At 50.9% G+C, this 90,008-nt stretch carries 90 protein-coding genes, 2 pseudogenes and 1 other annotated feature; of the genes and pseudogenes, 74 read left to right on the top strand and 18 right to left on the bottom strand.

Annotated elements, in window-relative coordinates; all coding sequences use genetic code 11:
* Together HPY90_RS02890 and mnmL are read left to right on the top strand one after the other, a co-directional pair.
* A pseudogene (locus HPY90_RS02890) lies at positions 1-589 on the top strand (methylmalonyl Co-A mutase-associated GTPase MeaB); the annotation flags it as partial.
* Positions 590-699: 110 nt separating this feature from the next.
* A complete protein-coding gene (gene mnmL / locus HPY90_RS02885) occupies positions 700-1,656 on the top strand; it encodes a tRNA modification radical SAM protein MnmL/YtqA (protein ID WP_287190942.1) in 957 nt (318 codons plus the stop codon).
* 26 nt (positions 1,657-1,682) lie between these two features.
* Here mnmL and tsaA read toward each other — a convergent pair whose 3' ends face one another.
* Positions 1,683-2,084, bottom strand: a complete 402-nt coding sequence (tsaA, locus tag HPY90_RS02880; RefSeq protein WP_287190940.1) for a tRNA (N6-threonylcarbamoyladenosine(37)-N6)-methyltransferase TrmO — start codon at positions 2,082-2,084, stop codon at positions 1,683-1,685.
* Between the two features lie 253 nt (positions 2,085-2,337).
* On the opposite strand from tsaA, the gene HPY90_RS02875 reads away from it, so the two are divergent.
* Positions 2,338-3,483, top strand: coding sequence for a CapA family protein (locus HPY90_RS02875; protein ID WP_287190938.1), 1,146 nt, complete (start codon positions 2,338-2,340; stop codon positions 3,481-3,483).
* Here HPY90_RS02875 and HPY90_RS02870 read toward each other — a convergent pair.
* A complete protein-coding gene (locus HPY90_RS02870; protein ID WP_287190935.1) occupies positions 3,440-3,871 on the bottom strand; it encodes a hypothetical protein in 432 nt (143 codons plus the stop codon). The two genes, HPY90_RS02875 and HPY90_RS02870, sit on opposite strands and share 44 nt — an antisense overlap.
* Before the next feature lie 366 nt (positions 3,872-4,237).
* Between HPY90_RS02870 and HPY90_RS02865 the strand changes: the two genes are divergently transcribed.
* The 7 genes from HPY90_RS02865 (at position 4,238) to HPY90_RS02835 (ending at position 15,296) form a co-directional block, all read left to right on the top strand.
* Entirely contained in the window at positions 4,238-5,812 is a 1,575-nt protein-coding gene (locus HPY90_RS02865; RefSeq protein WP_287190933.1) for a class I SAM-dependent DNA methyltransferase, read from the top strand.
* Positions 5,805-7,130, top strand: a complete 1,326-nt coding sequence (locus HPY90_RS02860) for a restriction endonuclease subunit S (RefSeq protein WP_287190930.1) — start codon at positions 5,805-5,807, stop codon at positions 7,128-7,130. The genes HPY90_RS02865 and HPY90_RS02860 overlap by 8 nt, the downstream gene beginning before the upstream one ends.
* Positions 7,127-7,933, top strand: a complete 807-nt coding sequence (locus HPY90_RS02855; RefSeq protein WP_287190928.1) for an abortive infection family protein — start codon at positions 7,127-7,129, stop codon at positions 7,931-7,933. Before HPY90_RS02860 ends, HPY90_RS02855 begins: the two co-directional genes overlap by 4 nt.
* Before the next feature lie 75 nt (positions 7,934-8,008).
* Positions 8,009-8,935 carry a trypsin-like peptidase domain-containing protein gene (locus HPY90_RS02850; protein WP_287190926.1) on the top strand — a complete coding sequence of 309 codons (927 nt, stop codon included), beginning with the start codon at positions 8,009-8,011 and terminating at the stop codon, positions 8,933-8,935.
* 244 nt (positions 8,936-9,179) lie between these two features.
* Complete coding sequence (locus HPY90_RS02845; protein WP_287190924.1) at positions 9,180-10,886, top strand: hypothetical protein; 1,707 nt, start codon at positions 9,180-9,182, stop codon at positions 10,884-10,886.
* A 1-nt stretch (position 10,887) separates the two neighbouring features.
* Positions 10,888-14,037 carry a type I restriction endonuclease subunit R gene (locus tag HPY90_RS02840; protein WP_287190921.1) on the top strand — a complete coding sequence of 1,050 codons (3,150 nt, stop codon included), beginning with the start codon at positions 10,888-10,890 and terminating at the stop codon, positions 14,035-14,037.
* 158 nt (positions 14,038-14,195) lie between these two features.
* Positions 14,196-15,296 carry an NAD(P)/FAD-dependent oxidoreductase gene (locus HPY90_RS02835; RefSeq protein ID WP_287190918.1) on the top strand — a complete coding sequence of 367 codons (1,101 nt, stop codon included), beginning with the start codon at positions 14,196-14,198 and terminating at the stop codon, positions 15,294-15,296.
* Here HPY90_RS02835 and hepT read toward each other — a convergent pair.
* The 5 genes from hepT to HPY90_RS02810 all read right to left on the bottom strand — a co-directional run bounded on the left by hepT (position 15,293) and on the right by HPY90_RS02810 (position 19,484).
* Positions 15,293-15,697 (bottom strand): type VII toxin-antitoxin system HepT family RNase toxin, encoded by a 405-nt coding sequence (hepT, locus tag HPY90_RS02830; RefSeq protein WP_287190916.1) that lies wholly within the window; start codon positions 15,695-15,697, stop codon positions 15,293-15,295. The genes HPY90_RS02835 and hepT overlap by 4 nt on opposite strands.
* On the bottom strand, positions 15,687-16,097 hold the full coding sequence (gene mntA / locus HPY90_RS02825; RefSeq protein WP_287190912.1) for a type VII toxin-antitoxin system MntA family adenylyltransferase antitoxin: 411 nt from the start codon (positions 16,095-16,097) through the stop codon (positions 15,687-15,689). The genes hepT and mntA overlap by 11 nt, the downstream gene beginning before the upstream one ends.
* A 190-nt stretch (positions 16,098-16,287) precedes the next feature.
* Positions 16,288-17,172, bottom strand: a complete 885-nt coding sequence (locus HPY90_RS02820; protein ID WP_287190909.1) for a hypothetical protein — start codon at positions 17,170-17,172, stop codon at positions 16,288-16,290.
* Between the two features lie 63 nt (positions 17,173-17,235).
* Positions 17,236-18,828 carry a glycoside hydrolase family 57 protein gene (locus HPY90_RS02815; RefSeq protein WP_287190906.1) on the bottom strand — a complete coding sequence of 531 codons (1,593 nt, stop codon included), beginning with the start codon at positions 18,826-18,828 and terminating at the stop codon, positions 17,236-17,238.
* Between the two features lie 2 nt (positions 18,829-18,830).
* Positions 18,831-19,484: a DUF4912 domain-containing protein gene (locus tag HPY90_RS02810; RefSeq protein WP_287190901.1), complete on the bottom strand. Its 654-nt coding sequence runs from the start codon at positions 19,482-19,484 to the stop codon at positions 18,831-18,833.
* Positions 19,485-19,585: 101 nt separating this feature from the next.
* Here HPY90_RS02810 and HPY90_RS02805 point away from each other — a divergent pair, with 101 nt between their 5' ends.
* The 25 genes from HPY90_RS02805 (at position 19,586) to HPY90_RS02685 (ending at position 42,244) form a co-directional block, all read left to right on the top strand.
* Complete coding sequence (locus HPY90_RS02805) at positions 19,586-21,562, top strand: glycoside hydrolase family 15 protein (RefSeq protein WP_287190898.1); 1,977 nt, start codon at positions 19,586-19,588, stop codon at positions 21,560-21,562.
* Between the two features lie 61 nt (positions 21,563-21,623).
* The gene (locus tag HPY90_RS02800; RefSeq protein WP_287190895.1) at positions 21,624-22,346 is read left to right on the top strand and encodes a CPBP family intramembrane glutamic endopeptidase; all 723 of its coding nucleotides are present in this window, start codon (positions 21,624-21,626) and stop codon (positions 22,344-22,346) included.
* Positions 22,347-22,429: 83 nt separating this feature from the next.
* Positions 22,430-22,732, top strand: a complete 303-nt coding sequence (locus tag HPY90_RS02795) for an FmdB family zinc ribbon protein (protein ID WP_287190892.1) — start codon at positions 22,430-22,432, stop codon at positions 22,730-22,732.
* 43 nt (positions 22,733-22,775) lie between these two features.
* Complete coding sequence (locus HPY90_RS02790) at positions 22,776-23,603, top strand: HAD family hydrolase (protein ID WP_287190889.1); 828 nt, start codon at positions 22,776-22,778, stop codon at positions 23,601-23,603.
* Entirely contained in the window at positions 23,563-23,841 is a 279-nt protein-coding gene (locus tag HPY90_RS02785; RefSeq protein WP_287190885.1) for a late competence development ComFB family protein, read from the top strand. The genes HPY90_RS02790 and HPY90_RS02785 overlap by 41 nt, the downstream gene beginning before the upstream one ends.
* Positions 23,822-24,289, top strand: coding sequence for a ribonuclease HI (rnhA, locus tag HPY90_RS02780; protein ID WP_287190882.1), 468 nt, complete (start codon positions 23,822-23,824; stop codon positions 24,287-24,289). Before HPY90_RS02785 ends, rnhA begins: the two co-directional genes overlap by 20 nt.
* Before the next feature lie 35 nt (positions 24,290-24,324).
* Entirely contained in the window at positions 24,325-24,975 is a 651-nt protein-coding gene (locus HPY90_RS02775) for a YkgJ family cysteine cluster protein (RefSeq protein WP_287190878.1), read from the top strand.
* 64 nt (positions 24,976-25,039) lie between these two features.
* Entirely contained in the window at positions 25,040-27,040 is a 2,001-nt protein-coding gene (locus tag HPY90_RS02770; RefSeq protein WP_287190875.1) for an NADH-quinone oxidoreductase subunit 5 family protein, read from the top strand.
* Positions 27,025-27,873 carry a respiratory chain complex I subunit 1 family protein gene (locus tag HPY90_RS02765; RefSeq protein ID WP_287190872.1) on the top strand — a complete coding sequence of 283 codons (849 nt, stop codon included), beginning with the start codon at positions 27,025-27,027 and terminating at the stop codon, positions 27,871-27,873. The genes HPY90_RS02770 and HPY90_RS02765 overlap by 16 nt, the downstream gene beginning before the upstream one ends.
* Before the next feature lie 40 nt (positions 27,874-27,913).
* Entirely contained in the window at positions 27,914-28,411 is a 498-nt protein-coding gene (locus HPY90_RS02760; RefSeq protein ID WP_287190869.1) for an NADH-quinone oxidoreductase subunit B family protein, read from the top strand.
* The gene (locus HPY90_RS02755; protein WP_287190866.1) at positions 28,347-28,724 is read left to right on the top strand and encodes an NADH-quinone oxidoreductase subunit C; all 378 of its coding nucleotides are present in this window, start codon (positions 28,347-28,349) and stop codon (positions 28,722-28,724) included. The genes HPY90_RS02760 and HPY90_RS02755 overlap by 65 nt, the downstream gene beginning before the upstream one ends.
* A complete protein-coding gene (locus tag HPY90_RS02750) occupies positions 28,714-29,793 on the top strand; it encodes a hydrogenase large subunit (RefSeq protein WP_287190863.1) in 1,080 nt (359 codons plus the stop codon). The genes HPY90_RS02755 and HPY90_RS02750 overlap by 11 nt, the downstream gene beginning before the upstream one ends.
* A gap of 26 nt (positions 29,794-29,819) precedes the next feature.
* On the top strand, positions 29,820-30,173 hold the full coding sequence (locus HPY90_RS02745; RefSeq protein ID WP_287190951.1) for a 4Fe-4S binding protein: 354 nt from the start codon (positions 29,820-29,822) through the stop codon (positions 30,171-30,173).
* A gap of 156 nt (positions 30,174-30,329) precedes the next feature.
* Positions 30,330-31,754, top strand: coding sequence for a sigma-54 interaction domain-containing protein (locus HPY90_RS02740; RefSeq protein WP_287190861.1), 1,425 nt, complete (start codon positions 30,330-30,332; stop codon positions 31,752-31,754).
* A 425-nt stretch (positions 31,755-32,179) separates the two neighbouring features.
* Positions 32,180-33,640: a 4-hydroxyphenylacetate 3-hydroxylase family protein gene (locus tag HPY90_RS02735; RefSeq protein WP_013174847.1), complete on the top strand. Its 1,461-nt coding sequence runs from the start codon at positions 32,180-32,182 to the stop codon at positions 33,638-33,640.
* Between the two features lie 12 nt (positions 33,641-33,652).
* Positions 33,653-33,967 carry a NifU family protein gene (locus HPY90_RS02730; RefSeq protein WP_287190857.1) on the top strand — a complete coding sequence of 105 codons (315 nt, stop codon included), beginning with the start codon at positions 33,653-33,655 and terminating at the stop codon, positions 33,965-33,967.
* On the top strand, positions 33,939-34,268 hold the full coding sequence (locus HPY90_RS02725) for a hypothetical protein (protein WP_287190855.1): 330 nt from the start codon (positions 33,939-33,941) through the stop codon (positions 34,266-34,268). Before HPY90_RS02730 ends, HPY90_RS02725 begins: the two co-directional genes overlap by 29 nt.
* A gap of 3 nt (positions 34,269-34,271) precedes the next feature.
* A complete protein-coding gene (locus HPY90_RS02720) occupies positions 34,272-35,573 on the top strand; it encodes an acetyl-CoA hydrolase/transferase family protein (RefSeq protein WP_287190852.1) in 1,302 nt (433 codons plus the stop codon).
* Between the two features lie 151 nt (positions 35,574-35,724).
* Positions 35,725-36,225 (top strand): DUF1097 domain-containing protein, encoded by a 501-nt coding sequence (locus tag HPY90_RS02715; RefSeq protein WP_013174851.1) that lies wholly within the window; start codon positions 35,725-35,727, stop codon positions 36,223-36,225.
* 39 nt (positions 36,226-36,264) lie between these two features.
* Entirely contained in the window at positions 36,265-37,053 is a 789-nt protein-coding gene (locus HPY90_RS02710) for an N-acyl homoserine lactonase family protein (RefSeq protein WP_287190849.1), read from the top strand.
* Between the two features lie 418 nt (positions 37,054-37,471).
* Positions 37,472-38,659: an ABC transporter substrate-binding protein gene (locus HPY90_RS02705; protein ID WP_287190847.1), complete on the top strand. Its 1,188-nt coding sequence runs from the start codon at positions 37,472-37,474 to the stop codon at positions 38,657-38,659.
* A gap of 153 nt (positions 38,660-38,812) precedes the next feature.
* Positions 38,813-39,688, top strand: coding sequence for a branched-chain amino acid ABC transporter permease (locus HPY90_RS02700; RefSeq protein WP_287190844.1), 876 nt, complete (start codon positions 38,813-38,815; stop codon positions 39,686-39,688).
* Entirely contained in the window at positions 39,689-40,594 is a 906-nt protein-coding gene (locus HPY90_RS02695; protein ID WP_287190841.1) for a branched-chain amino acid ABC transporter permease, read from the top strand.
* Complete coding sequence (locus tag HPY90_RS02690) at positions 40,575-41,327, top strand: ABC transporter ATP-binding protein (RefSeq protein ID WP_287190838.1); 753 nt, start codon at positions 40,575-40,577, stop codon at positions 41,325-41,327. Before HPY90_RS02695 ends, HPY90_RS02690 begins: the two co-directional genes overlap by 20 nt.
* Positions 41,324-42,244, top strand: coding sequence for a DMT family transporter (locus HPY90_RS02685; protein WP_287190835.1), 921 nt, complete (start codon positions 41,324-41,326; stop codon positions 42,242-42,244). The genes HPY90_RS02690 and HPY90_RS02685 overlap by 4 nt, the downstream gene beginning before the upstream one ends.
* Position 42,245: 1 nt before the next feature.
* On the opposite strand, the gene HPY90_RS02680 is transcribed toward HPY90_RS02685, so the two are convergent.
* Complete coding sequence (locus HPY90_RS02680; protein ID WP_287190831.1) at positions 42,246-43,229, bottom strand: SpoIID/LytB domain-containing protein; 984 nt, start codon at positions 43,227-43,229, stop codon at positions 42,246-42,248.
* A 104-nt stretch (positions 43,230-43,333) separates the two neighbouring features.
* On the opposite strand from HPY90_RS02680, the gene trmL reads away from it, so the two are divergent.
* Positions 43,334-43,792, top strand: coding sequence for a tRNA (uridine(34)/cytosine(34)/5-carboxymethylaminomethyluridine(34)-2'-O)-methyltransferase TrmL (trmL, locus tag HPY90_RS02675; RefSeq protein ID WP_013174859.1), 459 nt, complete (start codon positions 43,334-43,336; stop codon positions 43,790-43,792).
* A 90-nt stretch (positions 43,793-43,882) separates the two neighbouring features.
* On the opposite strand, the gene fdxA is transcribed toward trmL, so the two are convergent.
* Complete coding sequence (gene fdxA / locus HPY90_RS02670) at positions 43,883-44,059, bottom strand: 4Fe-4S ferredoxin (RefSeq protein ID WP_013174860.1); 177 nt, start codon at positions 44,057-44,059, stop codon at positions 43,883-43,885.
* 276 nt (positions 44,060-44,335) lie between these two features.
* Between fdxA and glgP the strand changes: the two genes are divergently transcribed.
* The 14 genes from glgP to mreC all read left to right on the top strand — a co-directional run bounded on the left by glgP (position 44,336) and on the right by mreC (position 58,207).
* On the top strand, positions 44,336-45,949 hold the full coding sequence (gene glgP / locus HPY90_RS02665; RefSeq protein WP_287190829.1) for an alpha-glucan family phosphorylase: 1,614 nt from the start codon (positions 44,336-44,338) through the stop codon (positions 45,947-45,949).
* Between the two features lie 200 nt (positions 45,950-46,149).
* Complete coding sequence (locus HPY90_RS02660; RefSeq protein WP_013174862.1) at positions 46,150-46,347, top strand: hypothetical protein; 198 nt, start codon at positions 46,150-46,152, stop codon at positions 46,345-46,347.
* 42 nt (positions 46,348-46,389) lie between these two features.
* Complete coding sequence (locus HPY90_RS02655) at positions 46,390-47,070, top strand: MBL fold metallo-hydrolase (RefSeq protein ID WP_287190825.1); 681 nt, start codon at positions 46,390-46,392, stop codon at positions 47,068-47,070.
* Positions 47,071-47,187: 117 nt separating this feature from the next.
* Entirely contained in the window at positions 47,188-48,069 is an 882-nt protein-coding gene (locus HPY90_RS02650) for an MBL fold metallo-hydrolase (RefSeq protein WP_287190822.1), read from the top strand.
* Positions 48,070-48,168: 99 nt separating this feature from the next.
* Complete coding sequence (locus tag HPY90_RS02645) at positions 48,169-50,823, top strand: valine--tRNA ligase (protein ID WP_287190819.1); 2,655 nt, start codon at positions 48,169-48,171, stop codon at positions 50,821-50,823.
* Positions 50,824-50,840: 17 nt separating this feature from the next.
* Entirely contained in the window at positions 50,841-52,100 is a 1,260-nt protein-coding gene (locus HPY90_RS02640) for a bifunctional folylpolyglutamate synthase/dihydrofolate synthase (RefSeq protein ID WP_287190816.1), read from the top strand.
* 90 nt (positions 52,101-52,190) lie between these two features.
* On the top strand, positions 52,191-52,823 hold the full coding sequence (locus HPY90_RS02635; protein WP_013174867.1) for a DUF47 domain-containing protein: 633 nt from the start codon (positions 52,191-52,193) through the stop codon (positions 52,821-52,823).
* Positions 52,816-53,814: an inorganic phosphate transporter gene (locus HPY90_RS02630; RefSeq protein WP_287190811.1), complete on the top strand. Its 999-nt coding sequence runs from the start codon at positions 52,816-52,818 to the stop codon at positions 53,812-53,814. Before HPY90_RS02635 ends, HPY90_RS02630 begins: the two co-directional genes overlap by 8 nt.
* Before the next feature lie 142 nt (positions 53,815-53,956).
* Entirely contained in the window at positions 53,957-54,595 is a 639-nt protein-coding gene (locus HPY90_RS02625; protein WP_013174869.1) for a redox-sensing transcriptional repressor Rex, read from the top strand.
* Positions 54,596-54,728: 133 nt separating this feature from the next.
* Positions 54,729-55,001 carry a DUF4321 domain-containing protein gene (locus HPY90_RS02620; RefSeq protein ID WP_013174870.1) on the top strand — a complete coding sequence of 91 codons (273 nt, stop codon included), beginning with the start codon at positions 54,729-54,731 and terminating at the stop codon, positions 54,999-55,001.
* An 11-nt stretch (positions 55,002-55,012) separates the two neighbouring features.
* The gene (locus tag HPY90_RS02615; RefSeq protein WP_287190807.1) at positions 55,013-55,630 is read left to right on the top strand and encodes a Maf family protein; all 618 of its coding nucleotides are present in this window, start codon (positions 55,013-55,015) and stop codon (positions 55,628-55,630) included.
* Complete coding sequence (gene radC, locus HPY90_RS02610; protein WP_013174872.1) at positions 55,602-56,291, top strand: RadC family protein; 690 nt, start codon at positions 55,602-55,604, stop codon at positions 56,289-56,291. Before HPY90_RS02615 ends, radC begins: the two co-directional genes overlap by 29 nt.
* Positions 56,292-56,314: 23 nt before the next feature.
* Positions 56,315-57,337 carry a rod shape-determining protein gene (locus HPY90_RS02605; RefSeq protein ID WP_013174873.1) on the top strand — a complete coding sequence of 341 codons (1,023 nt, stop codon included), beginning with the start codon at positions 56,315-56,317 and terminating at the stop codon, positions 57,335-57,337.
* 45 nt (positions 57,338-57,382) lie between these two features.
* The gene (gene mreC / locus HPY90_RS02600; protein WP_287190802.1) at positions 57,383-58,207 is read left to right on the top strand and encodes a rod shape-determining protein MreC; all 825 of its coding nucleotides are present in this window, start codon (positions 57,383-57,385) and stop codon (positions 58,205-58,207) included.
* A 42-nt stretch (positions 58,208-58,249) separates the two neighbouring features.
* Here the strand turns inward: mreC and HPY90_RS02595 are convergent.
* Positions 58,250-58,432 (bottom strand): annotated as a pseudogene (locus HPY90_RS02595) (hypothetical protein); the annotation flags it as partial.
* A gap of 241 nt (positions 58,433-58,673) precedes the next feature.
* Between HPY90_RS02595 and mreD the strand changes: the two are divergent.
* The 19 genes from mreD (at position 58,674) to proB (ending at position 76,985) form a co-directional block, all read left to right on the top strand.
* The gene (mreD, locus tag HPY90_RS02585) at positions 58,674-59,171 is read left to right on the top strand and encodes a rod shape-determining protein MreD (RefSeq protein WP_287190800.1); all 498 of its coding nucleotides are present in this window, start codon (positions 58,674-58,676) and stop codon (positions 59,169-59,171) included.
* Between the two features lie 11 nt (positions 59,172-59,182).
* A complete protein-coding gene (locus HPY90_RS02580) occupies positions 59,183-61,249 on the top strand; it encodes a penicillin-binding protein 2 (RefSeq protein WP_287190798.1) in 2,067 nt (688 codons plus the stop codon).
* A 202-nt stretch (positions 61,250-61,451) separates the two neighbouring features.
* Complete coding sequence (gene minC / locus HPY90_RS02575; RefSeq protein ID WP_287190795.1) at positions 61,452-62,123, top strand: septum site-determining protein MinC; 672 nt, start codon at positions 61,452-61,454, stop codon at positions 62,121-62,123.
* 17 nt (positions 62,124-62,140) lie between these two features.
* Entirely contained in the window at positions 62,141-62,944 is an 804-nt protein-coding gene (minD, locus tag HPY90_RS02570; RefSeq protein WP_013174878.1) for a septum site-determining protein MinD, read from the top strand.
* A gap of 12 nt (positions 62,945-62,956) precedes the next feature.
* Entirely contained in the window at positions 62,957-63,232 is a 276-nt protein-coding gene (gene minE / locus HPY90_RS02565; RefSeq protein ID WP_013174879.1) for a cell division topological specificity factor MinE, read from the top strand.
* A 99-nt stretch (positions 63,233-63,331) separates the two neighbouring features.
* A complete protein-coding gene (gene rodA / locus HPY90_RS02560) occupies positions 63,332-64,468 on the top strand; it encodes a rod shape-determining protein RodA (protein ID WP_287190788.1) in 1,137 nt (378 codons plus the stop codon).
* Positions 64,469-64,679: 211 nt separating this feature from the next.
* Positions 64,680-66,689, top strand: coding sequence for an elongation factor G (fusA, locus tag HPY90_RS02555; protein WP_287190785.1), 2,010 nt, complete (start codon positions 64,680-64,682; stop codon positions 66,687-66,689).
* A gap of 102 nt (positions 66,690-66,791) precedes the next feature.
* Positions 66,792-67,163: a YkvA family protein gene (locus HPY90_RS02550; protein WP_287190783.1), complete on the top strand. Its 372-nt coding sequence runs from the start codon at positions 66,792-66,794 to the stop codon at positions 67,161-67,163.
* Positions 67,164-67,225: 62 nt separating this feature from the next.
* Positions 67,226-67,813: a murein hydrolase activator EnvC family protein gene (locus HPY90_RS02545; protein WP_287190781.1), complete on the top strand. Its 588-nt coding sequence runs from the start codon at positions 67,226-67,228 to the stop codon at positions 67,811-67,813.
* Between the two features lie 9 nt (positions 67,814-67,822).
* Positions 67,823-68,689 carry a M50 family metallopeptidase gene (locus HPY90_RS02540; protein ID WP_287190780.1) on the top strand — a complete coding sequence of 289 codons (867 nt, stop codon included), beginning with the start codon at positions 67,823-67,825 and terminating at the stop codon, positions 68,687-68,689.
* On the top strand, positions 68,673-70,676 hold the full coding sequence (locus HPY90_RS02535) for a TIGR03960 family B12-binding radical SAM protein (RefSeq protein ID WP_287190778.1): 2,004 nt from the start codon (positions 68,673-68,675) through the stop codon (positions 70,674-70,676). Before HPY90_RS02540 ends, HPY90_RS02535 begins: the two co-directional genes overlap by 17 nt.
* Entirely contained in the window at positions 70,660-71,346 is a 687-nt protein-coding gene (locus tag HPY90_RS02530) for a TIGR03936 family radical SAM-associated protein (RefSeq protein ID WP_287190776.1), read from the top strand. Before HPY90_RS02535 ends, HPY90_RS02530 begins: the two co-directional genes overlap by 17 nt.
* Entirely contained in the window at positions 71,343-72,767 is a 1,425-nt protein-coding gene (locus HPY90_RS02525; protein ID WP_287190772.1) for an Rne/Rng family ribonuclease, read from the top strand. The genes HPY90_RS02530 and HPY90_RS02525 overlap by 4 nt, the downstream gene beginning before the upstream one ends.
* A 156-nt stretch (positions 72,768-72,923) precedes the next feature.
* Positions 72,924-73,001: a sequence feature (ribosomal protein L21 leader region), on the top strand.
* A gap of 14 nt (positions 73,002-73,015) precedes the next feature.
* A complete protein-coding gene (gene rplU / locus HPY90_RS02520; RefSeq protein WP_287190948.1) occupies positions 73,016-73,327 on the top strand; it encodes a 50S ribosomal protein L21 in 312 nt (103 codons plus the stop codon).
* 7 nt (positions 73,328-73,334) lie between these two features.
* Positions 73,335-73,685 (top strand): ribosomal-processing cysteine protease Prp, encoded by a 351-nt coding sequence (locus HPY90_RS02515; protein WP_013174888.1) that lies wholly within the window; start codon positions 73,335-73,337, stop codon positions 73,683-73,685.
* A complete protein-coding gene (gene rpmA / locus HPY90_RS02510) occupies positions 73,672-73,965 on the top strand; it encodes a 50S ribosomal protein L27 (protein WP_013174889.1) in 294 nt (97 codons plus the stop codon). Before HPY90_RS02515 ends, rpmA begins: the two co-directional genes overlap by 14 nt.
* A gap of 72 nt (positions 73,966-74,037) precedes the next feature.
* Positions 74,038-74,520 carry a Spo0B domain-containing protein gene (locus tag HPY90_RS02505; protein ID WP_287190766.1) on the top strand — a complete coding sequence of 161 codons (483 nt, stop codon included), beginning with the start codon at positions 74,038-74,040 and terminating at the stop codon, positions 74,518-74,520.
* Positions 74,510-75,772: a GTPase ObgE gene (gene obgE, locus HPY90_RS02500; RefSeq protein WP_287190945.1), complete on the top strand. Its 1,263-nt coding sequence runs from the start codon at positions 74,510-74,512 to the stop codon at positions 75,770-75,772. The genes HPY90_RS02505 and obgE overlap by 11 nt, the downstream gene beginning before the upstream one ends.
* Before the next feature lie 85 nt (positions 75,773-75,857).
* Entirely contained in the window at positions 75,858-76,985 is a 1,128-nt protein-coding gene (gene proB / locus HPY90_RS02495; RefSeq protein ID WP_287190763.1) for a glutamate 5-kinase, read from the top strand.
* Positions 76,986-77,086: 101 nt separating this feature from the next.
* Here proB and HPY90_RS02490 read toward each other — a convergent pair whose 3' ends face one another.
* A complete protein-coding gene (locus HPY90_RS02490; protein WP_287190761.1) occupies positions 77,087-78,865 on the bottom strand; it encodes an aldehyde ferredoxin oxidoreductase N-terminal domain-containing protein in 1,779 nt (592 codons plus the stop codon).
* Complete coding sequence (locus HPY90_RS02485; protein WP_287190758.1) at positions 78,865-79,275, bottom strand: 4Fe-4S dicluster domain-containing protein; 411 nt, start codon at positions 79,273-79,275, stop codon at positions 78,865-78,867. The genes HPY90_RS02490 and HPY90_RS02485 overlap by 1 nt, the downstream gene beginning before the upstream one ends.
* A gap of 111 nt (positions 79,276-79,386) precedes the next feature.
* Here HPY90_RS02485 and HPY90_RS02480 point away from each other — a divergent pair, with 111 nt between their 5' ends.
* The gene (locus HPY90_RS02480) at positions 79,387-80,211 is read left to right on the top strand and encodes a YkgJ family cysteine cluster protein (protein ID WP_287190755.1); all 825 of its coding nucleotides are present in this window, start codon (positions 79,387-79,389) and stop codon (positions 80,209-80,211) included.
* Between the two features lie 134 nt (positions 80,212-80,345).
* On the opposite strand, the gene HPY90_RS02475 is transcribed toward HPY90_RS02480, so the two are convergent.
* From HPY90_RS02475 to HPY90_RS02465, 3 genes are all read right to left on the bottom strand, one after another.
* On the bottom strand, positions 80,346-81,203 hold the full coding sequence (locus tag HPY90_RS02475) for an eIF2B alpha/beta/delta subunit family protein (protein WP_287190752.1): 858 nt from the start codon (positions 81,201-81,203) through the stop codon (positions 80,346-80,348).
* Positions 81,200-81,604, bottom strand: a complete 405-nt coding sequence (locus tag HPY90_RS02470; protein ID WP_287190750.1) for an NUDIX domain-containing protein — start codon at positions 81,602-81,604, stop codon at positions 81,200-81,202. Before HPY90_RS02470 ends, HPY90_RS02475 begins: the two co-directional genes overlap by 4 nt.
* A gap of 173 nt (positions 81,605-81,777) precedes the next feature.
* A complete protein-coding gene (locus HPY90_RS02465) occupies positions 81,778-83,154 on the bottom strand; it encodes an ATP-binding protein (RefSeq protein WP_287190748.1) in 1,377 nt (458 codons plus the stop codon).
* A 178-nt stretch (positions 83,155-83,332) separates the two neighbouring features.
* On the opposite strand from HPY90_RS02465, the gene HPY90_RS02460 reads away from it, so the two are divergent.
* Both HPY90_RS02460 and HPY90_RS02455 read left to right on the top strand, forming a co-directional pair.
* Entirely contained in the window at positions 83,333-83,830 is a 498-nt protein-coding gene (locus HPY90_RS02460) for a TIGR00725 family protein (protein ID WP_287190745.1), read from the top strand.
* Between the two features lie 39 nt (positions 83,831-83,869).
* Positions 83,870-84,202, top strand: a complete 333-nt coding sequence (locus tag HPY90_RS02455) for a thioredoxin family protein (protein WP_287190743.1) — start codon at positions 83,870-83,872, stop codon at positions 84,200-84,202.
* 221 nt (positions 84,203-84,423) lie between these two features.
* Here the strand turns inward: HPY90_RS02455 and HPY90_RS02450 are convergent, their stop codons facing one another.
* The 3 genes from HPY90_RS02450 to HPY90_RS02440 form a co-directional block, all read right to left on the bottom strand.
* Positions 84,424-84,618 carry a hypothetical protein gene (locus HPY90_RS02450; protein ID WP_287190740.1) on the bottom strand — a complete coding sequence of 65 codons (195 nt, stop codon included), beginning with the start codon at positions 84,616-84,618 and terminating at the stop codon, positions 84,424-84,426.
* Positions 84,619-84,714: 96 nt separating this feature from the next.
* On the bottom strand, positions 84,715-85,461 hold the full coding sequence (locus HPY90_RS02445) for a guanylate kinase (RefSeq protein ID WP_287190738.1): 747 nt from the start codon (positions 85,459-85,461) through the stop codon (positions 84,715-84,717).
* Between the two features lie 111 nt (positions 85,462-85,572).
* Entirely contained in the window at positions 85,573-87,927 is a 2,355-nt protein-coding gene (locus tag HPY90_RS02440; protein WP_287190737.1) for a transglycosylase domain-containing protein, read from the bottom strand.
* Positions 87,928-88,275: 348 nt separating this feature from the next.
* Between HPY90_RS02440 and tyrS the strand changes: the two genes are divergently transcribed.
* Together tyrS and yunB are read left to right on the top strand one after the other, a co-directional pair.
* Positions 88,276-89,469, top strand: coding sequence for a tyrosine--tRNA ligase (gene tyrS / locus HPY90_RS02435; RefSeq protein ID WP_287190944.1), 1,194 nt, complete (start codon positions 88,276-88,278; stop codon positions 89,467-89,469).
* A gap of 64 nt (positions 89,470-89,533) precedes the next feature.
* A partial coding sequence (yunB, locus tag HPY90_RS02430; protein ID WP_287190734.1) for a sporulation protein YunB occupies positions 89,534-90,008 on the top strand: 475 nt, incomplete at its 3' end.

The raw sequence follows: 90,008 nt of genomic DNA, 5'->3' as shown, positions 1-90,008 counted from the left end.
CGTACTGGATGCGATGGGAAAAGACATGATAATAGTCGAGACAGTAGGAGCGGGGCAGCAGGAAGTAGACATCATCAACCACGCTCACACCGTGATAGTGGTGCTGGTACCGGGCATGGGGGATGCGATACAGGCGATAAAGGCGGGGATAATGGAGATAGCGGATATATTTGTGATAAACAAGGCGGACCGGGAGGGAGCCGGGAAGCTTTATGCTGAAGTGAACATGATGCTAGACATGTCGCCGTCGTTTCCTGGAGGCTGGAGGCCGCCGGTGATAATGACCAAGAACATTTACGACCCGCACCAATTTGCCCAGGACGTAGAGGTACTGGCGGAGAAGATAGAGGAACACTACAAGATGCTGATAGAGAACAACATTTTAGGTGAACGGCAGAGAAGGAAGGCCTTATACGAGCTTAATGAGGCATTAAGGAGTTATATACTGGAGCCGATTTTAGACGAGCTGGTGAGGACGGGAGAATTCAGCCAGATGGTAGAACAGCTGGTAGCCAAAGAAGCTGACCCCTATACGCTGGCTGAGGAGGTTGCCCGACGGTATATGAACGGGAAGGTCAGTGTTTGTTAAAAACGGGTGAGTTGGTCGGGAAGGGTGATGAGAGTCACCCTATTATTTTTGATCAGTCGTGCTTGGATCCACGGTTTAAGGCAGTATAGGTGAAAGAGAGGTTGACACGGATGCCGGATTTGCCCTATAGAGCGTATTCCGAGCACTTGAAAGCCAGATTTGGCCAAAAGGTGTACAAGCTACCCGTTAACCTGGCGGGAAGCTGTCCCAACCGGGACGGGAACCTGGGATGGGGGGGCTGCATCTACTGCGGCGAGGAAGGGTCGGGCTTCGAGTGTTTGCCCAACTGGATAGGAGTAAAGGAACAGCTGGAACGTAACAAAGCATATATCGGGAGAAACTACGGGTCACGCAAGTTTATCGCCTATTTTCAAGCTTTTACCAACACCTATTTACCTTTAGAAACCTTTGCCCAGAACATCGAAGCGGCGGTTGGGGATCCGGATATAATCGGGCTTTCCATCTCCACGCGTCCCGACTGTATCAGTGACGATTATCTCGATCGGTTGGCAGAAATAACCCAAGGTCGGGAGTTAGCGGTGGACATAGAGCTGGGCCTGCAGACCGTCAACTACCGGACCCTGGCTAAAATTAACCGCGGCCACACCCTGGCCGAGTTTATCGACGCGGTCCTCCGGGTTAAGCAAAGGGGTTTCGCGGTCTGTGCTCACCTCATCCTGAATCTGCCCGGTGACGAGGAAATAGATGTCGTCGAAAACGCTAAAGTGTTGTCTGCACTTGGGGTGCAGTATGTAAAGCTACACGCCCTGTATATTCTCAAGGGCACCGTGTTGGGAGAGATGTACGAGCGGGGAGAGGTACAGATAATCTCCCTAGATGAGTACGTGGAACGAGTGATCGCTTTTCTCGAGTACCTCCATCCAGATGTGGTAATCCAGCGGCTGATCGGTAGGGCGCCTGCCAAGAATACATTATTTTGTAATTGGGGTGTAAGCTGGTGGAAAATAAGAGACATGATCATTGAGCGAATGAAAAGCCGCCAGAGCTTCCAGGGTTGCAGGTGCGATTACCTCAACGGGAAGGCCCTGCGCAAGTTCCGTCGGTAGTGGATAAGTGCTACTTGACGATGGTATTAGCGGTCCAGTCCCGTCTCTTCAGGCAATGCCGGCTTGATATCTAAAAGCGGGGTTCCGTCTAGGGCATCCAGCCCGACTACCCGCAGTTTGTTCCTCTCTTTTTCGATTAGCCTGACGACCGATAGACCGATGGGGTTTGGACGATCGGGCGAACGGGACGCGAATACCCCTTTGAGTTCGGATTGACCGCGCGGGTAGACCCGCAGAGTCTCGCGACGGGCCTGATGCAGCCAGTAAAGGACCACCAGGCGGTCAAACTCCTCCACTCCCTCCAGAGCTGGAAGGAACTCTTCACAGACTTCGATGACACATTCATCGACTGACTCATATCCGCTCTTGGGAGCTTCTTCACGAGTTGGATAAGGGGAACGTATAACCCCAATCGTGATTAAATTCATAACGCCGCCTCCATCAGGTAGGACTTCCACGTTCGAGAACGAGAACAGGAAACATTTCATCGCTCCAGCTGTTGGTTTGATTATAGACCAACTTCGAGGTTAGGGATAATACCTTCTTTGCACATTAGTGGGCAGGTTTGCCATGGATTCGGTCACAACCAAATGTTCGAGTGGACTTGCCCCACGCGAAGAGAGGAATTTGTTGTCGTTCGGCGAAACCAGTGATTACAGACTACCGAACGGAGGCAAGTGAGTGAAGGTTGGGCGTTGGTTGTTATGGTCAATATTTTGTTTGTTTCTCCTGGTAGGATGCAAGGGATCCGAACTGGTTACCGGCCCAAAGCTGGAACCGGTAGAATCGGTGTCTCAACCGCAGTCAATAGAGATGGTAGCTGTCGGTGATGTGATGTTGGCACGGAAGGTTGAACGCCTGATTGCCAGCCAAGGGGAGGGGTATCCTTTTGCTCGATTAGGAGATAGCCTCAAGGCAGCGGACCTCGTTTTTGGTAATTTGGAATCGCCTTTATCAGAAAGGGGAAGGCCTCTACCGGGCAAAGGGATATGTTTTCGAGCCCGACCAAGCATGGCAGCCGAGCTGGCCCGGCAGGGATTTGATGTCTTGAGCATAGCCAACAACCACGCTCTCGACTATGATACCCCGGCTTTTGAAGACACCCTTCGGTTGCTGGGCGAGGCGGGAATCAGGACGGTAGGAGGAGGGGGAAACATTACCGAAGCCAGAAGCCCTGTGATTCTGGAAGAACAGGGACTCAAAATAGCCTTTCTGGCCTACACGGAGATGGCGGACATATACTTTCATCCCAAGTATCAAAGAAGATTTCAGGCTACCCAGGACGTGGGTGGGGTGGCTCCTCTGGTGGAAGCTGACGTAAAAGAAGACATAGCAGCCGTTCGTGATAAGGTCGATATCCTGGTACTGTCCCTGCACTGGGGAACCGAGTACAGCGACAGGCCGACGGATGGGCAGCGCCGGCTGGCCTGGGAGTTTATCGATGCGGGGGCTGACATTATACTAGGGCACCACCCTCATGTGATACAAGGGGTGGAAAGATACGGGCGCGGGATTATCGCTTACAGCCTGGGAAATTTTATTTTCGACCAGAACCAGAAGCTCGCAACCAAGCAAGGTATGATGCTGAGGTTCAAGGTTTCCAGGGGAGGAGTAGAGGAAGTCACGGTACTACCAGTTTTCATCAATGAAAGCCAACCGGTAGTGGCATCCGGGGAAGAGGGAAAGCCGATTCTGGAGAGGATAAGCGCCCTTTCCCAGGACCTGGGCACGAAGCTTACACTAAACGAAGACCGCGCGGTGGTGACCCTGAATCCGGAAAAGGCTACCACCATGCCAATTGAACCAGCACAAGCAGAGAGTGAGTAAAGAAAAGCCAAGCGCTGGTGCGCTCTATCTTCCAGTTAAACAGATACTTCAACGGAATCCGCCCCCGGAAGAACTGGTTCATGGATATTAAAAGCAAGGTCAAATGCATGAACTCAAACCCGACAAACAAACCGGTTAAGACCCGGAAGAGCAGGTTTTGAATGACCAGAAAAACCAGCACGAAATAAAGAGTTTCGACTAGAAAGCTGCCTCCCAGCATCAAACGCAGGTGCCGGCGCGACTTCTCTTTATGCGATATCATCCAGTCGGCTAGACCGGATAACAACATTTTTTCAAATTCTTCTGGCTTCGATCTGATAATGTAGAGAAAATATACGGAGTAAACCAAAAGGAGGCAAACTGCAAGAATAGCCAGACCCGTTTCCATATCGAGACTCCCATCTTTTTTAATACAATATAGCATATAGGACCAAACCGAGCCAGATTGAGCGCGCGGAGTTCGGTGTTGGAACGCAAATAACGTCGTCTCAGAAGCTTGTGCTCTAAAATCGTGCACCTAAGGAGGAAATATAAGGATAAAAATAGAACCAAGAATAATTGCCAGAACGGTTCAGAACTTAAACTGAGAAGTGCTATGCAACAGGAACAAAGAGGAAGCCTCAGATGGCTGAACGCAGACTTTACTATTCCGCGTCGGAAAAGTAGCTTCCGTAACCGGTTTGCGAGATATTTGGACTAGGCAATCTGCCCATGATTGAGGACTGTAACGACCAATGGGGCTGGAGGGATAAGCATGGCAACAAAGAAGAACAATGAAAACTCTGCCAATCTGGGCTTCGAGGCCCAGCTGTGGAAGGCTGCTGATGCCCTGCGCAACAACATGGATGCTGCCGAGTACAAGCATGTGGTACTTGGCCTCATTTTGCTAAAGTACATTTCTGATGCCTTCGAGGAATATCACGCCAAACTTCAAACGGAGCCTTATGCCGACCCGGAAGATCCCGATGAGTACCGTGCCGTCAACATTTTCTGGGTACCTCCGGAGGCCCGCTGGTCGTATCTCAAAGCCAATGCCAAACAGCCCACCATCGGCCAGCTGGTTGACGAGGCGATGATCGCTATTGAGCGGGATAACCCATCGCTTAAAGGTGTGCTACCTAAAGACTATGCCAGGCTGAACCTTGACAAGGCACGCCTGGGCCAGCTCATTGACCTGATAAGCAGCATCGGCCTTGGTGGTACCGAAAACCGCTCTAAAGACATCCTCGGTCGGGTCTACGAGTACTTCTTGCAGCAATTCGCCAGTGCCGAAGGTAAAAAGGGCGGCCAGTTTTATACTCCTCGATGCGTGGTGCAGCTACTTGTGGAGATGCTCGCCCCTTATAAGGGCCGGGTCTATGACCCCTGCTGCGGATCCGGCGGCATGTTTGTGCAGTCGGCAGAATTCATTGAAGCCCATGCCACGGGCAATGGTAACGGCGGCCGTGCTAAAAGGGAGATCAGCATCTATGGCCAGGAATCCAACTACACCACCTGGCGGCTCTGCAAGATGAACCTGGCCATCCGAGGGATCGACGGCCAGATCGCCCACGGCGACAGTTTCCATAACAACCAGTTTCCGGACCTCAAGGCTGACTACATCCTTGCCAATCCGCCATTTAACGATAGCGACTGGCGGGGAGAACTGCTGCGTGAGGACAAACGCTGGAAATTTGGCATCCCGCCTGTATCTAACGCCAACTTCGCGTGGGTGCAGCACTTCATCTATCATCTCGCACCAAACGGCATTGCCGGGTTCGTGCTTGCCAACGGCTCTATGTCCTCGAACCAATTAGGCGAGGGCGAGATTCGCAAGAACATCATCGAGGCGGACCTGGTGGACTGCATGGTGGCGCTGCCAGGCCAGCTCTTTTACTCCACGCAGATCCCTGCCTGCCTATGGTTCATCGCCCGCAACAAGAAGGGCGGCACGGGGCTTTCGGGCAGGCCCCTGCGCGACCGCTCTACGCAGGTGCTCTTCATTGACGCCCGCAAGCTGGGCGTCATGATGGACCGCGTGCACCGCGAACTAACTGCCGAGGACATCCGCAGGATTGCCGACACCTACCACAACTGGCGCGGTGATGGCGACGGGAAATATCAGGACGTGCCGGGTTTCTGTAAGGTAGCAACGCTGGAAGAAATCCGCAAACATGGCTACGTGCTTACTCCGGGTCGCTATGTTGGGGTCGAACAGGCTGAGGATGACGACGAGCCCTTTGAGGAGAAGATGGCGCGGCTGGTAGCCGAGTTGAGGCAGCAGGCTGAGGAAGCTGCTCGGCTGGATCAGGCTATATGGAGGAATCTGGAGGAGTTGCGGCATGAGTGAGTGGCAAGAAACAACGATAGCGGAGGTTGCATTCATTTCAAGTGGCAAACGTCCGCCCGTTGTGCGAGAAACTCCAGCAGACGGATGCCGCATCCCTGTGCTCGGCGGCAGCGGAATCATGGGGTACACTAATGAGCCCTTGTATAATCATCCGGTTCTTGTGACGGGCCGGGTGGGCACACTTGGACAATTGTACCGCTGTACTGGTCCGTCATGGCCATCAGACAACACCCTGGTTATTGTCGCGAAACATGATCGGATCAATCAAGACTTTCTTTACTACGCCCTTCGTACTCGCATTGAGCAAACTGTCCGCCTCAATCGTGGCAGCAGCAATCCCCTCATAACCCAACGCGATCTTGGATCATTGTCTATCGTTGTGCCTTCTATTGACCAGCAGCGGGCTATCGCCCAAATCCTTGGCACGCTGGACGACAAGATCGAGCTTAACCGACGCATGAACGAGACCCTGGAAGCGATCGCACGGGCTGTGTTCAAGTCGTGGTTTGTGGACTTTGACCCAGTAATTGATAACGCATTAAAAGCCGGCAAGCCAATCCCAGATAAGCTGAAGGGAAAAGCCGCCCGCCGCCGTGAAGTCCTAGCCCGTGCCCGGGCTGAGGGTCGCCTTGCTGGGTTGCCGGAACACTTGGCAAGGCTGTTCCCCGATGAGTTCGAGGAAAGCGAGTTGGGGTGGATACCGAAGGGGTGGAGAGCAGTATCACTACCGGAAGCCGTAGAGGTTAACCCTCTCAGAAAACTTCGCAAAGGAGAAATAGCACCTTACCTCGATATGGCTAACATGCCGACTCGGTCTGCTCGTGCTCTTAGGTTCTGTTATCGTAAGTATACTTCAGGAACACGTTTTATCAGTGGAGACGTACTCTTGGCACGCATTACACCTTGTCTCGAAAACGGCAAGGTTTGCTATGTAGACTTTGTGGAGAAGGACAAAGTTGGCTGGGGATCGACCGAGTATATTGTTCTTCGCTCGAAACCTCCACTTCCTTTGGAGTATGTCTATTTTTTGATACGAACCGAAGAGTTTCGTACTTTCGGTATTGCAAACATGACTGGAACGAGCGGAAGACAGCGTCTCTCAGCAGAGTCGCTTAAGTATTATCTTGTTGTGGTGCCGACAGTTGAGATTGCTAAAATTTTTGGCGAATTCGCTTCTCTAATATTTGCAAAGCTGAAGGCGAACGATGAAGAATCCCTCACCCTCGCCACCCTGCGCGATGCGCTGCTGCCCAAGCTTATCAGCGGGAAGATCCGGGTGAAGGATGCGGAAAAGTTTTTGGAGGAGCAACAATTATGAGCGACCTGTCCTCCAGCGAAAAGGTGCTCTTTGAGCGCCTTTTCGGCATGCGCAGTGGTTACGTCCTCGACTTTACAAACGCGACTTTTGCTGAGTTCTTCCGTGAGCATGGAATAGACATCTATTCGGAACGCTACGCATTCAACGGCAATTCCAAGGCTAAGCGGCTCCGTGCATTTTGGGAATTGGAACCGAATGACCTCGTCGCTGATGTCCTGTCGGCGATGTTAGATTACTGGACGAGAGTAGTTCCAACTCCCACAGACGATCAGCTTGCCTTAGGAGAGAAATGCAAGCAGGTTATCCATCGACTTCGTACATCCGGCCTGACGCACCCATCTTTAGACAACGTGAAGGGACTAGCTGCGGTGTTCAACGCCCAATACCTGAAGAACCAGATCCAGCGGATGGATCAGGCTGTAGACTCGGATCCCGAACTGGCAATCGGCACGGCGAAGGAATTAGTGGAAACATGCTGCCGGACTATTTTGGGAGAGCAGGGCAAACTGGTGGATCGATCGTGTGACATACCACAGCTTGTCAAGGCAGTGCTGAAAGAACTTCCGCTGTTACCCGAAAACGTGCCTGAGTTTGGGAAGGGGACTGAAATCATTAAACGACTGACCAGTAATTTGGCATCCGTTCTGCAGGGGTTGGCTGAGCTGAGAAATCTCTATGGAACTGGTCATGGCAAGGAGGCTGAGACGCAGTCGATCACGCCTCGCCATGCCAAGCTCGCGGTTGGCATAGCAGCGACATTGGCAACATTTCTGTTTGAGACGCATAAGGAGATGGGGAGATGAACAGGACCCGCACCCTCACCGCCCTGCACGACATGCTGCTGTCAAAGATTATCAGGGGAAAATTCAGGGGGGAAGATGCGGGGCGGTTCATGGGCAGTTCATGGGCAGCAAGGGGCTATCCAGCAAAGGGAGGTCCACCAAATGATTACGCCGACTATGTTTACCGAACAGTTGGTCTTTACCACGGTCCGTATAGAAACCACCTTGAAGGATGGCAATACAGGAGTAGGGACCGGCTTCTTCTTCAACATGAAAGTCGACGACAACAGAACATTACCATTAATAGTGACAAGTAAGCATGTGGCGAAAGATACCACGAAGGGCAGATTTCAGCTGCACGAGGCCCTACCTGGGGCAAGCCCACCTAAACCGTCCGGACAGTTCTTTACCGTAGAGCTTGACAACTTCGAGTCGCAGTGGATCCCCCATCCCGATCCGGCGGTGGATCTCTGCGCAATGCCATTCCAGCCCCTACGCGCTCGTGCTGAAGTAGCCGGGAAAGCTATCTTTAATGTGTCGTTTCACGAAGGACTGATTCTCTCTGGTAAGCAACTGGAGGAATTAAGCGCCGTCGAGGACATCCTCTTCGTGGGTTACCCCACCGGGCTATGGGATGAGAAGAACAACCTGCCACTAATTAGGCGTGGGGTGACAGCCAGCCATCCGGCATTGGATTTTGGTGGTAGACCCGTATTTGTTATTGACGCGGCGTGTTTCCCCGGCTCTTCTGGATCACCGGTGTTGCTTGCCAATTTGGGATCTTACTACACCAAGGACGGCAGCTTAGTTGTAGGTACCCGTGTCGCACTTTTAGGCGTCCTCTATGCTGGTCCGGAGATGACCGTAGAGGGTTCCATCGTTGCTAGGCCCATTCCGACAACCGTTCTTCCGGCGAGCATAACACGGGTAATGATTCATCTCGGCTACGTGATAAAAGCTAAGGAGATAGTGACGCTGGGTTCGCATGTCATCCTAGAGGCGGAGAACAGAGGGTGGCTATGAGGCGCCTTTGCGCAATTGTAGAGACTACGGGTGGAGCAAGCGGACCTCTTGTGGCTTGAATCGTTAGGCTCGTAAGGCTGGGTGGGTCAAGCATGGCCTGGAAATCGCACCAGCAAAGTTATTTGCCGACCGGACCATCTACAGCGAGGTGGTGCTTACGATGCGCCTGTGCCGAGCTATTGCTGAAGCTCATCCGCGGGGAGACTCGGAGAAAGGAAGCAGAAAGTTTTCTGGAGGTGAGCACATGAGGTTGAAGGACATAATAGATTATCTACGACACCAAGAAGTGCCTGTCGTTTCATCACAGGACGCATTGAGGACTTGGCACACTCACGAAGACTCGCTTAAGTTCCTCCTCTTTACAACGGACAATGACGTTCCGATCTACATCAGCGGGAGAAACTTCTTTCTTTACTCACTCATTGTTCCGTTGAAAAAACTGGGAGCCAACTACGTCGAGGATCTTCTCAAATGGAATTCCACTGCTAGTAGTGGTTATGGTTATGGATACTCCTATTCAAAAAGTGAACCTATGCCTTTCCTGAGTGAACCAATGGAACACACAGGGTCAAAAATCCTAGATGACAGTTTACCTGTGTTCTTTTTACGATATTTCCCCGGTTATAAGAATAGGGAGGCTTATGTAGAGATCAACCAGCGAATTAGCCACGTACTTGACATTCACTGGGTCGAGGAAAAACACGCCTGGTGCAAACTGAATGAACTCGGCGAGATCGTACCGATTGCCTATTGGGTGGAACAAGATGGCTTGATTTTATGTACGTTGCAAAAAGAAGAACTGGAGTTTTACCTTTTCTTAGCCAACGCTTGTTTGGTCAGAGTATTTGACGTGTCTCGGTCTTTAGCCTGGGCAGCTACCGCACCAGAAAATCGGCAAGATGATTTATATAAAGACGAACAGAATGAAATCTATGCACGCCGCACATTGCTTGGTGATCCTTACAACCCCATCGCAAGTATCTTCCGTGGCTTTCAGATCATCCGCTGTAAAAAGCCGCGCGCAGAGTTGCTACTGAAGCTTAAAGGAGAAGAACCTCGTGCATACGCAAGCTTCATCATCTGGGATTGGAAACACGGGACGATACGAGAATGGACTTCTGACCCGAAAAAACTTGGAAACTATTTCGTGGAATCTGACCTGCCTTTTGGAACATCGCCCGCCTTTTTTAAACCTGATGTTCTGCTTCGATATCGGCAGGATCCTTCACGCTATAAAGTACACGACCGTTGGATCGAATGCAAAGGTGCATGGTCTTTGCGATACGATATTAACGCAGAGGGGCAGGTTCATGTTTACATCTGTGACTTAAGCCACCTGCCATATCAGGAACAATTATATTGGAAAGCTTTTAATGAGCCTCCGAAAGCTGGTATATCTCTGCGTGCGTTCAAGACTGACTTTGAAGGAGAATGGGACGAGTTTTACGATCCTTTGCAGTCCCTCAAAGAAACGCTTAGGAAATTCCCGCAACAAGACGAAAAAGGAAACCTGTGTCCGATATGGAAAATGCCACAAGTCCCAGAAACCCGTGACTTAACATTTTTAGGATACGTCGTCACTGAGTCGCGCAAAGAGTGGGAGGATCAAATTCTGGCGCTTGCGCAGATTCTCGTCGAAGGATTGAATGCCTCATATATAAACAAGCTTGCTGAGGCACGGGGTTGTCGTGATGAGAAACTTGGTTCTATTAAGCAACTAGCAAGAATACTGGAATACGCCGCTCTTCCGTCAGATGAAATAAAGTTCATCATCGAGCCTCTTAATGAACTTTGGTACCTTCGTTCTGCTATCGTTGCCCACGCAGGCGGTAACCCGCCACGAGGCGACCTCCGTCAACACTTTCGGAGTTTGGTGGAAAAGTGTGACTTAGCGATGCGCAAGTTATCCGAGTTGGTTAAGACTGGTTGCTTGTCATACGGGAGTGATTGAAATGACCACTGATAGCTTTACCGAATCTATAGTGGAACAAGCCGCTCTGGCCTGGCTTGAGAGTCTGGGCTACACTGTCAAATTCGGGCCATCCATCGCCCCTGGCGAACCCGAGGCGGAACGCACCGACTATGGCCAGGTAGTGCTGGAAGAACGCCTGCGACAGGCGTTGGCAGGACTAAACCCAGACGTTCCCGCCGAGGCGCTGGAAGAAGCCTTTCGAAAACTAACACACACCGACGCCCCGACACCTGTCGCCCGCAACCGCGCCATCCACCGAATGATTGTGGATGGTGTCACCGCCGAATACCGCCGCCCCGATGGAAGCATTGGCGGCGTCCAGGTACGTGTGATCGACTTCGACAACCCCGAAAACAACGATTGGCTGGCCGTCAACCAGTTCACGGTTTCTGAAAACAAACGTACCCGCCGCCCCGATATTGTGGTCTTCGTTAACGGCCTGCCGCTTGCGGTCATCGAATTAAAAAACCCTGCCGATGAAGAAGCCACGATCTGGACGGCTTTGCAGCAGATCCAGACTTACAAACAGGAGATCCCGTCCCTCTTCGCTTACAACATTGCACTGGTGATTTCGGACGGCGTTAAGGCACGCATCGGCACCATTACCGCTGATAGGGACCGCTTCATGCCTTGGCTTACCATCGAAGGCGATACGATAGCACCGGATACCTTGCCGCAACTGGAAGTATTGCTGCGTGGGGTCTTCCAAAAACGCCGCTTTCTCGACCTAATGCGTTATTTCATCGTTTTTGAAGACTTGTCTGGCGGAAAAGTTGCCAAAAAAATGGCCGGTTACCACCAGTTCCACGCTGTCAATGTGGCCGTCGAAGAGACTCTGCGAGCAATACGTCGTTCGATAGCAAGGCAAGAGTTCCGCGAGGAGCCCGGGCGCTATGAAGCCGGTCGTCAACCAGGCGGTAACCCTGGAGACGGGCGTATAGGTGTGGTTTGGCATACCCAGGGTTCGGGTAAGAGCCTGACGATGGTCTTTTATGCCGGACGCCTCATCCTTCACCCGGCCATGGAAAACCCCACCGTTGTGGTAATCACCGACCGCAACGACCTGGACGACCAGCTCTTCGGCACCTTTGCACGCTGTCAGGAAATCCTGCGCCAGGCACCCGTGCAGGCCGAAAGCCGCGCAGATCTGCGTGCTAAGCTCCAGATAGACTCGGGTGGCGTGGTCTTCACTACGATCCAAAAATTCCTGTCCGAGGAGAAAGATGACCGCTACCCACTCCTCTCCGAACGCCACAACATCGTGGTCATAGCCGACGAAGCCCACCGCAGCCAGTACGACTTCGTTGACGGCTTCGCCCGCCATATGCGCGATGCTCTACCCAATGCCTCCTTTATTGCCTTCACTGGCACACCTATCGAACTCACCGACCGCAATACGCGGGCCGTCTTTGGCGATTACATCAGCATCTACGACATCCAGCGAGCAGTGCAAGACGGCGCCACCGTGCCCATCTACTACGAAAGCCGCCTGGCGAAACTCGAGTTGGACGAGGCCGAACGGCCTCGGATTGACCCGGAATTCGAGGAGGTCACCGAAGGTGAGGAAGTCGAGCGCAAAGAAAAACTGAAGCGCAAATGGGCACAACTGGAAGCATTGGTGGGAAGCGAAAAGCGCTTGTCCCTTATTGCCCAAGACCTGGTTGAGCACTTTGAGCGCCGGCTGGAGGCAATGGACGGCAAGGCCATGGTAGTGTGCATGAGCCGCCGCATCTGCGTGGCTCTCTATAACCAGATTGTGGCTTTGCGCCCGGAATGGCACCACGAGGATGATGACAAAGGTGTTATCAAAGTGGTGATGACCGGCTCGGCACCCGACCCTGCTGAGTGGCAAATGCACATCCGGAATAAGGCTCGGCGCGAGGCGCTCGCTCAGCGCTTCCGCGACCCCAACGATCCCTTTAAGATCGCAATCGTACGTGATATGTGGTTGACCGGCTTCGATGCACCTTGCCTCCACACTATGTACCTGGATAAACCCATGCGTGGCCATGGCCTTCTGCAAGCCATAGCGCGCGTCAATCGAGTATTCCGTGATAAACCTGGCGGTTTGGTGGTAGACTACCTAGGATTGGCGAACGAGCTCCGCCAGGCGCTTGCAACCTACACCGCCAGCGGCGGTACTGGGCGGACGGCTATTGACCAAAGCGAAGCGGTGGCGGTCATGCTTGAGAAATACGAGGTTTGTCTGGGCCTATTCCACGGGTTCGATTGGTCCAAATGGGTGACTGGAACGCCGGAAGAACGCCTCGCACTATTGCCTGCCGCACAAGAGCACATACTGGCCCAGGAAAACGGCAAGGAGCGAGTGCTTAAGGCAGCTGCTGAACTCTCCAAGGCGTTTGCTCTTGCCGTACCCCATGATGAAGCGTTACGCATCCGCGACGATGTTGGATTCTTCCAGGCGGTGCGTTCCGTGCTGGCTAAAGGTGCCCCGGGCGAGCGCAAGACCGAAGAGGAACTCGATCACGCCATTCGGCAAATTGTCTCTCGTGCCATCGCCCCGGAAGGGGTAGTAGACATCTTCGCCGCCGCGGGGCTTAAGAATCCGGATATTTCCATCCTCTCGGATGAATTCCTCTCCGAAGTGAGCGATATGCCGCAGAAAAATCTGGCCGTAGAACTGCTGCGCAAACTCCTTTCCGGAGAGATAAGGGCACGTGCGCGTAAAAACGTGGTGCAGGCACGCTCTTTTGCGGCAATGTTAGAGCAGGCTATCCGTCGCTACCAAAATCGCGTCGTAGAGGCGGCACAGGTTATCGAGGAACTCATTGCTTTAGCCAAAGAGATGCGCCAAGCAAACGAACGCGGCGAGAAGTTAGGACTTAACGAAGAAGAACTAGCTTTCTACGATGCTTTAGGAACTAATGGTAGTGCGATTCAAGTATTAGGCGATGAAAAGTTGTGCATAATCGCGCGGGAGCTCACTGCGGCTGTCCGTAGCAATACGAGTATTGATTGGACGATGCGCGAGAGTGTCCGCGCTGGTCTGCGTGTTATCGTGAAGCGTATCTTGCGTAAACACGGCTATCCTCCCGATAAACAGGAGAAAGCTACGCAAGTTGTTATTGAACAGGCCGAAGCATTATCCCAAGAGTGGGCGACGGCCTGATTATGTTGTTATCTGTGCTCAAGCGGCATCTCACGTCGGGTTATGTTGCGCTTCAATATTCCTAACATAGGCCCGTTGTCCGAGGGGTCTTTGATCAAGAAGGAATCAGATTTAGCTTGTTATGTATAGGACAGGTTCTTGAATTGAGGAGGTAAACCGTGACCTGGGACACAGTTGATGTTTTTGTAATAGGGGCGGGCGTAGTGGGCCTGGCAGTAGCAAGGGAGTTAGGTAAGAGGTTCCCCAGGAAGATCATCGGAGTAGTTGAGCGAAACCGTACGTATGGGCTGGAGGTCTCGAGCCGCAACAGCGAGGTGATTCATTCTGGAATTTACTACCCGGGCGACACGTTGAAAACGCGTCTGTGTCTGGAAGGGAAACAGCGTCTGTACGAGTACTGTGCCAAGCGCTCCATACCCTGCCGGCAGACGGGAAAACTGATAATCGCCACCGACGAAGCCGGGCTCGGTAAACTGGATGTTCTCGAGCGACAGGGGAAAGAATACGGTATCCCGGTTGAACGCTTGACCCGGAAACGAGTAGCTGAAATGGAACCGAATATCAGCGCTGTTGAAGCTTTGTTCGTCAGGGACAGCGGTCAGGTGGATGTTCACCGTCTTATGCAGAGTCTGTTTTTCGAAGCCAGGGAAGCGGGAGTTGATTTTGTGTTCGATTCAGAAATACAGGCGGTTGAGTACACGGGGAGCTTCTATAAGCTGCACAGCAATCGAGAAGTCATTCAGGCTTTAAATGTTGTAAACTGTGCCGGTTTGGGGGCAGAAAAAGTGGCACAATTACTAGGACTCGATACTGAGAGGTGCGGTTACCGGTTACATCCATGCAAAGGAGAATACTTCAGGATCAAGAAAAAGCTCTCAGTCAAACACCTGGTTTACCCGGTGCCTAAGGTCAACAGTCTCGGCATCCATCTGAGCTTCGATATGCAAGATAGAATCCGGCTGGGGCCGAACGCGTACTACGTTGACAACATCGATTACGGTGTAGACGAGTCCCACATAGACGAGTTTTACGATGCGGCAGTTGCGTACTTGCCTTTCATTCAAAAGGGGGACCTGGCTCCGGACTTCGCCGGGATCAGACCGAAGTTACAAAGACCAGGCGAAAGTTTCCGGGACTTTGTGATTGCCCAAGAGAGCAGTCGGGGTTATCCCGGCTGGATCAACCTTATCGGTATTGAATCGCCGGGATTAACCTCTTCGTTGGCGATAGCAGAGTATGTGGCGGCGATCCTAAGTTAGAGCCGCAGTACCACAGTGCAAAACGCTTTTAGGTCACCCAAGTGCTTCTCTACTATCTTCTGCACGATTTCCAGGTTCAGTTGCTGGTAATCGTGGACGGCTATATTGCGAAACCCCACCATAGCCTTAAGCCGTGCAGCCAATTCGTCGTGGACAATGCCGTTATTGCAGAGAATATCGAAGACCTCACGGCTGCTTTGAGGAATGCCCAGGCCTTTTTCAGAAACTATATGCATTGCCAGATCAATACACGCTTCGCATGCTCTTTGGATATTCAAAATGATGGAGTCCTGACGGGTAAAGTCTTTAAGATTACCCGGGTTGTTATCATACTCCTCGTTTATTCGTTTGATGCAGCGTTCGACCACCTGAACTTTGTTTAAGATGACGTCATTGTGCATAAACTGCACCTCTTTCCATTATCTTATCGAGGATGCAGCGGCGCTCTTCATTGAGCTTGGCGTATTTTTTCAACGCGGTCATAGCAAACACCATCCTCTCTCGGTCATCGCTGCAGAAAAGGACTTTTCCTTTTGCTACGATTTGCGCTTGCAACACCGTCGAAGCTTTCTTGAGGTCTACAAGATCGACATCGTGATTCAAAATACTCGCCAGTTCCTGAGCCACTAAGAATATGTCATAATCACTGAATACATCTTTGCTCAAGAAGGCTAGATCCACATCGCTGTCAGCACGCAACTTGTCCTGAACGGCCGACCCGAAAAGAATAATCAAAAACGCACCCAGCCTGTCGGTGAGATGTTCAACAATCGACTTGACCTCCCCATCACTAAGCTGCACAACGCATCCCTCCTTGGAGACAACAGGAAGTTCTATCTGCATTGTAGCAAGTTCACCCTGGAACTACAACACGAGCGGACCTTAAGTAGTTTCCTCCCATATCCTGCCCAGAGACTTAAGGAAGATTGTGCAAAACGGACAAACCCGGCGCTATGCCGGGTCTACTTGGCCATTATTCGTTTTCATTATGCTATGATTGCTGTCTTAGAACAAATTCATTCTTGAGGTTTTTCAGGTTATTCATGAGAATTTCCGATTTCAGCATCACGAGCTCGACTTGCTGTTTTTTTATGGCTTGTTCCAGGTCCTGGACTGAGAATTCGGTGCGGCTGATGATGCTTTGGTCTGCTCCCTGGGCTTGGGCCTTGAGGTGGTCCCAGTATTCCCGCAAACTGGCAGCATGCTGGCTGGCGGGGGTCCATTGGCCTTGGCTTGCTTTAAGCGTGGCAGCCATAGCCTCGTATTTGACCCGAAAGTAGTCTGGGGGAACAGGGGAAGTGAAGACCTCAACCACATCGGCGTAAGAACTATAAAGCTCGATGGCCGCCTCCAGGGCGATTTCAGGGTTTCTTTGGGCTACCGCGGCGGTGAGGTTTTCGAGGCGATCCTCGAACTGGGTGCGCTTGGAAGTACTGAGCCCGGCTTTCACTGCTTCCGGTTCCAGCATATTCCAGTTATTGTGCATGTTCTTGAGGGTTTGGTCCTCCTTACTCCAATTGCTGCTTTGAGAACCGGATTGGGACTTCTTGGATTGGTTTCCGGTCTCTTTTGACTTGGACTTGGTTTGAGCTGTCGAGGTTTTTTCCTGTTCAGAGCTTTTTTCAGGTTCTAACTTCGTGTTTTGGACAAGAGACGCCGGTTTGTTGCCGGATTTGTACTTGCTATCGACTGCTGCAATTATCTGTTCGAGGTCAGTAAGGAACCGGGACAGAGCCCCGGGAGCCTGCGGTTTTTGCCCGATAACAGGCCCCGGCTTTTTCGCTTGAGAGTTGCGTGAGCCCGAGCACCCCGGTAGTGTCAAGCTCAGGGCTAGAAGGATTATTAACATTAAAACTACGGGTGAACGCATTCTCAATTTTTATCCCTCCCGGGAAGTGGTTTAACAGTCGTGGTAGTGAATTTGCGCGGTCCCCAAAGGTTAACTCCCTGACACGTATACCCGGTAATCGATATTGGGAAAGATGTTGTTCCTGGCTTCTAATTCTTGAAGCCATTCGTCATCGCGGCGACCTTCCCGAAGCAGGTAATATAGTCTGGTGAAGTTGTTTACGTGTTCCTTAGTGCGGCGCACAGCGTATTCTACCATTGTCCCTGTCTTCATGATGAAAGCCCAGTCGCTGGATTGAGCCAGTAAGAGCTCCCTAGCAGCCTGGTTAAGCATACGCCTGATGATGTCATCCGAACTGGGATATCGGTTGGCCAGCTCGACCATGCGCTCACCTGCTTTGTGGAGGTGGCGGTAGATCCATTCATTAGACTTTTCCAGCCATACCTCGTTGTAGCCTTTATGTCCCCAACTGCAAGCATTAGGTACCGCTGCCTGGTTCATCGGATATTCTTCCAAGTAGTCGGAAGCAGTAGTCGTCCGGAACACCTGTTGGTCGTGAGGTATCTTGCGCAGGAGATAGTTGAGGAAATCGGGGCCTTCGAACCACCAGTGACCGAAGAGTTCAGCGTCGTAAGGGGCAACCACGATTGGTTTTCGGTCCAAAATTTGCGCTAGGTACTCGATCTGGCGTTCCCGATTGAACATGAAGTTGCCGGCGTGGATAGCCGCTTTTTGCCGGGCCCAGTCCGGTTGGTAAGGTTCCTTGTACTCGCCTTTGCCGGTTATGCGGTAATATTTGATCCCCGTATCCAAGCGGATCCCTTCCGGGTGGATGTACTCCTTGATGTAATCGAAGTCCAAGTCATAGCCTATGTCCCTGTAAAATTCGCGGTAGTCAGGGTCCCCGGGGTAGCCTTCTTTGGCACTCCACACCTGTTTGGAAGACTCGACATCCCGGCCAAAAGCCGCAACTCCGCTCCCAGGGCAGTAAAGAGGGGCATAGACCCCATAGCGGGGCCGGCGCGAAGCGTACATGATGCCGTGGGTGTCGGTGAAAAAATAACGAACACCGTACTCTTTAAGAACCAGGTCGTCCCCGGGTTTGTACCCGCATTCGGGAAGCCAGAGGCCACGAGGAGGCTGCCCGAATGTTTCGCGAAACACCTGGATCCCGACTGCTACTTGGGCCCGTACCTGCTCTTTCTGAATGCCTATCAGGGGTAAGTAACCGTGGGTGGCACACGTAGTTATCAGCTCCACCTTACCTGTTGCCAAGAGCTCCTGGAAGGCACGGATCAGCCGGCCTTTGTACCTGTGGAAGAGAAACCGGTAAGCATTGGTGAAACGGCGTTCGTACATCTGGGCGACATAGTTGAAATCGGGCATGTTCCGGGTTCGTACCAGTTCTTTTTCCGAGAGTTCCACCAGTTTTTCCAGGTGTTTCTTGTACCTCCTCATCAGAAGCTCGTCATTGAGCATGGTGATGAGGGTTGGGCTGAGAGATATCGTTAGCCGGAAATCGATCTCATCCTCCGCTAATCTGGTCAGCACCTGGACTAAGGGTATATAAGTTTCGGTTATGGCCTCATAAAGCCATCGTTCCTCCAAACAGTGTTCGCTCTCAGGATGACGGACAAAAGGCAGGTGAGCGTGAAGCAATAGCAATAAGTAACCTTTGATCACTGTCAGTCTCCTTTCCAGCCGGGCTCAAAATCGTAGAATGAAGGCGAAGTGGCGTCGAACGGGATGGCGCCTATTCTTTCAATTATTCTTTGCTCGTAGTCATTTACCATCATCCACTCTTCGTCTCCCAGAGTTGAAATGTCATTGCGGGGGGTCATGACCGCGTTGGATACCGTAATAGGGAGAAAGCCGGAGGGCGTAAGCAGCCCTAGTATACCGTAATAAGGGGTATTAGGTTTGCCTACGTGGATGTGCCAGTCCCCAACCAGGCTTTTGACCCGGATATCGAAGTGAGACCGAGGATCTGACAGTTCCAGGATTCGAAGGCAGATGTTATCATAAGTGGCTAGGTCACCATAAGAATGCCGGATGGCTTCCCAGCGGTTAGGCGCTATTTCCCAGTAAGCATACAGCCATTCCGGATCCCTGACCAAGAGGGTCAACCGCACATCGTGGTAATAGCGCGGCAGTTCCACGGCAAAGGCAGGCCGCGGTCTGGTTTCAACCGGCACACCCAGCTCGTCCGAGGCTTCAAAACTGAGGTCTGAAGGGCGTGGTGCCGGTTTCTTTGAAGGTTTGTTCTGCCGCCGCCCTACAGCCAATAAGGATATGAAAGCCAAAAGAAGAAAAAGAAAGAATAATACGTCCGGATTCATGATTTCCCTCCTAGGTGATCAATATTGAAAAACGAAACGAGGAATAATTACTGCAACGGGCTTATTATTCCCAAATACCTCATAATAAATGAGCGCGGGGGATGATGGTGAGACAAGTAGTGTTGGGCAATGGCAGTTTGTTGTTAAATTTTGATAATGAACTTAATATTCGGGACCTTTATTGGCCTTATGGGGGGTTCGAAAACCATGGAGATAGGAATCGCACTAATTTTGGCGTCTATACAGACGGGAAACTTTCTTGGTTTTTTGAAGACTGCTGGCGTAAAGAGATTTCCTGCACAGAAGAAACCCCGGTTACGGACATCCGGGCATCCAATCCCGAACAGCAGGTAGATCTTGTTATCAACGATGCCGTCCACTGGGCAGAAGATTTCTACATGAAAAAAATCGCGGTAAAAAACCGAAGCGTTTACCCCCGTGAAATAAAACTGGTATTTTACCAGGACTTATCCATCAAAGGAATTGAAGCCGGCGATTCGGCCGTTTATGATCCTCAAACCGGAGGAATATACCACTACAAAAAAGGATGTTATATCCTGGCCAATTGCCGAACCGATAAGGGTACGGCTAAAGAATACAGCACCGGAGTCAAGAGGTACCGGGGAAAAGAAGGTACTTACCGGGACGCGGAGGACGGTATGCTTTCACTGAACCCGGTTGCTGATGGGCCTGTTGACAGTGCTCTCTCCGTAAGCTTGAACCTGGAAGCAGGGGAGGAAGGCCTGGTCTACTACTGGCTCATCGTGTGTCACTCTCTTGCCGCTTTGAGAAGAGCCAATGACCGCTTTATGAGTAAACATCCGGAAACTTGGTTGCAAGAGATAATCAGGTACTACCGCCGCTGGATCAAGAGACAGGAACGAGATTATCAGGATCTGAGTCCGGAGGTACAGCGGGTTTTTAAACAGAGCTTGTTTACTATTAAGGCTCAAATGGACAGGAGAGGGGCGGTGGTTGCATCTTCCGATGCCGATACGTTTCTGGTGGCACGGGATCACTACATGTATTTATGGCCGCGGGACGGGGCCATGGTCGCTCACGCTTTGGACCTGGCCGGTTACCCTGAAGAGACCCGTAAGTTTTACACGTTTTGTGGTGCCCTGCTGTCAGATGAAGGGTATTTTCTGCAGCGCTACAACCCGGACGGAAGCCCGGGATGTACCTGGCATCCATGGCTCATGCACGGCCAGCCCTGTTTGCCTATCCAAGAAGACGAGACCGCGCTTGTGATATGGGCTCTGGGGCAGCACTGCCGGCTTTATCAAGATGAGGATTTTGCGAGGTCGATGTTTGAGAGCCTGGTCAGGCCATCCGTCAGGTTCATGCTGGATTACACCGATGCGGTTACGGGTTTGCCCAAGCCGAGCTGGGATCTATGGGAGGAGCGTTGGGGCATTTTCGCTTTTACCTGCGGGGCGGTGTATGGGGCTTTGCAGGCAGGAGCTCAGATGGCCCGGGCTCTCAATGCGATGGAACTGGCTGACGAATGCGAGAAAAGAACGGCTGAACTGAAGCAGGCGATGGTGAGGTGGTTGTATTCGGAACAGCTGGGACGGTTTGCCCGGGGCCTTTTAATCAGCGAACAGGATGAGATGATGACGGATCTCACCCTCGATTCCAGTCTGCACGGGCTATACGCGTTTGGAGCTTTTGCGCCGGGGGACGAAAAAGTAGTGAAAACTATTCATACCTTAAAGGAGGGGTTATGGGTCAAGACCTCCGTCGGCGGGATGGCTCGTTACCCTGGGGATTGTTACTTCCGAGTAGCCGACAATCTGCATGAGGTACCTGGGAATCCTTGGATAATCACTACTTTGTGGCTAGCAGACTGGTATATCCGGAGAGCGGAAGGCATTGGTGATCTGGAGCAGGCCCGTGAGCTCATCGAGTGGGTCGCAGCTAAGGCGGTAGGTACGTGTTCGCTGCCGGAGCAGGTTCATCCCTATACCGGCGAACCCCTGTCCGTAGTTCCTCTTACCTGGTCCCATTCCACCTTTGTGCAGGTAGTAATCTCTTACCTGGCAAAGCGGGCAAGGTTGAGGCAAGAGTTGCATTGAAAAGGATTTTGATGCCGGGGAGAGAATGTATTGATTAAAACGGAGTGGAGGCGGGCCGAGGGTGAGATTTCCGGGAGAGGACGTTCGTTGGGGTTTGTTCGAGGTTTTTGTGGTGCTGATTGTTACCTTCTTGGTAGTGCAGTCTTATCCGTGGTGGGGGCCCCAGGTTATGGCTTACCTGGTTTACAAGGGCTGGGTTTCAGCGACCTTGATAAACGAGTTTATTTTTACTTATTTGATTCAATTTGTGGTCATGGTGGGAGCGGTACTGGTTCTGGCCCTGGTAGTTCGCAGGTGTTCGCCGAATAAAATAGGCTTAACACCTACCAGGGGTAAAACGCTCATCGAGTGGGGGATTGGCGGGGGCATCTTGCTGTTTGCGGTTATCCTGGTCATGGGACTGATTTTGCAACGAGTATTTCCCGAGATCCCTCCTCAGGCGTTCGAGTGGGTGCTAAAACGGGTCGGCAGCCTGAAAGAATTCGTTCTCTTGTTAGTGGTAATAAGCGTACTGGCTCCTTTAGCCGAAGAGCTGTATTTTCGGGGATTTGTATATCCCGTCTTCCGCAAGTACACCGGAGTGACGGCCGGGATTCTCTTATCAGGGGCGTTCTTCGGAGCCGCCCACTTTGACCTGTGGCGGTTTATTCCGTTGTCGGTGGGAGGGGCGATTCTGGCTTTCGTGTACGAAAAGAGCGGATCGATATATCCTTGCTGGCTGGCCCACGGGCTGTGGAACGGGGCCATGGGGCTCGCTTACTACTTCAAGATACTCGCGGGTTGACTGCGGGCACTTGACAACCGTCGGGCGGATTCCAATAATTAGAGAGGAAAGTGAATTAAGAATAACGAGAGAGGGGTGAAGTTATGCCAGTCTACGATTACAAATGTCAGCATTGTGGTAAGTTTGAGATCGTCCAAAGGATAACTGCTCCCCCTTTAGAGGAGTGCCCGACCTGCGGAGGCAAGGTTGAGAGGTTGATCAGCCGGAACGTAGGTATAGTTTTCAAAGGCCCGGGTTTCTATACCACCGATTCGAGAGAAAAAGACCGCCTGCGCGAGCTTAACCGGGAGAGGCAAAAGGATAACCAGGCCTTGTTGGACGGAGATGTCGGTGGTTTCGTGAAACAGTCTGAAGAAACCGACAAGAAGATCGCTGAGATGGGTTAGGGAAACGGCGAGGCAGCCCCCCTTTTTGGCGGGGGCTTTTTTGTTGGTAGGAGGGAGAGGCCACCTGCTTGTCGAATCTGTAAAGGAAGATACGAAGGCAGGTGGGACCTTGTTCAAGGCCATCACGTTCGATTTTTGGAATACTTTGTATAAAGGGCCCGGAGCCAACGACGTTACGGAAAAGCGTATCGAACTGGTGCAAAAGGTGTTGCAGGAAGGCGGTTTATCGTCGGATCGGCGGGCGATAACCAGGGCTTTCAAACGTTGCTGGCAGCGGGCATATTTTTACCAGAGAATCAACGGGTTGGAGATAACCCCGCGGGGACACGTAGAGTGCATCAAGAAGATACTCGGGGTGAAGGCAGATCAGGTTTTAGACGATAAACTCTACCAGGCATATACCAGGGCCCTCTTGGAGGCTCCTCCCGAATTGAACGATGGAGCGAAAGATGTGTTGGCTGAGCTTAAGGGGAGTTACAGGCTGGCTGTCATCTGCAATACTGGGGCAACCCCTGGCCTCATATTGAGAAAACTGATGGCGGCCGATGGCATTCTGGGGTATTTTGACCTTACTGTTTTTTCGGACGAAGTTACCTGGGCCAAACCGAACATCAGGATATTCCGTTATACCTTGCAGAGACTAGGGGTCAATCCGTATGAAGCGGTACACGTTGGGGACGATACCATAACCGACGTCATCGGGGCGAAAAGGGCGGGAATGAAGGCGGTATGGATATTTCCCCAGGCGAATCGGCCTGTGCCTGAGTGCGACTGGCATATAAGGGATTTGCGTGAGCTCAGGCAGATCTTTGGGAAGGCGGTTGAATGCGGTGGAAGTGAAAAATGTAGTAGAAAGTTTGGTGTGGAATAACTTGGACAGCGTCCTTGCCCGCAAGGAAGGGGCATGTCGGTGTGAAAGGTGCCGGGCCGACATAGCCGCTTATGCGTTAAACCGGTTAAAACCCCGATACGTGGTGACTGCCAGGGGGGAGGTCTATGTCAAAGCTGAGTTTCTTACTCCTCAGTTTCAGCTGGATGTCATAACCGCCTTGGCAGAGGCCGTAAACCAGGTGAGCGAGCATCCTAACCATGGTCAACCAGAAGAATAAGCGTACGGTTGTTATTTATACCGACGGCGCCTGTTCTGGGAACCCGGGCCCAGGCGGGTGGGGTGCGGTGTTACTTTACCAAGACCGGCACAAAGAGCTAAGAGGAGGGGACCCAGAGACGACCAACCAGCGGATGGAGTTGACCGCAGTTATAGAAGCTTTGAGGGCCCTAAAAGTCGAAGGGTGGGACGTAGAAGTTTATTCAGACAGTGCCTACCTGGTTAACGCCTTTAATCAGGGTTGGCTTGAAAAGTGGCAAAGAAACGGCTGGAAGAACGCGAAAAACGATCCGGTAGCCAACCAGGATCTGTGGCAAGAGTTGCTTCGGTTGTCCAAGAAAAACAAGGTGAAGATTATCAAAGTAGCCGGGCATTCAGGCGACTTTTGGAACGAAAGGTGTGATGCCTTGGCGCGCCAAGCTATTAAAGAGATCAGTGGTCGGGATTGACTAACAGGCACGGTTGCAAGTTGGGAGCGGTTGTTTTGAAGGTTAGTGTATATAAAGACTACGAAAATGGAAGATTAGGTCTAGGGGTTAAAGTGGTGGCTGAAAAGGCTACACTGGCCGATCTCCTGGAAGCCTGGGAGCCCCTGGCCGACGACGACAGCGTTTTCAAACAGTACGCGCAAGACAACTACTCTCCATGCAAAGGGTGTCGGGTCAACTGCTGCAGGCAGGCTTACGTTATCCCGGACCTGGTATCCTTGAAAAAAATGAGCGATTACCTACGGTTATCGCCTTTGGAGTTTGCCATCCGGTACTTTGATCAAGAAAAACTGAAGCTGAACCTACCGCGATTACGGTCTTCTCCCTGCACGTTTCTGGTGGAAGACTGCTGTTCAGTATACCCGGCCAGGACCCTCATCTGCCGCTTTTACCTGTGCACGCATATCCTGGGAGAAACGGAAGAGCTCATTTACTCTATTGCTTTGGCCGGCATGGCCGCGACTCAGCTCTACCTTAACGGTCTGGGAATCATAGATCTCAGGGCCGAGGTTTGCGGAATGTCCAGCTATGAAGCATGTTTACGTAGCCTCTTAGACAGCTCGCGGGAGACCGAAGGGGCCAGGGCGTTTCTCGAGGCCCACGACTATTCGGATATACCCCTGACCGTTTTTAACCTCGGCAGGTGACATCCATTGCTCTGCCTGACATTTGCCGGTTCTTCCGTACTCCCGGGGGAAAGGAGTACGGGTATTGTCTGCTTTGAAAACGTTTTTGTTAATGTCCTTGTTCTTGCCTTTCTCAGTTGCTTTGGCGAGTTATATAATCAAAGGTACAAACTGGCGCAGGATTCTCGTTGTCACCATGTCGCTAATACTCGGACTTGCAGCTTATTGGCTGTATGCTAAAGTGCCCTTAACCCCGGTCTTTATTTCCTTCCACGGGTGGGAAAAAGCGGTCACCTTCCTCGATATTCTCCTCTTGTTCTACATCCTTTACGTTGGAATCGAAAACCGGCATCTACCCATCGGTTTACTGGCCATATTGCAGCTAGCATTGGTGGCGTACGTCGAGGGGTTCTTGGGTCCAGACTCCCGAGCTGTCGGCACTTTTGCCGTTGACCGCCTGTCGGTGGTCATGTTCTTTGTAGTGTCGGTTGTCGGGTCTCTCATCAGTGTCTATGCTCTTCCCTACATGGAAGAGCACGTGGAACACGTCGAATTAGACCGTAACCAGCGTTTCTTTTTCTGGTTTGTCTTGTTCTTAGCGGTCATGAATGGCCTCATTTTTGCCAACAACGTTCTCTGGCTGTATTTCTTCTGGGAAGCCACTACCCTTTGTTCCTTTCAGCTCATCGGTCACGACGATACCGAAGAAGCACGCCGTAATTCATTACACGCGCTTTACCTCAATTCCGTAGGTGGGCTGGCCATGATTACTGGTATAACCGTGATGCTGGCCGGATTCACCGGGAGGACTCTGTCTCTGGCGGACATAGCTGCGAGCGACTTGGGGCTTGTCTCCCCCGTTTTTCTCCTGGCGCTGGCTCTGTTTATGACCGCTGCCTTTACCAAGTCAGCTCAGTTTCCTTTTCAAAACTGGCTTTTGGGGGCTATGGTAGCTCCTACACCGGTATCGGCTTTGCTTCATTCTAGCACCATGGTCAAGGCCGGGGTATACCTGGCGGTGCGGCTGGCCCCGGCCTACGACGGTACCGCTCTTGCGACGTTCATAGCCTTGATCGGCGCTTTCAGCTTTTTTGCCGCTTCTTTGATGGCGGCGGGTAACGATAACGCCAAGGCAGTTTTAGCCTACTCGACGGTAGCAAATCTCGGGCTTATTTTCGCTTGTTGCGGGATCGATCTTCCGCTTTCAGTGGCGGCTGCGGTTCTGCTGATCATCTTCCATGCCTTAGCCAAAGGGCTTCTTTTCATGGGAGCAGGAGTTATCGAGCACCGACTGGGTTCGCGGAACATAGAGAGCATGGAGGGATTAGGAGAAAAGCTGCCTTTGCTGGCTCTGCTGATGGTTGGCGGGGGTTTTGCCATGTTCTTGCCGCCGTTCGGGATGTTGTTCTCCAAGTGGGCGGCCATGGCTTCGGCTGCGACTTCACCTTTGGTCTTATTGTTATTCGTAGCCGGCAGTGCCCTGACGACCGTTTTTTGGAGCAAATGGATGGGCCGGATCCTGGCCGCGTCACCGGGTAGGGTTGCTAAACGGGCTACAACACATGTTTCGAGCCGTGGGGCAGGATACTATGCCGTTTCTCTGGGTATTCTAGGTTTAGCTACTCTTGTACTTTCTTTTGATGTGACAACCGTAATTGACCGGTTGGTTGCCCCTGCCTTGGTTTGGTTCTACCCGTTAGCTTTTCAACCTGCCCTGGGCGGAAACGTAATACTGTTCAGCTGGGCGAGTTTTCTCCACCCTAACCTGGCGATCACCGGATTGCCGGAAGGAGTTTTTCCCTTCGGTCTTATGGGAGGAGCCTTGGTGGCTACCTTGGTCTTGCCCTGGCTTCTGTTCAGGCCCGAATTTCAAGCTGCCAGTTCAGTTTACCTTTGCGGAGAGAACATGCCTGGTGAAGAAAACCGTTGTTTCGTCAGCAGCATGGAAAAAGGGACAGAAGTGGCTTTGGCAGGCTACTATTTCACCGGTTTTATAAATGAAGGACTTTTGAGGCGGTTGAGCTGGATAGGAGGGGCTATTCTTATACTGATGCTAGGGGTTATCGTGTTATGGGTACTTTGGTGAAGATACTGCTTATAGTTCTCTTAGCCCCCGTCTTGGGTGGGCTGCTCTTGGGGGTTGACCGCAAGCTCACGGCCAAGATGCAGGGACGTAAAGGTCCCCCTGTAATTCAACCGTTTTACGATCTCGTCAAGTTGTGGGCCAAAACCAGCACTTACACCAACAAGCCCCAGGTGTTTTTTATCTGTGCCTATCTTGTATGGATGCTGCTCGGCCTGGTTATGCTGGCTACCGGGCTGGATTTTCTGGTATTCGTCTTCACTATGACCGTGGCCGAGGTGGCTTATATACTGGCAGGGTTTGCTACCCGTTCTCCTTACAGCCACATCGGGAGCACCCGCGAACTGATCCAGGTGCTGGCGGCAGAGCCAGTCTTACTGTTTGTAGCGTTTGCGCTTTACCTCGAAAACGGGACTTTTCTCGTCCAGGGGGCCTTGGTCAACCCGTCGCCTTTGTTGTTATCTTATCCTTTGTTGTTTTTGGCGGTGCTCTTAATCCTGACCATCAAAGTACGCAAATCTCCTTTCGATATTTCGTCTGCTCTCCACGCGCATCAGGAGATAGTGCGCGGGATTAACACCGAGTTTTCGGGTCGGTACCTGGCAGTAGTTGAGCTGTCTCACTGGCTGGAGACGGTAGTGTTTCTTTTTATCATTTTCTTGTTTTGGGCCAATCCCTGGTGGGCGGGGGTTTTGTGGGCACTTGGAGCGTATTTCTTGGAACTGGTTGTGGACAACATTTCTCCGCGGATGAACTGGAACTGGATGATTAAAGTGGCCTGGACGGCCGGTATCCTGTTATCAACGAGCAACCTGGTTTGGAGGGTATGGGGCTAATGGCCGTACTCACACCAGGCTACTTGAAGGAGTGAAGGTCTTGAGCCTCGTTGATCGGGCGCGATCGAAGTCCCCGTGGGTAATGCATTTTGACACTGCGGGCTGCAACGGTTGTAGTATCGAGGTGTTTGCTTGTTTTACTCCTTTGTATGATTTAGAGCGGTTCGGTATTGTAAACGTCGGAAACCCGAAACACGCTGATGTGCTTTTGGTTACGGGCACTGTCAACCACAAGGCCAAGAGGGTGTTGAAGACTGTCTACGACCAAATGAATCATCCCAAGGTCGTAGTGGCGGTAGGTATCTGTGCCACCTCCGGCAACGTCTTTCACCAGAGCTACAACTGTTTGGGGGGAGTGGACAAGGTGGTGCCTGTGGACGTGTATGTTCCCGGGTGCGCGGCACGGCCTGAAGCCATTATTGACGGCATTTTCCTGGCCTTAAAGAAACTGGAGGAGAAAAGAAGGGACAAGGATGCAAGCCATCGAGAAGTTGAACCGACAGGAACTTCTGGACAGGGTGAGGCAGCTGTCCGGTAAGGGAGCTCGCCTGGTTTCGATTACCGGGGTGGACACCGGCCAGTGGTTGGAACTTATTTACGTTTTTGAAGACGAGTTGGAGATGGTGGCTTTTAAGACAGAGGTGGAACGGGAAGGCTTTTTCCCGAGCATTGACCATTTTTACCCGGGGGCATGGCTGGCTGAAAACGAGATCCAAGACTTGTTCGGACTGAAGTTTGAGGGGTTGGGGGTAGATTTCGGGGCATACATGCTTCTGAGCCACGACAGCCCAAAGCGGCCTTTTATCAAAGAAGTACGAGTAAGAGGGGCTATGAAATCTGATGAAAGCTAGCACCATAATTCCTTTCGGACCCCAGCACCCGGTCCTGATCGAACCCCTACAGCTGGCTCTGAAGGTCGAAGACGAGCGGGTAGTTGAGGTGAGACCGGCCTTAGGTTACACTCACCGGGGACTGGAAAAAGGGGCGGAATTAAACGACGTAGTCAGAAACATTTTTATGGCGGAGCGTGTGTGTGGCATTTGTTCATTTATCCACAGTTGGTGCTACTGTGCCTGTATAGAGGAGCTGTTGAACGTCGAGTCGCCGCCCCGCGCAGAATTCATCCGCCTCGTTTCCGCCGAGCTTACCCGCATACACAGTCATCTATTGTATCTCGGGCTTTTGGCCGACGGCCTGGGGTTTGAGAGCTTGTTCATGCAGTTTTGGCGGGTGCGAGAAAGGGTTTTAGATCTGATGGAGGCAATCAGTGGCGGGCGCGTGATTATGGGCAACTGCACCATCGGCGGGGTGAGGAAAGACATAGACGCGGACATGGTTCGGGCTATATTCAAAGAAGTGAACGAGGTAGAAAGGGATCTCGTACCACTAACGCGGGCTGTGTTAGACGATTACACGGTTAAAAAACGAACAGTGGGCAAGGGAGTGCTGAGTAAAGAGGACGCAATCAAATTCGGAGCTGTGGGGCCGGTGGCCCGGGCCAGTGGGGTAAGAACCGATGTGAGGCTGTTAGGCGAAGGCCCTTACAAGTACGTCGATTTCGAAGTGGTTATCGACAAGGATGGAGACGCTTACGCCCGCACCGCTGTTCACGTGCGCGAGGTGTTTGTTTCCCTGGATTTAATCCGGCAGACACTATGTAAATTGCCGGCTGGGGAGATAAAGGCTGACTGGAAAGGAAGGGTTCAGGGCGAGGTCATTAAACGGATGGAGCAGCCGCGAGGAGAGATGATGTACTATGTCCGCGGCAACGGTAACCGAAACCTGGAAAGATTCAAGGTCAGGACTCCCACTTTCGCGAATATCCCACCTCTTTTGGAAATGTTGCCCGGTTGCGAATTGGCAGACGTTCCGGTTATAGTCATTTCCATTGATCCGTGTATTGCCTGCACGGAGCGATAGAGGAGGAGTTGATGATAGTGCCGGGGATGTTGATACAGGTATTCAGAAACCTTTTTTCCCGGCCGGCAACTAGGGGCTACCCTTACCAGCCAAGGGAACCGTTCCGGGCAGCCCGGGGAACTTTGATGCTCGATATCGACAAGTGCATAGTTTGCGGGGCTTGCGAAAAGGCGTGCCCGGCCGGGGCGATTGAGGTGAAACCCAAGGAACACCTGTACAAATACGACCCGTACAGTTGTATCGTTTGCGGGAACTGTGTAGAGGCTTGTCCTACCGGCTGTTTCGAGATAACCTCAGAGTGGCGCAAGCCGGTGACCGAGATGCGAACGATGGTCTGGGAGGTTACCCGGACTAAGAAACGGGCGGAGAGAATGGCCTAAGCTTGGTTGAAACGCATCTCTGTATGACGGTTTAATTTTAGAAGGTCAAGGCTGATCGCTAGAGGAGAAGTAGAATAGCGATAGATATCCTACCCCGTTTAGTAACCATAGCAGACTTGGCACACTTTTTGACATCAATTTGCAGTGAACCGTATAATGAAAACAAGAAGGGTAGGTAAGGGCGCCATGGTGGACACCAGCAGGTTACCTGGAATAGACAAAAAGCACCGAGTAAGTATGAAGGACCTGTTGTCAACCATCGATGGACAGGTTGGTGTTTATTTGACGGACGGAGCAGCCTTCACCTTGGGAGTCAGCCGTGCCTATGAAGAGTTGACTCAGATAGCAGAAGAAGAAGTTATTAACCGACATATGCGCGAACTCGAAGAGGCAAAGTTCATCGACAAATCGGTGACTCTGCTGGTCTTGAAGAATAAAGCCCCTTTAACTATACAGCAGAAAATACTGCGTAGTAAGAAAAAGGTAATCGTTACTGGCAACCCGGTGTTCAACCAAGAAGGCGAAATACTCTTGGTTGCAACCACGGTATGTCCAACAAACGAAAAAAATGAGTTCTTAGCCACTCTTGAAAGCACCCCCCACGTTCTCTCAGCTATAGAGAACATGGTGGCTACAAGCAAGGCCATGCAGAGAGTGCTTTTAAGGGCTATCCGGGCTGCAGCCACCGACTCCACAGTTCTGCTAATAGGGGAATCGGGCGTAGGTAAGGAGGTTGTGGCCAGGGTTATTCACCAGAGTAGTCAACGCAGAAGCAAAGCCTTTGTGAAAGTAAACGTGGCTTCGCTTCCTGATGAACTGATTGAATCTGAACTCTTTGGCTATCAGCCCGGGGCTTTTACAGGAGCGACCAAATCCGGCAAGGTGGGCTTAGCAAAGGCTGCTGACGGAGGAACCCTGTTTCTGGATGAGATTAGCGAAATACCGCTGAGTAGCCAAGCAAAACTCTTACGCCTGCTTCAGGAAAAAGAGTTCATTCCCATAGGAGGCGTAACTTCTACCAGAGTAGATGTCAGGTTTATCGCTGCTACTAATAAGAGCCTGGAGGAAATGGTCGAAAAGGGAGAGTTCAGACAGGATCTTTACTACAGGCTTAACGTCATCCCGATCCATATCCCCCCTTTGCGAGAGCGTAAAGAAGATATTCATCCTCTAGCCGAGATGTTTCTTGACAAATTCCGGAGACGCTTCTCAATCGACAAAAAGCTATGTCCTTCTGGCCTGCAAGCGCTCTTGGATCACAATTGGCCAGGAAACGTCCGGGAACTAGAAAACCTGCTGGAGAGACTGGTCGTTCTCTATCCTCAGTCCAAGATTACTAGAGAGTTGGTGGAGAACGAATTGGGGACGCGTTGTGTCAAAACGAGAAATGGATCCTTCCAGGTAAGCAGCACGGTGATCAAAGAGAAAAAGGATCTTTCACACGCAGTAGACTCGTTTGAGAAACAGCTCATCGAACAGACCCTTCGCCAATGTAATTTCGACCTCCGCAAGACCGCGAGAGCCCTTGGTATTCACCGTACGACTTTGTTAAGGAAAATGCGGAAATACGAAATCAATTGACATCCTTCCTTAGTCAAATTGGCTCGAAGCTAAGTACCGGCCTTTCGCGAGCCAGCCCCCCGGCGTCCTGAGTATCCCACAAGTTTAAAGCACCAGCTAAGACCTTCAAGTGTGCAGCTCTGCACAGATGACGGTCGCAAACCTGCACACGGTAGATTTCCCTTGTGTCTTTCCATGCCTAGAATAACGACTTTTCCAACTGCCTTTGCGTTCTGATTTCCGCACTAACTTTTCCTATCAGAGGAAACTGCGTTCTTATGGGCATTCGGCGCTTGGCATGCTTTTTGCGTTTACTATTAGTGAACATGCGGAACCCGAACTTTGGAGAAGAATATGGCACAAGGGGGTGAACACGAAGCACTGAGGAAAAGCGTTCTCAAAGGCTGTCAAAGAAAACAGCGTTTCTGAGATGGAGGTGATTAAATATGATGACAGCCGCCGAATACATTCAGAGTTTGAGGGATCTAGGACCGCGCAACATTTACGTTCTGGGGGAGAAGATCCAAAACCCGGTAGACCATCCGTTAATACGACCGTCTATCAACTGCTGTGCCATGACTTACAAGCTGGCAGAGCTCCCGGAGTATCAGGAATTGATGACAGCCAAATCGGCTCTGACAGGTCGTACTATCAATCGTTTCTGCCATTTGCATCAGGATACTGAGGACCTTATTAAGAAAGTTAAGATGCTGCGTCTGGTGGGCAACATGACGGGGTCTTGCTTCCAACGCTGCGTGGGCATGGATGCCCTCAACGCCGTATGGAGCACCACCTATGAAATGGATGCCAAGCTCGGCACCAATTATCACGAACGCTTCCGCAACTATGTCCTAGAGTGGGAAGAAAAGGACTGGACGGTCGACGGGTGTATGACAGACCCGAAGGGAAACCGCTCGGTCGGTCCTTCCGAACAGGCCGATCCCGACCTTTTCGTCCGCGTGGTCGAAAAGAGGCAAGATGGAATTGTGGTTAGAGGAGCTAAGATGCACCAGACAGGCATTCTGAACTCCCACGAAATACTGGTCATGCCAACGCAGACAATGCGACCGGAGGATGCAGATTATGCTGTGGCTTTCGCCGTACCTGCTGATGACCCGAGCCTCATATACATTTACGGTCGCCAGAGTTGCGATACCCGCAAGTTGGAATCCACGAAGGTTGACGTTGGCAACGTCAACTACGGAGGACAGGAAGCCGTAGTAATATTCAACAACACATTCGTGCCGTGGAACCGCGTGTTCATGTGTGGTGAAATCGAATTTACGGGCATGCTGGTGGAGCGATTTGCCGGGTACCATCGTCAGTCGTATGGAGGGTGCAAGGTTGGTAACGGTGACGTGCTAATAGGAGCAACTGCGGCCATAGCAGATTACAATGGGGTCGCTAAAGCTTCCCACGTCAAGGACAAGATTGTGGAAATGGTCCACCTCAACGAAACGTTGTATGCGTGCGGAATAGCCTGCTCTGCAGAAGGACGCAAGACCGCGTCCGGCAATTACCTTATCGACATGATGCTGGCCAACGTCTGCAAGCAAAACGTTACCCGGTTCCCCTACGAAATTGCCAGGCTGGCCCAGGATATCGCGGGCGGTTTAGTGGTAACCATGCCATCTGACGCCGACTTCAACTCACCCGAGGTTGGAGAGTGGTGCAGGAAGCTTATGGTTGGAGATCCCAAGTATCCTACAGAACACAGGCAGCGCATGCTGCGCCTGATTGAAACTATGACGTTGGGTGCCGTTGCCGTGGGCTACTTGACGGAATCTCTACACGGAGCGGGTTCTCCGCAGGCGCAGAGAATTATGATCAGCAGGCTTGCCAACCTTGAGCAAAAGAAAGCCTTGGCGCGAAGGTTGTGCGGCATCGACCCCGATGGCCTGTTCTGAAGAGATGGGAGTATGAGCATGAAAGAAACTTTAGTGAAGTTCCTGGCTGAAAAGGTCACTCCGTACCTGCAAATGCACGGGGGTGATGTCGAGTTCGTCGACGTGGTGGATAATTGCGTGTCCATAAGGTTGAAAGGAGCTTGTCAAGACTGCAGCGCTGCCCAAATAACCGTCGAAACGGTGATAAAAGAGGCGATCGTTTCGAGATTTCTCGAAATAGAAAAGGTAATGATTGAGCCGTCAGATGATTCCCTAGAACTCATAAAAATCGCACGTGATATATTGTCGGGTGGTACCGGTGGGATCATCAACAACCATAAAGATTAGGTACTGCGGCGGATGTAACCAAGCGTATGATCGCGTGAAGTTGGTCTCCGATATCGTTAAGTCCCTTCACGAACAAAACGGAAAAGATTTTAGGGTCGTCTTCGGAAGAGACGACCCGGCCGACATCGAACTGGTAATCTGTGGATGTAGTGCCTGTTGCAGTGATACAGACGAACAGAAGGACGAGCGAACACCCCGAGGGAGATTCGTCGTGGGCCCGAACCTTCTGAACTACTACGAAATACCACAAAACGACCTCTTGCCGCGACTGTTGTCGCAGATTACTGGTGAGGAGGAATGATTGGTGAGTTGGAAAGAATATTACGAAAAGCGCATAGTGACCCCAGAAGAGGCGGCTAAGCTCATAAAATCCAACGACCGGGTGGTGCTGGGCCATGCCTGCGGGGAGCCCAAACTGGTGGTAGACGCCATGGTCGAAAGAGCGGGCGAACTGGAAAACGTCGAAGTGGTACACATGGTGGCCATGGGCAAGGCGCGTTATTGCCAGCCAGAATATGCCCAATCCTTTCGACACAACGCCCTCTTCGTAGGCGCAGCTACCCGGAACGCACTCAAAGAAGGGCGCGGTGACTATACCCCTTGTTTTTTCCATGAAATCCCTGGCCTGTTTCGCAACAACGTGCTGCTGGTAGACGTAGCCTTGGTTACCGTGTCGCCTCCCGATCGTCACGGCTTTGTCAGTTTGGGTATCTCCGTGGATTACACCCGTCAAGCCGTCCTCAGTGCCAAAACCGTAATCGCAGAAGTCAATCCTAATATGCCGCGCACCGGGGGTAACTCTTTTTTGGAAGTGACGGACATAGACTATTTCGTCCTGAGCGAGGAGCCGCTTTACCAGCTTTCCCCGCCGGAGATAACTGAAGTCGAAAGGGCTATAGGGGAGAACGTAGCGTCCTTGATAAAAGACGGAGACTGTCTGCAGTTGGGAATCGGCGCCATACCCGATGCCGTTTTGAGCTTCCTGGGCGACAAGAGCGACATCGGCATTCACTCCGAAATGGTATCTGACGGGGTAATGAACCTGGTCAAGAAAGGGGTTATTAACTGTCGCCGAAAAACCCTGCATCCCAACAAAATAGTAATTACGTTTGCCATGGGTACTCCGGAATTCTACCGGTGGCTGGACTACAATCCATTGATCGAGTGTTACACCGTAGATTATACAAATGACCCATTTGTTATAGCCAGAAATGATAACATGGTGTCTATCAACTCGGCTCTCGCAGTCGATCTACTCGGACAAGTTGCGGCAGACACGTTGGGGCCTTACCAGTTCAGTGGCGTCGGAGGGCAAGTTGACTTTGTTCGAGGTGCTGCCCGCTCTTCCCGAGGGAGAAGCATCATAGCAATGCCTGCTACGGCTGCGCAGGGCAATGCATCGAGAATAGTGCCTTCCTTAGCACCAGGGCAAGCGGTGACCACCTCAAGAAATGATGTGGATTACGTCGTAACCGAGTTCGGTGTAGCCAAGTTGAAAGGCAAAACCGTTAGGGACAGAGCCCGTTCTCTTATAGAAATAGCGCATCCTGCATTCAGAGACGAATTGAGGGAAAAGTTTTCACAATTAATGGGCTATTCGATTTAGCTTACAGGAACAACTGGAGTTTAAACGACTTGATTAGCTTCGCAGGTCCAAGTTGATTCCAGGGTTTTTGGTTCTTTTGCCATGTGTAAGTCAGAAGGAGGTGAGAATTAGTTGAGTAAGCCGTTCATTCAAAGCAAAAGGAGGTGAAGGAATGCCCTTAGCTTTGTCGGTTGGAGTTCTTGCTGGCCTATTAACGTACTTTGCTGTCGCAACAAGTTCTGCGCTTCATATCGTTGTTTGGGTGTCGTTTATTGCCTGGGCCGTATTTTTCGTTGCAGGTGCAGACAAAAACGGTGTGCTGAAATCGCTGGTTCCCCTTTGTGGTGGCACTGTGTGGGGATGCATCTGCATCCTTGCGATGCAGGGGCTAGCTCGTGGGTTTAGTTTACCGGCACTGTCTGTCTTAGTGGGACTAGCTGCCCTAGTGATTGTCTTGATGATGAAGCTCCCTCTATTCGAACTAGCACCTGCACAGTTCTTAGGTTTTGCAGCTTATTTCGGTAGCTATTTCGGTAACGCGGTCGGCCCGAACCAGTCGCCGGTGTTCGTTGCGCTTTGCGTCGCCGTCTCGTTGGCTGTCGGCGTTCTTGTTGGTCTCGTTTCTGTTCAAATACCGAATCTGTTCAGCGGTAAAGAGGTTTCTAGCCAATGAGATTATTAGGGACTTGTTTTGATAATTTGACGAGGAGGAGTGATTGAAGTGAAGCTTTACTTTTTCGAGTGCGGTATCTTGAAGAGCCAAAAACAGTACTTTACAGCAGGGCGCGGTCTGCTCGAGCCTTTCGACGTCCCCGTTCCGTTCTTTTTAATCGAACACCCTCAAGGCTATGTTCTATACGACACTGGCAATGCCCTGGAGGTAGCTATTGACAAGGTAAAACACTGGGGCGACATAATTGCTGCGTACGATCCGGTTATGACAGAGGATCAATGGGTCGTAAACCAGATCAAAAGAGTCGGCGTCAAGCCGGAAGACATAAAATACGTGGTACTTTCTCATTTACACCTCGATCACGCGGGTGGTGTTGGTCACTTCCCCAACGCCAAGTACGTTGTCCAAAGAGATGAGTTGTACTACGCTTATGTGCCAGATTTCTTCATGAAAGGCGCATACATCCGGGCTGATTTTGATAAGAACGTTGACTGGTTTATCTTGGAGGGGTGGCGGGACAACAAATTCGATCTCTTCGGAGATGGGAAAATCATTATCTATTTCACGCCAGGACATACCCCCGGCCATCAATCGCTACTGGTCAACCTTGAAAAATCTGGTCCAATGATGCTAACCGGAGATGCCTGTTATACTACGGAAAACATCGACGAGGATGTCCTTCCAGGGCTCGGCTGGAGTCCTAGCCTCTGCGTCCAAACCATCCAGACTTTCAGGTTCCTGAGGGATCAAAGAGGCGTCCAAATAGTAACTGGTCATGATCCCGTAGCATGGCAACAGTATAAGAAAGCACCAGCATACTACGATTAGGTCATTTTACTCTATCTCCGTTAATAAGAATACTTAGATGTGCAACGGCGACTTGCAAAATAAGTTGTAATCACAAATCTAAGGAAGAGAGAATATTCTCTGTTCACCCCCGGTTTACATTCCATTTAAGAAGACCAGCATCGCGCCCTCGGCGTCGCTGGTCTTCTGTCTGTGCTATTCCACTTCCTTCCGAAGAGAACAACCTCGTTAGTATCGTTTAATCGTCCTGCTCAAATGCCAAACCTTCCGATTACTGGTGAAAACTAAACCACGGGAATCTGTAGCTCCGTTTTAGTAGTAGCAGGAATTGGCCAAAACGCGCGGAATATATTATTCGATATGCTATTTCGTGAAACGGGGGTGTATAAGGAAAGGTTTGAAACGGGAAGACTTGATTAACATTTGAGGAGGGAGAGAATTGAAGAAGCAGAAATTGTTGGCATTATTCATGGCCATAGCCATGCTGGTACTGGTTGTTGCGGGTTGTGGAGGATCTAAGACCGAGTCTACCGGTACACCAGCTTCCAAGAGCGAAGAGGTGGTCAAGTTAGGTTTTTTAGGGGCCTTAACGGGATCGGTGGCTAACTATGGTATCCCCGGCAAAAAGGGAATGGAGATGGCCATCGATGAGCTTAATGCTAAAGGCGGCATCCTCGGCAAGAAGGTTGTAGGCATCTATGAAGACAACAAGGGAGAAAGCAGCGAAGTCGCCAACATCACTCAGAAATACATCTCCCGGGATAAGGTTAACGCCATTATCGGCGATCCTTGTACCGGCTTGACCAAGGTTGCGGCCGAGATATGCCAGAAGAACAACGTAGTTCTTTTCTCGGCAGGCGCCACCGGCACCGGAGTCGTCGAATACGGGGACTGCATTTTCCGGAACACCCTGCTCGACAAGTTTGCGGTACCTTCGGTTGTCGACTGGATGATCAACACCAAGGGATGGAAGAACATAGCTATAATTACTTCGCTCAACAACGGTTACAGCACGGCTCTGACCCCAGTTTTCAAGGAAGCGATAGCAGCCAAGGGCGGCAAGGTCGTCATAGAAGAAACCATCAATGACGGTGATACCGACTTTTCGGCTCAGGTTACGAAGATTAAACAGGCCAAACCTGATGTTCTCGTCTTTACGGGTTATTACACGGAGGCTGCTTTAATTCAGAGGGAGGCGAAGAAGCAGGGGCTTGATATTACTTTGATCGGCGGTGACGGGTTGTACGGCAAAGACCTGATTAAGCTGGGCGGGGATGCGGTAGAAGGGAAAGTTATTTACTACTGCGGCTTCAGCTCAGACCAGCCGAGTCCAGAGACTGCGAAGTTTTTGAAGGACTATGAGGCCAGGTACAAGGAAAAGCCGGACATGTTCTCGGCTCAATACTACGACGCCGTTATGATCATCGCCAAAGCTATGACCGAAGCCAAAAGTACCAACCCGGCGGTCTTCAAGAAACAGCTGGCTAAGACCAAGGACTACCCGGGAGTTTCGGGCAATACAACTTTTGGTCCTGACCGAGAGCCTATCAAGAGCCCGATATGTCTTATTACGGTGAAGAACGGCGAGTTTGTTTTGCTGGATAAGATACCGGTAAAAGTTGACTAAATGCTTTGGGCTCGGGATGAATCCAGTTATAATAGTGCCGGTTCGGCTTACTCAAACATGGTTTAACACTGGCTGGGGCCAGTGTTAAACTGTGTTTGTGAGAGTACAGGCGGGCATGGCCGGGTTCTTTGCCCTTGGACAGGAGTGATTAAGGTGTTCTGGCAACAGTTGGTTAACGGGCTTACTCTGGGCAGCACATATGCTTTGATTGCTCTGGGTTACACAATGGTGTACGGCATTATTCAGCTCATCAACTTTGCCCACGGTGAAATATACATGTTCGGTGCTTTCGCCGGGCTTTTCCTGGTCACGGTCTTGCAGGTGAACGTGTTTGTTGCCATGATAGGGGCAATGATTTTCTGTATGGTACTGGGAGTTCTGGTCGAACGGATAGCTTACCGGCCCCTGCGCGGGAGGTCTAGCCGGCTGTCGGCTCTGATCAGTGCCATTGGGGTCTCTATATTCCTTTCGACTCTGATGGTGTTAATGCACGGCCCGGAAACGGAAAGGTACCCAGATACGGTGAAGATCGCAAGTTTCCACGTGGGAACGATACAGGTTTCTTCTTTGCAGGTCATCATCCTGGTCGTAACCGCTGTTCTTATGATCTGGCTTCAGCTTTTTATTCACAGGACCAGGTTGGGTAAAGCCATGCGGGCCTGCTCCCAAGACCTGGATGCGGCGGCGTTGATGGGAGTTGACGTAAATCGGGTCATTTCTTTTACTTTTGCGCTAGGCTCGGCTTTGGCGGCGGCGGGAGGAGTCATGGTGGGCCTATACTATAATGCGGTATGGCCTTATATGGGTTTGATGGCAGGTCTCAAAGCTTTTGCCGCTGCGGTATTGGGAGGCATAGGTTCTATCCCGGGAGCGATGCTGGGCGGCATATCTCTGGGGATAATGGAGATATTCGGGGTAGCCTATCTTTCGTCTTCTTACCGGGATGCCATAGCTTTTGGTATATTGATACTGGTGTTGATTGTACGTCCCCAGGGGATCCTGGGTAAACCGATTGCAAAGAAGGTATAGGTGAACGAAGTGGAAGCTTTCATAGTGGAGCACATCGATGCATACTACCTGCGTATATTGATACTTTTTGGCATCAATATCATTCTGGCTCTCGGGCTGAATCTTATCACCGGCGTAACCGGACAACTATCGATGGGACATGCCGGTTTCATGAGCATAGGAGCCTACACCTCTGCTATCCTGTCGCTTCACACCGGAGCTCCGTTTTGGTCGTGTCTCGTAGCTGGGGCAGTAGTGGCTGGGATGTTCGGGGTGCTCATCGGAGTTCCTACCTTGAGGCTGGAAGGAGACTATCTGGCAATGGTAACCATCGGGTTTGCCGAGATAGTCAGAGTCGTGTTCCTGAACCTGGATGTCGCTGGTAAGGCTATAGGGTTGTCCGGTATTCCTTCTCATACCGGTTTCGTGAACGTGTGGGCAGTAGCGTTGGCGGTGATCATCGCTAATTGGCAGTTACTCAAGTCTCGCGTGGGGATTGCGTTGTACGCCATTCGTGAGGACGAAATTGCAGCCGAGGCCTCGGGGGTTAATACCACCCTCTACAAGATAGGGGCGTTTGCGGTCGGTTCTTTCTTAGCGGGGATAGCCGGGTGTTTCTATGCCCACTTCATAACCTACATCAACCCGCAGGATTTTGGTTTTATGAAGTCGATTGAGATACTGAACATGGTGGTTTTAGGAGGAATGGGGAGTATCCCGGGTACTATTCTCGGAGCATTTGTACTCACCCTGGCTCCAGAAATGTTGAGGGTAGTTCAGGAGTATCGCCTCCTGTTTTACGGGGCACTGTTGGTTATCATGATGATTTTCCGTCCCAACGGGCTTCTGGGTGATGTCAGATGGCATGAAATCCGGAAACGGTGGGCGAGAAAAGAGGTGAAACCGCGTGGGGTTGCTGAAGGTTGAGAATGTATCCCACGAATTTGGTGGTTTGCGGGCATTAGACCGGGTCAGTCTTGCAATAGAACAAGGCGAGATTTTCGGTCTTATCGGTCCAAATGGGGCAGGCAAAACCACACTTTTCAACCTGATCTCCGGTATCTACAAACCTACGGAAGGCCAGGTGTTTTTTAAAGGAAGACCTATTCATAACCTTGCGCCCCATAAGATTAGTAGGCTCGGTGTGGGAAGGACTTTTCAGAATATACGTTTGTTTAAGAAATTGTCGGTTGTGGATAACGTAAAGGTTGGCATGCATGGGGTTATCATTCCTGAAGCTGCTGACAGTAAAGCTCTGGGTTGGGGCAATAAGAGAAAGGTTGAACAGCGGGCGGATGAACTATTGAACCTGGTTGGCCTTTATGAAAAAAGAATGGAGTACGCGGAGAGCCTGGCTTATGGGGAACAGCGTCGCCTGGAAATCGCAAGGGCTTTGGCCCGCAATCCTTGTCTGCTCCTACTGGATGAACCGGCTGCCGGGATGAACAATCGGGAAAAGGAAGAGCTGATGCAGTTGGTGGGCGATGTCAGGGATATGGGTATTACCATTCTGTTGGTCGAGCATGACATGAACGTGGTCATGAACGTTTGTGACCGTATTGCAGTCCTGGATTACGGAAAAAAGATTGCTGAAGGGGACCCGGTTTCGATCCGCAACGATGCCAGGGTTATTCAGTCCTACTTGGGGGTTGGAGCATGAGTCTCTCGCTAATATATTCGGTGTTGTTTTTAGGTATTCTATCGGTTTCTACGGCTTCCATCATGATCCGCTACTGCACTGCTCCTTCCCTAGTAATAGCTTTTTACCGAGTGTTGTTGACAGCCGGTTTGGCCGGGTTGATAGGGCTCAAAGACAGGCGAACTGGTTTTCTATCGATTTCTAGAAACGACATAGCGTATTGCCTAGGAGCCGGTTTTTTTTTGGCCCTGCATTTCGGATTCTGGATCACTTCGCTGGATTACACTTCTGTCTCGAGCTCAGTCCTCTTTACTAACCTTCAGGTAATATTCGTTCTGGCTTTTTCGTTCCTCTTTCTTAGAGAGAGAGTCGGCTTCAAAGCTATCCTCGGTATAATCGTGGCCTTGATGGGAAGTGTTCTTATCGCTGGGGGAGACTGGCACGGTGGCCGACTTTTCGGCGACCTTTTGGCCCTCATCAGTGCGGTTTTTGTTGCCGGATACTTTATCATTGGCCGTCGGGTAAGGGCCAGGGTCGACGTTTGGACTTATTCTTTGATCGTTAACGGAACGGCCGCCTTGGTGCTATTGGCTGCTGTTTCGATAGCAGGTTTTCCCCTCTACCCTTACCCCAAAAGCGACTACCTGCTGTTTTTCGGGCTGGCCCTGGTTCCTGGGATTGCTGGCCACACGGTTTTGAATTGGGCTTTAAAATTCGTCAAGGCTCCTATCGTTGCCGTTTCGGTCTTAGGCGAGAGTGTTATGGCCAGTATTTTAGCCTTTATTTTCTTCCACGAGACTCTGCGGGCATACCAGTTGCTAGGTGGGTTCTTGATATTGGCCGGGATTTATACCGCTTACCTCAACCAATCCCAAGATTTTAATAGCACAGACCTTCAATGCGCACCTGTGCCATCACCAAAGAACGAACACGTTTAGATTATTTCCAGAGAGTTACGACCCGGGTTCCGGGGTAGTAGTAGGTGACGATATCGGCGGCGGACTTTCCTTTTTTAGCCATGGCGTAGGCACCCCATTGCTCCATGCCCGCTCCGTGTCCCCATCCCTTACCGATAAAGACTACGTAGTCTCCTTGTGGACGGATGCTCGTTATCATGGTGGATTTGAGCCGGTCAGGGCCGAGCTGAGTCCGCAGGTCGACAGCAGGGATACTAGCTTTTCCAGCAGTTATAACCAAGGCTCTCCCCGAGGGACCGCGCTTACTGATTTTTATATCATCAAGGGATCCGGATTCGGGTCCGAGGATGTTTTTTAGCTCCCATCTCGGTATTTTGACCGTCCATTTTCTTTCTTTAGCAGGTGCGTATTTCATTCCAGGGGAGGCCAGCGGCTTGATGTATGCTGAGGCTGCTTCGGCCAGTTTGGGGAAGGCTTCCTCTATGCTCGCCGTCTTTCCTCCAGAACACGAGTGGAATTCAGCGTAAATGAACCTGCCGTTATAGGTTAGTACTTGACCGCGGGTAGCGGATACCGCCTTCCTAATCTTATCCGTAACCTGGCTTTCATCATACGCTTGGAAATGGGTATGGAGATCACAGGCATTAGTCTTGTGTTCGGGGGTTCCTCCTTGGTAATTGATAAGGGCTAGAGTTAGGGTTCTGGCTACGATAGCTTGGGCTTTAAGTGCTTCTAGAGGAGGGTTGGGACCGACTTCGGCAGCCACGACTCCCTCTAGGTATTTTTCTAGGGGCAGCCACTGAACAGTTCCTCCCAGCTTGTGCCGGTACAAAGAGATGGTCGGTTCTTGTTTGTACTTGGCTACTTCGGGGGCTAGGGGGACTACTCGTTCCGGTGTTGGTTTCTTTGTCGGTCCTCGAGACACTTGGGCGATGGCGACAACAACGATGACGGCGATCAGGACCAAGAGGCCGACGGGGATATACTTGCGCACCTGGCTGTTCATACACGGTATTCCTCCTACTTTTTTGTTTAGCATGTCCCGGTAGAGGTTTATTGTTTCTTCGAAAGTTTTGGTATCATAGGAAGAAAAGTGAACAGGTGATAAAAGTGCATGTGGTTTTGGTAGAACCAGAAATCCCGCAGAATACTGGCAACGTAGCTCGGACCTGTGCCCTGACCCAGACTACGCTGCATCTCGTAAAGCCCCTGGGCTTTTCCTTGGAGGACCGATATTTAAAAAGGGCAGGGCTCGATTACTGGGATAAAGTAGAAGTGAAGGTATGGGATAGCTTTGACAATTTGCTCGCTGTTTATCCTGGAAGAAGTTATTTCTTGGCGACAACCAAGAGCAAGCAGCGTTATACCGATGTCAGGTATAAAAAGGGAGATTTCATCGTTTTCGGTAAGGAAACCCAAGGACTGCCGGGGGAGCTTTTGGAGCGCTTTTCCCAGAGCCTTATTCGGATTCCGATGGTCGACATAGGAAGATCCCTCAATTTATCGAATGCTGTAGCAGTAGTGCTGTTTGAGGCTTTGCGCCAGCAGGGCTTCCCTGGGCTGCGGTAGCCCCAAAAAAGATACAAAAAGACCCCCGATTTTGGGGGCCTTTTCTTTTCTAGTATGGTTGACCGGTGTTGCCGCGGGTAGAAGCCTAGATCATTCTTCGGCTGGTTGAGGAGCTTCCACGGGACAAATTTCAGCGCAGGCTCCGCATTCGGTGCACAGTTCCGGGTCGATCACGTATTTATCGTCACCCTCGCTTATTGCTCCAACGGGACACTCATCTACGCAAACCCCGCAGCTAATGCATTCGTCAGTGATGTAGTAGGCCATTTTTTCCCTCCTTTTCTATGTACCCGGTTTTCAATTAAGCAAATTATATAATACGGTTTTTTCAGTTGTCAATTTTACCATAGCAGGGGCGTCAAGGGGTGTAAATGTAGACATCTTTAACCTGTTTGTGAGAGTCGAGGGCTGGCTTAGTTGGTAATACTTTTCACTGTATTAAAGCGTACCGGTCCCTTATACTATGGCTTAGGTCCCAAAGCGTAAGCGGTTTTCTCAGAATAGATATGGATGGACATATGTTTTAGAGGGGGAGGAGAAATCGTGGTGAGTTTAGAAAAACGAACACCGCGAGTTGCTTACTTTTGCATGGAATTTGGCCTGCATGAAGAGTTGGCCATTTACTCAGGAGGGCTAGGGATTTTGGCAGGAGACCACCTCAAGTCCGCTGCTGACTTAGGGTTTCCCTTAGTGGGCATAGGGCTGTTGTGGCGGCAGGGTTATACCATGCAGCTCATAGGTAGTGACGGAAAACCTTATGATGTTTTCCCGACCTATGCGTATGATTTTCTAAAGGATACAGGTGTGAAGATTAGGCTCGATATTCGCGGGCAGGAAACCTGGTGCAGGGTTTGGATGGTGGACAAGTACGGAAACGCCCCTTTGTACTTGCTTGACCCCAATGTCCCTGAAAACACGGAACGAGAAAAGTGGATTAATTTCAAACTGTATGGGGGCAACGATGAGGCCAGGGTAGCCCAAGAAATGGTATTGGGCATCGGCGGGGTTAGAGCTTTACGCGCTTTAGGGATGGAAATCGACGTTTACCATTTCAACGAAGGACACGCGGTTTTTGCCGGAATCGAGCTTATTCGCGAGAACATGTCTCGAGGCCTGGATTTCGAAGAAGCCTGGCGCAAAGCTCGAGAACAGATAGTGTTCACCACCCATACTCCAGTTCCGGCTGGCAATGAATGCCATGAACACTCTCTTCTACAGTATATGGGGGCATACAATGGCCTTGATTATGAGCAAATGAAGCGACTTGGTGGAGACCCGTTCAGTATGACCGTAGCCGGGCTTCGCCTAGCCCGAGTGGCTAACGCTGTTGCCGAACTACACGGCCACACCGCCAGGCGCATGTGGAGTGATGTGGAGGGAGCAGCTCCTATAATTCATATCACCAACGGCGTTCACCGATACACCTGGCAGGATGAGGGTATTCGAAAAGCTTGGGAAAGCGGGGCGGATCTGTGGGCCGAGCACCAGCGGGCTAAACGCGAACTGGTCCGTGAGATCGGAATGCGAACCAGTGTTTGGTTGGACCCAGATAAACTGCTTATCGGTTTTGCTCGAAGAGCGGCTCCTTACAAGCGGAGCGACTTGGTTTTCGGGAAACCCGAGGTTATAGAGCCGCTATTGACCAGCGGAAAGCTCCAGCTGGTGTTTTCCGGCAAAGCTCATCCCCAGGACGAAAAAGGAAAAGAGATTATAAGTAACCTGGTGGCAGCCTGCCGCCGGTATCCAAACAGCGTGGTGTTTCTTGAAAACTACGACATGAAACTGGGGCGCCTTTTAACCAGGGGCTGTGACGTGTGGCTCAACAATCCAAGACGGCCGCAAGAGGCGAGTGGGACTTCGGGGATGAAAGCAGCTATGAATGGGGTCTTGAACCTCAGTGTTCTTGACGGGTGGTGGCCGGAAGGGTGCCGGCACGGGGTAAACGGTTGGCAGTTTGCTGACGGTTACGAAGGTCCGGATCAAGACCAACACGACATGGAATGTCTTTACCGGGTCCTGGTAGAAGAAGTCATTCCCACGTACTATAGTTCCCGGGAAAAATGGCAGGAGATGATGAGGTCTAGCATTGAAATGGCTCAATACCAGTTTTCAACCGAAAGAATGGTGAAAGAGTATTACCAACGACTGTACTGCTGAGGTTAGCAGGCAAGGGTGTAAAGCTTAAGCTTCAGGTGTGTTTAGGAGCTGGCCGCGTTCGTGGAAAGAACGGCGGCTGGCTTTTTTTATACAACGAAGAAAGTGTAAGCATGACCTCTATGGTGTAGAATGGTGCTTAGAGCAGCGGGGATGATTTATAGCTGGCATTGACAGGCGCATTCGAATAAGGGGGGCGGAAGGTGAAAATAGGGCAAAAGGTACGGCTGGTGAGTGAATTTGCGGGCTTACCTGGCGGAACTACCGGACAGGTTGTAGGGTTGGAAGCAGGCGGGAGTTTGGTACGGGTAATGTGGCAAATCCCAGGGCGAGAGGGGAAAAAGCCTCTTTTTCACCTCTTCACAGTAGAGGAATACCAGAGGCTGTTGCAGGAGGTATAGGTTTGTGTCATCGTATGAGACGTTCATAGATGGAGGGATGACATGGCGAAGGTACAAACGATAACAGAGGGAGTCTATATGATAGGAGGCCCCGACATCACCCGTCCGGAAGATTGTTGTGTCTATTTGGTGGAAACGGGTGACGGGATGGTAATTGTAGACGCGGGAGCGGGGGCAAGCGTGGGTAGCATCATCGATAATGTTCGGGAACTCGGATGGCCTTCGAGAAAGGTAAGCAGTCTGATTGCTACTCACGGGCATATAGATCATGTAGGGGGTCTGTACGAACTCAAAGAAAAACTGGGTTTGCAGGTAATCGCACATGAGCTCGAGTTGCCAGCAATAGAGGAAGGTTTATCCCAATTGACTGCCGATTATTTGTACGGGTTGAAGTACCGATCGGTAAAGGTGGATCTGGTGCTGCGAGAAAAAGAGGCTGTGTTAGAAATTGGCGGGCAAAAGTTCCATTGCCTGCATACCCCTGGGCATACACCGGGCAGTATTTCCGTATACGTTGATACAGGCGGCGAGAGGATATTGTTCGGGCAGGACATTCACGGACCTTTAAGCCGTTCTTGGGGTTCGGACCGCCGCCAATGGCGGGAGTCGATGCTCCGTCTCCTGGAGTTGGAGGCCGACGTGCTTTGCGAAGGACATTTTGGGGTTTATAGGCCTCGAGAGGAAGTCAGGGCTTACATAGAAGGATACCTGAAACGATTTTAACTTGAGGGTACTTTTTGCCTACCAAGTGATAAAATGAGCTTAGAGTAAGACCTTAGAGTAAGACCAGAGAAAGAACGGCCCGGCAGCCGACAGAATCAGGGCGAGGAGGGTTTGAAAGTGCGGGTGATATCTGACCGTGTTCGCTGCCTGGGCAACAGGCATTTCAACATGTTTGTGGTAGGGAAGACGTCGGCAGCAGTGGTAGAGTGCGGGGTAACTGGGTCCGTCATTAGTTTTGAAGAGCAGTGGGAACAGGCTGCACTGAAGCCTGAAATCATCTGCCTAATGGCTATGCACGCTCATTTTGATCACGTCTGCGGAATCCCACGCCTGAAAACCTTGTTCCCTGCGGCTCCGGTGGCTGCCAGTCCAGAAGCAGCCAAGGCCTTGGGAAAGAAGAAAGTTGTCTCAAACTTTTTTGAGCAGGACGCGGCCATGGTAGAAGTGTTGAGGGAAGAAGGTGAGCTAACAGGTCCGGTGGAGGTTCCGGCTGTAGATAAGATCGAAATCGACTGCTTCCTGGACGAAGGGGAGGTATTAGATGTAGGGCAAGGGGTAAAACTTCAAATAATAGCAACTCCTGGACACAGCCCCTGCAGCCTGTCGGCATATTTGCCAGAAGACCAGGTTCTTTTTATCTCAGATGCCGCTGGTTTTCAGATTTCCGACACAGAACTATTCCCTATATTCTTCCAGGGATACGAGTTGTATGTAGAGAGCATTCGAAGGTTAATGGGGTTTCCGACCAAAGTGTTGGCGTTACCTCACGAGAGGATTTGGAGCGGCAGTTCCATTGACGAATTCTGGGAACGGGCTTTATTTCAGACCGAGCAGGCTTTTGCGGTGATACGGGAACTGATTGAGGCGGGAACTGCTTGGGAAGAGATGGAGGAGATGCTTCTCGAACGATACTACCGGGGAAATCTCCTTATATACACCCCGGAGAACATAAAAACCTGCGTGAACCTTCTCATCAGAAGAGTCCAGGAATGTTTGTGATGGCTGACCTCTTGCGGAAGACGCGATTTTTCGTTAGATTTAGATAAAATCGGATCCTTTGACGTGTTTTCAAAACTTTTTGAGGAGGATAGAAAATCTATGGAACCTGGACGGGAAATTCCAAGTGTTTATGAACCGGCTAAGGTAGAAAGCAAGTGGTACCAGTATTGGACGGAAAAGGGCTACTTCACCCCGAGAGTTGATGCTTCCCGCCCTCGTTTTTCAATGGTGATTCCGCCACCTAATGTTACGGGCTCGCTTCACTTAGGTCATGCCCTCAACAATACTTTGCAAGACATACTGGCGCGATGGCGGCGGATGCAGGGTTATAACACCTTGTGGTTGCCCGGAACCGACCATGCGGGGATTGCTACTCAGGCCAGGGTAGAGGAGAGTTTGGCTCAGGAAGGGCTGAGCAAATACGATTTGGGGCGAGAAAGATTTCTAGAACGGGTGTGGGCATGGAAAAACACTTACGGGGACAAGATCATCAGCCAGTTGAAAATGCTGGGATGTTCGTGTGATTGGTCGCGGGAACGTTTTACCATGGATGAAGGCTGTTCTGAGGCTGTTAAAGAGGTCTTCGTCAGGCTTTATGAAAAAGGCTTGATCTACCGAGGAGATTACATAATCAACTGGTGCCCGAAGTGCCAAACCACTATTTCCGACATAGAGGTGGAGCACGAGGACAGGTCAGGTAACCTCTGGTACATCAGGTATCCCGTAGAGGGCTCGGAGGAGTCGATTGTAGTAGCTACTACCCGCCCCGAAACTATGCTGGGCGATACAGGAGTGGCTGTCCATCCTGACGACGAGCGTTACCGACACCTTGTCGGCAGATACGCGATCCTTCCCATAATCGGGCGAAAGCTGCCAATAGTGGCCGATGAATATGTCGATCGGAACTTCGGGACAGGAGCGGTCAAAGTTACTCCAGCGCACGATCCCAACGATTTCGAGATGGGTTTGCGGCACAACTTGGAGCGGGTCAGTGTAATCGGGATGGATGCGACGATGACAGAAGCTGCCGGCCCCTACCAGGGGTTGGACCGTTATGAGTGCCGTCAGCGGCTGGTGGCAGACCTGGAACAAAAAGGATTTTTGGTCAAAGTCGAAGAGCATGAACACGCAGTTGGTCAGTGTTACCGGTGTGAAACCGTGGTTGAACCGCTGGTTTCCAAGCAGTGGTTTGTTAAGATGAAGCCCCTGGCTGAACCGGCTATAAAGGCAGTGGTGGAGGGACGAATCCGGTTTGTGCCTTCCCGGTTTACCAAGGTGTACCTTAACTGGATGGAGAACATCCGGGACTGGTGCATATCCCGCCAGCTTTGGTGGGGGCACCGCATTCCGGTATGGTACTGCCAGGACTGCGGCCAGGAAATATGTGCTAAAGAGGAACCGCAGCGGTGTACCAACTGTGGGCAGAGCAACCTTGTGCAAGACCCAGACGTGCTCGATACCTGGTTCAGTTCGGCCTTATGGCCTTTTTCGACTCTGGGATGGCCTGCTCCTACGGGTGATTTGGAGTACTTTTATCCGACCGATGTCTTAGTAACAGGGCGTGACATAATCTTTTTCTGGGTGGCTCGCATGATATTCTCAGGCTTGGAATTCATGAGAGAGGTGCCTTTTTACGACGTGCTCATTCACGGGCTTATCCTCGATGCCCTGGGGCGCAAAATGAGCAAGTCCTTGGGCAATGGCATTGACCCTATTGATGTGATAGACAAGTACGGAGCAGACACTTTGAGGTTTTCCTTGATAACCGGTTCCACTCCGGGTAATGATATCCGCTTTCACTGGGAGAAGGTAGAGAACACCAGGAATTTCGCCAACAAGATATGGAACGCAGCCAGGTTCGTCGTAATGAATCTGGATGATTTCGAGCATATCACTTTAGAAGAAAAAGATTATACCCTGGCTGACCGGTGGATACTTTCCCGCTTGCAGGAGAAAATCGAGCAGGTGACTGAGCTTCTTCAGTCCTATGACTTGGGCGAGGCTGCACGGGTACTGTACGATTTCGTATGGGACGAGTTTTGCGATTGGTACATAGAGCTGGCCAAGCCCAGACTCTACCAGAACGCTAACCAGAGAGATAAAAAGGTGGTCCAGAACGTTTTGCACCGGGTTTTAGCGGATCAAATGCGGCTTTTGCACCCGTTTATGCCTTTTGTGACCGAGGAGGTTTACCAACACCTACCGAGAACTGCCGAAAGCATCATGGTGGACTCTTGGCCGCAAAAGGACGAAAAACTTGTTTGGCCAGAAGCAGTAGAAGATATGAAGACGGTGATGACCGTTATCCGGGCAATAAGGAACCTGAAAAGCGAGTTTGACATCTCGCTGGGTATGGAGGTCAACGTTTTTGTGTACACTGGAAGCGAGGATAAAGCCAGGGTGCTGCGGCGAGGGTCGAGCTACATTCAGCAACTAGCTCATGCTGAATCGGTAAGGATTGACTCGAAAAGGCCCGACGGGCTGGACCAGATGTTGAGCTCGCCGATGGGAGAGATCGAGGTATATATCCCCATCGAAGGAGTCGTCGACCGCGAGCGCGAGGTTAGCCGCCTTAGAAAGGAGCTGACCAAGGTAGAATCGGACTTAAGCAAGGTAGTGGAGAAGCTGTCAAACCAAGCATTTCTGCAAAAGGCACCGGCCGACGTCGTGACCAAGGAAAGGACCAAGCGGGAAGAGCTCGAAACAAAGAGGGAGGGAATAGTAAGACGATTGGAGATGCTGACCAAGAGATAGAAACTGTTTTAGCGAGAGTGGCCGGGACTGGCATAAGACCAGGGCTGGAACGCATTCGAGGGTTGTTGGAAAGGATGGATAACCCGCAAGAGGGGCTGCCGGTGATTCATGTTGCCGGGACTAACGGGAAGGGATCCACTTCCTGCATAATCGCTTCAGTGCTGAAAGCAGCGGGTTACAAGGTGGGGAGCTTCACGTCTCCCCACATTCATTCCTATCAGGAAAGGATTACTATTAACGGCAAGCCGATTTCGGGGCAGGATTTTTTGACTTGTCTGCGTAAGGTCGAAGCGGCGGTGGGCAAACTGTTGGTAGAGGGTTACGAACGGCCCACCGAGTTCGAGGTGTTGACAGCGGTAGCCTTTGCTTTTTTTGCTGACCAGCAGTTAGATATAGCGGTACTGGAAGCAGGGATGGGGGGGAGGTACGATTCTACTAATGTCGTGCATCCCCTGCTGGCGGTCATTACCCGGGTGGAGTTTGATCACACCCAGTATCTGGGTAATACTATAGTCGAGATAGCTTATAACAAGGCAGGTATTATAAAACCCGGCATAGAGGTGGTGATCGGGCCGCTAAGGTCAGAGGCTTTGGAGGTTATAAAAACTGAATGCCGGGAAAAGTCCGCTGTTTTATATAGGGCAGGGGACCATGTTGCTGTGCAGCCGACCGGCATCAGTACTTTGAAAGGACAGACGGTCAGGGTTTCCGCTCCTTATGTGGATCCGGGAGAGGTCTTTTTGAGTCTTGCTGGCGATTATCAGTTGGAAAATCTTAAGACAGCGATGATGGTTTTGAGCCGACTCGTGGCCAGGGGGTGGGACCTGCCTGTAAGTGCGGTGAAGCAGGCTTTAGGAGAATTGACCTGGCCGGGAAGAATGGAAAAGCTGAGCGATGACCCTATGGTGGTGGTAGATGCAGCCCACAACTCCGACGGCGCAAAGGCATTGGCCAGGGCTCTAGATTCGGTTTTGCCGGGCAAGTCTCGTATTTTAGTTTGCGGGGTGCTTGATGATAAAGATGGTGAAGCTATTCTGGGTAGTCTAGTTTCCCGAACCCGAATGTGCGTAGTCACGAGGCCTGAATCGGATAGGGCTCAAAAGTGGCGAGAAAAAACAGCTATAGCTTACAGGTTATTTCCCAGGGTGGTAGAAGCGGAGGATATCGAGCAAGCCCTGTCGACGGCGGTTAACGAGCTACAGAGAGAGGAGTATATACTGGTTACAGGCTCTTTTTACCTTCTAGACAGGGTACGGAGGTACTTTACGAGAAATTAACACGAACTTAACAATCGTCGCTCAACGTAATGTTATAATCAACATTATAAGGGGAAATTTTGTATACAATAGTCATAAGGAGGCTGTCGAGTGGCATTTAAAGTAAAGCCCCGCGACGATTTGTTTTTCGGTTGTTTTGAAGCCAGCGCAGAGACTATCTGCCAAGCGGCAAGGATACTTCAGGAATACGTAAATCAAAATGGCGACCCCACAGCGAAGCTAGAGTTACTAAACCGGGCTGAAGAACGGGGTGATAAACTCTTTGGCCGGATAGTAGACCGGCTCAACAACTCGTTCGTTACCCCTTTCGAGCGGGAGGACATTTACAGCTTGGCCAAAGGGCTGAACCGGATAATTGACCATATTCAAGGAACCATGGAGAAGATAGTCATCTACAAGACTGGTAAACCCCAGGATACGAACATTAAAGGTTTGGTAGATGTCTTAGTCGACGCCAGTGACGAGATAAAGGAAGCGGTCATATGTCTCCGTAATTTAAAGGAGAACCAGGGACGAGTTCTTGAGGCTTGTGACCGGATAAGGGAGTACGAGCACGAGGGAGACAGGCTGTATCGTAATGGTATCGCTCTTTTATTTGAGAACGCCGAGAATGCCATCGATATCATAAAGTGGAAAGAAGTATTCGAACACCTGGAGACTACTCTCGATTACTGCGAGGAACTCAGCAATATTCTTAAAGGGGTTACCGTAAAGTATGTTTAGTCTGGCTTTGTTGCTGCTAGTTATCGCGTTAGCTTTACTTTTTGACTACGTTAACGGTTTTCACGACACGGCCAACGCTATCGCTACTTCGGTTTCGACCAAAGCGCTTACTCCTCGCGGTGCCATAATGGTTGCCGCAGGGTTAAACTTTCTAGGAGCTCTAAGCGGTACTGGGGTAGCAAAGACAATCGGTAAAGGTCTGGTGGCTCCTGAGGTGGTGACGGGGCAAGTTCTAGTTGCCGCCTTGTCAGGGGCTATTTTTTGGAATATTTTTACTTGGTATTCCGGGATACCAAGCAGTTCTTCTCATGCTTTAATCGGAGGGGTAGTCGGGGCAGTTGTAGCAGGACTCGGTTTTTCCTCCGTCAACTGGAGCGGGTTCAAAGAAATATTAGCAGCGTTGATTTTGTCACCGGTCGTTGCGTTTACCCTGGGGTCGGTCATTATGACTATTCTCTTCTGGATATTCAAGGATACTTCCCCTGCCAAAATCAACAACAGTTTTCGCCGATTGCAGGTGTTGTCGGCGTGTATGGCCGCTTTTTCTCATGGTTCAAACGATGCTCAAAAAACCATGGGAATCATTACTATGGGACTGGTTTCGGCGGGATATCTACGGTCGTTTGACGTACCATTGTGGGTAATCATAGCCTGTGCCATGGCTATGGCCTTGGGAACAGCAGCTGGCGGCTGGAAAATAATAAGGACTATGGGGGGCAAGATATTTCGAATTGAACCTATTAACGGTTTTGCTGCCGATTTTACCTCGTCTTGTGTGATTTACGGGGCCACTCTCTTGCATGCTCCGGTGAGTACCACCCACGTGGTATCTTCTTCGATAATGGGGGTGGGGGCTGCTAAACGGTTTAAAGGAGTAAGATGGGGAATCGCTCAACAGATCATAACTGCATGGTTGCTGACTATACCTTCCTCGGGAGTCGTATCTTACATGATTTATAAGCTGCTCGGTATTTTCCCTCTGTTTCGCTAGTATTGCGGGATTTTGTTATTTTCTGCACATGCCTTATTGAAAAAGATGGCTCAATATTTATAATTAAAAAGGACATCGCAGTTAAGAAGCAGAGAACCTCAAACTGCTTTGTTGTGCTACTAAAGGTTGAAGGAGTGGCAAGATGAAGGCCTACAAAATACCGGAGGCCACTGTGCAGAGGCTTTCCATTTATTCTCGGCATCTGGCTCAACTGATCAGCGAGGGAGTTATTACTGTTTCTTCGGGGGAGATTGCCCGGGGAGTAGGGGTTAGTTCGGCACAAGTGAGAAAGGACCTGGCTTATTTTGGAGAATTCGGGACTAGAGGCGTAGGATATAACGTACAGGAACTTTACAGCCATGTGATGAGAATACTGGGACTCAACCACACGTGGAACGTTATGATAGTTGGCGCGGGCAAGCTAGGCTCGGCCTTGGCTGTTTACAAAGGATTTGAGGACCGCGGGTTCAAGGTTCGTTCGGTGCTGGATGTGAGTGAACAGAGGATAGGCCAGCAGTTAGGTGACCTAGTAGTGGAGTCTCTAGCTTTCTTGGAGGATCGGGTTTCTAGGGAGAACATAGATATCGGCATAATCACAGTACCGGCAGCTGCTGCTCAGGAAGTCACGGACAAATTGATCCGGGCCGGGGTCAAGGCGATACTGAATTTCTCCCCGCGGGTGCTGAAGGTACCGGATTCGGTAGTACTCAGAAATGTCGACCTGTCGGTGAATTTGGAGGTTTTGAGCTTTAATCTCTCGTTCGGTTATAATCTAAAATGAAGTCGGGCTGGCGACATAGCCGCAAGGCTTTTTTTTTGTCCCTTGAAGATGTATAGCGCTGTGCTTGCCGTCCGTTGCTTGTGTTGGGCAGGGGCAAATGCTAAACTGATCAAAGTGAATGGAGGCTGAGCGATTGAAGCTGGGCAAGGGGAACCGAGCTTATCCGGGATGGCCGATTCTTGTATTATTGTTAGTTTTAGGGGGCATCCTGGGAAACTGGCTAGGGGGCCTTATCGTGGAAGCCTGGCCTTCCCTGGGTTTTCTTGCAAGGACCCAAAGCATAGGGGTGCCAGCCTTAGCCCTTGATCTTAGGGTTTTCACTGTACATTTCGGCTTCATGTTTAATATCAACGTTTTTACAGTGGTAGGGTTTGCCATAGCTTATCTGGTCTTCCGAAGACTGTGAGGGGTTAAGGTTTGAAAAGGATAGTCTTGGCTTCGGAGTCACCCCGTCGTTACCACCTTTTAAAGAACTTGGGCCTTGAGTTTGAGGTCCAGGCCCCCAAAATAGTGGAAAATATAAAAGAAGGACTGAAGCCGGACCAGCAGGCCGTAGAACTCGCTCGAGCCAAAGCCTGGTCGATAGCACGGAGGTTGCACTCGGGAGTGGTCGTAGGTGCCGATACGGTTGTAGTGATAGGAGAAAGTATACTGGGCAAACCGTGCGACCGTAACCACGCCATAGAAATGCTGGCGCTTTTGAGCGGCAAGAGACATCAGGTAATTACCGGAATCTGCGTTATAGACTGTGAATCGGGCTTGTCTTTGGAAGGAGCAGAAACGACAGAGGTTTATTTTCGTTGCTTGAGTAGGGAGGAGATCCTCGTCTACGTGGATTCGGGTGAGCCTTATGACAAAGCCGGGGGTTACGGTATTCAGGGTTTAGGGGCACTGCTAGTAGACCGGATTGAAGGTTGCTACTATAATGTTGTGGGTTTGCCTGTGGCTAGATTGTACTGCATGTTAAAGCAGGTAGGAATCGATATCCTGGCCAGGGGTTGGGAACATGGGATTGGATTACCACGTAACTATTAAGGATTGGCCTCTCGACTTAAGACCTAGAGAAAGGTTACTCGCACACGGTGAAGAGACTTTGTCTACGGCTGAACTTCTGGCTATTGTCATTGGAAGTGGAACTAGGGAGAAGACCGCGGTTCAACTTGCTGAGTATCTTCTGGCCACTTATCGGGGGTTGCGCTCACTTCGAGATGCTTCATGTGAGGAACTGAGCGCCGTAAGAGGGATTGGGGCAGCCAAGGCCACTCGATTAAAGGCGGCTTTGGAGTTGGGAAGGCGATTAGCGGCGGATGTTCGTGACCGTCAGGTTATCAGATCCCCCGAAGACGTAAAGAATAAGCTTATGGAAGAAATGAGATACCTGGACCGGGAGCACTTCCGGGCTGTATATCTGGACCGCAAGAATCAAATAATCTCCATCGAAACCATTTCGATCGGGGGACTTGCCAGTTCTATAGTTCATCCGCGGGAGGTTTTTAAGCCGGCGGTAAAAAAGAGTGCTGCCGGTATTATCTTGGTCCATAACCATCCCAGCGGAGATCCATCTCCAAGCCAGGAGGATATCGAAGTTACCAGGCGGTTGGTGGAAGCGGGCCGGATAATTGGGATCGAGATTGTAGATCACATCATAATCGGAGACCGCGACTACCTTAGTATGAGGGGTCGGGGAATCATCTAGGTTTGAGCGAGGAGTGAAGACAGGTGATTTTTGCGAAGGACTTGGGTATAGACTTGGGGACAGCGAACACTTTGGTGCATATGAAAGGTAAGGGGATAGTCCTGAGGGAGCCCTCTGTCGTGGCTATACAGAGCGACACCGGACAGGTACTGGCTGTGGGCGAAGAGGCTAAACAGATGATAGGAAGAACCCCAGGTAATATCATAGCTATCAGGCCCATGAAGGATGGGGTTATTGCCGATTTTGATATAACCCAAAACATGCTGAGGTACTTTATCAATAAGGCTCTCGGACACCAGAATTTTTTGGTCAAAGCCAGGGTAGTAGTCAGCGTACCTACTGGGGTTACGGCGGTAGAGGAGAGAGCGGTCAGGGAAGCGGCTATACAGGCCGGGGCCAAAGAGGCCTATCTCATCGAGGAACCGATGGCTGCAGCGATTGGAGCCGGATTACCAGTACATGAGCCGACCGGTAATATGATAGTAGATATTGGAGGCGGCACGACCGAGGTAGGGGTCATTTCATTGGGAGGGATCGTGACTTCAAGATCCGTGCGCATAGCCGGCGATGAGATGGACGACGCGATTATTCAGCATCTCAAGAAGAATTACAATCTGCTGATTGGGGAACGAACGGCTGAGGATATCAAGATAAATGTAGGTTCTGCTGTGTGGGAGGGCCCGGTGGAATATTATGACGTCAGAGGGAGAGACCTGGTTTCTGGCTTACCTAAAACCATTCAAGTGTCTTCAGATGAGATTCAGAAAGCGTTATCAGAACCGGTTCAGGCGATAATCGAAGCGATAAAGGTGTGCCTCGAGAAAACCCCGCCTGAGCTAGCAGCAGACATAATGGATCGGGGCATCGTCATGGCGGGGGGCGGTTCGCTGTTGCGGGGCCTAGATAAACTGGTGAGCAGGGAAACAAACATGCCTGTCTATGTGTGCGAAGAGGCTCTGGATGCAGTAGCTCTCGGAACAGGACGGGTACTTGAGAACATTGAGGTTTTGCGGAAGGTCTTAATTTCACCCCGTAAGAATTTTTAACGGCCGGATGCTTTCAGGGCGAAAGGCAAGGTTGGTGGTTTTCTTGTGTTGAGGAGCAAGGCCTTTTGGGGTTTTCTGGTGCTCCTTGTTCTGATCTTAGGTCTGATGCGTGCTACGATCGGAGATAGACAAGATATATCGTTAGCCGAGAAGTTGCTGAGGGATGCTTATGCTCCGCTCCAAGTGGCGGTGTATAAGGTCAGGGACTATATCGGCGGCATAGAAACGGCTTTTGGCAGCAAAGAAATGCTGGCAAAAAGGAATTTGGAGCTCAGTCGGAAACTGGGCCGGCTAAAGTATGAGAACCAGGTGTTACTTGAATACCTTCATGAGAACCAGCGGTTGCGGGATATGTTAGAGTTCAAGGAGAAAACAGCTGACAGTTATGACCTGTTGGCAGCTCGAGTCATAGCCCGCAGTCCTGAACTCTGGTACAGGGGCTTGAGCATTGATAGAGGTGAGGCGGACGGTATTAATAAGGATATGGTTGTTATAACCCCGGATGGGCTAGTAGGGCGGGTTATTGCTACTAGTGCTCATACTGCAGAAGTTATGTTGATCACCGACCGCGAGTCGGCAGTAGGGGCTTTGGTTCAGGAGACCCGTACGCAAGGCTTGGTCGAGGGCCTTGGTGAGCGCAACCAGGTGAAAATGATTGACATTCCTTACGACGCGCCGCTTAAAGAAGGACAGACAGTTGTTACCTCGGGCCTGGGCCAAGTTTTTCCTAAAGGAATCAGGGTGGGGAAGGTTTTGAAAGTCGCGAAAGAGTCCAATGGACTTCTGAAGTACGCGATAGTTAAGCCCGCCGCCAATCTCAACAGCCTGGAAGAGGTTTTTGTAATCACCAAAACCAAGGCGAATCAATGAACAAAGCAGGCGGCGGGAAGGGGTTAACCCATCCTACCGCGATCATGATGGGGCCTTGAGGCCATTCCAGTCCTTCGCATAAAGGATCTTGCTTAAGAACGACCGGGTACGGTCGTTCGTCGGATTGGAAAACAGCTCGTGAGGCGGGCCTTCTTCTATGATACGGCCTTCATCCATAAAAAGAACCCGGTCCCCAACTTCCCAAGCAAAGGCCATTTCGTGACTTCCTCAACTCACACTTCGATTATATTTACTATGGAACCGGTATTTGCGGCCCTTTACGCCTATTTCATCGGGGGTGAGGTTTTTACGTTGAGGCAAGGAGTCGGGAGCTTGCTTATATTAGTGGGCATGCTGGCGGCGGAGCTAGAGCCTGGCGAAAGTGGTGCCCCGGCTTGTAAACCGAAGAATGTCGGCGAATTGGAACGTTAGATAAAGTGCTGATTAGATTGAAGGGGGCAGAGATTTGCGTTATTTGGTTTTAGTGTTGTTGCCGGTTTTGTCATTGTTTTTAGAAACCAGCTTTTTCGTACAGTATCCGATATGGAAGAGTGGACCGGACCTTATACTGCTTTTCGTGGCTTTCTACGCGCTCTTGAACGGATCACGCAGAGGATGTTTCTACGGGTTTGTGTGCGGGCTGTTTAGAGACTTGTATGTGGGACGGGTCATAGGACTCAATGCCCTGTCTTTAGCACTTACAGCTTACTTGCTTGGGAAATGGGAATTGAAGGTATTTCAGGACAATTATCTGGTGGGTTTGTTCTGCGCCGTGGCAGCCACGGCAGTGAATTCCATGTGTTTGTCTATCCTGCTTTTTATTAGCACGGGCGAGTTTAACGCGGCCAGAACAGTGGGGATACAGTTTGTGGGTCAGGTTATATACAACGGGATTTTGTCGATACCGTTTTATATTTGGTATTATAAAACGTCCAGGCAAAACTGGTCTAAGGTTTCCTTCTAGAGGTGAAAGAATTGAGAACAGGTGACTTGAAGGCAAGGCTGCGCGGTTATTGGTATGTGGCATGGGGGCTGTTGGGCTTGCTTTTGATTAAGCTGGCTATAGTCCAGTTTTTCCAATATGAAACCTACGAAACCATGTCGCGCTACAACCGCATTCGCCCGGTCAGTATAAAAGCTCCGCGGGGAGAAATCTATTCCATTGACGGCACGGTTTTGGCTAAAAACAAGCTGGTTTACACCGTCTCTATCACTTACCCTGAAGGTACCGATAACCCCGAAGTAATTGAGCGTTTGGCGAAGATACTTGGGGAAAAGTACCCCGAGGTGACTGAGAAATACATTAATGATCTCATTGAAAAGCAGAAGTACAGGTTGTACGAGCCGGTTACAGTGGCCCGGGACATTGATTGGCAAAGTGTGGTTAGGTTGGAAGAACAACGCAAGTACCTGCCGGGAGTAACGGTGAACGTAGAGCCTTTGCGTTACTACCCGGAGGGATTCTTGGCGGGGCATGTGCTAGGCTACGTTAGGAGTATAGACCCCAACGAGCTCGCGCAACTGGACAAAGAACGCTATAGCATGGGGGATCTAATCGGCAAGGACGGGGTAGAAAAAGCTTACGAGAACTATCTCAAGGGGTACGACGGGACTCGAAGGGTCGAAGTAGACGTAAAAGGAAGGCCGGTCAAGGAGCTTGTCACCCTAGAACCGAGGGCTGGCAACAACGTTATCCTTACCATTAATGCGAAACTGCAGAGGGTCATGGAGAAGAGTATAGAGGAAACCTTGAAGTACGATCAGAAAAACTACAACCCCAAAGCCAGGGTAGCATCGTGTGTGCTAATTAACGTCAAGACCGGCGAAGTATTAGCCATGGCCAGTTATCCTTTTTTTAACCCTAACGACTTTACCGGCTTCATGGATGAAGCTACAGAACAGTACTATTTTCCGAGCGGGCAAGAATACGACCCGATGAACCCAGGTGCAGCCACCAACCGGGCGATTAAGGCCCTGTATCCACCTGGGTCTACGTTCAAGGGGATTACCGCAATGGCGGCTATGGAAAAGGGAGAAATGACTCCTTCAGAACGGGTGACTTGTACCGGTCGGTATTGGCTGAAACCTTATATCAAATGTTGGGCAGTCCATGGGCCGGTAAACCTTTATCAGGCTATGGCTGAATCTTGCAACACTTACTTTCAGGAAATGGGTAGAAGAGCGGGTTTTGCTGAATTAATAAGGATAGCCAAAGAATTCGGGTTGGGCCAAAAGACAGGAATAGACCTTCCTTACGAAAAGGCGGGGCTTTTGCCGACTCCCGAGTGGAAAAAAGAGGTGAACTCTATTCTCATCGATCGAAAATACGATAAAATACGTCAGGATTTAAATGACAAATACGATCGCCTGTTAAAGGAGGCATCAACCGAAAAAGAAAAAGAACACCTGCTCGCCGCAAAGCGTTCGGAATTGGCAAAGGTAGAAGCTAATTACCAGATAGATTACAGATTCAACACTACTTGGCAACCGTTCGATACCTTTAACATGTCTATAGGACAGGGAAGCAATAGCTATACGGTTTTGCAGCTGGCTAACTATGTGGCCACCATTGCCAACGGCGGTAAACGCATGAAGCCGTTTGTCGTTAAGAAGATAGTTTCTCCTTCGGGCAAGGTTTTGTTAGAGAATCGCCCGGAAGTGGTGCAAGAGGTAGATGTATCACCTGATACATTGGCCGAGGTACGCAAGGCAATGCTTCAGGTTACTAAGCCCGGGGGCACTGCCTATGGGTTGTTCTCCCAGTTCCCGTCGAATATTCAGGTGGCGGCCAAAACCGGAACTGCACAAACGGGGCGAAAGGGAGACAAGCGCAACGAGGAATTCCACGGCATTTTTGTTGCGTTTGCCCCGTTCGATGACCCCGAAATCGCGTTTGCGGGGGTGGTTGAATACGGACAGCACGGCAGCAGCTCGGCGGGGCTCATCGCCCGCGACTTATTTGAGCAATACTTCGGCGTGAAAGACCACCTGACATCCACTGCCCAGTTCGAAGGACAAACGGTTCCAGAGGGAGGAGAGTAGCCTGTTAACCGTGTTAACATAGGCGCCTTTGTCGAACGGCTTGACGAAGGATGGGGGAAAATAGTTCAACTGTTTTGACTTATAGTGGGAGGATTAGACGTTATCCTCTCATTTTTTTCGCAGCTCAGCAAAGGAAAAAAATAGGATTTATAGAATATAGCGGTAGGAGTGTTCGGGGAGATTTTGGGTGGAGGGGACAGGCATGAGCAGAAGCGAAGTTTTGGTCGGCGGAAATCAGAGGGGAATTGTTATCCGTCTCGACCCGTCTGAAGACTTTTTAAGTCTGAAGAAACATCTCAAAGAGAAGGTCGAAAGTATCGACGAAGCATTACGAGGAAGTCCCGTAGAGTTGGATATCGGGCAAAAAATCCTTACCCGCAACGAGTTACGGGAACTCGGGGAGATATTGGCGCAGAAAGGCTTACACCTGAAGGGAATCTTGGGCCGCTATACTCAGCACGAATCGACTGATGAGGCAACAGCTGAGAAGAAAAGTCCCCTCTTTAAGGTATTGACAAAAGAAAAAGAAATTGCGTTTTCTCGAGAGACAGTACTCATTCGCCAGAATCTTAGATCGGGGCAAAGGATCAAGCATTCTGGAAACATCGTCCTGATGGGCGATGTCAACCCTGGGGCCGAGGTGATAGCCGGGGGCAGTATCATAGTTATCGGTTCTTTGCGGGGGATGGCGCACGCAGGGGCAGGCGGAGATACCGAGGCGGTAGTAGCGGCCCTGAAGTTGCAGCCGACCCAGTTGCGTATTGCTGACCACATCACCCGGTCTCCTGACGGGGCTGGTGAGATGTGGAGCGAGGAACCCGAGATCGCGCATATCAAAGACGGCAAAGTGGTTATTGAAAAATTTAAAATATGAAGAATGGAGGAAGGGAAATGGGTGGTAAGGTATTGGTTATCACGTCCGGCAAAGGTGGAGTTGGGAAAACTACCACTACTGCTAACCTAGGGACTGCCCTTGCCATGATGGGCAGAAAAGTGGTGATGGTAGATACAGACATCGGGTTGCGAAACCTTGACGTTGTAATGGGGTTAGAAAACAGGATTGTGTTCGACATAGTAGATGTTGTCAACGGCAAATGTAAACTGAAGCAGGCTCTTATAAAGGACAAGCGTTTCGACAGTTTGTACCTGTTACCAGCAGCCCAGACCAAAGAAAAAACCGCAGTAAGCCCTTACCAGATGAAGGTTCTGACCAGTGAGCTCAAGGAAGAATTCGAGTATGTTTTGGTCGATTGTCCTGCTGGGATTGAACAGGGATTCAAGAACGCCATCGCCGGAGCCGACGATGCCTTGGTGGTAGCTACCCCCGAAGTTTCGTCGGTAAGGGATGCCGATCGCATCATCGGTTTATTGGAGGCTGCCGGGCTTACGAATTCCAAGTTGATCGTTAATCGTATCAGGCCCAAAATGGTACGCAGGGGCGATATGATGGATATAGGGGACATTATAGATATATTAGCGATCAGCCTTATCGGGGTGGTGCCTGAAGATGAAATAATAGTAGTTTCAACCAATCGCGGAGAACCGGCCGTACTCGATTACACCTCTCGGGCTGGCGAAGCCTACCGCAGGATTGCCCGCAGATTGGAAGGGGAGGAAGTTCCCTTTATGGTTTTGGACTATAACGGGGGTTTGTTCGATAGGGTTAGGAGGATGTTCAAACTAGCAGCCAGGTAAGGGGGAAGGAGCATGGCTTTTTTGGATATTCTCAATAAATTGTTGGGGAGGGAGAATTCCAAAAACATAGCTCGAGAAAGGCTGAGATTGGTCCTGGTTCATGATCGCACGGATACGGCTCCAGTAGATTTTCTCAGTGCTCTTAAAGAAGATCTTATTCGAGTGATATCCGAATATATGGAGATAGATGAGAATGCCCTAGAGGTAAGTTTTAGCAGTTCCGATAATTCGGTGGCTTTGGTAGCCAACATTCCGGTCATCAGAGTACGCCGGGTGGTTAACCATTGAACTCCGCGGCAGGATTTGGCTTGACCCTTTTATAGACACCTGCAGGCCCAACCGCTATAATCCAGTTAGAATCAAGCTAGTGGGAGGGAGGGCCGGGATATGGAACTGACAAAGGTATACAGGGCAATTGACAAGCCGTTCTTGGTCAGCTTGTTAGCCATACTGCTCATGGGGATCATCGCGCTTACCAGCGCCAATGCTACTATATCTGGTGATCCCCTATCTTATGTCAAGCGGCAACTGTTGGCGATAGCTCTCGGCTTTTTCATATTGCTGCTCATGGTTCGCGTTGATTATAGCCAGCTCTGTAAATATGACCGTATTGTTTATATTCTGACTTTAGTCTTGTTGGTCGCGGTTTTGGTTTTCGGTAAAGAGGTGCGTGGTACTCAGGGCTGGATCGGGGTGGGAAGCTTTAGGCTTCAGCCGGCGGAGATCGCTAAAATACTTATTATAGTGGGGTTTGCCAGTTTTCTAGAAAAGAGACAGGGCTCGCTGGAAACCTTGAAAGACCTGGTACCGTGTTTTTTATACGTGTTGGTGCCCTTTGGTCTTATCTTACTTCAGCCGGACGTAGGCACCGGGCTAGTCGTCCTGGCGGTGATGCTGGGGATGATGTTTGTAGCTGGTGCCAATCCTAAGCTTTTGATCAAGATCATACTTGCGGGCATAGGTTTAGTAGGAATTGCTTTGTTTCTTCACTTCCAGTTCGGAATGTGGTTGCCTCTAAAAGACTATCAATTGCTGCGGTTGACCGTTTTCCTGAATCCTTATAATGACGGGCAAGGCGGGAGAGGGGTCGGGTGGAATACCATCCAGTCATTGGTGGCTATTGGATCCGGGGGTTTCTTCGGTAAAGGCTTGTTCCACGGGACCCAGGTTCAATATAGTTTTTTGCCAGAGCGTCATACTGATTTCATCTACGCCGTCATCGGGGAGGAAATGGGGTTTTTAGGGGCATCGTTCTTAATCGCCTTGTACGGTGTTCTGATATATAGGGCGGTTCAGATCGCCTATTCTTCGAAGGACTTATACGGCACCCTTTTGGTCATCGGAATCGCTTCCATGTGGCTGTTCCACGTATTTGAGAACATCGGCATGTCCATCGGTATGATGCCGGTTACCGGGATACCGCTGCCGTTCGTGAGTTATGGAGGCAGTGCTATGCTGGCCAATTTCATGGGGGTGGCTTTGGTTCTCAGTGTTAACCTGAAGGGCAATCGGGCCATGTTTTAAAGGTGTTTTGGGCAGCATCTTAGACTCTCATGGCGCCTTTCGGCGTCACCACATGTCTTGGTAGTTATCCCGCCTCTAGTACCTGTTGTCCCCTGGGCCCGTTTTTGCTGAGATATTTTTCTTTACTGTCGCAAGATTATATGGTAGACTACATGTTTGTGGGCATTAAACGCCCCATCGAAAGCAAACACTGGAAAGGAAGACCTAAAGAATGACGGCAAATCTTAGAAACATTGGCATAATCGCGCACATTGATGCCGGGAAAACGACTACTACCGAACGCATCCTTTTTTATACTGGCAAGACCCACCGCATGGGCGAAACTCATGACGGCGATAGCGTGATGGACTATCTCCCTTATGAGCGGGAGAGAGGAATAACTATAACTTCGGCGGCCACAACCTGCCGCTGGCGGGACCACGTTATCAACATCATCGACACCCCCGGGCACGTGGATTTCACGGGAGAAGTGGAACGTAGTTTGCGCGTACTGGATGGTGCAGTAGTCATATTCTGTGCTAAAGGTGGAGTTGAACCCCAATCAGAAATGGTATGGCGCCAGGCCGATAATTACAGGATACCCCGGGTGGCCTACATCAACAAGATGGACGCTCCGGGAGCGGATTTTTTCCGCGTGCTGACGCAAATCAAGGAGGTTCTGGGGGCTTGCCCTGTGCCTATCAACATCCCGGTAGGCAGTGAAGCGGGGTTCCGGGGAGTAATTGACCTGGTAAGAATGAAATACGTGGTCTGGCAGGACGAATTAGGTACCAGTATTATGGAAACTGACGTGCCGGACGAGCAGCGGGAAACGGCTGCCACTTGCCGGATGCAAATCTTGGAATACTTGGCAGAAACCGACGACCGGTTGCTCGACCTTTTTCTCGACAACCAGCCCGTCCCTGAGGAACTGCTGCGTAGAGTAATAAGAACCAATACCCTGGCTGGCCGGGTGGTGCCGGTCTTGTGCGGAAGCTCATACCGAAATGTTGGAGTGCAGCTTTTGCTAGACGCTGTCGTGGACTACCTGCCGTCCCCTTTGGATGTTCCCAACCCTACAACCGAGCGGGAAACCGGGGAAAAAGAGCAGTTATCAAAGGATGCCGATGGCCCCCTAGCTGCACTGGTGTTCAAGATCGTGGCAGACCGTCATGTGGGAAACCTGGCTTATGTTCGGGTATATTCTGGCCGGCTAGAAGCAGGGACCTATGTCTGGAACTCAGCCACCCGGCAGAAAGAAAGGGTGAGCCGTATTCTAAAAATGCACGCCAATCACCGGGAGGAAGTTCCTGCGGTAGAAGCTGGAGACATCGCGGCGGTCATCGGGCTCAAACAAGTGGCGACTGGGCATACACTCTGCAGGCCGGAGGCTCCTCTGGTTCTGGAGCCCATATCTTTCCCTGAGCCGGTCATCCAGATCGCAGTAAACCCGGCTCAGGCGAGAGAACAGTCGCGTATCGCCGAGGCTTTGGCCCGCATCGCTGCTGAAGACCCCACACTTAGGGTTGCAACCGACCACGAGACTGGAGAAACTATTCTTTCGGGAATGGGAGAGCTGCACCTGGAGATAATTACCGAGCGTTTGAAGCGGGAGTTCAAGCTCGAAGTAGAGCTGGGTAGACCACAGGTAGCTTATAAAGAGACCATTACCCGGATGGCGTTAGGTGAATGCAAGTATGCTAAACAGACCGGAGGACGGGGCCAGTTTGCTCACGTAAAGCTGCAGGTCGAACCGGCCGAAGGCTTCTTTGTTGAAAACCGTATTGCTCAAGGAGCTATTCCTCGGGAATACCTCCCAGCGGTAGAAGCGGGGATCCGCGAGGCCATAAAAAAAGGCCCGCTTAAAGGCTACCCGGTAGTAAACCTGAAAGTGACTATCTTGGATGGGGCTTTCCACGAGGTCGATTCTTCGGAATTGGCGTTTAAAACGGCCGGTAAACTGGCACTTAAGGAAGCCCTGGCCAAAGCTAGCCCGCGCTTGCTCGAGCCCATAGTGAAGCTGGAAATAACCACCCCAGACGAATTCACGGGGAGCATTCTCAGCAATATCAGCAGTAAACGAGGCCGGCTGGAGTCTATGGAGACGTATCATCGTACTCGGATTATCAAGAGTTTTGTGCCCTTGGCTGAATTGTTCGGTTATGCTACCGCTATCCGGTCCCTTTCTCAGGGCAAAGCTGCTTTTTCCATGCATTTTTCGCATTACGAAGAAAGAGCGTGAAACGCCGGGCGGGCAGTGTCCTTAGTGGGAATTTAAGGCTGTCAATAGCTCGTTTTTGCGGCAGAGGGTAAGAAGGATTGGCTGCATGGGAGGTGAGCTCTTATGTTAGGGAATCTTTTTAGACTGCTTTACCGGTTGATGCGGGAATCCAGGGTACCTTTACGAGAGAAACTGGTGTTCGCGGTTCTGTTGGCTTATTTACTATTCCCGTTTGACTTTATTCCTGATGTTTTCCCTTTCGTTGGGCAGGTCGATGATATCCTGTTGCTGTTGATAGGGGTCAGGCGTTTATTGAGTTCCGCCGGGATGAACGTTCTTGCCGAGTGCTGGCAGGGAAGTGCTCGGGAGCTCGCCAAGCTGATGAAACTGCTGGACGCGTTGTTGTTTTTGCTACCTGGGGGGATAAAAGGGCGAGGCTGGAACGAGAACCGTGAGCGAGATGTTATTGATGTAGAATACCGTATTGAGGAGTGAAACTGTACTAAAACCTGCTTTTGATTCTTATATTTTATTACAGAAGCAGGGGTGAGCAGGGTATGCTGGGGAGCTTTCGGGTAAGGTTATTGCTGGTTTTATTGCTCTTGATAGGGGTATTGAGCATTTTGAATTTCCATAGCCCGGCTTGGTACCGGGTCGAGCCGGTTTTGGAGTATATAATGAAAGACGACTATGCCCTGAACCAGAAGTTATGGGGTTGGTTTAAGCAGAGTGACCTAAAAGACAGGTTAGCGCCTGAACCCGAGCCGGTTTCATCTACAGGGGTGGTACAATCTCCTTGCACAGATGGAAGAATAGTCCGCCATTTTGGATGGTATTGGGATTCTAAAACGCAAAAACAGGAGTTCAGCCCGGGAGTAGTAGTCAAAATGCCTGAGAATTCGGTTATTCAGGCCGTTTTAGGAGGAACCGTGGAAGAGATAAGCCCAGAAGGAGAGGATAACCGGGAGATACTCATCAATCACGGAGGGGATCTCATCTCCGTTTACCGCGGTATGAAAGAAGTGTTCGTCAATATCGGGGACCAGGTTACTAGTGGGCAGACTCTAGGAAAGAGCCAGGACGAGTTTGAGTTTGAGTTGCGTAATCAAGACGGACCGCTGAATCCGGAACCGCTTTTTCAGTAATGTTCGGTTATGAAGATAGGAAGAATAGCAGGAATAGTTTTCCGGATTCACCCTGTGTTGCTCCTGCTGTTGCTCGCGTACATATCCCTAGGGTTGGCCCGGGAAGTGCTTACTGTTTTTGTTTCGGTAGTTCTCCATGAACTTGCTCACACGGTTGTCGCTTCACGGTTGAGCGTGCGGGTCACGGAGGTGGAGCTTTTTCCGTTTGGCGGGCAGGCTAAAACAGAAGACTTCGTCGCCGTCAACCCGGAAAACGAGGTTTGCATTGCTCTGGCCGGTCCCTGCACCAGCTTGCTGTTAGCGGGATTGGCCTGGTTGGCAGTAAGGTGGGGTGGACCCCAGCTTTTTTTCTTGATCAAGGCTAATCTGGCTTTGGGTTTGTTTAATCTTCTGCCGGTCCTTCCTCTGGATGGGGGAAGGGTGCTTCGGGCCGTGCTTTCGTTGAAGTGGGGTTGGCGTAAAGCTACGGTTAACGTGGCTACGCTCGGACAACTAGCGGGCGGTCTACTTTGCGGCTACGGGGGATACCTGTTATTGTATTCGGAGCAAGGCGCCAATTTCTTCTTTTTAGGCTTATTCCTTTGGTGGGCAGCCAGAAAAGAAGCCAAGTTACTCACGTATGGTTTTGTGCGTTACCTGGTCAATAAGAAGGGCCAACTGGCCCGTAAGGGAATGCTGCCTGCCTATCACCTGGTAGCTGTTTCTTCGACCCGCCTCAAAGACGTTATCCATGCTGTTTCTCCTGCCACTTATACCGTTGTTGTTCTAATTAATGACGAGGAGCGAATTGAAGGCTACCTCACCGAGGGCGAGTTGATTGAAGCATGGTTCGAAAAAGGTCCTTCGGCTAGTTTAGGAGATGTGGTCCGTGGGTAGCACGGCTTTTCTGCATCTCGCGTATGCCCAGAGGAAGTTATGCTTTATAATAAGACAAGGGTTTGAACACGTTGAAATTGGGGGAAAGTTAAATTTGGATAATATAGAAGTCCGAAATAAGAAGCAAGTCGGCCGGGAAGAATTGTCTCGGGTTCTGCTGAGCGTGAACCGTCCAGCCCGGTATACGGGCGGTGAATACAACAGCATAGTGAAAGACTGGGACAAGGCTTCGGTCAAGATGGCTCTGGCTTTCCCGGACGTGTACGAAGTGGGCATGTCGCACCTAGGCGGAAGGATACTGTACGGGTTGGTGAACTCGCAACCCGATTATCTTTTGGAACGGGTCTTTGCGCCTTGGCCGGACATGGAAGAGGTCATGCGGCGGGAGGGTTGGGTTCTTTACTCACTCGAAAGTTTTCGCCCGGTGCGGGAGTTCGACGTGGTCGGCTTTTCGCTCCAATACGAACTCTCTTTCACCAATGTCTTGAATATGTTGGAACTCGCGGGCATTCCTCTTTGGTCTGGGGGTAGAAGAGAAGGGGATCCCTTGGTAATTGCCGGAGGGCCGGTCTGCTTTAATCCCGAACCGGTTACCCCTTTTTTTGACGCTTTTCTCATCGGCGACGGCGAGGACGTATTGCTGGAGTTTTTGGCGGTTCTTAACCAGAACCGGGACCGCCCACGAAAAGAGGTTTTGAGCATTCTGGCTACAATCGAAGGGGTTTACGTTCCTGGCTTGTACAAGGTAAGTTACAACGATGATGGGACTTTGAGAGAGACGAGACCCCTGCAGGAAGGGATTCCGTCCCGGGTTAAGAAGAGGGTGGTTCAGGACCTAGACCAGGCATATTATCCTTTGAACCCGGTGGTCCCTTTTCTAGATATCGTGCACGACCGGGCAGTACTGGAGGTAATGCGAGGATGCCAGCGGGCGTGCCGGTTTTGCCAGGCGGGTATGACTTACAGACCGGTCCGGGAAAAAAGCTTCTCTACTCTAGTGAACCAGGCCCAGGCTGTTTTAGAAAACACCGGGTATGAAGAGATCTCACTGGCCTCTCTCAGCACCGCCGATTATTCGAATGTTGAACGTTTAGTCGAAGCTCTGATTAAACAACACGGGGCCAGAGGCATAGGGGTTTCTTTGCCTTCACTGCGAGCCGATGCTTTTTCGGTGAAGCTGGCAAGCGAAGTACAGAAAGTGAGAAAAACTACTCTGACTTTTGCGCCCGAAGCCGGGACCGAGCGCTTGCGAAGGGTGATTAACAAGAACGTAAGCGAAGAAGATTTGATGGCAGCAGTAGAAGCAGCATTTGCGGCCGGGTGGAACGGGGTCAAGCTGTATTTTATGATCGGGCTTCCGACTGAGACTTACGAGGACCTGGATGGTATCCTGGACTTGCTGAGCCGGGTTAGAGGGGCGGGAAGAGCGAAAGGAGTAAAGCGGCTCAACATTACTGCCAGCATCTCCAACTTCGTGCCGAAACCGCACACTCCTTTCCAGTGGGAACCCCAGCTCAAACCAGCCGAACTGGAAGCCAGGCGAAGGTATCTTTTGAACAAAGTTAAAGGGCTGAAAGGAGTGCACCTGGATTTCCACGACCCTGAGACCAGCTACCTGGAAGGGATAATGGCACGCGGTGACCGGCGGCTGGCTTCGGCCATTTACCGGGCTTACCGCCTGGGATGTAAGTTTGACGGGTGGAAAGAATTTTTCCGTGCTGACCTATGGTCGCAGGCTTTTGCCGAGGAGAACATAGACCCGGATTTTTACACAGCCAGGCGGCGCGAATATACCGAGGTTTTTCCCTGGGACATTATCGATTCCGGCGTAGATAAAGAGTATCTAATATCGGAACATGAACGGAGCAGGCTGGGGATATCCACTCCTGACTGCCGCTATGACAAATGTGTAGGTTGTGGCGTTTGCCCCACGCTCGGAGTAGAGCTGGACCTGAGAGGAGAAGAGGGATTTGCGCCTACGAGTTGAGTACAAAAAGGGCCAAGAGATCAAATATCTTTCTCACCTACAGTTGATGCGCCTGGTCGAGAGGGTGCTCAGGCGGGCGCAAATTCCTTACGCTTTGTCTGAAGGGTTTTCGCCGCACATCAAGCTGTCGCTGGGCACGGTGTTGCCGGTGGGGGTATGGGGCGTTCGCGAATATTTCGATCTGGAGCTGACCAGAGAGATACCTCCGGGGCAGTTTATGGAAGCCGTGAACCGGGTAGCTCCGACCGGGTTTGAGGTGAGGCGCGCAAAGATTATCAGCGACAAGGCCCCGAGTTTGCAAGCGCAGGTCAATGCCGCTGTTTATTGTCTGGTATTGAAGCCGGGGGTTGAGGAAGAAAGAGCTAGGGCCACGCTAGAGGATGTCATGAGAGGGGAGAAACTGATGGTGCCCAAGCGCGGTTCGGCGACCGAGGAGAAAGACCTGCGGCCAGGCATATACAGGCTGAGCCTGGGTAAAGAGGAAGGGGTGCTGGTGATACTAGCCCTGGTGTCGTCCGGTAGCAAGGACAACATTAGACCGGATGAACTGGTCCTTTGCCTGGAGGATCGCGGCTTAGCAGGGGCCTTTGCCGATGTATACCGAATGGCCAATTACTGGAGGCAGCCTGACGGCAGTTTGTCTTCGCCACTTGACCTGGAGAAGGTGTGAGCTTGGACAGGCATATTATTATTGAGATTTATCCCTGGGAGACCAGGGTCGGGATAACCGAGGATGGGAAACTGGTAGAGGTTTTCTGGGAAAACCCCGAGTCAAAGGTCGGCAAGATTTATAAAGGGATCGTGAAAGACGTGGTACGGGGGCTTTCCTGTGCTTTTGTTGACCTGGGGTTTAACCGAAGCGCTTTTCTGTACACGGGGGAAAACGAAAGGTTCAGAAACAGGGGTAGTGTTTTTTCTATGTTGAAAAAAGGTCAAACCGTCTTAGTGCAGGTAAAAAAAGAGGCGGTAGCCGAAAAAGGAGCCAGGGTCACCCAGGACATATCCATTCCGGGCAGGCATTTGGTCTTGCTGCCTAACCAGGAAGGGGTATCGGTTTCACGTAGGATCACGTGCGATAGCCGAAGGCGAGATTTGAAAAGGTTGCTTGAGGAAGCCAAACCTCAAGGAGTTGGAGTCATAGCCCGAACCAATTCGGCCGAGGCCCCTAACGAAGAGATATTAGCCGAATTGCGAGAACTGCTTGATTTGTGGGAAAGGATAAAGAGGAGTTACGAAAGCACTCGTGGTCCAGGAGTTATTTACGAGGACTTGGGAATCATCGAGTGCAGCCTGAGAGAATATCTGGATGTGAATACCAAGGCGGTCTTGATAAACCATTATGAAGAAAAACTCAGGCTGGAAGAGCTATTACAAGACAAGCACCCGGACTTTGCTTTCTTGCTAAGGTACGAAGAGGGTGACCTTTTTGATAAGTACGGGCTGGAAAAGGAGCTGAAGCACGCTCTGGGGCGCAGGGTCTGGCTGCGCCACGGGGGTTACCTGGTGATAGATGAAACCGAGGCTTTGACCGTTATCGATGTTAACAGCGGCAAGTATACCAGTAATTCCGAATTTGAGGAAACGGCTTTGAGAACCAACCTGGACGCGGCAGCAGAGATCCCACGTCAACTTCGGTTGCGCCGAATCGGGGGAATTATCCTCATCGATTTCATAGATATGAAAAAGCCCGGACACCAAGAGGAGGTTTTGAACCGGCTGCAACAGGAACTGAGTAAAGACAAGGCCCACACCCGGGTTATGGGGTTTACCAAACTCGGGATATTGGAGATGACAAGACAGAAGTCCCGGCATCGGTTGCGCCAGCTGTTCACGGGAGGATGTCGCTGGTGCCGGGGCGAAGGCCGGTTGCCAGCCGTGGGTTCGGTCGCCAACGAGATCCGGCGCAAGCTGGTCAGCATGGATTACATACTGGCAAACACCATCCTGTGTCAGGCCAATCCCGAGGTTATTCGTGAGCTCTCACATGATGGGAACAGCATGGCCTATATCGAAAAGCGGCTGGGCAAGAGAATCATGTTGGAGGAGGAGCCGGGCTACGACGTGGCTACATATAAACTGTTCTCGCGGTAAGAAAGAATGAGTTGCTCGAGGGCATACTAACTGCCTTGTTTTATCTAAATTTCGTTTTCCAGCTTGGCAGGGATTCTTGATGCGTCTTGGTGATTTGTAAGCAAAAGCGCTTCCCTTGACGGGGCGGCATGACTGTGGTAATCTCTTTGTGGTTGCACGTTTTTGCAACCGCCCGGTCCGGGCCGATAAACGGTCGTTTGACCTGCCTTTTGACCGGCGAGTCTCAAGAATGTGGAGGTGTATCTTCGGTGTATGCTATTATTGAAACTGGGGGCAAACAGTACCGGGTGGAACCTGGGAAGGTTTTGACGGTGGAGAAGCTGAACGCGGATGTGGGCAGCCAGGTAGAGATCGAGACGGTGCTTGCGGCCAAGAACGAAGCGATGTTCAAAGTAGGCCGGCCATACGTGGAAGGAGCAAGGGTCAGAGCAACGGTGCTCGAACATGGCAAGGGCAGAAAAATAGTAGTTTTCAAATACAAGCCCAAAAAGAACTACAAGAAAAAGCAGGGCCATCGTCAGCCGTTTACAAGAATAAGGATCGACGAGATCGTATTTTGAAAAGGGAATGGTTACGGTCAAGCTGTTCCGGGATAGTAAAGGACAGATCACCGGCTTTGAGGTAAGAGGTCATGCGGGTTTTGCGCCGGAAGGACAGGACATAGTTTGTGCTGGGGTTTCTATGGTGGCGCAAACCGCGGTTATAGGGTTAATCCGCCATCTAAGTATCCGCCCCCGGTTTGAAAAGGAGCGCGGGTTCTTGATCTGCAGTTTGCCTGCCGGGTTAGCGGGTTCGGAAATGGAGAAGGCTCAGGTCATACTGACTACTCTGGAAGAAGGCCTGGTGGCCTTAGAGACCAGTTACCCCGAATATGTAAGGGTGGTAAGACAAGGAGGTGTTAACAGTGTTCAAGATTGACCTGCAATTGTTTGCTCATAAAAAGGGAGTAGGTAGTTCCCGTAATGGCCGTGACAGCGAATCCAAGCGGTTGGGTGTCAAGAGGTTTGACGGGCAGGTAGTCCGGGCTGGGAATATCCTGGTAAGACAACGCGGGACTAAGATCCATCCCGGCAATAACGTGGGCATCGGCGGAGACGATACCCTGTTTGCCCTGGTTGACGGGTACGTGAAGTTCGAGCGCAAAGGCAAGGACAGAAAGAAAGTCAGCGTTTATCCTGTAGACTCGCTTACGATGTAGGTGGAGATGAGGTTAATCCATAACAGCCGAAGCACCGAAGTGCCCCTGGATAAGTTCCAGGGGTGTTTTTGCTTGAGAAAGAAGAAGCGGGGTGGCGGAATGAAGGCCGAAGAGGTCATATGGTTCCTGGATTGTCAGCGCCATGATTATCTCAATCACCTTCAGGTTATAAGCGGGCTGCTAGAACTAGGACAACCGGCAAGAGCCCGGGAGTATTTGAAAGAGGCTTTACGATTCATCGAAACTGAGCGGATGTTGTTAAAGGGGCATGAACCGGAGCTCGGTCTTTTTCTCTACCGGTTTTGGCAGAAGGTTCGAGCCTTTGAAGTGGACGTAAAATTTGTCCGAATAGAAGAAACTTTCGAAGACCAGCTTTCTGGAGAAAACTTGGTCTATGATTTGGATTCAATTGTAGAAGAAATTGGTAGGTCTTTTTCGGGAAGTCTGGTGGAGGTTTCGGTATTGGCGACTGATTGCTTGATATGCTTGCTCGCTAGCGATAGGGGGAAAAGGTTGGAGTTGACGTATGATAGGAGTGTTGCCGGTGTTCGTTGACCAGGCCAAGATCTATGTCAAAGCTGGTGACGGCGGAAACGGGGCAGTAGCTTTTCGCAGGGAGAAGTATGTGCCCATGGGCGGTCCAGCTGGCGGTGACGGTGGCCGAGGCGGAAACGTGGTCCTAGTAGCCGATGAGGGCCTGTCGACTTTAATGGATTTTAAGTACAAACGCCACTACAAAGCAGCTAGAGGGGAGCACGGTCAGGGCAAGAACATGCATGGCCGCGGCGGTGAAGACCTTTTAATCCGGGTGCCGTGTGGCACTGTAGTCAAAGATGCCGACAGTGGGGAGGTCATAGCCGATCTGACCGAACCCGGGCAATCGGCAATCGTGGCTCGGGGAGGGCGAGGGGGGCGGGGTAACGCCAGGTTCGCTTCCCCTACCCGCAGGGCTCCTTCGTTTGCCGAAAAGGGGGAACCGGGGGAAGAGAAGTGGCTGGTATTAGAGCTCAAGCTTTTGGCAGATGTTGGTCTAGTCGGGCTCCCGAATGCCGGAAAATCTACTCTGATTTCAAAACTTTCAGCGGCCCGGCCTAAGATCGCTGATTATCCGTTTACAACTCTGGTTCCAAAGCTTGGAGTGGTGCGGATGCCGGACGGAGATGGCTTTGTTATCGCCGATATTCCGGGACTTATCGAAGGAGCACACCAAGGAGCAGGATTGGGACATGAGTTCCTGCGGCACATTGAAAGGACAAGGGTTCTGGTCTTCGTTTTGGACGTGGCTGAAACCGAGGGGCGCGACGTTTGTGACGATTTCCGTGTCTTGTTACACGAGCTCCAGCAGTACAACCTGGGCCTGGCGTCTAGGCCCCGGATCTTAGCGGCCAACAAGATGGACATAGAAGCCGCGCCTGGCAAGCTGGAAAAGCTGCGGCAGAGTTTCCCAGAGGAGGAGATTTTCCCGATTTCGGCGGTTACGGGTGAGGGGATAGAACCGCTTTTGCAGCGCTTGTACCACCTGGTCAGGGTAACACCGCTCCGGGAACCCCAGGAAAAAGAGAGGGTCATACACCGTTTTTATGAGGAAAAGCCTTTCCATATCGAAGTGGTCGACGGGGTGTTTGTAGTCACCGGGGACAGGATCGAAAAGCTGGTAGCTATGACCGATCTCAACAATGAAGAGGCTTTGGAGCGTTTCCAGCGTGTCGTCGAGAGAATGGGACTGGAAGAAGCTTTACGGGATAAAGGAATCAAACCGGGAGACCTGGTAAGGATCAGAGACTTCGAGTTCGAATATGTGGAGTAAAGCTCTCTTTGCAAGTGTTTTCGTGCTCTAGCGGCGACTACTTAAGATATCATTATAGAAGTTTCTTCGGAAGGAGTGAAGCGTTGTGGAGCGAAGTGACCTGGCCAGGTGCGAGCGCATCGTGGTTAAGGTAGGGACCAGCACCTTGACCCATCCTACTCACCAGCTGAACCTAATGCGGATGGAAGTCCTGGTGAGGGAGATGGCGGACATACATAACCAGGGCAAAGAGCTGCTCTTGGTCAGCTCAGGAGCGATCGGGCTGGGGGTTGCAAGGCTAGGATTGAAAGAGCCCCCCCGTACCCTACCTATGAAACAGGCGATGGCGGCAGTAGGACAGGGTACATTAGTCCACATGTATGAAAAGCTGTTTTCGGAATACAGCAAAACCGTGGCCCAGGTCCTTTTGACTAAGGACGATTTCAATGAAAGACTGCGATACCTTAACAGCCGTAATACTCTACTCACCCTGCTGGGACTGGGGGTCATCCCGATCATAAACGAGAACGATACGGTGGTAGTGGACGAGATCAAGTTTGGGGACAACGACACCCTTTCGGCTTTGGTGGCAGGGGAGGTGGACGCTGATCTCCTAGTAATTCTTTCCGATATTGACGGGTTGTACGATGATGACCCTCGCCAAAACCCGAAGGCCAGGAGGTTACCTGAAGTGTACGAAATCACCGACGAGATGGAAAAAAAGTCCCACCGTCGCGGTACAAAACTCGCGAGCGGCGGGATGTACACCAAGCTCCTGGCAGCCAAGATCGTCATGGCAGCGGGGATACCCATGGTAGTGGCTCATGGAGCGGAAAAAAACGTGCTGCGCAGGATAATAGCAGGGGAACCTTTGGGGACTCTGTTCGTTCCCAAAGAGAGCCGGATGCAGGCGCGCAAGCGCTGGATCGCTTTCGGGAGTGCCTGTCAGGGAAAGGTTTATATCGATAACGGGGCAAAAGAAGCGGTCTTACACCGGGGAAAAAGCCTTTTGCCGAGTGGCATAACCGGCGTAGAGGGGATTTTCGAACGAGGCAACGTGATTTCCCTGGTAGACTTGGAAGGACACGAGTTTGCCCGGGGTATAACGAACTACTCAGCCGAAGAAATCAAGCTCATTGCCGGTAAGAAAACTTCGCAGATTGAGCGCATTCTCGGGCATAAAGATTACGACGAGGTTATCCACCGCAACAATCTGACCGTGTACGAGGCATAACTAAAAGACGGTGCGGGCTGCCGGTTATTGTTATTCCCCATATGTCACCAATAAAGCTGCCATGACACCATTGGTAGACCTGGTGGCTGTTTTGGAGCGGGTTACTGCCCGGGCTGTCTTTCGAGGTTGTGCTTGTTCTTTATTTTTTCGACCTTCTTCAGAAACAGGTCGAGCAGGCTCAGCATCTTTTCCTCACTCAACTGCCCGTGCAGGCTGGGAGTCTCGAAGAAGCGTCTGGGAAACCGCAATTCCCGGAAATCAAATCCCAGTTTCTCTTTGATGCGAAGCTTGGCCGCGTATATCCTTTCGCCCAGCTCGATCAGTTGTTCCTGGGATACATTGAGCCCAATAGCCCGGTAAGCCTTGGTGATGGTTTCGACATCGTATACTTTTCGGGCAAAGAGGCAGACTATCAAGCAGTTGGTCAGGCAACGGAGTTTTTCTTCTTCAAGGATGGAATCTACCAGCCATTCTCCTTCTTCATAGTCCTCGCTCTGGTCAAAAGAGTACCCGGCATTATCCAAATGAGAATGGCGCAGACCAACGGCCTGCCCAAACGCGGCTCCGTAACCCGTATGGTAACCGGTCATTTCGTGTTTTCCTAAGGTCATGGCAAACTCAAGCCCGCCGTACTGCCTGGCTGCGAATTCAGTTCCCTCGGCCATGGCCCGGTAGAGGTGGTTGGATATCTTGACCAGGTTATCCACCACCGTGAGGTAACCGTCCAGGCAGCCGAATTCGAGCCGGGTGCCGAGGAGGTCCTCATCTATCAGCCCTCGCTTGAAAGCTTCGGTGGCCCAGCCCAGAAGAACTCCGGTAGAAATGGCATCAAGCCCGTATCCCTCTATTTTCTCCAAGAGAGCAAGGAAATCGCTTCTCGTGGTCATGCCGAGAAAAGTACCCAGGGCAAATATCGGTTCATGGTCGTAACTCATCACCGTCGATTCCCACTCTTGGGGCTCTCCGAAGCGGTGTCGGTGTAAGGCCAAGTGTATGCACCCGACCGGACAACCTATACAAGCCACCTGCCTTACCAGGTTGTGTTGAGCAAAAGCTTCTCCCGACAATTCCTCCGCATAGTCGAAAGTGCTGCTCTGCAGGTTGCGGGTGGGCAGGGCATTCATGGCGTTGAGACGCAGTATATTTACCGGAGTGCCTAAGTCGTGGTATTTTTCCATGAGGTCGGTTTCAGTTACTTTCTCGTAGATTTCCTGGTACACTTCTTTGTAGTTCTTGAAAACCTCCTTGGGAATCGGATAGTGGCGGTCGCCATGAATCACTATGGCTTTGAGATTCTTGCTGCCAAAAACGGCGCCTCCTCCCAGCCTCCCGAAATGTCTGTAAGTATCGACATTGACTCCGGCAAACTTGACCAGCTTTTCCCCTGCCTGACCAATCCTCAGCGTACTCCGAAAACCGCGCCCCGGCTCCAGTTCACGGAGGTACCTCCCTGCTTCTTCAACCCCGGTGCCCCAGAGCGGGTCGGCTTTGCGGATGTGAACGACTTGTGGCCCTATGACCAGGTATACCGGCCGCTCGGCTTTCCCACTGATGACCACAGCGTCATAGCCGGCATACCGCAAGGCCAGGGCTGCTCTCCCTCCGGCGTAGCTTTCACCAAGATTGCCGGTTAAAGGAGACCTGAACATATAGACCATCTTGGTAACTACAGGATAGATGGTGGACAAGAGCCCGATGGACAGTATGATGGGTTGTTCCGGTGCCAGCGGGTCCAGGTCGCACCTCAGGTTTTCTTCTAGGAGTTTAGTTGCAAGACCTAATCCTCCCAGATATTCGTACAGGTCCTCTCTGTCCTCAATGTCGATCTTTCCACTACTCAAGTCGATGTTTAAGACCCGCATATATCTTCCATCCAGCATCAGTCTTCCACCTCTTCCAGCCTGATTACGTCGTGGGGGCAGAACTTGGCACATGTCCCGCAGTGAATGCACATAATCGGTTTGTTGGTTTCGGGATGCATCCGGATGTACTCTACTGGGCAAGCTTTTATGCAGTCCCCACAACCATTACATTTCTTTTCGATTAATCTTACACCGCCACCTTTGCGGGGGACGAGCGCACTGTATGAACAAGCTTCCGCACAAGGCGGTACCCTGCAACCCCTGCAGATATCGGCGGCTAATTTGCTTTGATAACCGCCGCGGGTTCGGATCTGGATGGCTGCTACGGAAGGGCTGAAGCTTTTCATTACTTCACGAGCACAGGCCAACATACACGAGTAGCAGGCAATGCATTTGCCCATCATGGGGGCTGTCAAAAGCTTGGCCAAAAAGCATCCCTCCGAGAAGGAAGATCAAGTTTAAAATGGAATCGACTACAACTATATTTTACCGCAACGGTTGATAGAAATTCATAGTATCATGGTACATGGGGATGCGTGGTGAAGAAGAAACAAAGACAGAGTGGGAGAAGTCATGTTATAAGACGAGTAATAGATGATTATCTGCGTGCCTGCCCGGTCATGAAGCTGAGTGACGGGGATGCTTGCCCTTGTAGTAGCATCCGGCGGTACGACGACTGCTGTGGCCCCAAAGGGGTTGAATACCGCCTGTTGTGGGAAAGTGAAAGCGGGGAGCCTGCACTAATCGATTCCCGTATTTTCCGCGAAAGAGCTACAAAATTATTGATGTATTTGGATCGGCCGTGGGCGCGAGGTATAAGCTCTCCAAGACAGGGACTGCGTTATCTCGAGGGTCTCTATAGAAGATACGATTCTTTTGTTGCGTTGTTCGAAAGCTTCGTATCGTGCCGGCGGGGTTGTACTGCCTGTTGCTACTACCTTGTGGGGACCAGTTTTATAGAGGCGGAGCTAATCAAGAGATATGCGGTTCGACATCTGAGCCAAGAGCAACTGGACGCGATTCGGGTCAGGGTTCGGGAGCAGTTGCCGCATTACATCAGAGAAAACCAAAGGCCGCGAGATCGCCAAAAGGATGAAGAATTGCTGGCGGCGTACTTTCAGAAGAGACTGCCCTGCCCGTTCCTGTCTACCGAGAATGACTGTATGGTCTACCCGGTAAGACCGTTTACCTGCCGTTCCCATTCCGCTGTATCGGATCCACATGCCTGCGAGACGGGTAAGGGGCTTGAACTTTTGGATGTGATGGGTTTGACTACTTCAATCGCAACTGCTTTGGTGGAACTTTGTGCGACTTATTTTGGAGACGAAAGGTGGGAACACCTGGGTTTGTGGTTAGCGTTCTAACAGAAGATTTATACCGGGTGCAGTAATCTGTAACAGCCGTAAGGGCGTCGTTGACAAGGTGAAACAAGCGGCGCCATGCTATCATGCTATATAGATTCGTTCACCGAGCACAAAACAGGCCAGAACAGTTACCATTAACAGGAAAGGTCATGCAGGTAGATGGATAGCCCGGAAGGGGCAACAATACCGTTTTCAGTTACTATGCCAAGGATGAAGTCGGAGGGAATCAGGTCTAGGCCCGGGTCATAGACAGGCGGCTGGCTTGAAGGGTGCAACTTGGTCCAATCACCGATGCAGTAGACGGGGACTGGAAACGGGGCACGGGCGGCAGCTCTGGCCACCGACAGGCTGGGATAACCGTTGACCACTGAGCCATCGAGGAGGATGACATCAGAACCTATCAACACCATATCGATACCTGTCAGCATGTCATCTATTTCGCGGTCGGGCATGACCTCAACGGCTGTTCCCGACTGCTCAAGTCGGGCAGCGACCAGCTCGCCGTATTTATAGTTGCCACAAGAGGATTCCAGACAGAAAACCTTGAAGACTTTGCCCTGCTCTTTGGCTCTCTTAAAGGTTTCGATTACCGTAGAACTGAAACTGCATGTCATAACCGCGGCTCCGTTTCCGATGAGTTCAGCCGCATGTGCGATCGAGCGAAAACGGGCTGAAACGACGGCATCGGTAACCCGTTCTACTGCTGTCAAAACCCCGGAGCGTGCTTCTTCGATGTCGCAACAATGGGCCAAGGTTTTTTTCATATGTTTCTCAAAACAGCGGACACAGTTGGCTATGGCTACCATGGCTGGTTTGACTGATTGCAAGCGATGAGCATAAAAACTTATTTCTTCGCCGAATTCACCCGCCGTTCTAGCCTTACTGCCGAGAGCAGCCAAGCTCAGTACCTGCAAGGCTTTTAGGGCTAACTCGCTGGCTCCGTGTACCCGGTCGACCCGTATATCTTCGATCTCGCGTAAAACCCGGTTCATCTCACCGACTTCCAGGCAGCATCTAGCTGGGGCACGGTCTCGAACTTGACGATGTCTTCCGGCGCTATCCATTGGCATTCGGTGTGTTCCCAGTTTGTTTTCAATGCGAGTTCACCAGAAACGCGAAAACGAAAGGGATGTACTATCCAGGTCCTATCCAGTTCGCGATCAACAACCTCGATAGGTTCACCCTCTTTTACTAATACCAGGTTCTCCGGATCCAGTCCGAGTTCTTCCTCGATTTCCAGTTTGGCCTGTGCTAGCGGGGTGTTTCCCGGTTCAATGTAACCGCTGATGCCTGCCCACCTTTGCTGGTATGAACCAACAGCCTGGCTCCGCCGCAAGAGCAGGATTTTTCCTTCAAACTCGATAAAGCATGTAACCACGTCAACTCTAGTCATTTCACTTACTCCTTTAAGAGTTATCCGACTTCGGAGCCATCCTCCCCTTCTTCTAAGCCTGATTGATAAAACGATTGGACTGCGTCAAAGCTGGAGAGGACCTTTGCATTATCTTTCTTTTTTGCTCTAGTTGTTTCATTTCGGGACCTGCTACTTCATTTTCGCCGGGTTCATCAGATATGGGACGTTTCAATTCTTGTTTGTGCCCTGACGCCAATATTTTTCTCTTGTCTTTCATCAGTTTGGGGGTCGTCTAAATGCCTTTGCCCCAAAAGATAAGTAACAAACTGATGGGCGGTTCTTCCAGATCTCCCGTGATACCTCATTTCCCATTGGATGGCTCTGCGCCTCAGTTCTTCTGAGGGCAGGCTTAAGCCGTTCCTTCTGGCTAAATGCTCGACTATGCGCAGATACTGTTCCTGACTGGGAGCCTGGTAACGGATAGTTATGCCGAAGCGATCGGCCAAAGAAAGCTTTTCTTGATGGGATTCGGAAACATGGATTTCTTCATCTATCGATTGGCGGTCTCGCCAGGTTTCTTTGACCAGATGCCGGCGGTTAGAGGTTACATACAGGAGAAGATTGCCGGGAGTGTCTTCCAGGCTCCCTTCAATCGCGGCCTTTACGTGTTTGTATTCTACCTCGAACTCTTCAAACGAAAGGTCATCAATGAAAACGATGAAACGAAAACCGCGATTTCTAGCGATATCGGTGATATCAGCGAGGTAGCCAACATGGTCCTTGCCCAACTCGATCATGCGTAGACCGTCAGGTGCATAACGGGTAAGTAAAGCCTTAACCGAGGAAGACTTGCCAGTCCCTTTTTCCCCATAGAGCAAGACATTATTAGCCTTATTACCTCGAAGAAAGATCTCGGTGTTCATCAACAACAGTTTCTTTTGCTCTTCGATTCCCACCAGCTCATCGAGTTCAATCGGGTCTGGATTCCTTATGCCTCGAAGGCCTTGGTCCCAACGAAATCCCGGGTATTTACCCATCTGCCCGCAGCCTACAGTACGGTAAAACCCGGCTAGGGCTTCAAGGATTATCAGTGGGTCCGATTCACCCGAAAAAAGCTGGTGAAGGATGGTCATTTTGGATACCCGGTGCTTGTGGAAAGGATAAGAATCAAGTCGTGGTTGCCAGCAGTGATTCCACCAGGACGATTCGAAGCCGACCTCGCGGGCTAGTCCGCTCCAATCGAGGTTGTATAAGCCCTTTAATATACCGATATCGTGCCGAGCCAGGTCCCAAAGCGGTGAGCCCGCTTCCAGCGCTTTGTTCTCGCAGCCAAGACTGAAAACGTTTTCGTCTTGGACAATGAGGTTCAGAATGTAGTTGCTCCACGGGTCAACTGCGAGCGCGAATTCGCTGGCTTTTTGGATGACCAACTGCACGATCGAATAGTATAAGCTTTCCAATTCGCTTCGAGATTGGTTCTCAAGGCCTTGCAGTGAGCTGATTAAATGTAAGGTTTTGTCAACAACCGTATCCTGGAGGAGGTTGCGGTAAACAACAAGCCTTTGCAAGGTAGGGTACGAATTGGTCACGGAATTCACTCCTTTGTTTAATCAGTCGGGTCCGAGCAACCTCCGTTCATCAAAATTATAAAAGCTAATAAGTAGCTATTGTCAAGGATCTCGGTTTGAACTGTATACAGAAAGGCATGTATCTGGTAATATTTAGCCAAGGTTAGACTTATCATGTAGGCAGGGAGCATTTAGCGATATGGCCGATTATGTCGGGGTTGTTGGGGCTGCTTTTTGTGACAGGGAGACGGCTGATTTGGCTTACAGGGTTGGCAAAGCTTTGGCTCGTGAAGGTTTGATCGTTGTCTGCGGAGGCATGGGGGGAGTGATGGAAGCCGTAGCCCGGGGGGTGAGTGAAGAAAAAGGAGTCGTCATCGGAATTCTTCCAGGTCGAGACCGGCAAGAGGGCAACCGGTATCTGACTTACTCGATACCCACAGGGTTGGGAGATGCGAGAAATGCGGTTATAGTTTGTGCTTCTGATGCGCTAATCGCTATAGCGGGAGGTTTCGGAACTTTGTCCGAGATCTCGCTTGCCCGGAAAGCGGGTAAACCGGTGATCGGGCTGAAAAGTTGGAAAGCTACAAACGGGATGGGCGAGGATCTCGGCGTTGTGAATGCTGCTACGCCGGAGGAGGCTGTGACCAGAATCTTAGATTTGCTTGAAGGTAAGCGCAGGAGAGACAATACGGCGTAGGCAATTGATTTGTTCATATGAGGCGAGGGAGGGGCCTGTATGTCAGCCATTATAGACGTGGGGACCAATGACTTTGTGGAAGAGGTGTTGACTTCGCAATTGCCGGTCCTGGTTGTTTTTCGCGCTCCTTGGTGCGGCTTTTGCCAGCTAATGAACCGGGTTTTGGAAGCCATAGCCCGGGATTACGACGGGCGTCTCAAGGTGGTAAAGGTAAATGCTGACGAAAACAGAAATTTGGCAGCATGGTACGAGGTATACGCAGTGCCTGAAACCATCCTTTTCGTGGACGGGCACGAACAGCAGCGGATAACTGGATACAGGGAGAGAGAAGAACTGGCACGGATGATCAACCGGGTCATATTTCAGGCGTGAAGCAGGTAGAGGCGACTCGCCATACGTCGCTTGGCCCGGCTAACACTTCCGGAAACGCTCTACACACGGCCGTGTTTTTATTCTCTAGTGGTGACACCGAATGGTGTAATTAAGGTCTGCGTTCATCAGAGTCTTGTTTTCAGACCAGAGTTAAGCCCCGGGACAAACTGCCCCGGGGCTTAACTCTACCCTCGCTTATAACTTAGTCCGTTCGCGCAGGCCTAGTCTTTTGTTTTCACTGTCGCTAGAATGCTTCTACAACATTCGGCGTTCTTGATGACGAAGCACTCCGGGCGTTCGACTATCTGGTACTGGCCGTTGGCTTCTACTTCTATATCGGCCAATGTAAGTCCATCCTTTTTGGGTATGAAAACGCTTCGCCCGATAGGTATGGCCGCTTCCTTTAAGACTGCCATGCTTTCACCTCCGATCGTAAGTATATTCTGATCCTGTATGATAGTTTCTACGTTGGCGCATGTGATTCCTGCTGTTAATTATGACTTTTTGATTTCTCACAACAAATCCGGCTCCCATTTTTCTGCCCCTAAGGGGTGCTCCCCTTTCAGTATAGAGGCAAAAGCCAGCAAAGCCCGGCGAGCATCTCCAATGGGGTAGTAGAACTGGTCCCAGTGTTCGCAGTCTTCCCCGTCGTGGTTGGGAATGACATAGTCGAACTGCCAGGCTAACCGCATTTCTGAGTAAGCGCTTTCGGCTCGGGCTTCGATATTAGCAAGGTCCTTCAATGAAAGCAACCCTTTTTGTTTCTTTGTGCGGCGCAGCAGCTTGCGGCGCATGACATCGGTTACGAACTCGCGCAAGTCGATTCCTTGCTCGCGGAGATAAATAATTTCTTCTCGGGACAGGGGAGAAAGAAATACGCTTATCCTGGGTATGCTTGCAAAACGCGGAGATTTCCAAAGCTCAGTCGGAACAAAAGGATTGCCTTCGAAAAAGATGTTAACTCCTTCCTTCATTACGGAGAGCAAGCTTTCGATATCCAAAGCCTGCAAGTCTCCGCGCACGTTCAAGACCAAGAAGCGATCGTCGCTTTTTAAGGCTTCTATGTATTCACGAGTGCGGAAAAAGTAATCGATTCCTTCTTGTTCTCCCGGACGCGGGGAGCGGCTGTTGTAAAGGGTTAGCTTTCGCAATTTTCCCTTCAGCTCCGGATAAAACTTCTTCAGAGCATTGTGAAGAGGGCCTTTACCCACACAAGATGGCCCCGCCAGGACCACGAATAATCCTGATTGTTCTGGCACAATATCACCTCCTTTCATTAGATGACCAAAAATTAAACCATCTTTTAATCTGCATAAATCAGCGTCTAAGTTAATTCTTGATTTACACTCTTCATTCTACTCTTCATTCTGCTATCGCGGGTGTACCTGATGGTCAGGCAAGGGACACGGCGGAGGATCGACGCCCTTTGGCAGTGCTTCTTCGCCCACCACCGAAGAGGGGCAGCCTCCGGTTTCATTGGGCCCGGGGATGTTGGCTCTGTACAATTTGTTACCATGGCGAGGGTCTTTGCATATGGGTACCATTTCCGAAGATGTGGGGGCAGCCGAGTGAATATCACAGTACTCGGTCGGTGGTTTGTCTGGGTCTCGGCTGTCTGGAGGAACGTTGACGAAAGCTTTCGGTACCGGGAACGGACAATACTCGGTAGCCAGTTTCCCAGAGTCAGGACATATGTTGTACAAAACATGCCGGTCGCAGACTTTATCGGGGATGCTGTCTTCAGTCGCGTAGTCAGAAATGATACATTTGTCCGGGCAAATCTGAGAAGGGAGTAACCCGGACTTGTTGCAGACCTGAACCGAGACTATGCCTTTCGGTGTCACGAAAGCCTGGCGGGGTTCCCCTTCTAGAGCTTTTGTCATCACCGATTTCCAGATGCGGGCTGGGTACGTGCCACCGGCCACATTATACATCCTTTCCAACTGGTCGTAACCCATCCATACCCCGCAGGTGTAATTAGGGGTGTAGCCCACGAACCAAGCATTCTGAAGATCCTGGCTGGTACCGGTTTTGCCTGCGCAGGGGACCCCGGGTATTTGGGCTCGAGTACCGGTGCCTGCTTGGACAACGGTCTCGAGCATACTGGTCATGAGCCAGGCTGTGGTGGGTTTCATTACGCGGCGGTATAGGGGACGGTGGGTGTATATCACGTGTCCTTCAGCGGTTGTTATCTTAATAATGGTATGGGGTTTGACATACACCCCGTTATTGGCAAAGCACCCGTAGGCCGCGGTAAGCTCGAGCGGACTCACCCCTTTGGTGAGACCGCCCAAAGCCGTCGAGAGGCCCATATCATTTTTCTGGCCCGCTCTAACCAAACTGGTTATCCCCAATTTTTCGGCGAAATCTATACCGTTCTTGATTCCGACAAGCTCGGCCAGCTTAACCGCGTAAACGTTTACCGACCATTGGACAGCAGTACGCATAGTAATGAGTCCCCGGTACTTGCCGTCATAGTTCTGCGGAGACCAGGGGCCGCTGGGGGTAGGGAAGGTTACGGGAGAATCGTCTAGAACATAGAAGGGCATATACCCCTGTTCAAGAGCAGGACCATAAACAACCACCGGCTTAAAGGCTGAACCAGGGTGGCGAAGAGAATCGATTGCCCGGTTAAAACCCCGCCTTTGTTCGTATTTACGCCCGCCAATAATAGCCTTTACTTCTCCAGTATGGTGGTCGAGAAGAACCATGGCTGACTGGACTTCTTGGCCCTTTTTGCTTTTGCCAGGGGGAAAGAAACTGGAGTCAGCGTAGATGTCTTCAGCTTGTTTTTGCACTTCTGAATCCATGGTGGTGTATATGCGAAGCCCTTCATTATATATGGCATACTGTGGGTTATCGTAATAACCGCGCAGGATCTGGTCAGCTTCTTCTATAACCGAGTCTACAAAGTAGCCGTAACGCGACTCAGATGACAGGCTCTTCTTGAAAGATAAGGGCTGCTCATACGCTTTGTCGGCTTCTTCTTGGGTAATATAACCGCAGTGAACCATGTTATTAAGAACAACCTGCTGCCTCTTTTTGGCTAAGTCGTAGTTGGTAAAGGGCGAAAGTCGTCCCGGACTCTGAATGATGCCAGCCAGCATGGCCGATTCGCTAAGGTTTAAATCTTGCACGTTTTTCCCGAAATAGGTTTGGGCCGCAGCTTGAACCCCGTAAGCGCCACTGCCGAAATACACCTTATTCAAATAGAATTCCAAGATCTCATCTTTTGAGTACTTCGATTCGAGCTGAAAAGCCAGCAGTATTTCTTTTATTTTCCGTTCATAAGTCTTTTCCGGGTATAGGAAGGATACACGGGCTAGCTGTTGGGTTATGGTGCTGGCTCCCTGGGCCTTGCTATGGCGAACGAGATTGACCATCATGGCCCCCGCGATACGCTTGAGGTTAACCCCGTGGTGCTTGTAGAAATCTTGGTCTTCGGTTGCTATCACGGCGTTGATGAGATGAGGAGGTATGTCTTTTAGGGCTACATTGATTCGATTTTCCGCAGCATGCAATCTGGTGACTTGACGGCCTTGGTCGTCGAAAATGATGGAAGTCTCAGAACCCATGAGCTTGTTCGGGTCCCAGGTTGGAAGGCTGCGGATGGCTCCTAGCACAACTCCTACTGATGACCCCATCAGGACTAGGAAACACACTATGAGTATAGCTCCCCATGGGGGTCGTCTTCTCTTTCGGCGAATTTTATCGTTAGTCTGCAAGTACAACGCCTCCCAATCGACTGTGTTTCGGTGACCCATCTACCAATGCCACCGGGCATACGACCTCGTGAAGGCCCGGGGGGTCCACGCCGCAAACTGTTGTTCGTTCAACAAGATTCCAACCATCTCCGCGTATAAGAATAATTATTATAGTTAACTGGCTGAAATCCTTCTTCATGTCTACACGTGCTTCGGGGATTCATTTCTTTTTGAAGTAAAGCGAGGGGCCAGAATGGAGATGTCGAGGTTTATTGCTTCAACGCAAAACGTTGTGTTATCATGGGTGAGAGTCGCGAAATCCCAGTGGTTTGAGGAGGAATCGCTTTGGATGACGTCAGCCAGAAGGCCATGGAACAGCTGAGACTCTTGAAAAGGGGTACAGCTGAGATACTACCCGAAGATGAATTTCTAAAGAAGTTGGAAAATTCTATAAGAAACCAGAAACCGCTGAGGGCAAAACTGGGGTTGGACCCAACTGCACCTGACATTCACCTCGGGCACAGTGTGGTTTTGAACAAACTGCGGCAGTTCCAGGATCTGGGCCATGAGGTGCACTTGATTATCGGTGATTTTACAGGAAGAATAGGGGACCCGAGCGGTAAATCTGAAACCCGCAAGCAACTGAGCGAGGAAGAGGTAATACAAAACGCGCGTACCTATGAGATGCAGATATTTAAGATACTAGACAAGAGTAAGACTTACATTTATTTCAACAGCGAATGGTTGTCCCGGATGACGTTTGCGGATGTGATCAATCTGGCCGGCAAGTACACGGTAGCTAGAATGATGGAACGAGAGGATTTTTCCAGGCGATTCAAGGAAGGGATACCGATCAGTGTGCACGAATTTTTGTACCCTTTAATGCAAGGGTATGATTCGGTCGTTTTGCGGGCAGATGTGGAGCTAGGCGGTACTGACCAGAAATTTAATCTATTGGTTGGGCGCGACTTACAGAAGGAGTATGGGCAAGAACCGCAGATAGCCCTGATGATGCCGATATTAGAGGGAACCGACGGAGTCCAGAAAATGAGCAAGAGCCTGGGAAATTATATAGGAATAAATGAAGATGCCAATGAGATGTACGGCAAAACCATGTCGATACCAGACTCTCTGATTACTAGGTATTTCGAGTTAGTTACCAGGGTTCCTATGGAGGAGATAACGGAGATCGAAACCGCGATAAAATCAGGGCGTATGAACCCGAGGGATGCTAAGATGCGGCTGGCTCGGGAAATCGTGGGGATGTACCACGGTCAGGAAGAGGCCTACAGAGCAGAGGAAAGGTTTAAGTTGGTTTTTCAGCAAAGAGAAATACCCGATGATATTGAAGAGTTTACTATCAGCACAAATCCCATCTGGGTAGGCAAGCTCCTGGTTGAAGCCGGTTTGTGCCCTTCTACGAGTGAAGCCAAGCGTATGGTTAAACAAGGAGCGGTGAAGGTCGACGGCAAGCGGATTGAGGATGAGGATGCAAATCTTGCCCTTGAGGATGGGCAGGTTATTCAGGTTGGGAAGAGAAGGTTTGTCCGGATTCGGGTTTAGTGAGAAGTATTCACCTTCCGTTCACACTTTTCATATATTGAGGGTGCGGGAGGTGAATTTTTTTGTGTATGGCAGGAGGCGGCCGGTATGGGTTATCCCGGTAGTAATAGGGGTACTGATTTTGGTGATAATCATAGTAGATAGAAACATAGGACCTACATTATCCGAGATAGCCAGGACCAAAGCCCAATTGATGGGGGTTGAGTGTATAAACAAAGCGGTCAACGAACGGGTTGTACGAGACATCGAATACCGAGATCTGGTCTTAGTGCGTACGGATGATCGGGGAAGAGTGGTGTTAATTCAGCCGAATACGATAAAAATAAGTCAACTGATGGCGAAAAGCAGCCTGGAAATCGCCGAAGCGTTGGACCAGTTGAGCGAGACATCGCTTGGCATACCACTCGGGCAGATGTTTGGTTCTACTTTTCTGGCCGGTTACGGCCCAAAAGTTCGGGTCAAAGTGATTCCGGCAGGCACCGTGAATGTGGACATCATTAGCAAGTTTCAGAGTGCTGGAATTAACCAATCTAGACATT

The organism is Syntrophothermus sp. (assembly GCF_013314835.1).
Classification (GTDB): domain Bacteria; phylum Bacillota; class Syntrophomonadia; order Syntrophomonadales; family Syntrophothermaceae; genus Syntrophothermus; species Syntrophothermus lipocalidus.
This window is presented reverse-complemented; position numbering and strand designations above follow the sequence as displayed.

Excerpts from the sequence above, each read along its gene's own strand:
- mnmL (WP_287190942.1), top strand. The coding sequence starts at position 700 with ATGCCGGATTTGCCCTATAGAGCGTATTCCGAGCACTTGAAAGCCAGA.
- tsaA (WP_287190940.1), bottom strand. The coding sequence starts at position 2,084 with ATGAATTTAATCACGATTGGGGTTATACGTTCCCCTTATCCAACTCGT.
- HPY90_RS02870 (WP_287190935.1), bottom strand. The coding sequence starts at position 3,871 with ATGGAAACGGGTCTGGCTATTCTTGCAGTTTGCCTCCTTTTGGTTTAC.
- HPY90_RS02865 (WP_287190933.1), top strand. The coding sequence starts at position 4,238 with ATGGCAACAAAGAAGAACAATGAAAACTCTGCCAATCTGGGCTTCGAG.
- HPY90_RS02860 (WP_287190930.1), top strand. The coding sequence starts at position 5,805 with ATGAGTGAGTGGCAAGAAACAACGATAGCGGAGGTTGCATTCATTTCA.
- HPY90_RS02855 (WP_287190928.1), top strand. The coding sequence starts at position 7,127 with ATGAGCGACCTGTCCTCCAGCGAAAAGGTGCTCTTTGAGCGCCTTTTC.
- HPY90_RS02850 (WP_287190926.1), top strand. The coding sequence starts at position 8,009 with ATGCGGGGCGGTTCATGGGCAGTTCATGGGCAGCAAGGGGCTATCCAG.
- HPY90_RS02845 (WP_287190924.1), top strand. The coding sequence starts at position 9,180 with ATGAGGTTGAAGGACATAATAGATTATCTACGACACCAAGAAGTGCCT.
- HPY90_RS02840 (WP_287190921.1), top strand. The coding sequence starts at position 10,888 with ATGACCACTGATAGCTTTACCGAATCTATAGTGGAACAAGCCGCTCTG.
- hepT (WP_287190916.1), bottom strand. The coding sequence starts at position 15,697 with ATGCACAATGACGTCATCTTAAACAAAGTTCAGGTGGTCGAACGCTGC.
- HPY90_RS02810 (WP_287190901.1), bottom strand. The coding sequence starts at position 19,484 with ATGAATCCGGACGTATTATTCTTTCTTTTTCTTCTTTTGGCTTTCATA.
- HPY90_RS02805 (WP_287190898.1), top strand. The coding sequence starts at position 19,586 with ATGATGGTGAGACAAGTAGTGTTGGGCAATGGCAGTTTGTTGTTAAAT.
- HPY90_RS02795 (WP_287190892.1), top strand. The coding sequence starts at position 22,430 with ATGCCAGTCTACGATTACAAATGTCAGCATTGTGGTAAGTTTGAGATC.
- rnhA (WP_287190882.1), top strand. The coding sequence starts at position 23,822 with ATGGTCAACCAGAAGAATAAGCGTACGGTTGTTATTTATACCGACGGC.
- HPY90_RS02765 (WP_287190872.1), top strand. The coding sequence starts at position 27,025 with ATGGGTACTTTGGTGAAGATACTGCTTATAGTTCTCTTAGCCCCCGTC.
- HPY90_RS02755 (WP_287190866.1), top strand. The coding sequence starts at position 28,347 with ATGCAAGCCATCGAGAAGTTGAACCGACAGGAACTTCTGGACAGGGTG.
- HPY90_RS02750 (WP_287190863.1), top strand. The coding sequence starts at position 28,714 with ATGAAAGCTAGCACCATAATTCCTTTCGGACCCCAGCACCCGGTCCTG.
- HPY90_RS02745 (WP_287190951.1), top strand. The coding sequence starts at position 29,820 with ATGTTGATACAGGTATTCAGAAACCTTTTTTCCCGGCCGGCAACTAGG.
- HPY90_RS02740 (WP_287190861.1), top strand. The coding sequence starts at position 30,330 with ATGAAAACAAGAAGGGTAGGTAAGGGCGCCATGGTGGACACCAGCAGG.
- HPY90_RS02735 (WP_013174847.1), top strand. The coding sequence starts at position 32,180 with ATGATGACAGCCGCCGAATACATTCAGAGTTTGAGGGATCTAGGACCG.
- HPY90_RS02730 (WP_287190857.1), top strand. The coding sequence starts at position 33,653 with ATGAGCATGAAAGAAACTTTAGTGAAGTTCCTGGCTGAAAAGGTCACT.
- HPY90_RS02715 (WP_013174851.1), top strand. The coding sequence starts at position 35,725 with ATGCCCTTAGCTTTGTCGGTTGGAGTTCTTGCTGGCCTATTAACGTAC.
- HPY90_RS02685 (WP_287190835.1), top strand. The coding sequence starts at position 41,324 with ATGAGTCTCTCGCTAATATATTCGGTGTTGTTTTTAGGTATTCTATCG.
- HPY90_RS02680 (WP_287190831.1), bottom strand. The coding sequence starts at position 43,229 with ATGAACAGCCAGGTGCGCAAGTATATCCCCGTCGGCCTCTTGGTCCTG.
- fdxA (WP_013174860.1), bottom strand. The coding sequence starts at position 44,059 with ATGGCCTACTACATCACTGACGAATGCATTAGCTGCGGGGTTTGCGTA.
- HPY90_RS02655 (WP_287190825.1), top strand. The coding sequence starts at position 46,390 with ATGGCGAAGGTACAAACGATAACAGAGGGAGTCTATATGATAGGAGGC.
- HPY90_RS02645 (WP_287190819.1), top strand. The coding sequence starts at position 48,169 with ATGGAACCTGGACGGGAAATTCCAAGTGTTTATGAACCGGCTAAGGTA.
- HPY90_RS02630 (WP_287190811.1), top strand. The coding sequence starts at position 52,816 with ATGTTTAGTCTGGCTTTGTTGCTGCTAGTTATCGCGTTAGCTTTACTT.
- HPY90_RS02625 (WP_013174869.1), top strand. The coding sequence starts at position 53,957 with ATGAAGGCCTACAAAATACCGGAGGCCACTGTGCAGAGGCTTTCCATT.
- radC (WP_013174872.1), top strand. The coding sequence starts at position 55,602 with ATGGGATTGGATTACCACGTAACTATTAAGGATTGGCCTCTCGACTTA.
- minC (WP_287190795.1), top strand. The coding sequence starts at position 61,452 with ATGAGCAGAAGCGAAGTTTTGGTCGGCGGAAATCAGAGGGGAATTGTT.
- minD (WP_013174878.1), top strand. The coding sequence starts at position 62,141 with ATGGGTGGTAAGGTATTGGTTATCACGTCCGGCAAAGGTGGAGTTGGG.
- minE (WP_013174879.1), top strand. The coding sequence starts at position 62,957 with ATGGCTTTTTTGGATATTCTCAATAAATTGTTGGGGAGGGAGAATTCC.
- rodA (WP_287190788.1), top strand. The coding sequence starts at position 63,332 with ATGGAACTGACAAAGGTATACAGGGCAATTGACAAGCCGTTCTTGGTC.
- fusA (WP_287190785.1), top strand. The coding sequence starts at position 64,680 with ATGACGGCAAATCTTAGAAACATTGGCATAATCGCGCACATTGATGCC.
- HPY90_RS02550 (WP_287190783.1), top strand. The coding sequence starts at position 66,792 with ATGTTAGGGAATCTTTTTAGACTGCTTTACCGGTTGATGCGGGAATCC.
- HPY90_RS02545 (WP_287190781.1), top strand. The coding sequence starts at position 67,226 with ATGCTGGGGAGCTTTCGGGTAAGGTTATTGCTGGTTTTATTGCTCTTG.
- HPY90_RS02540 (WP_287190780.1), top strand. The coding sequence starts at position 67,823 with ATGAAGATAGGAAGAATAGCAGGAATAGTTTTCCGGATTCACCCTGTG.
- HPY90_RS02535 (WP_287190778.1), top strand. The coding sequence starts at position 68,673 with ATGTGGTCCGTGGGTAGCACGGCTTTTCTGCATCTCGCGTATGCCCAG.
- HPY90_RS02515 (WP_013174888.1), top strand. The coding sequence starts at position 73,335 with ATGGTTACGGTCAAGCTGTTCCGGGATAGTAAAGGACAGATCACCGGC.
- HPY90_RS02490 (WP_287190761.1), bottom strand. The coding sequence starts at position 78,865 with ATGCTGGATGGAAGATATATGCGGGTCTTAAACATCGACTTGAGTAGT.
- HPY90_RS02475 (WP_287190752.1), bottom strand. The coding sequence starts at position 81,203 with ATGAACCGGGTTTTACGCGAGATCGAAGATATACGGGTCGACCGGGTA.
- HPY90_RS02470 (WP_287190750.1), bottom strand. The coding sequence starts at position 81,604 with ATGACTAGAGTTGACGTGGTTACATGCTTTATCGAGTTTGAAGGAAAA.
- HPY90_RS02460 (WP_287190745.1), top strand. The coding sequence starts at position 83,333 with ATGGCCGATTATGTCGGGGTTGTTGGGGCTGCTTTTTGTGACAGGGAG.
- HPY90_RS02455 (WP_287190743.1), top strand. The coding sequence starts at position 83,870 with ATGTCAGCCATTATAGACGTGGGGACCAATGACTTTGTGGAAGAGGTG.
- HPY90_RS02450 (WP_287190740.1), bottom strand. The coding sequence starts at position 84,618 with ATGGCAGTCTTAAAGGAAGCGGCCATACCTATCGGGCGAAGCGTTTTC.
- tyrS (WP_287190944.1), top strand. The coding sequence starts at position 88,276 with ATGGAACAGCTGAGACTCTTGAAAAGGGGTACAGCTGAGATACTACCC.